The 113236-nt window shown below is 40.2% G+C and carries 132 protein-coding genes, 1 tRNA gene and 1 pseudogene (1 of these 134 cut by a window edge); 86 read left to right on the top strand and 48 right to left on the bottom strand.

Features of this window, described 5'->3' with window-relative positions:
- The 21 genes from msbA to pyrF form a co-directional block, all read left to right on the top strand.
- Nucleotides 1–289, top strand: partial view of a lipid A export permease/ATP-binding protein MsbA gene (msbA, locus tag HLH18_RS05505; protein WP_171546069.1) — the end only. The gene continues 1439 nt to the left of window position 1, outside the view; only the last 289 of its 1728 coding nucleotides appear in the window; its start codon lies beyond the left edge, outside the window; it ends in the stop codon at nucleotides 287–289.
- A 3-nt stretch (nucleotides 290–292) separates the two neighbouring features.
- Nucleotides 293–1297 carry a tetraacyldisaccharide 4'-kinase gene (gene lpxK / locus HLH18_RS05500; protein ID WP_171546068.1) on the top strand — a complete coding sequence of 335 codons (1005 nt, stop codon included), beginning with the start codon at nucleotides 293–295 and terminating at the stop codon, nucleotides 1295–1297.
- A 12-nt stretch (nucleotides 1298–1309) separates the two neighbouring features.
- Nucleotides 1310–2071: a 3-deoxy-manno-octulosonate cytidylyltransferase gene (gene kdsB / locus HLH18_RS05495; protein WP_171546067.1), complete on the top strand. Its 762-nt coding sequence runs from the start codon at nucleotides 1310–1312 to the stop codon at nucleotides 2069–2071.
- A 29-nt stretch (nucleotides 2072–2100) separates the two neighbouring features.
- Nucleotides 2101–3084, top strand: a complete 984-nt coding sequence (locus tag HLH18_RS05490) for a DNA polymerase III delta subunit-related protein (RefSeq protein WP_171546066.1) — start codon at nucleotides 2101–2103, stop codon at nucleotides 3082–3084.
- A gap of 19 nt (nucleotides 3085–3103) precedes the next feature.
- A complete protein-coding gene (locus HLH18_RS05485) occupies nucleotides 3104–3445 on the top strand; it encodes a PilZ domain-containing protein (RefSeq protein WP_067726035.1) in 342 nt (113 codons plus the stop codon).
- Between the two features lie 26 nt (nucleotides 3446–3471).
- Entirely contained in the window at nucleotides 3472–4245 is a 774-nt protein-coding gene (locus HLH18_RS05480) for a TatD family hydrolase (RefSeq protein WP_171546065.1), read from the top strand.
- 45 nt (nucleotides 4246–4290) lie between these two features.
- Nucleotides 4291–4905 carry a TetR/AcrR family transcriptional regulator gene (locus tag HLH18_RS05475; RefSeq protein ID WP_086192787.1) on the top strand — a complete coding sequence of 205 codons (615 nt, stop codon included), beginning with the start codon at nucleotides 4291–4293 and terminating at the stop codon, nucleotides 4903–4905.
- A gap of 9 nt (nucleotides 4906–4914) precedes the next feature.
- A complete protein-coding gene (locus tag HLH18_RS05470) occupies nucleotides 4915–5475 on the top strand; it encodes a type II secretion system protein (RefSeq protein WP_171546064.1) in 561 nt (186 codons plus the stop codon).
- Between the two features lie 133 nt (nucleotides 5476–5608).
- On the top strand, nucleotides 5609–6040 hold the full coding sequence (gene gspI / locus HLH18_RS15960) for a type II secretion system minor pseudopilin GspI (RefSeq protein ID WP_502707642.1): 432 nt from the start codon (nucleotides 5609–5611) through the stop codon (nucleotides 6038–6040).
- Nucleotides 6040–6729, top strand: a complete 690-nt coding sequence (gene gspJ / locus HLH18_RS05460; protein WP_171546062.1) for a type II secretion system minor pseudopilin GspJ — start codon at nucleotides 6040–6042, stop codon at nucleotides 6727–6729. Before gspI ends, gspJ begins: the two co-directional genes overlap by 1 nt.
- A gap of 21 nt (nucleotides 6730–6750) precedes the next feature.
- A complete protein-coding gene (gene gspK, locus HLH18_RS05455; protein WP_171546061.1) occupies nucleotides 6751–7698 on the top strand; it encodes a type II secretion system minor pseudopilin GspK in 948 nt (315 codons plus the stop codon).
- 158 nt (nucleotides 7699–7856) lie between these two features.
- Nucleotides 7857–8453: a 6-pyruvoyl trahydropterin synthase family protein gene (locus HLH18_RS05450; RefSeq protein ID WP_171546060.1), complete on the top strand. Its 597-nt coding sequence runs from the start codon at nucleotides 7857–7859 to the stop codon at nucleotides 8451–8453.
- A gap of 49 nt (nucleotides 8454–8502) precedes the next feature.
- Nucleotides 8503–9216: a uracil-DNA glycosylase gene (gene ung / locus HLH18_RS05445; protein WP_171546059.1), complete on the top strand. Its 714-nt coding sequence runs from the start codon at nucleotides 8503–8505 to the stop codon at nucleotides 9214–9216.
- Nucleotides 9213–10337, top strand: coding sequence for an enoyl-CoA hydratase/isomerase family protein (locus HLH18_RS05440; protein WP_171546058.1), 1125 nt, complete (start codon nucleotides 9213–9215; stop codon nucleotides 10335–10337). Before ung ends, HLH18_RS05440 begins: the two co-directional genes overlap by 4 nt.
- Before the next feature lie 2 nt (nucleotides 10338–10339).
- Nucleotides 10340–10879 carry a tRNA adenosine(34) deaminase TadA gene (gene tadA / locus HLH18_RS05435; protein ID WP_171546057.1) on the top strand — a complete coding sequence of 180 codons (540 nt, stop codon included), beginning with the start codon at nucleotides 10340–10342 and terminating at the stop codon, nucleotides 10877–10879.
- 40 nt (nucleotides 10880–10919) lie between these two features.
- Nucleotides 10920–11351 (top strand): SRPBCC family protein, encoded by a 432-nt coding sequence (locus HLH18_RS05430; RefSeq protein WP_171546056.1) that lies wholly within the window; start codon nucleotides 10920–10922, stop codon nucleotides 11349–11351.
- Nucleotides 11352–11368: 17 nt separating this feature from the next.
- Complete coding sequence (gene cmk, locus HLH18_RS05425; protein ID WP_171546055.1) at nucleotides 11369–12052, top strand: (d)CMP kinase; 684 nt, start codon at nucleotides 11369–11371, stop codon at nucleotides 12050–12052.
- 108 nt (nucleotides 12053–12160) lie between these two features.
- Complete coding sequence (rpsA, locus tag HLH18_RS05420) at nucleotides 12161–13837, top strand: 30S ribosomal protein S1 (RefSeq protein ID WP_131287985.1); 1677 nt, start codon at nucleotides 12161–12163, stop codon at nucleotides 13835–13837.
- 160 nt (nucleotides 13838–13997) lie between these two features.
- Nucleotides 13998–14300 (top strand): integration host factor subunit beta, encoded by a 303-nt coding sequence (locus HLH18_RS05415; RefSeq protein ID WP_067726064.1) that lies wholly within the window; start codon nucleotides 13998–14000, stop codon nucleotides 14298–14300.
- Between the two features lie 24 nt (nucleotides 14301–14324).
- Nucleotides 14325–14684, top strand: a complete 360-nt coding sequence (locus HLH18_RS05410) for a lipopolysaccharide assembly protein LapA domain-containing protein (RefSeq protein WP_067726066.1) — start codon at nucleotides 14325–14327, stop codon at nucleotides 14682–14684.
- Between the two features lie 36 nt (nucleotides 14685–14720).
- Nucleotides 14721–15401: an orotidine-5'-phosphate decarboxylase gene (pyrF, locus tag HLH18_RS05405; protein ID WP_131319361.1), complete on the top strand. Its 681-nt coding sequence runs from the start codon at nucleotides 14721–14723 to the stop codon at nucleotides 15399–15401.
- 134 nt (nucleotides 15402–15535) lie between these two features.
- Here the strand turns inward: pyrF and HLH18_RS05400 are convergent, their stop codons facing one another.
- Both HLH18_RS05400 and HLH18_RS05395 read right to left on the bottom strand, forming a co-directional pair.
- Nucleotides 15536–16444, bottom strand: coding sequence for a LysO family transporter (locus tag HLH18_RS05400; protein ID WP_171546054.1), 909 nt, complete (start codon nucleotides 16442–16444; stop codon nucleotides 15536–15538).
- Nucleotides 16445–16495: 51 nt separating this feature from the next.
- Nucleotides 16496–16951, bottom strand: a pseudogene (locus HLH18_RS05395) (flavin-containing monooxygenase); the annotation flags it as partial.
- A 76-nt stretch (nucleotides 16952–17027) separates the two neighbouring features.
- Here HLH18_RS05395 and HLH18_RS05390 point away from each other — a divergent pair.
- The 5 genes from HLH18_RS05390 (at nucleotide 17028) to HLH18_RS05370 (ending at nucleotide 23252) form a co-directional block, all read left to right on the top strand.
- Nucleotides 17028–18035: an AraC family transcriptional regulator gene (locus HLH18_RS05390; protein WP_171546053.1), complete on the top strand. Its 1008-nt coding sequence runs from the start codon at nucleotides 17028–17030 to the stop codon at nucleotides 18033–18035.
- A gap of 84 nt (nucleotides 18036–18119) precedes the next feature.
- Nucleotides 18120–19268, top strand: coding sequence for a cell division protein ZapE (gene zapE, locus HLH18_RS05385; protein ID WP_171546052.1), 1149 nt, complete (start codon nucleotides 18120–18122; stop codon nucleotides 19266–19268).
- 359 nt (nucleotides 19269–19627) lie between these two features.
- Complete coding sequence (locus tag HLH18_RS05380) at nucleotides 19628–21793, top strand: malate synthase G (protein ID WP_171546051.1); 2166 nt, start codon at nucleotides 19628–19630, stop codon at nucleotides 21791–21793.
- Between the two features lie 183 nt (nucleotides 21794–21976).
- Complete coding sequence (locus HLH18_RS05375; RefSeq protein WP_250852376.1) at nucleotides 21977–22342, top strand: hypothetical protein; 366 nt, start codon at nucleotides 21977–21979, stop codon at nucleotides 22340–22342.
- A 250-nt stretch (nucleotides 22343–22592) separates the two neighbouring features.
- Entirely contained in the window at nucleotides 22593–23252 is a 660-nt protein-coding gene (locus HLH18_RS05370) for an SOS response-associated peptidase (protein WP_171546050.1), read from the top strand.
- 7 nt (nucleotides 23253–23259) lie between these two features.
- Here the strand turns inward: HLH18_RS05370 and HLH18_RS05365 are convergent, their stop codons facing one another.
- The 3 genes from HLH18_RS05365 to HLH18_RS05355 form a co-directional block, all read right to left on the bottom strand.
- On the bottom strand, nucleotides 23260–23724 hold the full coding sequence (locus HLH18_RS05365; protein WP_171546049.1) for a MarR family winged helix-turn-helix transcriptional regulator: 465 nt from the start codon (nucleotides 23722–23724) through the stop codon (nucleotides 23260–23262).
- A 147-nt stretch (nucleotides 23725–23871) separates the two neighbouring features.
- Complete coding sequence (locus HLH18_RS05360) at nucleotides 23872–24336, bottom strand: MarR family winged helix-turn-helix transcriptional regulator (RefSeq protein ID WP_131287953.1); 465 nt, start codon at nucleotides 24334–24336, stop codon at nucleotides 23872–23874.
- 180 nt (nucleotides 24337–24516) lie between these two features.
- On the bottom strand, nucleotides 24517–24834 hold the full coding sequence (locus HLH18_RS05355) for a hypothetical protein (protein WP_171546048.1): 318 nt from the start codon (nucleotides 24832–24834) through the stop codon (nucleotides 24517–24519).
- 516 nt (nucleotides 24835–25350) lie between these two features.
- Here HLH18_RS05355 and HLH18_RS05350 point away from each other — a divergent pair.
- The 3 genes from HLH18_RS05350 (at nucleotide 25351) to HLH18_RS05340 (ending at nucleotide 29881) form a co-directional block, all read left to right on the top strand.
- Nucleotides 25351–26877, top strand: coding sequence for a TerC family protein (locus tag HLH18_RS05350; protein WP_171546047.1), 1527 nt, complete (start codon nucleotides 25351–25353; stop codon nucleotides 26875–26877).
- A 270-nt stretch (nucleotides 26878–27147) separates the two neighbouring features.
- A complete protein-coding gene (locus tag HLH18_RS05345; protein ID WP_171546046.1) occupies nucleotides 27148–27879 on the top strand; it encodes a hypothetical protein in 732 nt (243 codons plus the stop codon).
- Between the two features lie 253 nt (nucleotides 27880–28132).
- Nucleotides 28133–29881: an FAD-dependent monooxygenase gene (locus tag HLH18_RS05340; protein WP_171546122.1), complete on the top strand. Its 1749-nt coding sequence runs from the start codon at nucleotides 28133–28135 to the stop codon at nucleotides 29879–29881.
- Between the two features lie 16 nt (nucleotides 29882–29897).
- Here the strand turns inward: HLH18_RS05340 and HLH18_RS05335 are convergent, their stop codons facing one another.
- From HLH18_RS05335 to HLH18_RS05320, 4 genes are all read right to left on the bottom strand, one after another.
- Entirely contained in the window at nucleotides 29898–30791 is an 894-nt protein-coding gene (locus HLH18_RS05335; RefSeq protein WP_171546045.1) for a LysR substrate-binding domain-containing protein, read from the bottom strand.
- Between the two features lie 92 nt (nucleotides 30792–30883).
- Nucleotides 30884–31705 carry a hydroxyethylthiazole kinase gene (gene thiM / locus HLH18_RS05330; RefSeq protein WP_171546044.1) on the bottom strand — a complete coding sequence of 274 codons (822 nt, stop codon included), beginning with the start codon at nucleotides 31703–31705 and terminating at the stop codon, nucleotides 30884–30886.
- 72 nt (nucleotides 31706–31777) lie between these two features.
- Entirely contained in the window at nucleotides 31778–32941 is a 1164-nt protein-coding gene (locus HLH18_RS05325; protein WP_171546043.1) for a hypothetical protein, read from the bottom strand.
- A 229-nt stretch (nucleotides 32942–33170) separates the two neighbouring features.
- Nucleotides 33171–33434: a hypothetical protein gene (locus HLH18_RS05320; protein WP_067726101.1), complete on the bottom strand. Its 264-nt coding sequence runs from the start codon at nucleotides 33432–33434 to the stop codon at nucleotides 33171–33173.
- A gap of 421 nt (nucleotides 33435–33855) precedes the next feature.
- On the opposite strand from HLH18_RS05320, the gene pepN reads away from it, so the two are divergent.
- Together pepN and HLH18_RS05310 are read left to right on the top strand one after the other, a co-directional pair.
- Nucleotides 33856–36462, top strand: coding sequence for an aminopeptidase N (pepN, locus tag HLH18_RS05315; protein WP_171546042.1), 2607 nt, complete (start codon nucleotides 33856–33858; stop codon nucleotides 36460–36462).
- A 298-nt stretch (nucleotides 36463–36760) separates the two neighbouring features.
- Entirely contained in the window at nucleotides 36761–36973 is a 213-nt protein-coding gene (locus HLH18_RS05310; protein ID WP_131287930.1) for a hypothetical protein, read from the top strand.
- Nucleotides 36974–37351: 378 nt separating this feature from the next.
- Here HLH18_RS05310 and HLH18_RS05305 read toward each other — a convergent pair whose 3' ends face one another.
- Nucleotides 37352–37795: a universal stress protein gene (locus HLH18_RS05305; protein WP_131287927.1), complete on the bottom strand. Its 444-nt coding sequence runs from the start codon at nucleotides 37793–37795 to the stop codon at nucleotides 37352–37354.
- A gap of 133 nt (nucleotides 37796–37928) precedes the next feature.
- A complete protein-coding gene (locus HLH18_RS05300) occupies nucleotides 37929–38372 on the bottom strand; it encodes a universal stress protein (RefSeq protein WP_171546041.1) in 444 nt (147 codons plus the stop codon).
- A gap of 272 nt (nucleotides 38373–38644) precedes the next feature.
- Between HLH18_RS05300 and HLH18_RS05295 the strand changes: the two genes are divergently transcribed.
- A complete protein-coding gene (locus HLH18_RS05295) occupies nucleotides 38645–39649 on the top strand; it encodes an alpha/beta hydrolase (RefSeq protein WP_171546040.1) in 1005 nt (334 codons plus the stop codon).
- Nucleotides 39650–39775: 126 nt separating this feature from the next.
- Here the strand turns inward: HLH18_RS05295 and HLH18_RS05290 are convergent, their stop codons facing one another.
- The 4 genes from HLH18_RS05290 to aceR form a co-directional block, all read right to left on the bottom strand.
- The gene (locus tag HLH18_RS05290) at nucleotides 39776–40948 is read right to left on the bottom strand and encodes a benzoate/H(+) symporter BenE family transporter (protein WP_171546039.1); all 1173 of its coding nucleotides are present in this window, start codon (nucleotides 40946–40948) and stop codon (nucleotides 39776–39778) included.
- Between the two features lie 136 nt (nucleotides 40949–41084).
- Entirely contained in the window at nucleotides 41085–41735 is a 651-nt protein-coding gene (leuE, locus tag HLH18_RS05285; protein ID WP_171546038.1) for a leucine efflux protein LeuE, read from the bottom strand.
- Nucleotides 41736–41818: 83 nt separating this feature from the next.
- On the bottom strand, nucleotides 41819–42808 hold the full coding sequence (tal, locus tag HLH18_RS05280) for a transaldolase (protein WP_171546037.1): 990 nt from the start codon (nucleotides 42806–42808) through the stop codon (nucleotides 41819–41821).
- Between the two features lie 85 nt (nucleotides 42809–42893).
- Nucleotides 42894–43784, bottom strand: coding sequence for an HTH-type transcriptional regulator AceR (aceR, locus tag HLH18_RS05275; protein WP_171546036.1), 891 nt, complete (start codon nucleotides 43782–43784; stop codon nucleotides 42894–42896).
- 84 nt (nucleotides 43785–43868) lie between these two features.
- Here aceR and aceI point away from each other — a divergent pair, with 84 nt between their 5' ends.
- Nucleotides 43869–44309, top strand: coding sequence for a chlorhexidine efflux PACE transporter AceI (gene aceI / locus HLH18_RS05270; protein WP_171546035.1), 441 nt, complete (start codon nucleotides 43869–43871; stop codon nucleotides 44307–44309).
- Between the two features lie 250 nt (nucleotides 44310–44559).
- On the opposite strand, the gene HLH18_RS05265 is transcribed toward aceI, so the two are convergent.
- The gene (locus tag HLH18_RS05265; protein ID WP_171546034.1) at nucleotides 44560–46077 is read right to left on the bottom strand and encodes an acetyl-CoA C-acetyltransferase; all 1518 of its coding nucleotides are present in this window, start codon (nucleotides 46075–46077) and stop codon (nucleotides 44560–44562) included.
- Between the two features lie 241 nt (nucleotides 46078–46318).
- Here HLH18_RS05265 and HLH18_RS05260 point away from each other — a divergent pair, with 241 nt between their 5' ends.
- The 5 genes from HLH18_RS05260 (at nucleotide 46319) to dnaX (ending at nucleotide 52837) form a co-directional block, all read left to right on the top strand.
- Nucleotides 46319–47710, top strand: a complete 1392-nt coding sequence (locus HLH18_RS05260; protein WP_171546033.1) for a 3-oxoacyl-ACP reductase — start codon at nucleotides 46319–46321, stop codon at nucleotides 47708–47710.
- Nucleotides 47711–47855: 145 nt separating this feature from the next.
- Nucleotides 47856–48710 carry a MaoC family dehydratase gene (locus HLH18_RS05255; protein ID WP_171546032.1) on the top strand — a complete coding sequence of 285 codons (855 nt, stop codon included), beginning with the start codon at nucleotides 47856–47858 and terminating at the stop codon, nucleotides 48708–48710.
- Between the two features lie 86 nt (nucleotides 48711–48796).
- Nucleotides 48797–50047, top strand: a complete 1251-nt coding sequence (locus HLH18_RS05250; RefSeq protein WP_171546031.1) for a serine hydrolase domain-containing protein — start codon at nucleotides 48797–48799, stop codon at nucleotides 50045–50047.
- A 103-nt stretch (nucleotides 50048–50150) separates the two neighbouring features.
- Complete coding sequence (locus tag HLH18_RS05245; RefSeq protein WP_171546030.1) at nucleotides 50151–50612, top strand: copper resistance protein NlpE N-terminal domain-containing protein; 462 nt, start codon at nucleotides 50151–50153, stop codon at nucleotides 50610–50612.
- Nucleotides 50613–50746: 134 nt separating this feature from the next.
- On the top strand, nucleotides 50747–52837 hold the full coding sequence (dnaX, locus tag HLH18_RS05240; protein WP_171546029.1) for a DNA polymerase III subunit gamma/tau: 2091 nt from the start codon (nucleotides 50747–50749) through the stop codon (nucleotides 52835–52837).
- A gap of 2 nt (nucleotides 52838–52839) precedes the next feature.
- Here the strand turns inward: dnaX and HLH18_RS05235 are convergent, their stop codons facing one another.
- The gene (locus tag HLH18_RS05235; protein ID WP_171546028.1) at nucleotides 52840–53277 is read right to left on the bottom strand and encodes an acyl-CoA thioesterase; all 438 of its coding nucleotides are present in this window, start codon (nucleotides 53275–53277) and stop codon (nucleotides 52840–52842) included.
- Between the two features lie 171 nt (nucleotides 53278–53448).
- The gene (locus HLH18_RS05230; protein ID WP_171546027.1) at nucleotides 53449–54609 is read right to left on the bottom strand and encodes an iron-containing alcohol dehydrogenase; all 1161 of its coding nucleotides are present in this window, start codon (nucleotides 54607–54609) and stop codon (nucleotides 53449–53451) included.
- A 116-nt stretch (nucleotides 54610–54725) separates the two neighbouring features.
- Between HLH18_RS05230 and HLH18_RS05225 the strand changes: the two genes are divergently transcribed.
- From HLH18_RS05225 to HLH18_RS05210, 4 genes are read left to right on the top strand one after another with little or no spacing between them, the layout of a single operon-like run.
- The gene (locus HLH18_RS05225; RefSeq protein ID WP_171546026.1) at nucleotides 54726–55238 is read left to right on the top strand and encodes a low molecular weight protein-tyrosine-phosphatase; all 513 of its coding nucleotides are present in this window, start codon (nucleotides 54726–54728) and stop codon (nucleotides 55236–55238) included.
- Between the two features lie 12 nt (nucleotides 55239–55250).
- Complete coding sequence (gene murB / locus HLH18_RS05220) at nucleotides 55251–56285, top strand: UDP-N-acetylmuramate dehydrogenase (RefSeq protein WP_171546025.1); 1035 nt, start codon at nucleotides 55251–55253, stop codon at nucleotides 56283–56285.
- Nucleotides 56286–56292: 7 nt separating this feature from the next.
- Nucleotides 56293–57420: a YdcF family protein gene (locus HLH18_RS05215; protein WP_171546024.1), complete on the top strand. Its 1128-nt coding sequence runs from the start codon at nucleotides 56293–56295 to the stop codon at nucleotides 57418–57420.
- Complete coding sequence (locus HLH18_RS05210; protein WP_171546023.1) at nucleotides 57420–58463, top strand: alpha/beta hydrolase; 1044 nt, start codon at nucleotides 57420–57422, stop codon at nucleotides 58461–58463. The genes HLH18_RS05215 and HLH18_RS05210 overlap by 1 nt, the downstream gene beginning before the upstream one ends.
- 85 nt (nucleotides 58464–58548) lie before the next feature.
- Here the strand turns inward: HLH18_RS05210 and HLH18_RS05205 are convergent, their stop codons facing one another.
- Together HLH18_RS05205 and HLH18_RS05200 are read right to left on the bottom strand one after the other, a co-directional pair.
- Nucleotides 58549–60219: an FMN-binding glutamate synthase family protein gene (locus HLH18_RS05205; protein WP_214647275.1), complete on the bottom strand. Its 1671-nt coding sequence runs from the start codon at nucleotides 60217–60219 to the stop codon at nucleotides 58549–58551.
- Between the two features lie 527 nt (nucleotides 60220–60746).
- Nucleotides 60747–61745: a helix-turn-helix transcriptional regulator gene (locus tag HLH18_RS05200; protein ID WP_171546022.1), complete on the bottom strand. Its 999-nt coding sequence runs from the start codon at nucleotides 61743–61745 to the stop codon at nucleotides 60747–60749.
- A gap of 244 nt (nucleotides 61746–61989) precedes the next feature.
- On the opposite strand from HLH18_RS05200, the gene HLH18_RS05195 reads away from it, so the two are divergent.
- From HLH18_RS05195 to HLH18_RS05175, 5 genes are all read left to right on the top strand, one after another.
- Complete coding sequence (locus tag HLH18_RS05195) at nucleotides 61990–63543, top strand: circularly permuted type 2 ATP-grasp protein (RefSeq protein WP_171546021.1); 1554 nt, start codon at nucleotides 61990–61992, stop codon at nucleotides 63541–63543.
- Between the two features lie 24 nt (nucleotides 63544–63567).
- Nucleotides 63568–64170 (top strand): alpha-E domain-containing protein, encoded by a 603-nt coding sequence (locus HLH18_RS05190; protein WP_171546020.1) that lies wholly within the window; start codon nucleotides 63568–63570, stop codon nucleotides 64168–64170.
- Nucleotides 64167–64946, top strand: coding sequence for a transglutaminase family protein (locus tag HLH18_RS05185; protein ID WP_171546019.1), 780 nt, complete (start codon nucleotides 64167–64169; stop codon nucleotides 64944–64946). Before HLH18_RS05190 ends, HLH18_RS05185 begins: the two co-directional genes overlap by 4 nt.
- 26 nt (nucleotides 64947–64972) lie before the next feature.
- Nucleotides 64973–65713, top strand: a complete 741-nt coding sequence (locus HLH18_RS05180; protein ID WP_131292004.1) for a proteasome-type protease — start codon at nucleotides 64973–64975, stop codon at nucleotides 65711–65713.
- 125 nt (nucleotides 65714–65838) lie between these two features.
- Nucleotides 65839–66261: a BLUF domain-containing protein gene (locus HLH18_RS05175; protein ID WP_171546018.1), complete on the top strand. Its 423-nt coding sequence runs from the start codon at nucleotides 65839–65841 to the stop codon at nucleotides 66259–66261.
- Nucleotides 66262–66314: 53 nt separating this feature from the next.
- On the opposite strand, the gene alr is transcribed toward HLH18_RS05175, so the two are convergent.
- From alr to HLH18_RS05120, 11 genes are all read right to left on the bottom strand, one after another.
- Nucleotides 66315–67382 (bottom strand): alanine racemase, encoded by a 1068-nt coding sequence (alr, locus tag HLH18_RS05170; protein WP_171546017.1) that lies wholly within the window; start codon nucleotides 67380–67382, stop codon nucleotides 66315–66317.
- 397 nt (nucleotides 67383–67779) lie between these two features.
- Nucleotides 67780–69225 (bottom strand): replicative DNA helicase, encoded by a 1446-nt coding sequence (dnaB, locus tag HLH18_RS05165; protein ID WP_171546016.1) that lies wholly within the window; start codon nucleotides 69223–69225, stop codon nucleotides 67780–67782.
- A 251-nt stretch (nucleotides 69226–69476) separates the two neighbouring features.
- Entirely contained in the window at nucleotides 69477–69923 is a 447-nt protein-coding gene (gene rplI / locus HLH18_RS05160) for a 50S ribosomal protein L9 (RefSeq protein WP_131291953.1), read from the bottom strand.
- 9 nt (nucleotides 69924–69932) lie between these two features.
- Nucleotides 69933–70160, bottom strand: a complete 228-nt coding sequence (gene rpsR / locus HLH18_RS05155) for a 30S ribosomal protein S18 (protein WP_004676982.1) — start codon at nucleotides 70158–70160, stop codon at nucleotides 69933–69935.
- An 11-nt stretch (nucleotides 70161–70171) separates the two neighbouring features.
- Nucleotides 70172–70558, bottom strand: a complete 387-nt coding sequence (rpsF, locus tag HLH18_RS05150; RefSeq protein ID WP_053578020.1) for a 30S ribosomal protein S6 — start codon at nucleotides 70556–70558, stop codon at nucleotides 70172–70174.
- Nucleotides 70559–70833: 275 nt separating this feature from the next.
- Nucleotides 70834–71712 carry a heme o synthase gene (cyoE, locus tag HLH18_RS05145; protein WP_171540496.1) on the bottom strand — a complete coding sequence of 293 codons (879 nt, stop codon included), beginning with the start codon at nucleotides 71710–71712 and terminating at the stop codon, nucleotides 70834–70836.
- A gap of 10 nt (nucleotides 71713–71722) precedes the next feature.
- On the bottom strand, nucleotides 71723–72049 hold the full coding sequence (gene cyoD / locus HLH18_RS05140) for a cytochrome o ubiquinol oxidase subunit IV (RefSeq protein ID WP_131291949.1): 327 nt from the start codon (nucleotides 72047–72049) through the stop codon (nucleotides 71723–71725).
- A complete protein-coding gene (gene cyoC / locus HLH18_RS05135) occupies nucleotides 72049–72669 on the bottom strand; it encodes a cytochrome o ubiquinol oxidase subunit III (RefSeq protein WP_171529070.1) in 621 nt (206 codons plus the stop codon). Before cyoC ends, cyoD begins: the two co-directional genes overlap by 1 nt.
- 4 nt (nucleotides 72670–72673) lie before the next feature.
- Complete coding sequence (gene cyoB, locus HLH18_RS05130) at nucleotides 72674–74662, bottom strand: cytochrome o ubiquinol oxidase subunit I (protein ID WP_171546015.1); 1989 nt, start codon at nucleotides 74660–74662, stop codon at nucleotides 72674–72676.
- Nucleotides 74663–74665: 3 nt separating this feature from the next.
- The gene (gene cyoA, locus HLH18_RS05125) at nucleotides 74666–75739 is read right to left on the bottom strand and encodes a ubiquinol oxidase subunit II (RefSeq protein ID WP_171546014.1); all 1074 of its coding nucleotides are present in this window, start codon (nucleotides 75737–75739) and stop codon (nucleotides 74666–74668) included.
- A 315-nt stretch (nucleotides 75740–76054) separates the two neighbouring features.
- On the bottom strand, nucleotides 76055–76825 hold the full coding sequence (locus tag HLH18_RS05120) for an RDD family protein (protein ID WP_171546013.1): 771 nt from the start codon (nucleotides 76823–76825) through the stop codon (nucleotides 76055–76057).
- 211 nt (nucleotides 76826–77036) lie between these two features.
- Between HLH18_RS05120 and HLH18_RS05115 the strand changes: the two genes are divergently transcribed.
- Nucleotides 77037–77987 (top strand): tyrosine-type recombinase/integrase, encoded by a 951-nt coding sequence (locus HLH18_RS05115; protein ID WP_171546012.1) that lies wholly within the window; start codon nucleotides 77037–77039, stop codon nucleotides 77985–77987.
- Here the strand turns inward: HLH18_RS05115 and HLH18_RS05110 are convergent.
- The 12 genes from HLH18_RS05110 to HLH18_RS05055 form a co-directional block, all read right to left on the bottom strand.
- Complete coding sequence (locus HLH18_RS05110; protein WP_171546011.1) at nucleotides 77962–78213, bottom strand: hypothetical protein; 252 nt, start codon at nucleotides 78211–78213, stop codon at nucleotides 77962–77964. The two genes, HLH18_RS05115 and HLH18_RS05110, sit on opposite strands and share 26 nt — an antisense overlap.
- A complete protein-coding gene (locus tag HLH18_RS05105; RefSeq protein WP_171546010.1) occupies nucleotides 78213–78545 on the bottom strand; it encodes a hypothetical protein in 333 nt (110 codons plus the stop codon). The genes HLH18_RS05110 and HLH18_RS05105 overlap by 1 nt, the downstream gene beginning before the upstream one ends.
- Nucleotides 78542–78757 carry a hypothetical protein gene (locus HLH18_RS05100; RefSeq protein ID WP_171546009.1) on the bottom strand — a complete coding sequence of 72 codons (216 nt, stop codon included), beginning with the start codon at nucleotides 78755–78757 and terminating at the stop codon, nucleotides 78542–78544. Before HLH18_RS05100 ends, HLH18_RS05105 begins: the two co-directional genes overlap by 4 nt.
- Entirely contained in the window at nucleotides 78750–78977 is a 228-nt protein-coding gene (locus tag HLH18_RS05095; protein ID WP_171546008.1) for a DUF7446 family protein, read from the bottom strand. The genes HLH18_RS05100 and HLH18_RS05095 overlap by 8 nt, the downstream gene beginning before the upstream one ends.
- The gene (locus tag HLH18_RS05090; RefSeq protein ID WP_171546007.1) at nucleotides 78970–79413 is read right to left on the bottom strand and encodes a hypothetical protein; all 444 of its coding nucleotides are present in this window, start codon (nucleotides 79411–79413) and stop codon (nucleotides 78970–78972) included. Before HLH18_RS05090 ends, HLH18_RS05095 begins: the two co-directional genes overlap by 8 nt.
- On the bottom strand, nucleotides 79406–80047 hold the full coding sequence (locus tag HLH18_RS05085) for a hypothetical protein (protein WP_171545967.1): 642 nt from the start codon (nucleotides 80045–80047) through the stop codon (nucleotides 79406–79408). Before HLH18_RS05085 ends, HLH18_RS05090 begins: the two co-directional genes overlap by 8 nt.
- Entirely contained in the window at nucleotides 80047–80469 is a 423-nt protein-coding gene (locus tag HLH18_RS05080; protein WP_171546006.1) for a hypothetical protein, read from the bottom strand. The genes HLH18_RS05085 and HLH18_RS05080 overlap by 1 nt, the downstream gene beginning before the upstream one ends.
- On the bottom strand, nucleotides 80466–81161 hold the full coding sequence (locus HLH18_RS05075; RefSeq protein ID WP_171546005.1) for a 3'-5' exonuclease: 696 nt from the start codon (nucleotides 81159–81161) through the stop codon (nucleotides 80466–80468). Before HLH18_RS05075 ends, HLH18_RS05080 begins: the two co-directional genes overlap by 4 nt.
- A gap of 10 nt (nucleotides 81162–81171) precedes the next feature.
- Nucleotides 81172–81906, bottom strand: coding sequence for a hypothetical protein (locus HLH18_RS05070; protein WP_171546004.1), 735 nt, complete (start codon nucleotides 81904–81906; stop codon nucleotides 81172–81174).
- A gap of 23 nt (nucleotides 81907–81929) precedes the next feature.
- Nucleotides 81930–82514 (bottom strand): ATP-binding protein, encoded by a 585-nt coding sequence (locus tag HLH18_RS05065; RefSeq protein ID WP_250852375.1) that lies wholly within the window; start codon nucleotides 82512–82514, stop codon nucleotides 81930–81932.
- Nucleotides 82515–82679: 165 nt separating this feature from the next.
- The gene (locus HLH18_RS05060; protein WP_171546002.1) at nucleotides 82680–82994 is read right to left on the bottom strand and encodes a hypothetical protein; all 315 of its coding nucleotides are present in this window, start codon (nucleotides 82992–82994) and stop codon (nucleotides 82680–82682) included.
- Nucleotides 82994–83275, bottom strand: a complete 282-nt coding sequence (locus HLH18_RS05055) for a hypothetical protein (RefSeq protein WP_171546001.1) — start codon at nucleotides 83273–83275, stop codon at nucleotides 82994–82996. The genes HLH18_RS05060 and HLH18_RS05055 overlap by 1 nt, the downstream gene beginning before the upstream one ends.
- 272 nt (nucleotides 83276–83547) lie before the next feature.
- Here HLH18_RS05055 and HLH18_RS05050 point away from each other — a divergent pair, with 272 nt between their 5' ends.
- Entirely contained in the window at nucleotides 83548–85221 is a 1674-nt protein-coding gene (locus HLH18_RS05050) for an SNIPE associated domain-containing protein (RefSeq protein ID WP_171546000.1), read from the top strand.
- A 571-nt stretch (nucleotides 85222–85792) separates the two neighbouring features.
- On the opposite strand, the gene HLH18_RS05045 is transcribed toward HLH18_RS05050, so the two are convergent.
- The 5 genes from HLH18_RS05045 to HLH18_RS05025 form a co-directional block, all read right to left on the bottom strand.
- Nucleotides 85793–86155: a hypothetical protein gene (locus tag HLH18_RS05045; protein WP_171545999.1), complete on the bottom strand. Its 363-nt coding sequence runs from the start codon at nucleotides 86153–86155 to the stop codon at nucleotides 85793–85795.
- A gap of 101 nt (nucleotides 86156–86256) precedes the next feature.
- Entirely contained in the window at nucleotides 86257–87204 is a 948-nt protein-coding gene (locus tag HLH18_RS05040) for an LAPAL motif-containing putative phage structural protein (RefSeq protein ID WP_171545998.1), read from the bottom strand.
- 107 nt (nucleotides 87205–87311) lie between these two features.
- Nucleotides 87312–87527, bottom strand: coding sequence for a KTSC domain-containing protein (locus HLH18_RS05035; RefSeq protein WP_171545997.1), 216 nt, complete (start codon nucleotides 87525–87527; stop codon nucleotides 87312–87314).
- Between the two features lie 128 nt (nucleotides 87528–87655).
- Nucleotides 87656–87958, bottom strand: a complete 303-nt coding sequence (locus tag HLH18_RS05030; protein WP_171545996.1) for a hypothetical protein — start codon at nucleotides 87956–87958, stop codon at nucleotides 87656–87658.
- A gap of 24 nt (nucleotides 87959–87982) precedes the next feature.
- Nucleotides 87983–88726 (bottom strand): S24 family peptidase, encoded by a 744-nt coding sequence (locus tag HLH18_RS05025; RefSeq protein ID WP_131289012.1) that lies wholly within the window; start codon nucleotides 88724–88726, stop codon nucleotides 87983–87985.
- 299 nt (nucleotides 88727–89025) lie between these two features.
- Between HLH18_RS05025 and HLH18_RS05020 the strand changes: the two genes are divergently transcribed.
- The 37 genes from HLH18_RS05020 to HLH18_RS04840 form a co-directional block, all read left to right on the top strand.
- A complete protein-coding gene (locus HLH18_RS05020; protein ID WP_131289008.1) occupies nucleotides 89026–89301 on the top strand; it encodes a hypothetical protein in 276 nt (91 codons plus the stop codon).
- 143 nt (nucleotides 89302–89444) lie between these two features.
- Nucleotides 89445–89633, top strand: coding sequence for a hypothetical protein (locus tag HLH18_RS15950; RefSeq protein WP_250852374.1), 189 nt, complete (start codon nucleotides 89445–89447; stop codon nucleotides 89631–89633).
- On the top strand, nucleotides 89624–89785 hold the full coding sequence (locus HLH18_RS05010; protein WP_171545994.1) for a hypothetical protein: 162 nt from the start codon (nucleotides 89624–89626) through the stop codon (nucleotides 89783–89785). Before HLH18_RS15950 ends, HLH18_RS05010 begins: the two co-directional genes overlap by 10 nt.
- Nucleotides 89782–90642 (top strand): DNA-binding protein, encoded by an 861-nt coding sequence (locus tag HLH18_RS05005; protein ID WP_171545993.1) that lies wholly within the window; start codon nucleotides 89782–89784, stop codon nucleotides 90640–90642. The genes HLH18_RS05010 and HLH18_RS05005 overlap by 4 nt, the downstream gene beginning before the upstream one ends.
- Nucleotides 90642–92015, top strand: a complete 1374-nt coding sequence (locus HLH18_RS05000) for a replicative DNA helicase (protein WP_171546119.1) — start codon at nucleotides 90642–90644, stop codon at nucleotides 92013–92015. Before HLH18_RS05005 ends, HLH18_RS05000 begins: the two co-directional genes overlap by 1 nt.
- 14 nt (nucleotides 92016–92029) lie before the next feature.
- Nucleotides 92030–92779, top strand: coding sequence for a DNA-methyltransferase (locus HLH18_RS04995; protein ID WP_171546120.1), 750 nt, complete (start codon nucleotides 92030–92032; stop codon nucleotides 92777–92779).
- Nucleotides 92776–93192, top strand: coding sequence for a hypothetical protein (locus HLH18_RS04990; RefSeq protein WP_171545992.1), 417 nt, complete (start codon nucleotides 92776–92778; stop codon nucleotides 93190–93192). The genes HLH18_RS04995 and HLH18_RS04990 overlap by 4 nt, the downstream gene beginning before the upstream one ends.
- On the top strand, nucleotides 93189–93440 hold the full coding sequence (locus HLH18_RS04985) for a hypothetical protein (RefSeq protein WP_171545991.1): 252 nt from the start codon (nucleotides 93189–93191) through the stop codon (nucleotides 93438–93440). The genes HLH18_RS04990 and HLH18_RS04985 overlap by 4 nt, the downstream gene beginning before the upstream one ends.
- Nucleotides 93437–93886: a hypothetical protein gene (locus tag HLH18_RS04980; RefSeq protein ID WP_171545990.1), complete on the top strand. Its 450-nt coding sequence runs from the start codon at nucleotides 93437–93439 to the stop codon at nucleotides 93884–93886. The genes HLH18_RS04985 and HLH18_RS04980 overlap by 4 nt, the downstream gene beginning before the upstream one ends.
- The gene (locus HLH18_RS04975; RefSeq protein WP_171545989.1) at nucleotides 93883–94254 is read left to right on the top strand and encodes a hypothetical protein; all 372 of its coding nucleotides are present in this window, start codon (nucleotides 93883–93885) and stop codon (nucleotides 94252–94254) included. Before HLH18_RS04980 ends, HLH18_RS04975 begins: the two co-directional genes overlap by 4 nt.
- The gene (locus HLH18_RS04970) at nucleotides 94251–94424 is read left to right on the top strand and encodes a hypothetical protein (protein WP_171545988.1); all 174 of its coding nucleotides are present in this window, start codon (nucleotides 94251–94253) and stop codon (nucleotides 94422–94424) included. Before HLH18_RS04975 ends, HLH18_RS04970 begins: the two co-directional genes overlap by 4 nt.
- Nucleotides 94417–94737, top strand: a complete 321-nt coding sequence (locus tag HLH18_RS04965) for a hypothetical protein (RefSeq protein ID WP_171545987.1) — start codon at nucleotides 94417–94419, stop codon at nucleotides 94735–94737. The genes HLH18_RS04970 and HLH18_RS04965 overlap by 8 nt, the downstream gene beginning before the upstream one ends.
- On the top strand, nucleotides 94715–95119 hold the full coding sequence (locus tag HLH18_RS04960) for a DUF1064 domain-containing protein (RefSeq protein WP_171545986.1): 405 nt from the start codon (nucleotides 94715–94717) through the stop codon (nucleotides 95117–95119). The genes HLH18_RS04965 and HLH18_RS04960 overlap by 23 nt, the downstream gene beginning before the upstream one ends.
- 11 nt (nucleotides 95120–95130) lie before the next feature.
- On the top strand, nucleotides 95131–95544 hold the full coding sequence (locus HLH18_RS04955) for an antiterminator Q family protein (RefSeq protein ID WP_171545985.1): 414 nt from the start codon (nucleotides 95131–95133) through the stop codon (nucleotides 95542–95544).
- 304 nt (nucleotides 95545–95848) lie between these two features.
- A tRNA-Arg gene (locus HLH18_RS04950) sits at nucleotides 95849–95925 on the top strand.
- 839 nt (nucleotides 95926–96764) lie between these two features.
- Nucleotides 96765–96992 carry a hypothetical protein gene (locus HLH18_RS04945; protein WP_171545984.1) on the top strand — a complete coding sequence of 76 codons (228 nt, stop codon included), beginning with the start codon at nucleotides 96765–96767 and terminating at the stop codon, nucleotides 96990–96992.
- 54 nt (nucleotides 96993–97046) lie between these two features.
- Nucleotides 97047–97457, top strand: coding sequence for a putative endonuclease domain-containing protein (locus HLH18_RS04940; RefSeq protein ID WP_171545983.1), 411 nt, complete (start codon nucleotides 97047–97049; stop codon nucleotides 97455–97457).
- Nucleotides 97444–98085: a putative metallopeptidase gene (locus HLH18_RS04935; RefSeq protein WP_171545982.1), complete on the top strand. Its 642-nt coding sequence runs from the start codon at nucleotides 97444–97446 to the stop codon at nucleotides 98083–98085. Before HLH18_RS04940 ends, HLH18_RS04935 begins: the two co-directional genes overlap by 14 nt.
- 57 nt (nucleotides 98086–98142) lie before the next feature.
- Nucleotides 98143–98607 (top strand): DUF2280 domain-containing protein, encoded by a 465-nt coding sequence (locus HLH18_RS04930; RefSeq protein ID WP_171545981.1) that lies wholly within the window; start codon nucleotides 98143–98145, stop codon nucleotides 98605–98607.
- Nucleotides 98608–100143, top strand: coding sequence for a phage terminase large subunit (terL, locus tag HLH18_RS04925; RefSeq protein WP_171545980.1), 1536 nt, complete (start codon nucleotides 98608–98610; stop codon nucleotides 100141–100143).
- A gap of 8 nt (nucleotides 100144–100151) precedes the next feature.
- Nucleotides 100152–101639, top strand: coding sequence for a phage portal protein family protein (locus HLH18_RS04920; protein ID WP_171545979.1), 1488 nt, complete (start codon nucleotides 100152–100154; stop codon nucleotides 101637–101639).
- Nucleotides 101639–101809: a hypothetical protein gene (locus tag HLH18_RS04915; protein WP_171545978.1), complete on the top strand. Its 171-nt coding sequence runs from the start codon at nucleotides 101639–101641 to the stop codon at nucleotides 101807–101809. Before HLH18_RS04920 ends, HLH18_RS04915 begins: the two co-directional genes overlap by 1 nt.
- Before the next feature lie 7 nt (nucleotides 101810–101816).
- Nucleotides 101817–103022: a phage head morphogenesis protein gene (locus HLH18_RS04910; protein ID WP_171545977.1), complete on the top strand. Its 1206-nt coding sequence runs from the start codon at nucleotides 101817–101819 to the stop codon at nucleotides 103020–103022.
- Between the two features lie 59 nt (nucleotides 103023–103081).
- A complete protein-coding gene (locus HLH18_RS04905; RefSeq protein ID WP_171545976.1) occupies nucleotides 103082–104041 on the top strand; it encodes a hypothetical protein in 960 nt (319 codons plus the stop codon).
- Nucleotides 104041–104424, top strand: a complete 384-nt coding sequence (locus HLH18_RS04900; RefSeq protein WP_171545975.1) for a hypothetical protein — start codon at nucleotides 104041–104043, stop codon at nucleotides 104422–104424. Before HLH18_RS04905 ends, HLH18_RS04900 begins: the two co-directional genes overlap by 1 nt.
- Nucleotides 104425–104427: 3 nt before the next feature.
- A complete protein-coding gene (locus HLH18_RS04895) occupies nucleotides 104428–105501 on the top strand; it encodes a major capsid protein (RefSeq protein ID WP_171545974.1) in 1074 nt (357 codons plus the stop codon).
- A gap of 10 nt (nucleotides 105502–105511) precedes the next feature.
- Complete coding sequence (locus HLH18_RS04890) at nucleotides 105512–105871, top strand: hypothetical protein (RefSeq protein WP_171545973.1); 360 nt, start codon at nucleotides 105512–105514, stop codon at nucleotides 105869–105871.
- A 7-nt stretch (nucleotides 105872–105878) separates the two neighbouring features.
- Complete coding sequence (locus HLH18_RS04885; RefSeq protein WP_171545972.1) at nucleotides 105879–106319, top strand: gp436 family protein; 441 nt, start codon at nucleotides 105879–105881, stop codon at nucleotides 106317–106319.
- A gap of 7 nt (nucleotides 106320–106326) precedes the next feature.
- Nucleotides 106327–106824 (top strand): phage virion morphogenesis protein, encoded by a 498-nt coding sequence (locus tag HLH18_RS04880; RefSeq protein WP_171545971.1) that lies wholly within the window; start codon nucleotides 106327–106329, stop codon nucleotides 106822–106824.
- Entirely contained in the window at nucleotides 106799–107221 is a 423-nt protein-coding gene (locus HLH18_RS04875) for a phage tail terminator protein (RefSeq protein WP_005171370.1), read from the top strand. The genes HLH18_RS04880 and HLH18_RS04875 overlap by 26 nt, the downstream gene beginning before the upstream one ends.
- Nucleotides 107222–107230: 9 nt before the next feature.
- Nucleotides 107231–107404 (top strand): hypothetical protein, encoded by a 174-nt coding sequence (locus HLH18_RS04870; RefSeq protein WP_005171368.1) that lies wholly within the window; start codon nucleotides 107231–107233, stop codon nucleotides 107402–107404.
- Entirely contained in the window at nucleotides 107404–108165 is a 762-nt protein-coding gene (locus HLH18_RS04865; RefSeq protein ID WP_171545970.1) for a phage tail tube protein, read from the top strand. The genes HLH18_RS04870 and HLH18_RS04865 overlap by 1 nt, the downstream gene beginning before the upstream one ends.
- A gap of 270 nt (nucleotides 108166–108435) precedes the next feature.
- Nucleotides 108436–108960, top strand: a complete 525-nt coding sequence (locus HLH18_RS04860; RefSeq protein WP_086044623.1) for an antA/AntB antirepressor family protein — start codon at nucleotides 108436–108438, stop codon at nucleotides 108958–108960.
- 74 nt (nucleotides 108961–109034) lie between these two features.
- Nucleotides 109035–109598, top strand: a complete 564-nt coding sequence (locus HLH18_RS04855) for a hypothetical protein (RefSeq protein ID WP_171545969.1) — start codon at nucleotides 109035–109037, stop codon at nucleotides 109596–109598.
- Nucleotides 109599–109658: 60 nt separating this feature from the next.
- Complete coding sequence (locus tag HLH18_RS04850; protein WP_086197342.1) at nucleotides 109659–109940, top strand: hypothetical protein; 282 nt, start codon at nucleotides 109659–109661, stop codon at nucleotides 109938–109940.
- Between the two features lie 2 nt (nucleotides 109941–109942).
- Nucleotides 109943–110368, top strand: coding sequence for a Pmp3 family protein (locus HLH18_RS04845; protein ID WP_350642417.1), 426 nt, complete (start codon nucleotides 109943–109945; stop codon nucleotides 110366–110368).
- Nucleotides 110369–110436: 68 nt separating this feature from the next.
- The coding region (locus tag HLH18_RS04840; protein WP_171545968.1) for a tape measure protein at nucleotides 110437–113236 on the top strand (2800 nt) is incomplete at its 3' end.

Raw genomic sequence — 113236 nt, 5'->3', positions numbered from 1 at the left:
TATTGCCATTGCACGTGCAATTTTAAAAAATGCGCCGATCCTGATTCTTGATGAAGCGACCAGTGCACTCGATAACGAGTCGGAATACTTTATTCAACAGGCTTTTGATACCGCAATGCAAGACCGAACAACCATTGTGATTGCACATCGTCTATCGACCATTGAAAATGCAGATCGTATTGTGGTGATGGATAAAGGTACAATTGTTGAACAAGGTACACATGCGGAATTGATTGCCAAGCATGGTGCTTATTACCAATTGCATCAGCGTAATTTCGAGGAAAATTGATTTATGTCAATTGCACAATTTATTCAGGATGCTTGGAACAAACAAGCCAAGTGGTTAATTGTGCTTCGACCTTTGACATGGATTTATCGTGGTGGTTTTTTATTGAATAAAAAGCTTTACCAAATGGGTATTAAATCAAGCTATCAAGCACCCGTCCCGGTGATGGTGATTGGTAATATTACCGTCGGTGGCAGTGGAAAAACACCGCTCTTGATCCAACTGGTGAATTATCTACACAGTCAAAATGTTCGGGTGGGCGTGATTAGCCGTGGTTATGGTGGGAAAGGCCCTTTTCCAGCCTATGTTGATTTGGAATCTGTGCCGGAAATTGTCGGTGATGAACCCTGTTTGATTGTTCAATCCACTGGGGTTCCCATGGTGGTGGGCTCAAATCGACAGCGCAGCATTGAATGTTTATTATCCAAACATGATCTAGACTTAATTATCAGTGATGATGGTTTACAACATTTTGCTTTAGAACGTCAAATTGAGTGGATTGTGCTGGATCGGAATCGGGGCTTAGGTAATCAGAAGTTATTGCCTGAAGGGTATTTACGCGAACCGCCAAGCCGTTTAAACACAGGCACAGTAATTGAGCATGCCGCAGAACCTGCATCTGCTTTAAATATGCATTTAGAAGTGGCACCCCCATATTTGCTCAATCCTGTAGAAGAAAAACCATTTAATCCAGCTGATAATTTTTATGCCGTTGTCGGGATTGGTTTTCCGCAGCGTTTTTATAAAACGTTAGATTCTATGGGGATTCATCAATTTCAATGCCATGAATTCCCCGATCATTACGATTATGAAATCACCGATCTTCAATTTGAAGATGGAAATCCAATTATTACCACCGAAAAAGATGCAGTGAAACTTTTGCCATTATTAAAGCAAAATCCAGATTTCAAACGGGAAATTTGGGTGGTTCCGGTTGAGGCTGTACTTTCACCAGCCTGTTATGAAGTCTTGCATCAGCAATTGCAGCAATTCGGTATTCAAATTTCTTAAGGTTCATCGTTTATGAAACATATTGTTATCCCCGCACGTTTTGCAAGCTCACGTTTACCTGGCAAGCCATTATTGGAAATTCATGGCCGTCCTATGATTTTAAGGGTGGTTGATCAGGCGAAAAAAGTTGCGGGTTTTGACGATTTATGTGTTGCAACCGATGATGAGCGTATTGCTGAAGTTTGCCGTGCAGAAGGTGTGGATGTTGTCATCACAAGTGCAGATCATCCATCAGGGACGGATCGTTTAAGCGAAGTTGCCCGGATTAAAGGTTGGGCAAGTGAAGATATTATTGTCAATGTACAAGGCGACGAACCTTTGCTTCCTGCTCAATTGGTACAACAGGTTGCACAATTATTGGAATCACAACCTGAATCTTCAATGTCGACCTTGTGTGAGCCGATTTACAGTCTGGAAGAATTCCAACGCGACAGCATTGTGAAAGTGGTGATGTCCAAATACAATCAGGCTTTGTATTTCAGTCGTGCTACGATCCCGTATGATCGTGATGGTGCGAAACAAGAGGTACAAAAATTACATTCGCAGGCTTACCGTCACTTGGGTTTATATGCCTATCGTGTGAATTTACTGCAAGAATATGTGTCTTGGGATATGGGTGTATTGGAACAACTGGAAAGCTTGGAACAATTACGTGTACTGGAAAATGGACATCGTATTGCGATTGCTGTTGCAGAAGCGAATTTACCTCCGGGTGTTGATACCCAAGCAGATTTAGATCGTCTCAATGAAATGGATGTTTCCTGCTTTGAGTAAAATTTGGGATAAGGTTGGGCTTTAATTCAATGCAAAATGATGTGGTCGCACACGTTTATCCATGGCAACAAACCGTTTGGGATACGCTAACAGGGCGTTTCCCAAAACTTGGGCATGGCTTGCTTTTTTATGGCAAAAAAGGCTGTGGCAAAGAAGCTTTTGCGCAATATTTTTTGGCTTGGGTTTTATGTGCCAATCGTCATGCCAATAATGCACCTTGTGGGGAATGTGGCAGTTGTTTGTGGTTGAAATCGGATACTCATCCGAACTATGTGCATATCAGCACAGATGAAGAAAATAAAAAACAAAACGCTAAAATTAAAATCGAAAAAATTCGTGATTTATTGCCCTTTGTGCAACAAACGGTAGATGGTTGGCGGGTGATTGTGATTGAGCCGGCAGAAGCGTTAAATATTGCTTCTGCAAATGCATTACTCAAAACACTCGAAGAACCCGGTGATCGTGTTGTCATTATTTTATTGGCCGATCATTATTTAAAACTTCCTGCGACTATTCGCAGTCGTTTGCAACATTTTGCTTTGGATCGGATATCTGAAGCTCAAGCAGGTGAGTATTTATCTCAACATTTTCCTGATTTAGATCAAACACAAAAACAGTTGTTGTTGAATTTGTCCAATCAAATGCCCTTGCAGGCCATGCAATTGGCACAATCTGAATGGCTAAATAAACGTCAAGAATTTTTAGGGGATTGGCTAAAATTAGTCACTCAAAAAAATATGCCGATGGCAATTGCGACCAAGTGGAACAAAGCCTTAAGTTTTAGTGACTTTGCGCAAATGTTTGAATACTTGTTGTCCGATTTAATTTGTGTCAAGCTAAATCAACAGGTTAAAAATCCAGATTTGGATTTGAGTGGATTATCAGAACAATATACATTGGAATTTTTATTCACGATTTATTCCGACTTGCAACAATCTAAACGGTTTATCGAGCAGAATGTACAAAGCAATTTGGTGCTTGATCAACTGTGTATAAAACTAATGAACATCTAAATATTTAAAGGGGAAGATGATGCAACCACGTATGGGCGGTATTATTCAGGCGAATATCCCGGATAAAGATACTTTGTATGCCAGCTACATGCCTTATGTTGTCGGTGGTGGATTGTTTGTTCCAACCAAGCAACCGGTAAAAATCGGTGAAGAAGTCTTTGTACTGGCAACTTTGCCTGAACAATCACAAAAAATTCCTTTGACCGGTAAAGTGATCTGGATTTCTCAAAAACAAAATGGGATCAAATTACAAGGCTTTGGTATGCAGTTGACGGGGGAAAAAGGCGTTTATTACAAATCAGAAGCTGAAAAGTTGCTTGTAGGTATTAAGTCTGAGGGTCGAACTAGTTACACTATGTAGCTGTTTAAACGATTTAGGATCTCACCGTGTTTGTAGATACTCACTGCCATTTAACCTTGTTGGATTTAACGCCTTATGATGGCAATTTAGATCTGGCATTAGCACAGGCGCGTGAAGCGGGTGTATCCAAATTCATGAGTATCTCGGTTGATCTGGATGACCATATCGAGCTTGCTAAAATTGCAGCATGTCATGCTGATGTTGGATACAGTGTTGGGGTTCATCCCTGTGAAGATCCTGCGACCATGGCGCGCGCAACGACGGATTATTTAATTGAACTGGCTCAGCCTGAACAGGTTTGGGCAATTGGTGAAACAGGCCTGGATTATTTTCATAGCACTGATTTCATTGCTGAACAAAAACAATGTTTTGCCCGTCATATTCATGCTTCTCAGGCAGTTAAAAAGCCTGTAGTGGTGCATACCCGCTCAGCAAAGCATGATACGGTGGATATCATTCGTGCTGAAAAGTCCACCCATGGTATTTTGCACTGTTTTACTGAAGACTGGGAAACAGCCAAGGCCGTGCTGGATTGTGGTTATTACGTGTCATTTTCCGGAATTGTTTCTTTTAAAAATGCGCAAGATTTACGTGATGTGGCGAAGCAGGTTCCACTTGATCGCGTATTGATTGAGACAGATAGTCCTTACCTGGCGCCGATGCCCTATAGAGGAAAGTCTAATGAACCAAAATACGTTCCCTATGTAGCCAAAGCCTTAAGTGATGTATATGATAAGTCAGTTGAGGAAATTGCTTTCATTACCATGCAAAACTTTGAAAACCTCCTCAATTTAAAGTAAATAATTCGAATTGATACAAGCGCATAAGAGAGTTACAGGGTGAAGATGGATCGTCAGGCTCAGTTTCGAGCAAGAGAAGCGTTAATTTTTCAGGTTGCAGAGCAACTGTTATTAGAAAATGGCGAATCAGGGATGACGCTTGATGCGTTGGCTGCAGAACTCGATCTAGCGAAAGGGACTCTATATAAACATTTCCAAAGTAAAGATGAACTCTACATGCTTCTCATTATCCGTAATGAGAAGATGTTGCTCGAGATGATTAAGGATGCGGAGAAAGCCTTTCCAGAACATCTGGCTTTCTTTATGTTGCATCATTTACATCATCCGGAACGTACCGTGCTGTTCCATCAAATTGAAGAACGTCTTTCTACCACAGGTGTAGGCATTCATCATTTATTCAGTGAGCTGTATCAAGTGAGAAAGCAGCGCTTACGGATCATTTTTCGTATGACTGAAAGCTATTTAGAAAGCATTCAAAGTAGCATGTCGGTACGGGATTATTTGGCTTCAATCTGGGCGCTAACTCACGGTGCAGCAGCAATCCTGAATTCTAGTTTTTATCAGCGTTATTTAGGTTCACGAGATACATTGCGTGTGGCTTATATTGACCAAGCCTTGGCGATGCCGAAACAAACCCGTTCTACGGAACAATTTGCCTAAAGGTATGCCATGAAGCACACAGGATCATCATCAATTCGTGGTTTTACTCTTGTAGAATTGATGGTGGTGATTGTGATTATGGCGATCATGGCCTCTTTAATTTTAACCAATATCAATGGTGTTGATCAGCGTAAAGCCATGCAGGCACGTGAAGTGTTTATTATGGATTTACGCAGGATCAATCGTGAAGCGAATGATCAGGCACGCATTTTTGCCCTTGATGTTCAAACTGCCACAGATGTATCGCCATTTCGTTATGGGGTTGTTGAATATTTGGTTCCATCCCTGCAAGCTACACAAAATTCAGTACTTAATGAAAATAAAAAATGGCAAGACTATTCAGAATTTACCAAGCGCGCTTTACCTGAGCATGTTTCCTTTAATGTGCAATCACTCGATTATGCATATGAAAATACCAATAATGATGATTTGCTGAGTGAAAATGCACCGAAATTACTTTGGCTAGGCAATGGTGAAGCGAAACCTGTACGGATTCAATTTTATTTCGAACAACGCCCAATTGGTGAAGAAATCGAGATTGATCATTTAGGCAAAATCAATGAAAGCTAGATCCTCTAAGCATAGCGCTTCGTCTAGCGCAGTGGTGAAACAGCATTTCACTCATCGCTGCTCCTCAAGCACAGCTTTCGGACTTTCTTGCGAGGCAACACCTCTCAGGTCGAGTATTACTCGACTTAATCTTGTGCACTCCGAACATAGTTCGTCATCTTGCGCTCGGACGAAACGTTATTTCGTTTATCCTCGCTCAGGTTTTACCTTATTGGAAGTTATGGTGGCCTTGGCTATTTTTGCTACGGCAGCCATAGCCTTTACCAAAGTGGCGATGCAATATACCCAAGCGACATCAAACGCAATTTTACGTACCAAAGCACAATTCGTGGCTTTAAACGAAGTTGCGGTGATGGAAATTAATCAAGAGTGGTTGCAAGGAACACAGTCCAAGCAGATTAGCCAGCAAGGTGAAACATGGCAAATTGATAAGTCTGCACAATCGACGATTAGTCCGAATGTACAACGTATTGAAGTGCAGGTGAGTTTGTTTAATGCTGAATCAGGTAAAGTCGAGTCGGGCATTACGAATTTGGTTTTCTTTAATTATAAGGCCAAAGTTTGATGCAAATGAAAAATAAACAAAATCAAACTCTACATTCACAGCATCGCTCAGGATTTACCTTAGTTGAATTATTGGTGGCAATTGCCATATTTGCGGTACTTTCGGCATTGGGCTGGAAAGTTTTTGATTATCTGATCAAAGTCAAAGAGCGTAATACTGAACATGAAGTGAATTTGGGGCAATTACAAGAAGCCTATCAACAAATTTTGCGTGATACCGTGCAAGCTGTGCCACTCAATGCGAATATGAATAACGATATTCAGCCTGCTTTGGTTCTGCAAAATGGTCGCTTTAATTTTAGTAAAACTGGCGTCACGGATCCTTTGCAGCAGGGTATTTCACCGGATGAACGTGTTGAATACCAATATCGTGCAGATGAAAAGAAACTTTATCGTCTGAAATATCGTAATTTAAACAGCAGCGGGCGCGATCAACCTGAATCCAGTGTATTGTTAAATGATGTCGATCAGTTTGAAATTGTGGTGCTGAATCCGAATGAATCAACTTCATGGCCAGATGGACAAGTAGATTTAAATGATGTCACGCAAAAACAAATCTTGCCGAAAGGGATTAAAATTAAATTAACCGTGAAAGATGTTGCTTATGAATGGATTTTTAGTCTATTAAACACCGACTACTTAAAACAGCAGAACAATAATCAAAATAACAATTCGAATAATCTACCATAACCAAGCCTAAAGAGATTGAGCATGAAGCAGCAACAGGGTATTGCCTTAATTACGATCTTGGTCATGGTCGCATTAGCAACAATTCTTGCTGCGACGATTGCCAAACGTCAGGCCAATACTGCTGAAAATACCGCATATTTAATGCGTCAAAATCAATCGTTATTGTATGCTAAAAGTGCAGAAGCTTTTTTCTCCGAACTTTTGGTGGATGATGCTGAAAATGCAGGTGATATCGACCATCTGCAAGAAAATTGGGCGAAACCGATGCCTGCTTTTCCGGTAGAAGATGGCTTTGTATCGGGAACATTGCAGGATGAATCCAGTAAATTTAATTTAAATAGTTTGGTCAATAATGACGGCACGCCGAATCCTCAAGCAAAAGTCTGGTTTGAAAAACTTTTAGTACGTGTCGGTTTACCTGAAAAGTTGAGCGAAGCGGTGATTGACTGGCAAGATGCTGATGATGAAACCATTGGTGCGATGGGAGCAGAGGCCAGCTACTATCAAGGCTTGCCACAAGGTTATTTAGCGCCAAACAGTAAATTTCATAACGTTGAAGAACTGAAACTGGTACGTGGCTTTGAAGGTCAAAAATATCTGCAAATTGCAGATTATGTCAGTGCCGCACCTACATCAGACAGTAAAGTCAATGTGAATACAGCACCAGCGATGCTGCTTGCAAGTCTTGATCCCAAGCTGGATGTCAAAGCTGTTCAGCAAGTCCTGCAGCAACGACAAGCCAAACTAGAGCATTTTTCCAATATCGATGATCTTTGGGCAATTGAGCCTTTTACTCAAGTCAATACGGATGTCCGTAATGAAGTGAATGATTTGCTGGGTGTGCAATCAAGTTATTTCAAAGCCAAGATTGAAGTGTTGTTAAGTGAGCGTAAACGTCAGTTTAGTAGTGATTTAGTGCGTAAAGATAATATGGTGTATGTGGCATATCGCAGTATGGCGCCATTTTAATCATATAAACCAATAAGCTGAAATATAATCTATCCCACTATCTTGTTTAAGTCGCATATGTTTTACCAATTGCCTTGAACAGTAAAATTAATGCCCAGACTTTCACTTTTGCTTTATAATCAGATTCAATTCACATATTTTTGATTGCATCACGGCACATGTTAATTCGTAAGTTATTTAAGTTTGAAAATGCTCATATTGTGCGAAATTGTACATCGGATCGCTGTAAGCGTTCGATTCATGGCCATAGTTATAAAGTTGAATTATTGCTTAAAGCTTCGAAGCTAGATCATGGCCAAATGGTGTATGACTTCGGATTGCTGAAGGGCGTAATCAAGGACATTTTTGACAGTTTTGATCATGCCATCTGTTTTTGGCAGCATGATGATGCTGAATATATTGAAGCCTGCAAAAAATTTAGTGCACGTTGGGTATCTTTACCCGTTTCTCCTTCAGCGGAACAATTTTCACGTATTTTCTTCTACTTGGCAAAACAAGTACTTGCGTCAACCGAAACCCAAAATGGGGAAGGTGATGTAGAGGTTTACTCTGTGATTGTGCATGAAACAGATACCGGTTATGCACAAAGCTTTATCGAAGATATCGAAAATGAGCAAATGGGTGTGCTGAGTCTTGAACAAATTGTGTTCTCTGAACAAGTTCAAGCTGAATGGACTGACCCCGCTATTTATGAAAAATTACAACAAGGAATTAAATTCCAAAACCCGAGTGTTGATCTACAGGTACACATCTAAAGATCATTCAATCACGTGGTAGGTTTTCAAAAAGGATTAGGAAGCAGTTATGTCTTTAACGGAACAACAGCAAGCTCAACTAGATAAAATTCAGTTAGATGCGAGTTGGAAAGGTGTCTTGAGCGATTTTTTGCTCAGCCCAAGAATGGATGACTTAAGGCAGTTTCTGATTGCTGAAAAACAAGCAGATAAAGTGATCTATCCCCCAAGTTCACTGATTTTTAATGCGTTAAATAAAACCCCATTAAGCCATGTGAAAGTCGTTATTTTGGGGCAAGATCCTTATCATGGCCTCAACCAAGCACATGGATTAAGTTTTTCTGTACAAAAGGGGCTTGCATTACCGCCATCTTTACGTAATATTTTCCATGAGTTAAATGCTGATCTGGGTATTCCAATTCCGAAACACGGTGATTTAACCCGTTGGGCTGAGCAAGGTGTGTTATTGCTGAATGCAGTTTTAACTGTTGAAGCAGGTCAGCCCACTTCGCATCAAAAACAGGGTTGGGAAGATTTTACCGATCATATTATTGATGTATTAAATGAGCAGTGTGAGCATATTGTTTTTATCCTATGGGGCGCCTATGCGCAACGTAAAGGTCAACGGATTGATCCGAATAAACACCTGATTTTAAAAGCTGCGCATCCTTCGCCATTGGCAGCAAACCGTGGTGGTTTTTTTGGCTGTAAAGTATTTTCAAAAGCAAATAATTATCTGAAACAAAATGGCATTGAGCCGATAAATTGGCAGCTGGACGCATGACACAATCTCCTGAATTAAAAAATTATCATCCTGATCTTATCGTAGAGGAAGCAAAAAACGGCTGGCGCATTGTTCGCCTGAACCGTCCGAAATCTCTGCATGCTCTGGATGAATCCATCGTTACCGCACTTTTAGAAGTGTTCCAAGATTTTCAGCATGATGATGCTGTTAAAGCCATTTGGTTGGATTCAACTACACCAAAAGCATTCTGTGCAGGTGGTGATGTTCGTAAACTTCGTCAATTGGTCATTAATAATGAAGTAGAAACTGCAAATAAATTCTTTGAACAAGAATATGCTTTAGATTTACTGTTACATAACTATGCTAAGCCTGTGCTGATTTGGGGTGAAGGTTATGTAATGGGTGGTGGTCTGGGGCTATTCATGGCTGCACCATTCCGTTTAGTCACGCCTTATTCACGTTTGGCGATGCCTGAAATCAATATCGGTTTATATCCGGATGTAGGCGCGACACGTTTCTTGGCGGATCGCGGTGCTATAGGCTTATTTACGGGCTTAACCGGTTCGATCATGACTGCAGCCGGTGCCTATGGTATTGGCTGGGCGACGCATATTTGTGATGCACAGCGTGATAATGTGTTGGAAAAAGTCATCAATATTGATTGGGGACATTACCCAGCCGGTGATTTTCGTGCCATTGATGACACCCTGAATGGCATGCACCGTCCAGTGGGTCCAGGACCGCTACAAAACTCGTTAGATGTAATTCACAGTGTTTGTCGTGGTGTGAACTTTGAGCATGACTATGAATCGATTATTGGTTTAACTGATGCGCGTAGTGACTGGTTACGTCAGGCGAGTGAAAACTTGCAAAAAGGTTCCCCTACAACCGCTGCTTTAACCTGGTTATTGTGGCAATGGGGTAAGCAGATACATTCCTGGAATGAGATTTTTGAACTGGAAATTCAAATTTCAGACTGGAAAATCCGCCATCATGACTTTGTTGAAGGTGTGCGAGCGCGTCTGGTCGACAAAGACCTCTCTCCTGAGTGGAAAAAAGGGGTAGATATGAGCTTAAAAGGGATTCTCTATGAGAATCCTCCAGTCACCACCATTGAAAGCTGGAATAATCTGTTGAAACACTATGGTGTGATCGGTTAAGAATGACTGATGCAACACAATTGACGGATGAATACTGGATGCAGTTTGCTTATGAGCAAGCTGCCATTGCAGCATCGAAACAAGAAATTCCTGTCGGTGCGATTATTGTCAGTCAAAATCAAATTATTGGCGCAGGGTATAATGCGCCAATTTCTTTGAATGATCCGACTGCACATGCAGAAGTCCAAGCATTGCGTCAAGCCTGTGCAAATCTTAATAATTACCGACTTCCGGAAGATTCAGTTCTTTATGTGACTTTAGAGCCTTGCACCATGTGTGTCGGAGCTTTGATTCATGCACGAATCTCCAAAGTGGTGTTTGGTGCAACCGAGCCCAAAGCAGGTTCCTTGATCAGCGCGAGAAAGTTATTTGAAACAGGGTATTATAATCATCAGTTTGATGTTGAGGCTGGCTGTTTGAATGAACAATGTTCTAAACAACTCAGTGATTTTTTTAAGATGCGTCGTGAACAAAAACGACTGCAGAGATTACAAGAAAAATCCTTAAATGATCAGAATCATAATTCAAACCATGTAAAATAGAATGACAATAAGTATTGTCAATTAAAATTTAGGATAAATCATGAATTCCATTCAGGTAAAAAAAGAATTTAACGCACCCCTCGAGCAGGTTTTTGATTTGTTATCAAAACACTCAACTTATAATGTTGCCTTCGCACCGATTCAGGTAGAACGAATTAAAGACTCTGCAGATCCTGAACGTCCAGATGGGGTGGGTTCAGTGCGCCGTATGGGATTTGGTCCAGTCAAGCCGCTGCAAGAACAAATTACCTTGCTGGAGCTTAATGAACGTATCGAATACCAAATTATTAAAAATCCTTTGGTGAAACATCATTTAGGGGTTATTGAGTTTGAAGCAAAAGATGCTGACACAACTTTAGTGACTTACACCATTGAATTGCAGGCACGGGCACCATTTGTAAGTAAATTAATTCTTGCACAGCTTAAATCTGCGATTAAACTAGGTTTTTCAAAATTAGCTAAAACTGTATAGCGTAAAGTGGAAAATTAATGACAGTTCAAATTATTACTATCGATGGTCCAAGTGGTTCTGGAAAGGGTACGCTTGCGGCTAAACTGGCAGCGCACTATCAATTTCATTTACTGGATTCTGGGGCTTTATATCGCTTGCTGGGGCTGTCATTACATCAACAAGACTTGCTGGATTGCCTGGATTCAGAACTTGATCAGTGCATTAAAATTGCAACAAATTTAGACATAAAATTTGTTACAACTGAAGCCGGAACTCAGGTTCAACTCGACGGTGAAGATGTAACTCAAACCATTCGTACTGAACGTGTGGGTGAATTTGCTTCAAAAGTTGCTGCAATTCCTGAACTTAGAACTGCACTATTAGAGCGTCAACGTGCTTTTGCGCAGGAACCGGGTTTGGTTGCAGATGGTCGTGATATGGCCACTTCTATTTTTCCTCAGGCTCAAGCCAAGATTTATCTGACTGCTTCGGCTGAATCCCGAGCGGCGCGACGTGTAAAGCAGTTGCAGGGTATGGGGCTAGATGTTAAAATAAACGACATTTTAGCTAATATACAAGCTCGAGACAAACGAGACATGGAGCGTACAGTCGCTCCACTCAAGCCGGCAGCAGATGCATATATCATTGATAGTTCAGACTTGGGCATCGATGAAGTATTCAAGTTGATGACCAACTTTGTCGAAAAGCAATTAGCCAATTAACGAATTTTCAGCCAAAGCATAGCTAGATCAGTTTATTACGGACTATGTGGAAGCTTTATTAAACCGGCCTTGTCTGATCCAAGACCGCTGAACTTTATCAGGTATATCATGACCGAATCTTTTGCAGCCCTCTTTGAAGAAAGCGAATTAAACCTCAACGTTGAAAAGGGTGCTGTCATCCAAGGCGTTGTCGTAAGCATCGACTCTGACTGGGTAACAGTTGACACTGGCCTTAAATCAGAAGGTATTGTTGACCGCGCTGAATTCTTAAACGACCAACGTGAACTTGAAGTTCAAGTTGGTGATACTGTTGATGTTGTTGTTGAAGCTCTTGACAACGGTATGGGTCAAACAGTTCTTTCACGCGAAAAAGCAAAACGTGCTGAAACTTGGACTAAACTTGAAAAAATCTTTGAAGACGGCGAAATCGTTACTGGTGTTATCTCTGGTAAGGTTAAAGGCGGTTTCACTGTTGACATCGGTCCAGTTCGTGCGTTCCTTCCAGGTTCTTTAGTTGATACTCGTCCTATTCGTGATACTACTCACTTAGAAGGCAAAGAGTTAGAATTCAAAGTAATCAAACTTGACGCTAAACGTAACAACGTTGTTGTTTCACGTCGTGCTGTTATGGAAGCTGAATCTTCAGCTGACCGTGAAGCTCTTCTTGCTCAGCTTGAAGAAGGTCAAACAGTTACTGGTACTATCAAAAATCTTACTGACTACGGCGCATTCGTTGACCTTGGCGGTATCGATGGTCTTCTTCACATCACTGACATGGCTTGGAAACGCATCAAGCATCCTTCAGAAGTTGTTGAAGTTGGTCAAGAAGTTACTGTTAAAGTACTTAAATTTGACCGTGAACGTAACCGCGTATCTTTAGGCCTTAAACAATTAGGCGAAGATCCATGGTTAGCGATCATGAACCGTTACCCTAAAGGTTCAATCGTTAAAGCTCGCGTAACTAACCTTACTGATTACGGTTGTTTCGCTGAAATCGCTGAAGGCGTTGAAGGTTTAGTACACGTTTCAGAAATGGATCACACTAACAAAAACATCCACCCATCTAAAGTTGTTCAGATTGGTGATGAAGTTGATGTTATGGTTCTTGAAGTTGATGAAGAACGTCGTCGTATTTCTCTTGGTATCAAACAAACTCGTGCTAACCCATGGGAAGAGTTTGCTAAAGACCACGATAAAGGCGAAAAAGTTTCTGGTACGATCAAATCTATCACTGACTTCGGTATCTTCATCGGTTTACCAGGCGGTATCGATGGTCTAGTTCACTTGTCTGATATTTCTTGGAACGAACAAGGCGAAGAAGCTATCCGTCGTTACAAGAAAGGTGACACTGTTGAAGCTGTTATCTTGTCTGTAGATGCTGAAGGCAACCGTATCAGCCTTGGTATCAAACAAATGAACAATGATCCGTTCAATGATTTCTTGGCGACTAACGAACGCGGTGCTTTGGTTAAAGGTACTGTGACTGCTGTTGATGCTAAAGGCGCAACTATTAAGTTAGCTGACGAAGTTGAAGCATCTCTTAAAGCTTCTGAAATCAACCGCGATCGCGTTGAAGATGCAACTAAGTTCCTTGAAGTTGGTCAAGAAGTTGAAGCTAAAATCATCAACGTAGACCGCAAATCACGCTCTATCAACTTGTCTATCAAAGCGAAAGACGAAGCTGAAGAGAAAGAAGCAGTTGCTAACTTGAAAACAGCAACAACTACTTCAGAAAATGGTCCTAAGACTATTGGTGATTTGATCAAAGCTCAAATGGGCAACTAAGTAGGCGTTAAAATGTATTGTTAATGTAAATTAACTAATACTTTTTACACAAATACTGTAAACGGTAGCGTAGTATTAACTTATTGCGCTACCGTTTTGTATTTAAACACGTTATTATCGGATCATCTACAAAGTAGCTTGATAATTAAAGAGGTCGCAGATGACTACGGAAGCACTTAATAAGTCTGACTTAATAGAGCGAATTTCCCTTAAAAATCCACACTTAGCAGAGCCTTTAGTTGAAGAAGCTGTTAAAATTATGATTGATCAAATGATAGCCGCTTTATCATCTGATAATCGTATTGAAATTCGTGGTTTTGGCAGTTTTGCTTTGCATCACCGTGATCCACGTGTGGGGCGTAATCCTAAAACAGGAAAGTCTGTTGAAGTGGCTGCAAAAGCAGTTCCACACTTTAAACCTGGTAAGGCGTTACGTGATGCAGTAAACGAATCTGCACAGTAATAAAGAATTCCAAAAGGGGTATTTATGCGTTACGTACTGGTCGCTTTGCTCATTGTGCTGTTTGGCTATTCACTGGCTTTAGTTTTACAAAATGGTACTGAGTTAAGCGTAGATCTGCTATTTACTCAAGTTCCTGCTATGCGTTTAGGCTTATTGTTATTGCTCACTTTAGCTTTGGGTGTGGTATTGGGTTTATTGCTAGGTGTGCAAATTTTCCGGGTATTTCAAAATAACTGGGAAATTAAACGACTGCGTAAAGACATTGAATATCTCCGGAAAGAGCAAATTCAAACTGCCCAATTGGCTGCTGCTGAAGCTGCAGCTCATACTAGGCATGAAAAAACTGTATTAGATATTACCAACGAAAATAAAAGCCCATTATAATGGGCTTTCTTTTTGTCTGACTGAAGGTAAATTCTCTTGAGTATCATTGTTGCACTGGATGCTAAAAGCCAATATGACGCGTTAACCATTGCAGAGCAATTAGATCCTGCATTATGTCGAGTAAAAGTTGGTAAAGAGTTATTTACCCATGAAGGTCCAAGTGTAGTTAAAGCATTACATGACAAAGGCTTTGAGGTTTTCTTGGATTTGAAATTCCATGATATTCCAAATACAACGGCTCAAGCAGTATGTGCTGCGGCTGATCTTGGTGTATGGATGGTGAATGTGCACGCATCAGGTGGCCGTAAGATGATGGAAACCTGTGTGGAGCGCTTAAAAGCGGGGAATTACAACACTCAACTGATTGCTGTGACCGTGCTGACTTCAATGGGTCGTGAGGACTTAAAAGATATCGGTTTAGATATTGAACCATTTGAACAAGTAAAACGCCTTGCTAAGCTGACTCAAGATAGTGGTCTGGATGGTGTGGTCTGTTCTGCTCAAGAAGCTAAAATGCTCCGTGAAACATTAGGTCAGGATTTTGCTTTAGTTACTCCAGGTATTCGCCCGGCGGGTTCTAATGCAGATGATCAAAAACGTATTGTGACACCAAAGCAAGCGATGCTTGATGGTTCAACGCATTTGGTGATTGGTCGTCCGATTACTCAATCAGAAAACCCAAGTCAAACCTTGCGTGATATTTTAGCGACAATTTAATCTGAATTTGATGTATTTAAAAGCCGACATTAAGTCGGCTTTTTTGTTTTAATACTTTTAAATCAACCCCAGCCGTCCTTTGAAAAAGGAGGGGGAGAATCCCTGCATGAAAATGAAGAATCTAGTCAGATTATTTATAAAGCTGCCAATACACTAACTGCAATCGGGGCAAGCACAGAAAGAATAAAACCACTGACCATGGCATGCGGAATAAACGCATTGCCACAGGCTTGTTTAACCATAGGTAAGGTGACATCCATGGCGGTTGCTGCGGCAGATGAAATGGCTGAGCGTGGATAACGCCAACCAATGCTATACATCAAAAGAATCGCAATAATTTCTCTAAATAAATCATTCATCAGTGCAATGCTGCCAAGCTCGGCATTTTTTAGTTCAGTCACCACAATGCCTGTCATGGAATAAAAACCATAACCTTGTGACAGCATAATAAGGTCTTTGAGGCTAACATCTTTCACAATTGCTGCGCTAAAAAAGGCACCCGCTAATGAACCGACAATACAGCCGATTGGTACCAGCATGATTTTCCAGTTCAGCCATGAGTGGTCGAGTGGGGAATACGCTAAATCTAAACCAATCAAGAACATGAAGATGAGCAGTAGATTCCATGTGCTCACCTGTAGGCTATAATCAAAATGATTAAACATTTCAGCAAGTCCATATCCTGATACGAGTGCAATAAAAGCATAATTAATGTTAAGCAGCGATTTAACCAATAATTCTGCGGATACTTTACCTTGTGTGGGTTGGTAGCCAATACTTTTAAAGAGGATATAGCAGCAGATAAAAGCACCCAGTGATGTTGCAATCGAGAGTGTTAGTGCATTGGATAAAATTTGCAGCGGACTGTTTATGCTGTGTAGTGTTTGAGAAAATTCAATCGCGATGGCAATTAGCAGTATGTAAGAAAAATAGGGTAAAACTTTAAAGGCTAAACTTTCTAACCAGCGAGGAAGTTTATGTGCAAGTACGAACCCAAGGAATAAACAGAGAAGAAGCTGGATGATTAACCAGAGCGATTGCATACAAAAAGTCGGCAGGTGAAAAGACACCTGCTTATTATGACCATTAAGTATTTAGGCTGCACGACTTCCCGGTGTTTTATTTAGCAAGCGGTCATCTGCGGGATTAAGTATTTTGGTTTTTAACCAATATTTCCATGTATAGGTAGGCCAAAGTGCAAAGTTCTTGCCTCCATCTTGCTGATACCTGCTTATACATCCAGATTGCCAAACAGTTCCCTTAAGAAGGCTTTGCACCTCTGCATTGTATTGATCTTGGACTTGGTCTTTCACCACAATTGCATGGCTATGGGGGTGTTTAACCAGCTGAATCAGTTGTAAGATGTAATTGATCTGTGACTCAATCATGAAGATAACCGAGTTGTGCGCCAAAACGGTATTGGGTTCTAATCATTGGAATAAATTTGGAAAATGTTTGGTACAAATTCCATAAAAACTTTCTGCATCCTCATGCCAAGCCTCTCGTAAATCAAGACCATTTTCTCCGGTACATTTAAATGATACAAAAAAATTGATAGATTCGGCAATTTGCAAGAGTGAAATTTTATAGTAAAAAATGGTCATATTCTTTTAATTAGAAAATGTTATGAAACGATCAATTCTTGGCTTGATGTATTTAATTCAAGGCATGCGTAAAGCTGGGATTGCAGTTGATCAAAAACTTAAAAGTATTGGGCTGCGTGCTGAGGCATTGGATCCAAGTTCAACTATTCATCCCAGTCTGGAATGGGATATTTTAAAAGTTATTGGGCAAGATGTTTCGCCTGAAAAAGGATTATTTATTGGGCAACATTATGCGCTTGCTGGCTATGGCCCTTTGCTCATGTTGTTGGTCAGCAGTGAAAATGTGCGTACAGCTTGGGAACAAGGCATCCAGTATCAGTCTTTAACTCATCTAACTGGTGCTTTAAGCCTGAAATATACCGAGTGCAAAGTTGCTTTGTGCTACGAGCCACAAGATTTAAACAGTGATCTCGGGTTGTTGCGCGCTCAATGTGAAATTTCAGGAACCTATAAGTTTATTCAAGATATTTATAAAATGATGGGATTGCGCATGCCTCAAATTCGGATTGAATTGCCCTTTGTGCAACCAGAAAACCAAGAGTTTTTAATGACCTATCATGATTACTATGGTTTAGAGTTACAGTTTGGTTCAAAGTGTGCAGAATTTTGGTTTGATAATGCAGTACTGAATGTTCAGATTCCTTCTGCAGATAAAATGAGTTTTAAGATCTATGAAAGTAAATGTATTGCTGAATTAGAACGCTTAAGAATAGATGAACAAGTGCCATCTTTGGTGCAACGCGTGCAAGATTATTTGGAATTACAGCAAGGGGTAATGCCAACGATGGCGGAAACGGCACAAGCTTTGCAAATTCCAGAGCGAACCTTGCGCCATCAATTGCAGCAACTCCAAAGCAGTTATAAACAGATACGTGAAAAACTGATTAAAGATAAAGCATTAAGGCTAATAGAATATAAAGAGTATTCTATTGAAATGATTGCAGAGTTACTGGGCTATTCAGAGCCGGCGGCTTTTAATCATGCCTTTAAACGATGGTTTGGATACAGTCCACGCCAGTACTTTAAATAGCCTAAGTTTATTAATGCCAAAGTGTTATATATTCCATCCCAAACTTCGCTATACTTTCAATAGCCTAAAATAGTATTCAATGATATGTCAGACTTAAATTCTAAGCACAGTACCGCCTTTATTCCTTTGTCACCTGCAGAACGTTATGCGCAAGCGATCTCTTCTGGTCAGTTCATGCCGGATGATGCACAGGCGCAAGCTGTCCATGAATTGGATCGTGTTTGGCAAGAACTGCTGCAGCGTTTTAAGGCGTCGAAAAAAGCCTTTCGTCGTTTCCGTCGTCAAACATCTCCTAAAGGCGTGTATATGTGGGGCGGTGTAGGGCGTGGAAAAACCTGGCTGATGGATCAATTTTTTGATTCGATTCCTTTTCGCCGCAAAATGCGTATGCATTTCCATCATTTTATGCAGCATGTGCATCGTGAATTGAACAAATTATCGGGACAGCGTAATCCACTTGAATTGGTTGCTGACCAAATTTATCAACAAGCGGTGGTCATCTGTTTTGATGAATTCTTTGTATCGAATGTTACCGATGCGATGATTTTAAGCGAACTGTTCCAAAAATTATTTGAACGTGGAATCACACTGGTTGCCACATCGAATATTGCCCCAGATGGTCTGTATAAAAATGGGATTCACCGTGACCGTTTTATCCCAACGATTGAGATGGTGAAAAAGAACTGTGCTGTGCTTAATGTGGATGCAGGTGTGGATTATCGTCTGCGTGTGCTCAAACAAGCGCAATTGTTTAAATCACCATTGACTCATGATCATAGAAACTGGATCGCCCAGCGTTTTACTGCTTTGACCCAAACTCAAAAAATTTCCCAAGAGCCGATTATTATCAATAACCGTATTGTGGAAACAGTTGGGCATACTGAAGATGTTTTATGGTGTGAATTTTCAGATTTGTGCTTTAAGCCGCGTAGTCCAGCAGATTTTATTGAGATCGCCAATATTTACAATACCGTGCTGGTGAGTAATGTTCCGCATTTAACCGACTATTTGTCGGAAGGCGCACGTCGTTTTATTTATCTGGTCGATGAATTTTATGATCGTGGGGTAAAATTGTTGTTGACCTCTGAAGATTCAATTATTGATATCTATCAAGGTGAAAAACTAGCCTTTGAAATTGAACGCACGCGTTCACGTTTACTGGAAATGCAGTCCGATGAGTATCTGAATGCAGAGCATAAACAAATCCAGAAAACAGCATCCCAAGCGAATTAAAATCAAGCGCCAGAAATGGCGCTTTTTTATTGCGAGAAAATGTGTATTTAGTCGACATTTAAGGCTGGTTATTGTTTAATCTTTGCTCTATAACTATACCAATGTCGGGTTTAAGTACCGTTTTAGCTATAAATCTGCACTTAAGTCTAATTTCGACATTTCAAAAACTTTATAAACTGTAAAAAGGTATTCAAGTTGATGATGACATCGCATTGGTGAGCAGTATTTTATTTAATAATGTGCATATTTATTTTATAAAAAATGATCACTATTTAGCATTGTGATAGTACTATTCAGCTAGATTTAAATCGGTATACTAGAATCTCTTGTTATAAAAAGTAGCAATATCAGGAAAGACAATGACTGCACGTATTCAAAAAGGCAAGTTAGCGATTGCTAAAGAACTTTACGATTTCATCGAAAATGAAGCATTACCGGGTTCTGGTTTAGACAGCGAAACATACTGGAAAAACTTCGAGCAAGTCGTTGTTGATCTTAGTCCTAAGAATAAGGCGCTTTTAGCTAAGCGTGATGATCTTCAGGCTAAAATTGATGAATGGCACCGCAACAACAAATTTGAATTAGAAGCTTACAAAGCTTTCCTTACAGAAATTGGCTACTTATTACCAGAAGTAGAAGATTTCAAAATCAGCACAGAAAATGTCGACGAAGAAATCGCACTTTTGGCTGGTCCACAACTTGTAGTACCTGTACGTAATGCACGTTATTGCTTGAACGCGGCAAATGCGCGTTGGGGTTCTTTATACGATGCACTTTACGGTTTTGATGTGATCCCTGAAGAAGGTGGCGCTGAAAAAGGTAAGGGCTATAACCCAGTCCGTGGCGAAAAAGTCATTGCATTCGCGAAAAATTTCTTAAATGAAACTTTCCCGTTGGTGAATGGTTCGCATGCAGATGCAACAAAATACACAGTAGAGCACAATGCACTGGTTGTGACTTTAAAAGATGGTTCTACCACCACTTTAGTGCATCAAGCACAATTCGTCGGTTATAACGGCGAAGCTGCTGCACCGACTGAAATCGTATTTAAAAATAACGGATTGCATGTAATTGTTGAAATTGATGCAAGCAGCACGATTGGTCAAGCAGATGCAGCTGGTGTTAAAGATTTAGTACTTGAAGCTGCTGTAACGACTATCCAGGATTTGGAAGATTCGATTGCTGCAGTTGATGCAGAAGAAAAAGTAGAAGGCTACCGTAACTGGCTAGGCTTAATGCGCGGTACTTTGGAAGAATCAATCGAGAAAAATGGTAAAACTGTTACTCGTACATTGAATAAAGATCGCACACATAAAAACCTGATTGGTGGCGTGACATCTATTCACGGTCGTTCACTCATGTTACTTCGTAATGTTGGACACTTGATGACCAATCCAGCCATCCTTGTAGATGGTGCGGAAATTTATGAAGGCATCATGGATGCTTTGGTTACACCATTGTTGACTTTCGCAGACATCAAGGGTGAAAATGAAATCAAGAACTCGCGTAAAGGTTCTATGTATATCGTTAAACCAAAAATGCATGGTCCTGAAGAAGTTGCTTTTGCCGTTGAACTGTTTGAACGTGCTGAGCAAGCATTAGGTTTACCGGCTAAAACACTTAAAATCGGTATCATGGATGAAGAGCGTCGTACATCTGTCAACTTGAAAAACTGTATCGCTCAAGCGAAAGATCGTACCATCTTTATTAACACGGGCTTCATGGACCGTACCGGTGATGAAATCCATACCTTCATGGAAGCTGGTCCTTTCGTTCGTAAAGGTGAAGTGAAATCTCAAATCTGGTTCCCTGCTTATGAGAACCGTAACGTGATGATCGGTCTTCAGGCTGGTTTACGTGGTAAGGCGCAAATCGGTAAAGGCATGTGGCCAAAACCAGATATGTTGCTCGACATGTACAAAACCAAAACTGAACATCCAGAAGCGGGTGCAAGTTGTGCATGGGTTCCTTCACCTACAGGTGCAGTCATCCACGCGATTCACTACCATCAAATTAATGTAGCAAACCGTCAACAGGAGTTGTTGGCTACTGAAGCATTGTCACTTGATGATTTGTTGACTCCGCCATTGGCTAAAGACACCAACTGGTCTGAAGAAGAAAAAACCAAAGAACTTGAAAATAACTGTCAGGGTATCCTAGGTTATGTGGTTCGTTGGGTAGATTTGGGTGTAGGTTGTTCTAAAGTTCTTGATATCAACAACGTTGGTTTGATGGAAGACCGTGCAACTTTACGTATTTCTTCTCAACACGTTGCGAACTGGTTACGTCACGGTATCGTAACGCGTGCGCAAGTTGAAGAAGTGATGCAGCGTATGGCGAAAATTGTGGATGAGCAAAATGCTAATGATCCACTTTATACACCAATGTCTACTGACTTTGAAAACAACATTGCTTTCCAGGCAGCTTCTGACTTGATCTTTAAGGGTGGTGAACAACCATCGGGTTATACAGAGCCTCTATTGCATGCAGCACGTTTGAAATTAAAAGGTTATACAGGTGATTAATCCTGTGAACTGAATAAAAAAGCCTCCTTGTGAGGCTTTTTTATATATATGATCGGCACATAATAATGGAGTATAAATCATGTATTTTTGGCGCACCGATCAACTGATTGATGATTTTAAAAAAATAGTGTCACCCAAGTTGATTTTAAAAATTATTATCTCGTCAGCGGTATTTTGATTTTATTGAGTTTTTTTGCTTTAAGTCAGACTGGGGTTGAAGAACTTAAAATCAGTTTGGCTGGATTTGTCATTAATTTAGGTTTATTGGTCAGTTGGATCAATGCTGCTGTTAAAGCCAATGGCGGTGAAAAAGGTCATGCATTCTTAAATCATTTCATTGCACTGTATTTACCGATTACCATCAAAATTACTATTTTTGCCATTGTGGTAATGATCTGTTTTGAACTGATTTTTAACGTTTTTAAAGGTCAGTTTGATGAAGTTCCACTTGCACATATGGATGCGATTAAAAGTGCTGTGGTGGACATAGCAATTTCATTTTTAATTTACTGGCGTATATATGTTGCCATCAAAAAAGTGAACAGTTGATTTTGATCAGCGAATCATAAAATCCCGCTTCGGGATATCGCTCCCAGTTCTTCTTGATTACATTGGCAGATCAAGCTAATGCTTCATTTAGTGAAGTGATAAGAAAAACTCCAGTTTAGAATGTTTTTAATGGGTCATGGATTCTAGAAGTTTCGATTTATACATTGGCTGACGATTCCTAACGACCTAACATAGTCACATTAATACAGTTAAGGATATAATCGAATAAGTTTAATTTAATACCTATGCTATGTGCGCAAACTTCAAACCATTGACTCTCAAACAATTGCAGGATTTAAAGCTACCGGATATTCCTTTTGAGTATCCGGAAGAAGTCTATCCGGGTTATGACTTGCCTTTATTGTTTAAATCACAACAAGGTCTTGAGTGGCGTAAAGTGATGTTTGGTCTCGTGCCGAAATGGGCAGAAGATAAAACAATTGCATCTAAAACTTATAACGCCCGCAGTGAGACCTTGATTCAGAAACCTACTTTTAATAATGCTGTGATGAAATATAAATTTGGTGTCATTCCAGTGGCTGAGTTCTATGAGTCCAAATATTCTGATCATAAGCCACAACGTTGGGGTGTGCGTCGGAAAGATGGTCAAGCTATTTTTATTGCAGCACTTTATGAAATCTGTAAGATCGGGGATGAAGTGGTTCGTTCAGCCACCATGATTACGATCGATGCAATAGATCATCCAATGATGAAGGAATTTCATGAGCCTGGAAATGTTAAACGTTCGGTGATTGTTATTCCTCACGAGCGTTTAAATGAATGGCTAAGTTGGAAATCTCCAGATATTCGATCATTTGTAGAAGGGTTTCCTGAAGATGAATTTGAGTGTTCACATGTACCTAAAGAAAAAATCAAAAAAATAACGCCTCAACTGAATTTTTTCGATTAAGCCTAGCTTAACGTGCTAAATTTTTAAAAATATGCTTGAGGCTTTCCATCATTTTGTCTATTTGTAATGGGGTCAAGCCATCAAAAGATTGTTCCAGAACCACATTGGTGAGGTCATTAATCTTCTGGGCCATTTGTTGCCCTTTCTCTGTTAATAACACACGGGTAATTCGGGCATCATCTTCACATGAGTAAGTATCAACTAATCCTTCATCTTTTAGACGATAGACAATTTTGGTGGTTGTCGACATTTTAGAAATAATCATTTCAGATAAGTCTGAGACACTTGCGTGCGATTTCGCTTTCAATGCAAGTAAAATACGGCGACGAGAATTATCTAAACCATATTTTTTCAACGCATGATCTACGTTTTGTACATGTTGAGCGTGTACTTGGGTAACCCAATAAAATGGAAAGTTATCTAAACTAAAATCGTCAACGCAAGGTAAAAATTTACTATATTTTTTTGTCATGGATTTTCTCCTGTTTTTTAATTGTTGTAATTGTATTTTATTATTGTAACGATTTTGTGAAAAATTGAATAAAACTTATTGAATAACATGTCTTGTAGCCAAAGCAAAAAAGTAACTCTTGATAAAATTTTTTAAATTAAACTTAAATTAGTGCGCTAGATTTTTGAAAATATGTTTAAGGCTTTCCATCATCTTTTCAATTTGTAAGGGGGTTAAACCTTCAAAAGATTGTTCCAGAACCACATTGGTAAGGTCATTAATTTTCTGGGTCATTTGTTGTCCTTTTTCCGTTAAGACGACACGGGTAATTCGGGCATCATCTTCACATGAGTAAGTATCAACTAATCCTTCATCTTTTAAACGATAAACAATTTTAGTGGTTGTTGACATCTTGGATACCACCATTTCGGAAAGATCAGACACACTTGCATTCGGTTTTGATTTTAAAGCGAGTAAAATCCGGCGACGAGAATTATCTAAACCATATTTTTTTAATACGTGATCGACATTCTGAACGTATTGAGCATGGACTTGGGTAACCCAATAATATGGAAAATTTTCTAAGCTAAAACTTTCCGGAGAAGGTAAAAATTTACTATATTTTTTAGTCATGGTAGGCAACCACCTAATTCATTGTTGTAATTGTAATTTTTCATCGAAAGCATTCTAATCTAAAGCTATTTTGTTTCGCAATACATATTAAATTATTTTTATTGCTTATTAATATATATTAAGTTTTTTATAATGCAATAAGGGAACTTATCTTTATAAGCTTCCTTATACGAATCAAAATTAAGCGTGATCGTTTAGAAGGGACAGGGTGTAACTGTCTTTATCTTGATGAAATCCCACAATACTCTGGGCAAACTTCAACACTTCTTCTTGGACTTCAGAATATTGATAAGGCTCTGAAGCTAACATTGCCGTAGGAGTACCGTATTGTAAAATGACAGGTATAAGCATTTCAAACTTTTGGTTATTATGCGTGACCATGACCTTAACTTGATGCTGATCAAATGATGAATCTAGATTTAGATATGCACCTTCATAGCTAGTATTAGCAATCGTTTTCGACGTTTTATTGAAGGTTAATGCTTTTTCATTTGTCATAGTAAATAATCCCTGTAAATTTTTTTGATTGGATTAGAGATTTACGCATCTAAGTTAGCTATCAATTATTGAGTTAAAAATCTTGGCTGTATTTTATTCTAGTGAAAAAAACAGCTTTGGGAACTGATCTTTTTAACAAAAAATTTCTGATATTTGAATCGCATGCCTAATAAATTGTTGTATTTGTCAAGTAAATATTGTAATAAAATTCATAAAAACAATAACTTATATTGTAATATTTTGGGTTTTTTTAATTTTTAGTTGTTGTAACTGTTAGATCCATTCTATTTCCAAAGCAAAAAATCAGACGAATAGATGAAATAAGTCACAAAAATTAGTATGTATTTTATACAGATTGGCATTTTTATGATTAGAAATGAAAAAATCTAATTACAAATTTTATAGTTTGTGCATAATTAATTTATCTATTGTTGAACAGGTCACCTCTATGGATCCGTCGCCGTGCAGGTCTACATTTAATTTTAACCAAATTCATAAGATCGGAGATTTAAACTAATGGAGTTTTTATTAGATCCGGGAATTTGGATTGGTTTACTTACCCTTATTGTTTTAGAAATTGTCTTAGGTATTGATAACCTGGTTTTTATTGCTATTTTGGCAGAAAAACTCCCTCCAGAACAGCGTGATAAAGCGCGTGTAGTGGGGCTTTCCCTCGCTTTGTTTATGCGCTTGGGCTTATTGTTTGCTATCTCTTGGTTAGTCACTTTGACCAAACCGCTTATTACGGTCTTTGATTGGACCTTCTCAGGTCGAGATCTGATTCTTTTATTTGGCGGTTTATTCTTGGTCTATAAAGCTGTGACCGAACTGCATGAAAAGATTGAAGGCAAACCTGAAGTTAACGTGACTACCAATATTGTGTATGCGAGTTTTACTGCAGTTGTTGCACAAATTGTGGTGTTAGATGCCGTATTCTCTTTAGATTCGGTGATTACTGCAGTTGGTATGGTCGACAACATCTATGTGATGATGACGGCAATGATTGTTGCTATGGCGGTAATGTTACTGGCCTCCAAATCATTAACTGCTTTTGTAAACCGACATCCGACCGTTGTGATTTTGTGTCTAAGCTTCTTATTGTTAATTGGTATTAGCTTGATTGCAGAAGGTTTCGGTTTCCATATTCCGAAAGGTTATATCTATTCAGGTATTGGTGTTGCGATTGCAATTGAAGCATTTAACCAATTTGGTCAGCGCAATATAGCCAAACATGAATCTAAAATTCCACTGCGTCATCGTACAGCGGATTCCATCTTGAAATTGATGGGTGGCAAAATGGAGACGGTGGCGAATAGCGCGCAACACTTCGAAGCTCAAGAAGCATTTGCTGATGAAGAACGTTATATGATTGGTGGGGTATTAACCCTGGCAGAAAGATCTGTTGCCTCGATCATGACACCGCGTAGCCAGATTTCTTGGGTGGATATTGAAGATAGTCCTGAACAGATTCGTGAACAGGTGTTATCTGTGCCGCATAGCTTGTTTCCGGTGTGTCGTGGAAGTCTGGATAAAGTGATCAGTGTTGTTCGTGCTAAAGAATTGCTCGATGTCATTGATGATGACGAACAACTCAAAGCTTTAATCAAACGCCATCGTCCGATCTATATTTTCGCGAAAATGAAAGTGATTGATGCCATTAATACCTTGCGCACATCGAAAGGTTCGTTGGTTCTGGTGAGTGATGAATTTGGTAATGTACAAGGTTTAATTTCTCCACTTGATGTGTTTGAAGCCATTGCCGGAGAGTTTCCTGATGCGGATGAACAGCTCGATTTAGTGAAAATTGATGATCACACCTGGAAAGCATCGGGCATGCTGGATGTGTACCAGCTTGAATTAGAGTTGGGCATGATGGATCTGGTCGAAGAAGATGCGGGTTATATCAGTGTTGCAGGTCTGATTTTAGAAAAGACGCACGGAGAAGTAACTGTAGGTACTCATCTGGAATTTCACGGCGTTCATTTTGAGGTGACGGAACTGGATGATAATCGAATTAAATCGGTTTTAATTATGCATCGCTAAAAGGGAATTACGGACACTAGAAAAAGATAATGAATATCTCTAATTAGTTTCCTTTTCAATCGCTTTAAAAACCCAATAGACAGGTGCTATTGGGTTTTTGTCATTTTGATTTATCTTTAAATGATTAGAAAATAGATGAATTTTGACCTGGTGCTTTAAGATGGAGAGAGTAAACAAGTTAATCCGTCCTAAAATAGCTATTTCTAGGGATGTTGAATGTGAATAAAGTGATGAATAATAAAAATATAAAATAAGGCTTAAAGAGATCTAATGCGTATCACAGAAAGGATTGTAGATTTTACAAAACTTGCATCTGAACAAAAACATCGTTTTTTTGAAATGATATGTGAATTTGATCAGCAAATTTTTCCAAATTCTACTGCAAATGAAATTTATGATTTTGTATATGATCAGGAAGCTGTTTCAGTTCTGGTGGTTCATTATTATCATAAAGATACACTGGTTGGACAAAACATTATTCCTGTGCTTAAGCTTTCTCTAGAGGGTCATCCTGTCTTTGTGGTGAGCTCCCGGGCGAGTATTTTACCAGCTTATCGTAAAGGCAACAGAACACTTAAAACTGCAATCCGGGTTGCGATTAATCACCGAATTCGGAATCCCACTATTCCCTTATGGTTTGTACCTACAGTCATACAGCCTAAAATTTATACCTATTTTGCATCTCATTCACAAAATTTTTTCCCACGTACAGGTAAAGAAACTCCTCAAGAGTATTTAAAAGTTCTGGAGATGATTCAGCAGCGTAAGCAGGATATATGCAAGCGCCGAGACGATATTTTTGTCTATCCTTATGTAATGCCGCAAACTACATCCGAACACATTCAACGTTTAAGAACTAAGGCAACGCCACATATAAATTTTTTTATGCAGCATGTGCCTGACTATTTTGATGGCATGGGTTTGCTGTGTATCTGTAAATTGGATTTAAAAACGATTTTTGAAACCATATTGAATTTATTTTTAGACCGCAAAGTGTATTAAATTTTATTCTCTAAAGACTGGCTGAATTATCTATTTAAAATTTATCAGTTTGCATAAATAAAGCATAGGCAAAAAATACTCATTACGCTTAAAAATATCAAAATGCTTTGACTTTCTATAGCTTAGATGCATATCGCTATAGTTAGTTTTGATAGTTTTTAAATAATCTCGACATTTTCCTTATAGTTCAATAAAAGCAAATCCAAGCATTTGGATGAGTACATTGAAGTGATTTAAATAAGGAAACGGGATGTTGAATCAGTCTTTCGATACGGATGTTGTGGTGATTGGGACCGGCCCAGCGGGAGCAACCACTGCTTTGGCCTTGGCCACTTATGGGGTTTCAGTCCGTTTTTATACCCAGTTTAATGGCCTGGCAAATTCTCCACGTGCGCACATTACCAATCAGCGTGCAGTTGAAGTATTGCGTGAATTTGATTTAGAAGAAGAAGCTAAGAGTAGGGCTACCCCATGGCAACACATGGGGGAAAGCATGATCACCACCAGTTTGATTGGCGAGGAGATTGCCCGTATCCAAGCGTGGGGAACTGGCGATTTACGTCATGGTGATTACATAAAGGGAAGCCCTTCACCTTTATTCGATTTGGTGCAACCAGAAATGGAAGCACTACTGGTTAAACATGCGGTTGCGCGTGGTGCAAATCTATTTTACAACACCGAATATTTAGATCATGAACAAGATGAGACTGGCGTTACGGTCTGGTTTTTAGATCGCTTGGAAAATCGCAAATATTCGGTTCGTGCCAAGTATCTGGTGGGGATGGATGGGGCACGCTCTAAAATTGTTGAAAAAATCGGTCTTCCGATTGAAGGTCATATGGCGCGTGCAGGTACGACCTATGTCCGTTTCAAAGCTGACTTGACTAAGTATGTGCAACATCGTCCAAGCATTTTGCATTGGATTGTTAATCCCGCTGCGGGGTTTGGCGAAATTGGTATGGGCTTGCTGCGCGCCATTTCTCCATGGAATGACTGGATTGCAGGTTGGGGCTTCGATATTGCACAAGGTGAGCCGCAATATACCCAAGAACAAATCATCCAACGTATTCATACTTTTATTGGTACGGACGATGTCGATATTGAAGTTCAAAATGTATCAGCATGGTATGTGAATCAGGCGTTTGCCAAGCATTATTCAGTCGGTCGGGTTTTCTGTGGCGGAGATGCCGTACATCGTCATCCACCATCCAGTGGTTTGGGTTCAAATACCTGTATTCAAGATGCGTTTAACTTGGCATGGAAACTGGCTTTCGTCATTAAAGATTGGGCGAAAGCAGATTTATTAACCTCTTATAGTGATGAGCGTGTGCCGGTTGGACAGCAAATTGTGGCACGTGCCAACCAGTCTCGCATGGACTACAAGCACCTGAAAGATGTTTTCGGTTTTGATCAAGGTATTGAAACCACCCAACAATTGTTGGATCGATTGAATGCACCAACAGCAGACGCGGCTGAATTGCGTACTCAGCTGAATCATGCTTTGGAAATTAAAAACTTTGAGTTCAATGCGCAAGGGGTGGAGCTGAATCAGCGTTATCAATCCGTTGCCGTGGTTTTGGAGGATGAAAATGAAGAGCAATGGCAAGCTGATCCGCAACTATATTTGCAGGCGACGTCACGTCCCGGGGCGAAAATTCCACATTGCTGGTTAATTGATGCGAAAAATGGTCAGAAGGTTTCCACTCTGGATATCGTCGGAAATGGAAAACTTACTTTAGTGACTGGTTTATCCGGTACAGCCTGGAAAAAGGCAGCTGAACAATTAGATTTAGCTTATCTAGATGTTGTGACCATTGGGCAAGAAGTTAAAGATGTTTACGGCATCTGGCAAAAAAACTGTGAAATTGCTGAAGCAGGGATGTTACTGGTTCGTCCGGATGGCTATGTAGCATGGCGCCATCAAGAAGCATTGTATGACGATGCCGAAGCCTTGCAGAAACTCAGTCATGTACTGCAACAAATGCAGTATCAAATCGCTTAATTCAGATTTTTAAAAGTTATTCTGAAACTTGTTGTTGAACAGATTGCTGAATGATTTTTGCGGTAAATTGCAAAACTGGATTTTCAGCATCTGTTCGATAACTGGCATACAGCGGTAAAGTCGGCAAGTCTTGTTTCAGTTCAATCGCCTGTACATTGGGATTCAGCAATTGCCGTGCATATTCAGGAATAAAGCTCCAGCCCAAACCCATATTGATGAGATTTATATGTTGCAGGGCATTGGTGACTTGGTATTTATATTGTAGTTTTAAATTTTCTTTTTCAGTGAACTGTTGAATTCGTTGATAGAACACTGGTGAAAAGAGCTGGTCACAGACAATAAAGTCATCATTTTGAATTTGTCTTAAGTCCTGAATCTTACGTTTGGAAATATAATTTTGATGGGCAACACATAATAATTTTTCTTCAAATAGCATGGTGCTGGTATAAACCGGATCATCCATACACACGCGACTAAAAATCAAATCCAGTTCGGAGTTTTTCAACGCTTGGATCTGTTCGCTACAGGATAAACTTCTAATTTTAAGCTCAACTTGTGGAAACTGAGCACGAACCCGTTGAATCACTTGGGGAATAATGGTCATTTCCGCAACGTGCAATACGCCAATAAACAGCTGTTGCTGACCCTGATTGGCGATTTGACGTGCATGAGCGACAGCCAGTTCGGCGTATTTAATCGATTCCAAGGCATATTTTAGAAAACCTTGACCTTCTGCAGTCAAGGCTATTTTTCGTGCACTGCGATCGATAAGTTGTACGCCTACTTCTTCTTCAAGATCTTTAATTTGCTGGCTGAGAGAAGGTTGCACGGTACAGAGTTTTTGCGCAGCACGGGTAAAGTTGAGTTCTTCCGCCAGCGCCACAAAGTAACGTAAATGTCTAAGTTCCATTGAGTATGTCCTGCTGCAAAACGGTTTTACGCTACTGTTTAAAACTAAAATAAAGATCTATGCAGAATCATCTACATCCATAAAAGAATGCTTTAGATTTCAAGGATTTTTATATCGGCATATTGTCGGATTAAATCTGGATTTAAACTGTGGATGTAATCCATGAATGCAACATTGAACTGACCAATCGTTTGCGCTCTTTCAAAAGCCAGTTTCCCTGCAATGGCAAAATGCGTATGTGCAGCAATGGTGGCAATAGTCGCTGTGCTTACCGCACAGTAAGCCGCGATTAAAGCACCGAGTGCACAGCCTGTTGCGGTGACTTTGGGCTGTAAATAAGAGCCACCATTGACCTGAATCACAGCATCAAGTTCTTTGCTTAAAATAAAATCAGATTCACCTGAAATCGCGATGCATTCAGCGTGTGCTAACAGGACTTTGGCCTGGCTATACACATCGGCACTATCCAAAGTGCTATCGACACCTTTGGAGAGCACCTGATTGCCTGCAAGGGTGCTAATTTCTGAAGCATTACCACGAATGACGGTGGGATTATATTGCAGTAACTCATCCACCATATCCGAGCGCCATTTTAAAACGGGACCATAACCGACTGGATCGAGTACCCAGGGCGTATCAGTTCGTTGTGCCGTTTGTGCAGAAATTTGCATCGCCTGCATCTGTTCATTGGTGGGCGTACCCAGATTAATGCTCAGTGCAGCAGAAATGCTGGTAAAACTTTCGGCTTCGAATGGATTGTCAATCATGGCAGGAGAAGCACCGGCAGCCAGCAAAACATTGGCTGCATAATTGGCTGCAACACTATTGGTAATACATTGCACCAAAGGCTGCTCCGTTTGCAGCTGTATCCATGCTTCAACAATATGTTCGATCAATGTTGAAGTTTGATCCATTAGATTATTCCTTAAGTTATACATAGGATTGGAGAGATTAGACATATGGCTCACCGTCTATTGGGTGAAATTCTATTGGGTAAAATAGTGGTCTTGATGCTTACAGGTGCGACAACATAAGGTCACATAATTTTCAGCATCGTAATCCACAGTAAGCTCATTCGAACCGCAATACATACAGCGTTTTTGTGAATAGAAGCTTAAGCGCGGTTCAATCTTTTTCCAGATCCGCCAAATCGGCTGGAAAAAAATACTTTCATCATAGCCCAGAAAGCGGAAAAACAGGATTTCGCTCATCTTGCTAAAAGGAATATTGTGAGGACGCGGCAGGGTAGATGTTTCCCATTTTTCGGTCACGGCACGGTCACGATATTGCTGCAAGGTTTTCTTTAGCAAGTTGGTGTTAATAAAGTTTTCATTGCGTGCTTGCAGGGCTTTTTGCTGATGCAAATATTCCAGCGCAGTTTGCACCAGATAATAGATTTGTCCCACCGCCAATGAATCCATCAGGCGATAACAAAAGGTCTGAAAACTGTTATTTCCGGCAATTTGAATGCCCCATGTGCGACAATAAAACTGGGCAAACTGAATAATTTCCTGATACAGCGCTAAATAAAGCACATTTTTAACTTCATCGGCATTTTTAAAGGGCACGCCCATGGTTAAATTTTCATAAAACCAGTTTCGAAGTTGCTGGGTAATGCTAAACAGACTCGGTTCAGAATAACCGTCTAAACGTACATTGACATAGTAATGATGTGCCTCAGTGGCAAAATCTTTGGCAATCAGGATTTGTTCTTTAACCAGTTGCTTGACCAAATAATTCTGGAACAAATAATCCGGGGTAATGGAATGGTATTTAATGCTTTCCCAATCAATATATTCATGATGCGTGGTATGTTCCTGAACCTGATTGTCCAAAATACTGAGTAAAAACAATTTATTCAGAAAGCTGATCTGGTCTAGTTGATATTCGACATTATCTTTATTTTTCGATTTGATTTTGCGCTGCTCTTGAAGACGCGTTTCGGTGAGCATTTTTTTCCGATTGACTAAACATTTGTCACAATGACAATTGGTGCGCCCATCCTGAAAGACTCGATGTTGGCAGTGACTACATTCATGAAAATTAAGTGCTTGATCGTACTGTTCTGCTTCAATCCAGAACATGGATGCCTGACACAAAGGGCATGATGTACTTTCATCTAACTGTTTTTGCAGAATCTGAAGGAGCATGGAAAGAGTCAATCACAAGTCTGGTTAATCATTCAAACGATTATACACATCTCTTTTATTGTAACGTGATTGAATAGCGCTGAATGAACAATAAATGCAAGCAGGAAAATATATGCAGATTTACTTTAGAAAAATAGCCTAAGTATTTATTGTTGATTGATGTGGAGATGGAAAGGCAAATCTTCCACCTCCACAAAATGAGGGGCTGTCTGAGAGGTAAATTCTTTAATTAATACGAAGCAGGGCAAGGTAATGATTCATCCTCCTCGCCTAATTGCTTTGCATTGATTAAAGCCTGAACCTTTTTAGAGGGAATTTTTTTGCTGCCTAATGAATCGTAATTGTTCAAAATTGCGCAAATATCGGGCGATTGCATTGGAATACCTTCACAGCTCATAAACATGGCAATCACTTTATGGTCGATTCCGGCAGCGTCGAGAGTTTGCATGGTCTTGATATTTTCCACACGGACAATATGGTCTTTTAAATACATGGGACACCTCTTCTAATTTTGATCTGATTTTATAGTGCGCTTTACACAAATATATACAAGCAAGAAACGTGCTCAAAATGTAGTCATCTTGAAAATATCTGTCACTTTGAGTTATGCCAGTTTATAAGTCAGCTAAATCTTGCTCAAATAATATAAACAGATATCAAAATACAGAGATTTTCTATTTATCTTACTGAAAGGTGTTGGAGTTATAGTGCATGATTTTTAACTGCACGTATGATAAGTAAGCAACTGAAATATTAATTGTACTGATGTTCAGACAACGAATTGAAAATTGTGAGCAATGCGCCCATATATAACTCAAATCAATCGCACAGACAGATTGTGAAAGTTGTCGTATGATCGAAGCATTCACACAAAACAAAGTCTTGGCTCAAGAACTACAGGATTAGGACATTATATGAATATCGCGGCAAACCCAGTGGTTGAAGCAGACCAAACTGTTTATTTAAAAGACTATCAAAAACCCTCTTTTTTGGTTGATTCAATCAACTTGGATATTCAGGTTCATACAGATCATACCGATGTAAATGCAACATTGGTGATGAAGCGCCAGACAGCAGGGGATTTGGTTCTGTTGGGTCGTGACCTGGAATTAAAATCCATTACTTTGAACGGTAAGCAACTGAGTGCAGCAGACTACACACTGGATGCTGAACAGTTGGTGATTGCCAATGCACCAAATGAAGTCATTCTTGAAACTGCAGTGGTGATTCATCCTGAAAGCAACACGCAACTTGAAGGTTTGTACCAAGCTGGCGACGATTTATTTGTTACTCAAAACGAACCTGAAGGTTTCCGCAAAATCACGTTCTATCCGGACCGTCCGGATGTCCTGTCTGTCTTTACCACACGCGTAGAAGCCGATAAAAAATTCCCGGTACTTTTGGCTAATGGTAACTTGATGGAAGCTGGTGAGGCAGGTGAAGGTCGTCACTACACCATTTGGGAAGATCCGACCAAGAAACCAAGCTATTTGTTTGCCTGCGTGATTGGTGATTTGGCGGTTCTGAAAGATTCTTATGTGACTTCAGAAGGTCGCAATGTTTCTTTAGAAATTTATGCGGTAGAAAAAGATATTCCAAAATGTCACATCGCCATGGAAGCGCTGAAACATTCTATGCAATGGGATGAAGAACATTATGGTCGTCCGTATGATCTGGACAACTATATGATTGTGGCAACCAGCGCATTCAATATGGGTGCCATGGAAAATAAAGGTTTAAATATCTTTAATACGTCCTGTGTGCTTGCCGATGAGGAATTCACCACTGATGCAGCCATCATGCGCGTACAGTCTGTAATTGCACATGAATACTTCCATAACTGGACCGGTAACCGGATTACTTGCCGTGACTGGTTCCAGTTATGCTTAAAAGAAGGTTTGACCGTATTCCGTGATCAGTCATTCTCGGAAGATTTACAATCGGCTGCGGTACAGCGTATTGATGATGTTGCTGTGTTGAAAGCGCACCAATTCCCAGAGGATTCAGGTCCGTTATCGCATCCGCCACGTCCAGATCACTTTGTCGAAATTAATAACTTCTATACCGCGACTGTGTATGAAAAAGGTGCGGAAATTAACCGCATGATGGCAACCTTGCTTGGTAAAGAAAAATTCCGTCAAGGCACCGACGAATACTTCCGCCGTCATGACGGTCAGGCAGTGACGGTTGAAGATTGGGTTTCAGCATTGACTGCGGGTTCGGGTGTGGATTTATCTGCCTTCCTGATTTGGTACAATCAACCCGGCACACCAAAACTGGAAGCCAAAGGCGAGTACGATGCTGCAACTCAAACCTATCGTTTAAGCTTCAAACAATCGTTAAAAGATCATCATAAATATCCAAACCTAAAAGCCGTTCCAATTCCAGTGGCTTTGGCACTGTTTAATGCAGAAACAGGTGAGCAATATACGCTGCAATCTGAAGCACTATTTGAAAATGGTGTTAAAGATGGCGTGTATTTATTGGATCAAAATGAGGCAACTATTGAATTTACCGGCGTAACTGAAAAACCTGTGGTGTCATTGCTGCGTAATTTCTCTGCACCGGTCAATCTGGAATTCAACTATTCCGATGAAGAACTGGCTTTCTTGATGCAATATGAAACCAACGGTTTCAACCAATGGCAAGCCACTCAAACTTTGCTGGAACGTATTTTATTAAACGGTCATGATGCTGATATTTATATCCAAGCCATGAAAAATACTCTGCCGGAAGTCATTCAAAAAGATCCACTGCTGGCATCACGCTTGTTTGATGTCCCTACAGAAGGCTATTTGGGTAGCCGGATCGACAGTGAGTATCGTCCTGAAGTGGTTCAAGAACAGCGTAATGCTTTGCTAGACACATTGGCACGTGAATTGGGGGCCTTCTGCAAAGAGACTTACCTGGAATTAGACCCAGATATGCAAACTGAATTCTCTCAAGCGATGGGTGTTCGTGCACTCAGAAACATCATGCTCAGTATGATTGCACGTCAGGGGGATGCCTTTGCTTTTGATCTGGCTTATGAGCAGTATCACACAGGCAACATGTCTGAGCGTTTGGGTGCACTTAAAGTCTTGGTTTGGAATGATGCACCACAAACCAAAGAAGCTTTGGCAGACTTCTATAGCCGCTTTGAAGATGAAGCTTTGTCTTTAGATCAATGGTTTATGGTTCAGGCGGCACATCCGAAAGCAAATGCAGAAACCATCAAATACTTAACCTCGCACCCTGATTATGATTTGGGTACACCAAACCGTATTCGTTCAGTGAGTGGTGGTTTAAATGCCAATCCAGTCAATACATGGAGCTTTGGTGTTCAACACTTTATTGATCTGGCCAAATATTTGGATGAGAAAAACCCGATTGTCGGTTCGCGTTTACTGCAAGTGCTTTCTCGCTGGTACACCTTGGCAGAGCCACAACGTACAGAAGTCAAAACTGCACTGGAAGCTTTAAAACCACAAGTGAAATCTAAAAACGTTTCAGAAACTTTAAATAGTATGTTGAGTATCTAACTGAGTATTCATTAAATGACTAAAAAAGCCTTTTCTTGATTAGAACCGAGAAAAGGCTTTTTATTTTTAGAGTGCAATATAACGGAAGAATAAATGACCGAGTGTTTAGAATAACTAAATTAAAAGATAAAATGATAAGACATATTTTCTATTGAGTTATCATTTTAAAAGTGTCGATTAAATCACATTAATGGCGTAAAATCGTAATATTAAAGCTCATATAAAATGGGCTTTGTTTATTTAGCAGACTTTCATTGGATTAAGCCTGTCGTTTTATTAAGTGGACTGGAGGTTGGTTTTGTTAGTTAAAATTGAAGATGGTTTTTATTTAAACTCCCAACATATTATTGCTATTCGAGTTTCAAAAAGTACCAGTGATGGACATTTTATTGTAGTGATTGAATATACGCCGAATAATATTCAGGCGATGGGAACGTACCAAAAAACTTTTGACAACAAAATTGAAGCAGAAACTTATCTACAAACTTTGCATCAGTACATTTCCAAATAAATCCTGTGCATTGTCATTAAGGTTGCAACTTAAACTGATTGAGAAAATTATCCTTTAGTTAGAATAAGTGTAGGTGATACAAATCTAAATAAAAGGCTTACTGATCATTATGGGTGAATTGATTATTTTATAGTTAGACCGGTACTAGAAAATGTATGAGGGAAGACTATGATTAAAACAATATTTAGGTTAACCATCAGCTTAAGCATGTTAATGGGGTTATCAGCATGTCAAAAGAGTGATGGTGATCATGATCCAGATAAAAAAGTTGCTCCCCATGCCTTGGATAAAGACAGTTAGTTTTATGGAATTTAAAAGATAGACGCTTTTATTACTGATCAAATAAAAAGTCCCTAAATTTAGGGACTTTTTTAATGGTTAAACTTTTACAATCAATACCGGTATTGGCGATTGGGTGAGTACGGCTTGCGCCACACTGCCTAACATTAATTTTTTGAATCCTGTACGGCCATGCGAGCCCATAATAATTAAATCAGCACCGACTTCATCAGCCACATGAATGATTCCTTCAGCAGGCGATACACCTCGAATAATTTTGGTATCCACATCAATGCTATCTCGAATGAATGATTGCTTGATCTCAGCCAAGCGCAACTGCGCATTCTTTTCAGCCTGTATAAAGTAATCTGTAATTCCAGGTGCGACTTTATAAAAGTCCACTCCCACAAATGGATCTATCGCAATCACACTGGTAATGGTGACTTGACAATGAAGTGCGTTGGCTAAGGATAATGCCTGTTCAACAGCTGCATAAGAAATAGGAGATTCATCTACTGGAACTAAAATATGTTTATAAGTCATGAAATTATCCTTAGGAATATAGCTGAATTGGAAAGATTTTTTAATTGTGATAGTCAGTCATTATGACAGATGAAAGGATCATGAAAAGCCCCCAATAAACCCCACATCAATTGCAGGGTTTATTGATCAATACTTATTCTTTAACAATTAAAACCGGAAGTTTTGTGCCTTTTAGCACATCTTGAGCAAAGCTGCCCAACAAGAACTTTTGAAAACCTTTGCGACCATGCGAACCCATAACAATCAGATCAATTTTCAATTTTTCTGCAGTTTCAATAATGCTTTCTTCAGAAACATTACCTTTCACGATTTGAGTGTTGGCAGTAATACCATTTTCGCTGGCAATGGCTTGAGCCTGTTTCAATGCTTTTTCAGCATTGGCATATGCCTGAACGAAATATTCTTTCATAATGGGAGACGGATAGTAAAAGTCTGCATCAGAAAAAGGGTCTTCAGTGACTAAACTGATTAATGTTAATTGACCACCAAAAGCTTGGGCAATCTGAGCCGCATTTTTAACTGCAGATAATGAAATGTCAGAACCGTCAACTGGAACTAAAATATTTTGATAAGACATAAGACTTGTTCCTTGGTGTTTATTATGTAGCTATCAATTATAGATAGCACATTGTCTTTGAATGATCAATTTAGTCTGTGAAAAATGATTTAAAATTCATTAAATTATATAAATATCATGGATATAAGTGTGTTCTGTTTTGCATTTAAATCTGAGTTAAAAGCTCAACATTCGCATAAGTATTTCTAAATGTTTAAACAGGCATTAAAATGCCCAAAAATATGACCGTCTCCAACAAATTGCAGGCGAAATAAGTTTAATAAGGGAAGCCTGTGTATTCAAAATTTTTCGGTTTAAGTCTGTGTTTCATTACTGCTCTACACAGTAGTGGTTGTCAGAATACACAAAGTAATACCAAGGTGATTGCGAGTGTTTTTAATGCTTCCACCAATGTGCAAAAAAAGATGATCGATAAATATGCACCACAAGAGATTTTGGTACAGAAAAATATAATGTATATGCAGGAAGCATCATTAACTTTGGATGTGTATCAGCCCAAAAATGTGATGCAACTTGAGCCGCGTCCAACCGTAGTTTGGATTCATGGCGGTGGATGGGTTTCAGGTTCTAAAGAACACGCACGAGGTTACTTTAAGCTTTTGGCTGATCAAGGTTATAACGTGGTTTCACTGCAATATCAATTTGCTCCCAAAGTGATTTATCCAAATCAGCTGCTACAAATTAATCAGGCTTTAAAATTTATAACCGAGCATGCGCAGGAATATAATATTAATGCCAATCAAATGTATTTGGCGGGTGATTCTGCAGGTGCGAATTTAGCCAGTCATTACGCAGCTTTAATTAGTAATCCTGATTTTGCGCGGCAGTCTAATATTACGCCATTGATTCAACGCGACCAGATTAAAGGCTTGATTTTACATTGCGGTATTTATGATATGAATGCTTTTATTAATACAGCACCCAATGAACTGAAATTAATTGAGTGGGGCGTATTTAACTTGGTTCAAGCCTATACAGGCAATAAAAAAGATGATGCGGAATTTTTAAAAAGTATATCTCCAATTCAATATTTAACAGCGAATTATCCACCAGTATTGATTAGTGGTGGAAATAAAGATTTCTTAACCAAAACCCAATCGGTTCCTTTTGTACAAGCATTAATGAATCAAAAAATACCCGTGACCGACGTATTTTATCCAGACTCCAAAGAGTTTTTGGTACATGAATATCAATTCATGATGAGTAAAAAGGCAAGTCGGCAAACATTTGAACAAACCATTCGATTTATTCAAAAATATAGTCCTGCATTTTTTTAAAAAGTGCTTGATGTCATTTTATATTTGAAAGATTGAATACATACTTTGTGGGCTAAATCTGAAGGTTTTACTCAATTGGGTCCAAGCCTTTTGGTTTTCGTCTTTTATGCGGTTTCTTTTTATATATTATCTCAAGATTCTAAACTTCAAAATGATAGACACCGCAAAACCAAATAATAATCCCCAGAATGCTGAACCAATGCCAAAGAACTGTATTCCTGAAGCGCTGAACAAGAAGGTCATTAAAGCGGCTTCTCGTTCACTGACATCTTGAAAGGCGATGGCGATGTTATGACTGATGGTGCCAAATAAAGCAATTCCTGCAAGGGCCACAATAAAAATAGGCGGAAATGACATCAGTAAACTAGTGAGGGTTGCCGCGAAAATGCCCATTACAATATAGAAAAAACCACAGCTCATTCCAGCAATGTAACGTTTTTGAGGGTCAGGATGAACTTGATCATCTAAACTGACTGCAGCACTAATAGCTGCAATATTAACGCTGTAGCAACCCAAAGGGGCAAGTAGCATTTGAGCAACCCCGGTCCAGCCAATGAGCTGATTTACATGAGGTTGATAACCATAGCTTTTAATCATGGCAATCCCAGGCAAATATTGCGATGCCATATTAATCACAAATAAAGGCAGGGCTAAGCCTAAAATAGCTGACCAGCTAAACTCAGGCGTGATCCATACAGGCTTCGCTAAGCTCCATTGTAAAACTGGAGTATGAAACTCCATAAACATTGGACAAAGGGCCAGTCCGGCAATTACCGTAATCACGATGCTATAACGTGGTGACAGTCGTTTAGATAGAATGTAAACGGCTAAAAGTGAAAGAATAAACCCCCAATCATTTTGCATGCTGGCAAAAAGCGCAATGCCAAATTTGAGTAATACACCGGCAAGCATGGCACTGGTTAAGCTTTGTGGAATATAGGACAAAACTTTCTGAAAGATACCTGAAAAGCCTAAAATAGCTGTGAGTAGCCCACTAATGAAAAATGCACCAATGGCTTCGTATAAGCTATAGCCGCTACCCGTTGCTAAAATGAGCGCAAGCCCAGCAGTAGACCAAGAGGTCGCAACAGGATATTTAAACTTCCACGATAAAATTAAACCCGAGAGTCCAATCCCCAAACCTAAGGCCCAAAACCAGGAGGTGATTTGCTCTGGAGTTGCTCCTAATATTTGTGCAGCTTGAATGACTAAAACCGCAGAAACACTAATGCCAATCAGAAAGGTAATGAAACCTGCAAATACAGCAGGAACAGAAAAATCTTTGAGAAAATTTTGCATAAATCCTTTGCGGTGATTATTTTATAATGCTTGAAAAGCGTAATAATCATACGCCTTTCATTTTTAAGCGCAAAGGCATAATCGAAATAATATATCGTGTATTTATGGGCTTAAATTATTTAAGCAAACCTGAAATTTACAGGGTAGAAGTCGCAAGTTTAATCCCGAAACCACAGAATAAAAGACCGACAGCCGCTACACATGATGCCGTCACTTTATAGCGTTGGGTAAAGTAAGTCGCCAGTTTAGCCCCTGAAAAAATCAGGATGGTTAAATAACTCATACTAATGATTTGTAATACCAGCGCAAGCGCAGCAAAGGTAATTGCAGGATAGGGATAAGCAGGATCTACAAATTGAACGAAGAAGGATAAATAAAACAGAATCGCTTTAGGATTTAAAATGCTAATGGTTAATGCTGTTTTAAAAGGATGAAGTTGCTCAATATTTTTTTCAACTGTAGCGATTTCTTTCTGTGAGTGTGCGGAATTCCAGGTGTGATAAGCCGCTATGAGCAATTTTATCCCTAAATAACTCAGATAAAGTGCACCAATAATTTTCAGTAAGGTGAATAACCAGGGGAAAGCATGCAGTAAGGAAGCTGCACCAAGCGCAGTGAGTAAAATTAAAACAATGTCACCGGTATAAACACCGAATGCACTTTTATAACCGGCTTTGATACCAAAACGTGAAGCGATGGACATCACGTATAAGGAATTGGGTCCGGGCAATAACACAATTAAGGTTGTACCAATAATATAGGTGGTAAGATCGGTAATGCCGAACACAATAAATACACTCTCAAACGATCAAAAAAGCCGACTTGTTCACTATAACAAAATCGGCTTTTTGATGGTGCAATATTGATATTTTAAGCTTGTATTTCAGCATCTAAGCCAAAAGATTGGCGAAGTAATGTACTTAGTTGCTCGCGGGCCTTAATAAAGCCATCAATCCCGCTTTGTAAAAGTTGCGAAGACATTAAGTCATGTTCAATTTGCTCTTTAAATGTTTCCTTCGTTAAAGGTGTAACGATACGCTGGCAATGGGCTTGTGCATGATTGTTTGAAAGCTGAGGAACGATTTCACGTTGATCTTGTTCAAGCTCTGCCAAAAGGTTTGGCGATACTGTCAATAAGTCACAGCCTGCTAATCCTAGGACTTGGTCAATACTGCGGAAACTTGCACCCATAATTTCTGTTTTAATACAGTGCTGTTTATAGAAATGGTAAATCTGTTTGACTGAAAGTACACCCGGATCTTTCTCAATCGGGTAGTGATCTACATTTTCAGCTTTCTTGTACCAATCTAAAATACGACCGACAAATGGTGAGATCAGGGTCACATTGGCATCAGCACAGGCTTGAGCCTGATGCAAACCAAACAACAGTGTCAGATTACAGTGGATGCCTTCAGCCTCTAATGCTTTGGCTGCCTGAATACCTTCCCAAGTTGACGCGATTTTAATCAGGATACGATTTTGATCGATACCATAATTTTTATACAAAGCCAGTAATTCTTTAGCTTTGGCAATCGTGGCATCGGTATCGTAAGAAAGGGCAGCATCGACTTCAGTCGAAACACGACCTTCGATCAGCTTAAGAATTTCAACCCCGAATTTAACCGTCAGAATGTCAATGGTACGTTCAACTAAAAGATCGCCGCTATAACCTTCAGATTTGGCTTGTTCAAATGCATCTTCAATCAGTTGCTTATTTTCAGGCAGATTTGCGGCAGCGGTAATGAGTGAAGGGTTGGTTGTTGCATCCAAGGGACGGAATTTTTCAATAGCGGAAAGGTCGCTACTGTCGGCAACAATTGTCGTGAGGCTTTTTAATTGGTTTAAGGCTGATTGAGTCATTGGTCTAGTTCTTAAAGTTATTTCCCTATATTTGTTATATCACAATCTGCTTTTAACCCAAGTAAAAAGCATGTATAAGGCCTGTCTATTTTGTGTTTTTTCGCGAATTTCTGATGTGATTAATCAAAAAACGAGCAGCTGCCCCCAGTTGACTTTCCCGACTCCAGACCAAATCGACAAAATATTCAAATTTAGGACTGAAATCTAAAAAGTTAAGAATTTTAAGTTGCTGCTTAATATGTGGATTTTGATTTAACATTTCCAAAGGTAAAACGCCCCAGCCCAAACCCTGTATAATCATGGAACAAGCAGACAGATGATTGTCTGTACGCCAATATTTTTTTGAAAATAATAATTCAGGCTTAATGGTGCGGTCACGACTGGCCACCACAATTTGCCGGTTTTGCAAAATTTGCTCATAGCTAACTTGTTCAAATGCAGCTAAAGGCGAATCAATTGCAGCGACTGGCACCAAGGCTTCACGTTTAAGTTCGACAAACTGCTCACTACTTTCCAATTGTTCACGTTCAAACATCAGTGCCAATTGCGCCGTCTGATTGAGCAGCATTTTTAATGCATCCTCTTGCGGTGCTGAAAAAATATTGATTTGCAGTTCGGGGAATTGCTTTTCGATCAGTGAAATATAGTCAGTCCAGTGGGTGTGTAATAATTCGGATACCACCACAATATTCAAACTTGATTCCAAGCCTTCACTTAAGGCAAAAGCATGTTGTTTCCACTGATTGATTTCGATTAACAGTTGTTCGGTTTTTTCATACAAGGTTAGCGCTTGTGGGGTTGGAACAGGCTCACGTCCAACACGATGGAACAGCGATAAATTCAGATCAACTTCTAAATTGGCAATCGACATACTGACCGCAGAAGGGACTTTCCCCAGTTTTCTCGCGGCAGCAGAAAATGAACCGCTTTCAATCACAGTTTTAAAAATAATCAGTTGTTCTTGGTTAATATTCATCTATCAAAACTTTTGAAAGAATCTAATTAGATTAATCAATACTATCAAAATAAAATGCCTTCACCCCAATGAATGAGTATTAAAATGTTGATTTCCAAAAGAAGGATTGTCCATGCGCTGAGTTATGAGATCATCCTGTTGGTCATCATTGCGATTGCTTTAAGCTTTATTTTTGATATGCCGATGGAAGTGACTGGAACACTCGGTGTTGTGATGGCGGTAACTTCAGTATTCTGGAATATGACCTTTAACCATTTCTTTGAAAAGTTCGAAGCCAAGCATCATTTAAAAAGAACAGTGGGTGTGCGTATTCTGCATGCGATCGGTTTTGAAGGCGGCCTGATGTTAGCCACCATTCCAATGGTTGCTTATGCTATGGAGATGAGCATTGGGCAGGCCATTTTGCTCGATTTGAGTATGACCCTGTGCATTTTAGTTTATACTTTTATTTTCCAGTGGTGTTATGACGCTATTGAAAATCATTTAAGGCTTAATCTGACTCATCAGCAATTAAAGGGAAATTAATTATTACTATATAAATAGTTAATTTATTATTAAAACTATCATCGCTATGATGCAAGTACGCATTTCAAAGACGTTGAAAGTGATTTAAAAATTAAATGGGATCATGCGAACAGGCTGTCTCGTCTAACTGGAATGAAGCGTGAATTGCGCGTGCTACACGATAAGATTTTAAATCTATTCAGTTTATAAAATTAAAAAGCCCTCGAAAGTTAAACTTCCGAGGGCTTCTGTTTAGAAAGAGGCAGCTAGCTTATTTTTCAATAATCGCTGTTACAGCTTGACCGCCCGCAGCACAGATTGAAACAAGCACACGACCTGAACCTTTCTGGTTAATCAGTTTTGCTGCAGTCGCGATAAGACGACCGCCAGTTGCAGCAAATGGGTGACCGGCTGCTAAAGATGAACCTTTAACATTCAGTTTAGAACGGTCAATTGAACCGAGTGGTGCATCTAAGCCTAAACGTTCTTTACAGAATTTTGGATCTTCCCAAGCTTTCAAAGTAGAAAGGACTTGCGATGCAAATGCTTCATGGATTTCATAGTAGTCGAAGTCTTGAAGTGTAATACCCGCACGTTCAAGCATACGTGGAACCGCATAAGCCGGCGCCATCAATAAGCCTTCTTTTTTCTCAACGAAATCTACCGCAGCCGTTTCCTGGAATGTCAGGTAAGCAAGAACTTCGTGACCATTTTCTTTCGCCCATTCTTCAGAAGCTAATAGTACACATGATGCACCATCAGTAAGGGGAGTAGAGTTACCCGCAGTCATGGTACGTGCATCGCCTTTACCAAATGCCGGTTTAAGTTTTGCCAGTTTTTCTGCTGTTGAATCGGGACGCAAATTGTTGTCACGTTCTAGACCTAAGAATGGGGTGATCAAGTCATCGAAGAAACCTTCTTCGTAGGCAGCCGCCATTTTTTGGTGTGAAGATGCAGCAAGTTCGTCTTGCGCTTCACGAGAAATACCCCATTCAAGTGCAGTGATCGCTTGGTGGTCACCCATAGAAAGACCTGTACGTGGTTCACCATTTTTAGGTGCATCCATTAAATCTTTCAGGTTGATTTTAGTTAACGCTTTTAAACGGTCTTTAGCTGTTTTTGCAATGTTCAATTCAAGTAAAGCTTTACGTAAACCATCACCGAATGCGATTGGTGCATCAGAAGTGGTATCTACACCACCAGCAACGCCGACTTCAATTTGACCCAAGGCAATTTTGTTGGCAACGAGGAAAGCAGCTTGTAAACCCGTACCACAGGCTTGCTGAATATCGTAAGCAGGTGTTTCTGGAGCAAGTTCAGTGTTTAACACACATTCACGAGTCATGTTAAAGTCACGGCTATGTTTTAAAACAGCGCCTGCAACTACTTCGCCTAGGCGTTGACCTTGCAGGTTGAAACGTTCAACCAGACCATTCAATACTGCTGTAAACATGTCTGAGTTAGAAGCAGTGAAATAAGCGCCGTTTGAACGAGCGAAAGGAATACGGTTACCACCGATAATAGCGACGCGGCGAACAGTGTTTTGACTCATGGATATATCCTGTTGAACAGCGGTTTGAATTGTAGATTCAGGTTTTTTTGTAGTGGAAGCAGTACTTTTACTACGCGGCGACGTTGAACGAGGTCGAATCGTCTTGGTCGTATTGCTTGCTGACTTTGTGGCAGTGCCAGAACTTTTAGTTGTACGCGTGGTACTTTTTGATGTATTTGACACAGTTTCCGTAGCAGAATTTTCAACTGTTGGATTTTCTTGAGTTGTGTTGCTCATAAGGCTTTTCCAAGCATTTTACGGTATTCTTGGCGTGTACATTAACACAATTTAAAAACAGCTGAATTGACTACAATGACATTACACAAAGCATTCAGGTCAAGACATCCATTGTTTAACTCAAGTATGATTCCATGGAAACTGATGGATGTATTGAAATATAAGACTCTAGACATCATATTGAAGTTAAAAGGATATCTTTAAATCCATCAAAAATTAATTTGTATGAGAGATAATAAACATGACTGACCAATACCAAACATTCGCAAAATCTCCTATTGGTAAATTTGTCATCAAAAATTTAGGTTTGCCATCACCGATTTTTTTAGATCGTTTTGAGTCGGCAACTCCGGTGGTTAAGGGGGCAGTTTTATTTGGTGCTGCGCCATCTTCAACTTTATCGGGTTCAATTGCGCAAGTTCTTGCAAACATTCATGCCAACAGCTATGCAGGTAACAATATTGAATTACAACAAGCTGCTGCAAAAACAGGTTTAAGCCTGAGTGCATTTAATGAAGGTGACAAAGAATCTAAGTTTAAAGCAGTGATTTTTGATGCATCGGGTATTCAAAATTCTGAACAACTCAAAGAACTCTATAACTTTTTTAATCCGATTGCACGTCAAATCCAGACGTCTGGTCGTGTTGTGGTTGTCGGCATCACCCCTGAAACTGCAAAAACAGTAAAACAAGCCATTGCACAACGTGCTCTTGAAGGTTTTGTGAAATCTGTCGGTAAAGAATTCAAGAAAGGTATTGCGGCTCAACTGGTTTATGTCGATGAAGGTGCTGAAGCAAACCTTGAATCTACAGTTCGTTTTGCATTGTCTCCGCGTTCTGCTTATGTGTCAGGTCAGGTGATCCGTGTTTCTAAAGCAGATGTTGTAGATATTGACTGGGCAAAACCACTTGCGGGTAAAACAGCTGTTGTCACAGGTGCGAGCCGTGGGATCGGTGAAGCGATTGCCCATGTATTGTCACGTGATGGCGCGCATGTCATTTGTCTGGATGTTCCACAACAACAGGCTGACCTTGATCGTGTTGCCGGTGAAATTGGTGGTTCGACATTAGCCATTGATATTACAGCAAGCGACGCTGGTGAAAAAATCAAAGCTGCAGCAGCTGCTCAAGGCGGTCTGGATATTATCGTGCATAACGCAGGGATTACCCGTGACAAAACTTTGGCAAACATGAAGCCTGAGTTATGGGATCTGGTGATTAACATTAACTTATCTGCAATTGAGCGTGTCAATGATTACCTTCTTGAAAATGATGGCTTCAATACAAATGGTCGTATTGTGTGTGTATCTTCTATCTCGGGTATCGCAGGTAATTTAGGTCAAACCAACTATGCAGCCTCTAAAGCGGGTGTCATTGGGGTGGTTAAATTCACTGCGCCATTATTGAAAAATGGGGTAACCATTAATGCGGTTGCACCTGGTTTCATCGAAACGCAAATGACTGCTGCAATTCCATTTGCCATTCGTGAAGCAGGCCGCCGTATGAACTCGATGAGTCAAGGCGGTTTACCTGTGGATGTTGCTGAAACGATTGCATTATTTGCATCTTCTGCTTCAACAGGTTTAAATGGCAACGTGGTTCGTGTGTGTGGTCAAAGTTTGTTAGGGGCTTAATTTGCAAATAAAACTCCTTCTCCCTTTGGGAGAAGGTTGGGATGAGGGCTTAAAAAAAGTCTTTTTTATTTGATTAAAACCTCTCCCTAACCCTCTCCTAAGAAGAGAGGGGAATTCATAAAGATAAAACTTCCAAAGGTTCAGTATGAATACTCGCCATTTTAGTCAACTTCCAAAACCTTATTTAGCCTATCCGAAAGTGATTCAAGGCTTGATTTTTAAAAAGCCGAAGGGTGAAAAAGTGCTACCGCAAGTTGAATATGTGGTGGATTCATTCAAGGTCGATCAAAAACATTTAAAAGCTTACAATGAAGTCTGTGGCTTTAAAAATAACGGTTATATTCCTGCGATTTATTTAGCGGTGCTGTCTCAAAGCCTGCAAATGCACATGATGACACAAGAAGCGTTTCCATTTGCGATTTTAGGTCTGGTGCATATTCGTAACCAGATTAAACAAACTCGTAAAGTTGGAGTAAATGAACAGCTGACGTTGTCTTGCAAGTTTGGTGAATTACAGCCACATGACAAAGGCATCCAATTCGACTTCATCACCACTGCTAAAGTGGGTAATGAAGTGGTGATGGAAGGGACAACCACTTATCTAGCGCGCCAAAAAACCAATGGCAAAGTTGCAGCAAAAGTGGCTGAATCAAAATCACCTGCGTATGAAATGCAAGCCGAGTGGGATGTATCGGAAAATACCGGTCGCCGTTATGCCTTGACTTCGGGTGACTTTAACCTGATTCATATTCATGCCATTACCGCAAAAGCCTTTGGTTTTAAACAGGCCATTGCCCACGGCATGTGGAGCAAAGCCAAAGCACTTGCGAGCTTGACGCTTCCAGACAGCTATGAATCGGATGTTTGGTTTAAATTGCCGATGTATTTACCCTCTAAAGTTGAGTTTTTAACTGCCAATAAAGGTAAAGATATCGAATTCCTGATTCGAAATAGCAAGAATCAAAAACCGCATGTCTCGGGTCGTATTAAAGCCTTATAAGACCAAAGCCTAAGTCACTGCTGATTTAGGCTTTTTTGTTTTAAGCTCTGGATAGCTAATGACTGGTTTAGGGAAAGCACAGTTTAATGAATAAAATAAAAGAATATATCTTCGCTAATACAGAGAATTATCAAGGTACAGTGGATGAGCGATTTGAAGACCTCGCCAAACAATTTAGCCGGATGCAGGATGCACGTGCTGAACAAGGTGGGGCGGCTTTAGTCGTTTATTTCCAAGGGCAGAAAGTCGTTGATATTTACACAGGTAAAAAATCAGAAACTGAAAACTGGCAATCCGATACCCTGTCAGTGTGTTATTCAACGGGCAAAGGGGTACTTTCGACACTGGCTCATATTTTAGTGAGCGAAGGTTTCTTGGATTACGACATGCCAGTTGCACAGTATTGGCCTGAATTTGCACAAAATGGTAAAGCGAAAATCACTTTAAGACATATCCTCAGCCATCAAAGTGGCTTATATGACATTCGTAATCATATTGCTGATGCATCGGAAATGGCAGATTGGAACCATATGCTTGATGTCATTGCAAAAGCCAAACCACGCTTTGAAATAGGTATAGATGCAGCTTATCAACCCTTAACGTTTGGCTGGCAAGTAGGGGGAGTATTAGAAAAAGCCACTGGAAAATCTTTGTCAGATTTAATGCAGCAGTATTTGGTTGAACCTTTAGCTTTAGATGGTGCATATTTTGGCGTTGCAGAATCTGAGTTGGCTCGGGTTGCAAGACCATTGGCAAAATTAAAAACAGAACCAAAGCCTGCATTACAAGCAAAACCCAAACCAAAGAAAGCTTCAGTCTTCGATAAGGCAATTGAATGGTCAGGACAGAACCCTCAAGATTTTCAAGATGCCATGATTCCCAAAGGGATGAAAAAATTTAGTTTTTTTAATGATGAAGGTTTAAAAGCGGTGATTCCGGCTGCAAATGGAGTTTTCACCGCGAATAGTCTGGCAAAAATTTATGCCATGCTGGCGAATGGTGGTGAATGGAACGGTCAGCAATTGATTCGTCCTGAGATCTTTAAAGCTTTAAGCACAGTTCAATATACCCAGCGTGACCGTATTATGCCCTTACCGATGCATTGGCGTTTGGGCTATCACCGGGTTTTAACTTTAGGAAAATCATCAACAGGTTTTGGGCATATGGGTTTTAATGGTTCTGGTGCATGGTGTGACCCTGAACGTCATCTAAGTTTCGCCTATACCCATAATTTTGCTACAGGTTCGATCACGGGTGATTATCGTCTTTGGGGTTTAACCCAAGAAGCCTTACGTTGTGCAGATGCAGCATTAACAGGGCATAAGGGCTGGTTTTAAGCAGCATATTATTTGGAAATGTAAATGCATATTTTGAAGGCATAAATTTGGTAAAAAATATGATATTTTCCCCACACTAAAATCTCTACATTGGGTTGTCCTGATGAAAAAGCCGATTCTTATTCCCTTAATTGCTTCTTCTGTTTTGTTGGGCTGTCAGGATGCTAAGCAAACGAGTAGTGAAAGTATCAAGCAGGCAGACACTGTTGCAGAGCAGAAAGTCACGGTTGCGAAATGGGTCGGAAAATATCAAGGCACGACGCCGTGTATGAGTTGTATTTCACGTTGTGAGGAATGTCCAGGTATGGCTGTAGATTTAGTGCTCAATCAGGACAAGACCTATATTTTAAAACGTGAAAGTTTAAGTGGTCATAATGAGATCGAAACCATTAAAGGTAATTTCCGATTTAGCAATAGCGAACAGACCCAACTGGAATTAATGCAGGTCAAAACCCGCAATTTAATCTATGTCGATTTAGATCAGCAACTGCTTGAAATTCTGGAAGATCAGACCGGTAATATTTATAACGCGGAAGATGATTTTATTTTAGAAAAGAAGGTTTAGTCCATTTCTTTAAGTTATTGCAAAATCGGAAAAATAGTTCTACTTATCTCGCATTTGATTGAATGCTTTTGCAGATTGTTCATTCACTCTTCGTCAAAAAAACAGTATGCTTAGACCTGTAAAAAGGAGCATACATGTATCAAGTACTTGCGCGTAAATATCGTCCACGTAATTTTAATGAACTGGTTGGACAAAACCATGTGTCACGAGCACTGACCAGTGCCTTGGAACGTGGTCGTTTACACCATGCGTATTTATTTACCGGCACACGTGGCGTAGGTAAAACGACGATTGCACGTATTTTGGCAAAGTGCTTGAACTGTGAAACGGGTGTGACCTCTACACCGTGTGAAGTATGCCCAACCTGTAAAGCGGTGAACGAAGGTCGTTTTATCGATTTAATCGAAATCGATGCTGCATCGCGGACCAAAGTTGAAGATACACGTGAACTGCTCGATAACGTTCCGTATGCACCAACGCAGGGTCGTTTTAAAGTTTACTTAATCGATGAAGTACATATGCTGTCAACGCATTCATTCAATGCGTTACTGAAAACACTGGAAGAACCGCCTGAACACGTCAAATTCCTTTTTGCAACGACCGATCCACAAAAGCTTCCAATTACCGTCATTTCTCGTTGTTTGCAATTCACTTTACGTCCGCTTGCTGTAGATGAAATTACTGAACATTTGACGCATATTTTAAATCAGGAACAGATTCAGGCAGAACAAGATGCGATTTGGCAAATTGCTGAATCTGCACAAGGTTCATTGCGTGATGCATTGTCTTTAACCGATCAGGCGATTGCTTATGGTCAGGGCGAAATCCAGCATCAGGATGTCAAAGAGATGTTGGGCTTGATTGATCGAACCATTATTTATGATCTGGTTTTAGCCATCCATCAAAATCAAAAGCAGCGTGTTAGTGAATTGTTGATGCAATTTAGACAACAGGCTTTAGATGTTTCACTGGTTTTAGACCAGCTGATTTCTACTTTGCATGAATTGGCTTTACTGCAATATTTGCCAGATTTAAGCTTAAAATACAGTGCTGAAATTAATAAAAAAATCATGCAATTGTCGCAACTGATTTCAGCACAAGATTTACAATTGTATTATCAGGTGGCTTGTAAAGGTCGCTCAGACTTGCAACTTGCCGTGACACAAGAACAAGGCTTTGAAATGTGCGTGTTACGCTTGTTGGCGTTCCGTCCATTACAACCGAATGAAGTTTTGGTCTCAACACCACAGCAGGTTCAGCAACAAGTTGCCCAGGTCGCTGTTCAAGCACTGGTGCAAAATGCACAACCACAAGTTGAAGAATATCAAGCACCCGCAGCACCCGTTGCTGAAATCCAATCTGTAGTAAGTACGCAGATTCAAGAACCATCTTCAGATGATTTCTTGGATGAACCGATGCTTGAAGTTACAGAACTAAATTCAACAGCAAGCTCAGATCAAATTGTTTTTGATCCTGCATCAGAAGATGTTCTGTTTGACCTAGATGAATCACATGATGCAGTGAGTGCAGCCACTCAGCATGAATCAAGTAGTGATGATTTCTTATTTGATGACATTGCACCGTTAACTGATCGAATCGAAGCTGAGCCAGTAAATCCTCAAGATGACATTGCTGTCGCTAATCCAGAAGAAGATTTATTTCTAAGCCAAGAACAAATGCCGATTGAGTCGGTATCTGAAGTTGCAGCAGTCAAGATTGTCGATGAGCCGATTCTTGAATTAGAACAACCGAGTCTTGAAGAAAAGCAAGTTGCAGTTGAAACTGTCTCGGCTCAAAATTCAGGGTTAATGCCACAAGATATCTTAAGACTAACGCCTCAACAGCTTGAAGGTGATTGGACCGTAGAGAAGTGGGAATACTGGTTTAGAAATAGTACCTTAACGCCTGCTGTACAGGAATTGGCACAACAAGGTGTGATGACCGGTCAAATTGATGGTGAATCGTTATTTCAGATTCCACCGCAATATGAACAATTGTTGAATCAGTTACAACATGCCTTAGAGCAAGCCTTGAAAACTGAATGGCCCAATACGCATTTTCAGGTCAAATATGCTGAAGTTGAAACAACCACGCCGTATAGCATGCAAAATATACGTAAAGAAAAGGCCTATGTACGTGCTTCAGAGCTACTTCATGCAGAAGCAGCAGTGAAGGATCTTCTGCAAAATTTTGATGCTGAAATACAGAATATTCAACTCAAATAAGTTTATTCATTTACACAGTATTGAGATAAAGCATTCCGCATTTCGCTTGGAATCGGGGTGCTTTTTCGTGTCTGGCGATCAACAAAGACATGCACGAAATGACCTTGTGCAGAGGCGACATCATGGAACGGTTTAAAGATCGCTAGATCGTATTGCACGGATGAATTGCCAAGTTTGGAAATCACCACACCGACCTCAATAATTTCAGGATAAGAAAGTTCCTGAAAAAAACTGCAGGCTGAATCGACGACCAATCCAATCACTGGGGAATATCGAATATCAAAGTTTGCTTTTTCAATCAGTAAGGCATTGGCTGCAGTATCAAAATAACTGTAATAGGTGACATTGTTGACGTGACCATAGATATCATTATCTGACCAGCGCGTTTGAATGGGCAAGAAGTATGAAAAATCCGTGCGTTGTTTTGGTGTCTGCTTCATTGTGATTTTATTTTCTAGAGGTCATTTATATTCAGTTGTACTGTTAAAAATAAATGAATGCAAGCGGGTAAAAGCAAGGTCATTTACAGGCGAGTAAATGACCTTGCGATATTGTTTTTTATTGCAATAAAAAATCGCTTAAAAAGGATATGAAGATAAACAAAAAACAAATTATGCATAAATAGCTTCATAAATTTGTCGGGCATCCTGTAACTGGAGTTCCCGCGGATTATTTTGTAAAAGTCTGGTTTGCAACATGGCATCATTGGCTAATAGCTCAAGCTTATTTTCCGGAACATTTAAATCTTTCAGTTTTAAAATCAAACCGCTTTTATCGAGATGATTTTGCATATGATCAATAAATAAATCGCATAAACCATCGGTACTGCCGGTACTTTTTGGATCCAACCAGCACATCAATTCAGCATAGAGTTGCTTTGCATTGGGTGCGTTAAATTTTAAAACCTCCGTCAGGACCAAGGCGTTGCTATGACCATGTGAAATATGAAAATGCCCACCTAATGGATAAGCCAGGGCATGTACCGCAGCGACTGGAGCATTGGCAAAGGCTTGACCGGCAAGCATTGAACCGATCAGCATATTTTGACGTGCTTCTAAATTCTGTCCATCTGCCAAGACTAAGCTTAAGTTTTTATTGAGTAATCTCAGCGCTTGTTTTGCCAACATATCTGCATAAGGATTCTTTTTTATTTTTGAGGTATAGGCTTCAATCGCATGCACCATCGCATCTATGCCTGTTGCTGCAGTAATATGAGCTGGCAAATTTTGGGTAAATGTGGCATCTAAAATGGCCACGTCAGCAAATAAAACTGGCGAAACAATTCCAGTTTTTGTGGTTTTACCGGTAGTGACAATAGAAATAGGCGTCACTTCAGAACCGGTACCTGCCGTAGTGGGAACTAAAAATAAGGGCAATCGTGGATTTTTAGCATTATTTACACCGTATAAATCTTGCAACGTTTGTTGTTGCTCAGGATGTGCCAAAATGGGGATCACTTTCGCGACATCTAGAGAACTTCCGCCGCCAAAACCTAAGACGATATCGACATTTTCGTTCTTTGCGAATTGAACAGCGTCTAGAACAATCTGTTCTGGAGGGTCGGCTTGAACGCTAGAATAAATGACATAATCAAGATGAATAGTTTCCAGTATTTCAATAATGGGTAAGTGTAATTGCTGTTGAATCATTCCAGCATCGGTGACCAATAATAGTTTTTTATAGGATTGTTGTTGCAACAATTGCTTTAACTCATAGATTGAGCCGAGCCCTGAAATAATATTCGAGACGGTCTGGAATTGAAAATGGCTCATCTATTGCATCCTTTTTGATATCAAATTCAAGATTATTGTTTTAGCGTTCTATAGGATTCATCCTCTAAATAACTTAACATAAGACACCTGAAAATAAAGCAGTTATCGAGGTTGTTATGTCATCCAAAACGCCATATAAGGTGTTATGTGTGTGTTTAGGAAATATTTGTCGCTCTCCCACGGCAGAAGTTGTGCTTAGACATTTTTGTGATGAACATCAGCTCAATATTGTGATTGATTCAGCGGGAACCAGTAATTATCATCCCGGAAAAGCGCCTGATGAACGTAGCCAACAACATGCGTTAAAGCGTGGTTATGATTTATCAGCCTTGCGTGCGCGCCAATTAAAGCCTCAAGATTTGATTGAATTTGATTTGATTTTGGCAATGGATCATGAAAATTTATCTAATATTCAAGCTCTTTACGATCAAGCACATGTAGAATATGGCGCAAGTCAAATTCGGTCAAAAATTGCATTGATGAGTGAATACGATCAAACTTATCTCAAACAGGCTTTACCAGACCCATATTATGGCGGGGTAGAGGGTTTTGAGCGTGTACTCGATCAGTGTGAATCGAGCAGTTTGGCGTGGGTCACTATTTTCAAACAACAGATCGATGTGAAATAAAGGTTTAAGCACATGAATATTCAAACTCAAATTCAACTTAAGCCTTTTAATACCTTAAGTCTTGATGCCACAGCATCACATTATCTTAAAGTGCAGTCGCCAGAAGAATTGGTCGATGCCTTAAATTATGCCAAGCAGCAACAGTTAAATGTTCTGATTCTGTCTGGTGGTAGCAATATGTTATTGCCTGAACATATTCATGCGCTTGTGCTGCATATGGATATTCAGGGTATTGAATATCTTGCTGAAGATGAGCACAGTAAGACCATTCGTGTCGGGGCAGGGCAAATCTGGCATGACTTTGTATTGTGGAGTACAGCACAACATTTGTATGGCTTACAAAATCTAGCGCTTATTCCGGGTTTAGTCGGTGCATCTCCAGTACAAAACATCGGGGCGTATGGCGTTGAAGCCGGTGAGTTTATTGAATCGGTTCAGGTTTATGACCGCCAATTAGAAAAATTCAGTACCATTCTGGCTGCAGACTGTGATTTTTCATATCGACATAGTATTTTTAAAGATGATCCCAATCGTTTTGTGATTACTCATGTGACTTTTAAATTGCTTAAGCACGCGAATCTAATGTTGAATTATGGCGATCTCAAGCAAGCGGTGGGTGATGAGCAAACAGCTGAAAACTTGCAAAAGCAAGTGATTGAAATTCGTCAAAGCAAATTGCCCGATCCAAAAGAATATCCCAATGTAGGAAGTTTCTTTAAAAATCCCGTGATTTCAGAACAGCTTTATGAGCATTTAGCACTATCATTTCCGAATTTGCCCCATTACCCTCAGGCGAAAGGTGGCGTTAAAATTGCAGCAGGTTGGTTAATTGATCAATCGGGTTGGAAAGGTAAGCAGCTGGGTATGGTGGGGATGTTTCATAAACAAGCCCTGGTTTTGGTGAATTATGACCAGGCGACTTTGGCTGATGTGAAAGCCACTTATCATGCCGTACAACACGATGTGCAGCAAAAATTTAATATTTTATTAGAACCTGAACCGGTACTGTTTGATGAAACCGGTTTAATTCGTTCACATTTGGAATAAGAAAATTATGGCGAAATCGCATTGGATGGTTCGATTGGTACAAATAGCATCGGTGTTATTTGTTCTTTTCGGCTGTTTCATGGTTTTGATTTATTCGCCCTTTTATTCAGGCTGGGTAGTAAAAGCCCTGAATAGTTTTGTTCCTGTTGAAGTCAATCAAGTGGCTGCGAAAAGTCAACAAATGGCTGCATTGAGTGAACATGAAAATCTGGAGCCGGGTTCCAAATTGTGGATTGCTCGACAAGCCTATTTAAAGTTGATGGAAGAAGCAATCCAAAACCATGATTCGCAGAATTTGACGGTGATTCAGGCACGTTATAAAGCCTTGCAGCAAATGATTGAAGAAGCGCAACAGCAGGAAAATGATGATCAGGAAAAACCACGTATTCCGTTGCTTGCAAAACCCGTAGATGAAGAAATAGAACAGGAAGATCCCGCTCAAACAGTTAAAGATTTATTAGACTTGAACAGTACTGAAAATAAAGCGTTGATGGAAAAATATGTAGAATTTCTTCATACGCATAAAATTGAACCGGAACAGGTCGCTCAAGAACCTGTTGATGAAACCATTTACCAAGATATTGCATTAATTCACGAACAGAATGAGCAACCTCAGCTGCAAAGTTCAAAACCTTATGCCATTGTGGTATTGGGTGGTGGACTCACTTTGGATAAAAACGGCAAAGATATTGTGGTGAATGATTACACGCGGCTGCGTTTAGAAAAAACCTTAGCCATCGAAAAAGAATATCAACTCCCGATTGTACTCAGTGGTGTGGAAGCCCCATATATGCAGCGCTGGTTGAAAGAACATGATGTAAATGCGAAATTGCTGGAAGATCGAAGCATGAATACCTGCGAAAACTCGCGTTTTAGCTCGTTGTTATTGCAAAAAAAAGGTGGAGCACCGAGGGTGATTTTAATTACCGATCGTTATCATATGCCGCGTACACGTCGTTTATTTGCCTTAAATGGTATTGAAACTGTGCCTGTTGAAGCACCTATGCCAACATATCTGACACGCTGGCGTCCAAGTGAACAAAACTATGATCATAGCCGCCGTGCCAATTATGAAATGTTAGCCACGATTCGTGATCTCTGGTTTGGTTCCAGTGATTGTCGGGAGGTGCCTTGATGCCAGATATCCCATTTTTAAATCCCAGTATTTTAAAACAGTTGGATTTACCGGTTCCGAGTCGAGAAACCACGCCTCAATTGCTTGAAGCCTTAAACCTGAATAAGCCTTATCAACCTTCAGTGGAGATTCAGGCTTATCGTAAGTTATACGGTATGCATTTACTGGATTGTGAGCATTGGCAAGGCTATGTACAAATGCCTTTGTTTAAATTGCATGTACAGGTATTCCAACCGAATGTAGCCAATCTTGCTTTTAATAAAATACGTGGAACGGTACTTTTATTGCATGGCTATCTGGAACATAGTGGTATTTATCAGCCGATTATTCGTGAGCTGCTGGAACAGGGTTTTAGTGTCATTACCTATGATTTGCCCGGTCATGGGTTAAGTGATGGTTCACCTGCAAACATTAAGAACTTTGATCATTATCAGCAGGTTTTGCACGCTGTTTATCACTACGTTAAAAATGCCAGTCAACTCCCTAAACCGTGGTTGGGAATTGGTCAAAGTACCGGTGGTGCCATTTTGCTGCATCATTTGTTGGAGTTTGCTGAGCGTCGTGAAAATCCATTCGTAGAGCGTGTTTTATTACTTTCTCCGCTGATTCGACCGGCGAAATCGGCCTGGTGGCATAATTCTGTGGGTTTAGGCATTATTCGCCGCATCAAGCGTCAAGTGCCACGTCATTTCAGGCGCAATAACCACAATCCAGAGTTTCTACGTTTTGTGCGTTTAAAAGATCCTTTGCAACCCCGTATGATGGGAATGGACTGGATTTTAGCCATGTCCAAGTGGATGCAAGAGATGGAAGCGCGTCCGGCGTGTCGTATTCCTGTGTGGTTGGCACAAGGTGCGCAAGATCAGACCGTGGACTGGCGCTATAACATTGAGTTTATTCGTCGTAAGTTTCGGCTCCAGACCTTGTTGATGCTGGAAGAAGGTTCGCATCAGTTAATCAATGAACGAGCGGATATTCGAGCAGCATTAACGGGTTTAATTCCGGCATTTTTACATGCCCAAAGTTCAGATGGTTATTATTGATTTTCTATTTAATCAATGCATCAGAGAGGTCATATTGACCTCTTTTTTATTGAACATATGAGCTTATTTTTAGATCATGCAAAGTTTAAAATTGTTCGGCATGGGCTAAATTCCACATGCGAAAGTAAAAGTTTTCGGTATCTTTCGCTTCGTTGCTGAGTAATTCACCTTCTTTTAACCAGAAGTGTAATTGCTCATAGTTTTTAATTTCCCGGTCGTTAATGCGCTGCGCTAAATGATGGGCTTTAATATCAGCCGGATGTTTCAAGCCCGCAGCTGCAATCATTTCGGATAAGGCACGCAGGGTATTTTTTTGAAAATTCAATACACGAACTGCCTTGGTGGGAACATGCAGGGCCATTTGACGTTCTTGATCCTGGGTGGCTACGCCGACTGGGCATTGGTTGGTATGACAGCTTTGTGCCTGAATACAACCGACAGCGAACATAAAGCCGCGTGCCGAATTTACCCAGTCAGCTCCAATGGCCATGGTGCTGGAAATGTCAAAGGCACTAATAATTTTACCACTGGCACCGACTTTAATTAGATTGCGTAAGCCTGCACCCACCAACGTATTATGCACAAACAGTAAACCTTCTCGTAAAGGCGTACCCACGTGGTCAATCAGTTCAATCGGGGCAGCACCACTACCACCTTCAGAGCCATCCACCACAATAAAGTCCGGCACAATTTGAGTTTCCAGTATGGCTTTGACAATACTCATAAATTGCCAGGGCTGACCAATACAGAGCTTGAATCCAACCGGTTTGCCGTCAGAGAGTTCACGCAGTCGCTGAATGAAATGCATCATTTCAATTGGGGTGCTAAATGTCGAATGTTGCGAAGGAGATACACAGTCATGTTCACGACTCACGCCACGAATTTCGGCAATTTCTGCTGAGATCTTACTTTTAGGTAAAATACCGCCATGTCCGGGTTTTGCTCCTTGCGATAACTTGATTTCAATCATTTTGATTTGCGGTAACCGGGCTTGTCGGGTAAATTTTTCCGGATCAAACTGGCCATCCAGCGTACGACAGCCAAAGTAGCCACTGCCCAGTTCCCAAACAATATCTCCACCATTTTCCAAATGATAAGGACTAATGCTGCCTTCACCGGTGTCATGATAAAAATTGCCCATTTTCGCGCCCAAATTTAAAGCACGAATGGCATTGGCACTGAGGCTGCCAAAACTCAGGGCAGAGATATTCATAATGGAAGCACTATAGGGCTGCTGACATTGATGATTGCCGATTTGAATACGAAAACTTTCAGGGTCAGCAGGTTTGCATGGGGTAATGGAATGGGTGATAAAACGATAGTCTTGCTGATAGACATTAATCAGGGAACCAAAAGGCTTATCGGCATTTTTATTTTTTGCTCTTTGGTAAACCAGGTTGCGTTGCATGCGTGAAAATGGCAGGGCATCTTGATCATCTTCAATAAAATATTGGCGAATTTCAGGACGAAAATCTTCAAAAATAAAGCGAAAATGTCCCATAAGGGGATAATTTTTTAGAATTGAATGTTGATTTTGCAAGATATCATATACGCCAACCAGTGTAAGGATTCCTGAAATCAGCCATAAAGAATTCAGAAAGGGATCTGAAAGAAAATAATGAATAGATTGAGGCTCATAGATAATACGAAACCAGCTAATCATTAAGGTAATAAAAATACAGCTAAACCAGACTGAGTATCGTGAGAAAAAAGTATTTAAAAGTCTATGTCTGACGGCTTGGGCTGGAACTGGCATTTTCATGTTTTCCATCGAATTCTGCATAACATGAATCTGCCTATTTTATATACACTTCACAAGTTCTGATTTGTAAAATCCCTATGTATAAGTGATGGATCGGCGACCTGAAAGATAACTATGGGTTGTACAAGTTTCACTTAAATTAAAGTAAGGATTGGATATGTACAGTATATGAACAAGGGGAAATAGAGATTCAGAATAAATGCTTAATAAATATTCAGCTTAAAGTTTCTGATCTTATGATTTCTCAATCGTTGGATTATGGACTACATTGGTTTCATGTTAGCAACAGAGGTAATGCATATGACGATGAAATCAATTCGATATAATACTGGAGATCTGGCGTGCTAAAGCACAATATTTGCTACTCCACAAATGAAATCAGCCGCCCTCAAGCTTTGTATCGGGGTGAGAAAATAAAGCTTAATGTTCTTGAAGCCCGCAGTACGACAATAAAAATAGATCCAAACAGAAATATCCTATAGTCCCAATCATTGGGACTTTTTTTATTTCAGTTATTTTGTTTAATCTGTGATTTGACGAACCGCATTCGAGACTTCAATCGGCTCAATATACTGAATTTTATGACCAAAACTTCTTAACCACCATGTCAGTTGTGAGGTAAAAGGCACGGTTGCGGTCACTTGGGCCAAACCATTGTCCAGTTTTTGGATGGTCTGGTCTTTACTGAGTTGGCTTTCATCAAAATAATGGGCATCTTCTTCAGACATAATCAGTTTTAATGCCACATTTTCGGTCGGCTTGGTATAGTCGACTCTAAAGCCTAATGCACCAGAGTCGATATAAGCATCAATATCAAAGTTAACCGGGTGCATCGCGCGCGAATTTAGCACAATTGCCGATCTAAAACGGTGCAGAGCAAAGGTCTGAATGTCGGTTTTATCATGGCGGGTACAGATTAAATAAATAATTGCGCCTTTTTGTACCAAAGCTAAGGGGTTCAAAATATAGGTTTTTTCTTCACCTAAGTGACTACGTCCCTGATAAATACATTCCAGTTGTTTGTCTTGCAGTAAGCCTTCATAAATCGCTTGTTGCGCCAGTTTATCTACTACAGGCGGAATAAGAGGTTGAGTAGCTGGAACAATACGAACCCGGTTAATCCATTGTCGTACATTGTTTTGGGTCGAGAGGCTGCGACGTGCCAAATCAAACCACGGGTTCATTTCTTCAATCAAGCTAGGCGGCAGCAAATGTTTTAAATGTTCTTCCACCATCATAAAGGTGACCGCTTGAGAACTGGTCATATGCGGCAAGCTTTGAATCGGTGCATCTGAGCGCCAACGCCAGCCCTGAGGCACGGTTTTACTGCTTTCTATGGGAAAGCGCAGCGAGATCTGATTTAAGTCACGTTGAATGGTACGTAAGCTGATATCAATCCCTTCGCGCTGCAAAATTTCTTGTAACTCTCGGGTACCCATCCATTTTCCGGTAGAAAGACGAGATAAAATTTGCCATTGTCGGTACAGGCTGTTCGAGGTTTCTTTTTCTTGTGAGGACATAACTTAAATTAAAAATCGAGTAGCTTGTTTATATCTCCATTGAATGCTGAACACAATAAAAAACCTGAATATTTTTCGCAATTCTTGCCATTGAGCTCATCTACATTTCAAAACATATTTGATCGAAACAGCCATTGAACAACACACAACTTGATGAATAAATAGACAAAAGCGATAAAAGGATTTTTATTGGCATATTTGTTGCTTAATTGCATTCAAAATAAATAACAATTAAGAGGGTTGTATGCTTAAAGAAAAGGATCGAACAGATTTAACGTCTACGGTTGAAAGTTTTTCTCATCCGGCGGGAACGAATATTAATCCATCCATAGGAGGGTATAAGAATCATTCAAAAATAAGCGGTTTATTTCAGCAGCTCAAATCTCATTTTTTTAATGAACTGGTGGATGATCAAAGCATGTCAGGGGAAACCTGCAGCAAAATAGAACATTGGTTATCACAACACAGCATTGATGAATTAAAGTTGTTAAACCAGGCAGCGAAAGATCACTTTTTGTATGAGGGCATCACTTTTACCGTCTATGGTGAATCGGAAGGGATTGAGCGAACCATTCCTTATGATTTAATTCCGCGGGTGATTGAGAAAAAGCAATGGAATAAAGTCGCATTGGGTTGTTCGCAACGGGTACGGGCACTGAATTTTTTTTTACATGACATTTACCATCAGCAAGATATTTTAAAAGCCAATATTGTGCCTGAACTGCAAGTGCTGACGCATGAAGCCTATCAACCGCATATGTATGCACACGACTTAAAAGGTAAAATTTATAGTCAGATTAGCGGGATTGATATTATTCGTGACCGTCATGGTGAGTTTTATGTACTGGAAGATAATTTAAGAACGCCATCCGGTGTGTCTTATATGCTGGAAAGCCGCAAAATCAGTCAAAAATTAATGCCCGATTTATGCCAGCAAAACAACATTTTGGGCATTGAACAATATCCGCAATTACTCAAAGAAGTTTTGGCTGAAAATGCCTATGTCGATAAGCCTTTTATTGTTGTGTTAACGCCGGGACGTTTTAACAGCGCCTATTATGAGCATTCTTTCCTGGCAAGGGAAATGGATGTGCCTTTAGTGACATCACGTGATCTTTTTGTAGAAAACGATAAGGTTTATGTCAAAACCATCCGTGGAAGACAGCAGGTTGATGTAATTTATCGTCGCGTGGACGATGCATATCTAGATCCATTGTGTTTTATGCCGGATAGCACTTTAGGGGTGGCTGGCTTAATGTCAGCTTATCTACGTCACAATGTTGTGATTGCCAATGCACCGGGTACTGGTGTGGCAGATGATAAATCGATCTATCCTTATGTCGATAAAATGATTCATTTTTATTTGGGTGAGCAAGCAATCTTAAAAAATGTGCCAACTTACCAATGCCGCGAAGCTCAAGATCTGGATTATGTCTTATCCAACTTAGAGCAGTTGGTGGTGAAAGAAGCCCAAGGTTCGGGTGGTTATGGCATGTTGATTGGTCCACAAGCCTCGAAAAGTCAAATTGAATCATTTAGAGACAAAATTATTGCGACACCGAATCTGTATATTGCGCAGCCGACTCTGGATTTATCGGTGTGTCCAACCATGACCGATTTTGGGGTTGCAGAGCGTCATATCGATTTACGTCCCTTTGTGCTCAGTTCACCTTATCGGACGGAAATCGTACCCGGTGGTTTAACACGAGTGGCAATGCAAGCCGGATCTTTAGTAGTGAATTCTTCACAAGGTGGTGGAGTTAAAGACACATGGGTTGTCGATAATCTTCATTCTTAAACATCTAACCCTGGGAAAGAAATCATGATTTTATTAAATAGTAATGCTCAACATATTTTTTGGTTAGGTCGATACTTAACGCGTATTCAATATTTGTGTAGCCAATTTCCATTTCATAATAACCAGGATGCATTGGAATATGCACATGCATTTTGCTTGCCCGCTTTTGATGCAAGCTCGTTAAATACATTATTGCTTGATACCGAGCAACCCTCATCTTTTGGTCAGCAATTTCAACACGCCAAAGATAATGTTCAGGATTTACGTGGAATATTTTCTGCAAAAGCGTATGCAGAGCTCAATCAACTGATTAAAAATGCGACTGAAAATGTAACTTATATCTGCGATGTGGCTGGAGAATGTCAGGATATATTAGAAGCAGAATCGGAAGATATCTTTCTGTTTTTTACATTGGGAAAGAATATTGAGCAGTTAGACCGACAGCTTCGACTTAAGCAAGATCGCACCATCACACTTGAAAGTATTGATAGAACTGTGGATTTATTAAGCCAGATTGGCTGGAATGGAGTGGACAGCGCTTGGCAGCAACTGAAATTAAATCCGGACAGTATGAATTTTTATCATTTCAGTGACTATGTTCAACACTTATTTGAGGTGGATGCATGAAGCTGATGATTAATCACCAAACCCATTACCAATATACTGATCAAGCGCGTAACAGCATTCAATATATTAAGATGACTCCGACCACGAATGTGCATCAGCAAGTGCATTCGTGGAATGTGAGTGTACCTGGTGAGAAACAAGTTAAATCTGATGCTTTTAATAATGTTTGGATTACCAGTTCGCAGCGCCAGCCTTATAGCCAGATGACCATTATGGCGCAAGGTATTGTGGAGATGAATCCGAATACCCAGTTTGGGATTGAAACTGCCGTCAATCCCAAATTATTTTTGCAGCCTACACCAAGCACAATGTGTAATGCAGAAATGAAAAGTTTTGCAGAGTATTATGTTCCCCAGTTGAATCGAGCCAACTTAATGATTCTGTCGGAGGCAATATTAAATTATATTCCTTATGTGCCTGATCGAACCTCTGTACAAACCTCTGCTATTGATGCTTTCCAATGTCGACAAGGTGTGTGTCAGGATCATAGCCATGTATTTATTGCGATGTGTAAATATTTAGGCTTGCCTGCACGTTATGTCTCAGGTTATTTATTTGTACCGAATACATCTCACCTTGCAAGTCATGCTTGGGCAGAAGTTTTTTTTGAAAATTCGTGGTATTGTTTTGATACCAGCAATCAGTTGTTTGTGCCTAATTCGCATATATATGTGGCAATCGGTCGAGATTATTGGGATGTTGCACCAGTAAGAGGCATAAGAGAGCGTGGTGGTATTGAGTCTATGAATTCTATTGTTCAAGTACTCGCTTGCTGAAAATTTAAAAGTCATAAGGAGTTCTCATGACTTACTGTTGTGCGCTACGTTTAAAAGATGGTTTGGTCTTTGTTAGTGATACGCGCACTAATGCGGGTGTGGACCATATTTCGGTATTTCGTAAACTCTATACCTTTGGGGTAGAGGCTGAACGATTTATCACGATACAGACATCTGGAAATTTAGCGACGACACAAGCCGTTATTGGTCATTTGAACAATCACTTGGAACTTGGCCAAGAACCCAACTTATATAGTGTCAATACCATGTTCGAAATGGCAGAGTTGGTGGGGCAGACATTAAGAAAAGTCATTGCTGATGTTACCCAAGATGCTAACACTCACGAACAGAATAATTATTATTGTAGTCTTTTACTGGGTGGACAAATTAAAGGTTCAGAAATGGAACTTTATAATATTTATCCGCAAGGTAATTTTATTTGCGCAACGGAAGATACGCCTTATTTTCAAATTGGAGAAAGCAAATACGGCAAACCCATACTCGATCGGGCATTAATTTATGAAATGCCCTTAGATCAGGCAGTCCGTTGTTGTTTGATTTCTTTTGATTCTACTTTACGTTCCAATGTTTCAGTTGGGATGCCATTAGATACCATTGTTTATCATAAAGATTCCTTACATATTCCAAATGGCAAACGGATCTATGAAGAAGATCCGTATTTTAGACAATTGAGTAAACAATGGTCAGATACTTTACGCCGTGGCTTACAGAAATTGCCTATTCCAACAGATGATTATCTAGATTAATTTCCTGCTATTCACAGCTAAAAATACATCTGCTATATTTTATCCAATGGGTAGATTCCATTGGATACTTTTATCTTTTATTAATATTTATCTTTTATTTAAAAACAATAAGAAGGCATTGGGTCATGATATTTCAGCTATGTTATGCCAGTAAAAAAAACTCAAATGATGAAATTATTTTAAAGGATCTTCGGGATATTTTAACTGAGGCGAGAGATTTTAATACAAAGCATCAAATCCATGGGGTTTTGTATTATGCCGATGGTTATTTTTTTCAATGTCTGGAAGGCGAGGAAAAACATATCCTGACGCTTTTAAACAGACTGAGAAAAGATCAGAGACATCACGAAATCGTTTTGCTTAAAACATGTGTCTTGAAAGAAACTAACTTTTTTAATTGGTCGATGAAATACGTGGGACGAAATAGTAAAATACAAAACTATTTTAAATCTTTGGGTTATAACAGTTTTGTCCCAAATCAGTTGAATGAAGAAAGTTTGGATGCTTTTTTGAGCTTTTTATATGATGTGCAGCCTAGTGTGGCTTAATGCTTACGTTAAAAAACCCAAATTTAACTTGGGTTTTTTAACAATTTAAATATCTACTTTCTTCTTGGACGAGCACTTAGGCGGCACAAGAGCTCATAACCAATCGTACCATTGGCTTCTGCAACATCATCGACTAAGCGATTTTTACCCCAAAGTTCCACTTCGGTGCCAATTGGTGCATCTATGCCTGTAACATCAATAGCAATCATATCCATGGCAACACGACCAATTACCCGTGTTGCTTGACCATTAATGGCGACATAGTTTTGTTTAGGGAATGCACGCGGATAACCATCACCATAACCAATCGAAACAATGGCTAAATCCATTTCTTTTTCAGCGCTAAAGGTTGAGCCATAACCCACAGATTCACCGGCTTGAATATGGTTTAAAGCAATAATTTCAGCAGTAAAAGTCATCACCGGTTTAAGGTCTAAATCATGTACCGATTGATCCGAAAATGGTGACGCACCATAAAGCATGATCCCTGGACGAACAAAATCAAAATTCAATTCTGGCCATTTATAGATCGCTGCCGAATTACAGCAAGAAGCCATCACTGGTGCACAAGCTTCTTTGACTTGAAGAAATTGATTTTTTTGTTGTTCATTTAAAGGATGATTTTCTGCATCGGCATTGGCAAAGTGCATCGCTAAAACACAAGTAAAACCTTCGGCTTTAAGTGAGTTAATCACCTCAATAATTTCTGGGACTTTAAAACCCAGACGGTTCATACCGCTATTGAGTTTGACCCAAACTTTTAAGTTTTTGCCAATATAGGCATTTTTGTATGTTCGCAACCAATTGAGTTGTTGTTGGTGATGGACCACGCATTCAATGTTATTTTCAACCACAACCTGCATTTCATCTTCAGAAAAAATACCTTCGATGAGGGTAATGGGTTGTTGATAGCCCAGTTCACGAATTTCAAGTGCTTCTTCAAGGCAGGCGACACCAAAGGCATCCGTTCCACTTAAGGCTGCTAAACAGTCTTTGACTCCATGTCCGTAAGCGTTGGCTTTAACCATACTTACAATTTGAGTAGTTGGTGCAAGTTGTTTAACACGGTTGAAATTATATTGCAGTGCTTCTCTGTCAATATAAACTGTTGCTTGGCGCACCCTAGTTACTCCTTGGGATTACATGAAACATTACAGCAATTTGAATAAAATCACTTATAAGCTATGATCAGAATGTTGTGGGTATACTTGTCATCTCACTCAAAAAGGAGTGAGGAACTTAAGCTGAATAGAGTGCCATATTGTATTCCTATGACTGAAAATAAACACTAACTTAAAGTATATTTCAATCAAATTTTAGATAGCATTGTTTGATTCTATTATAAAAAGATCAGGGCTGGCACTTATTACTCTTTGATCTTTTCTAATATTTAAGTCGAATAAGTCTTATAAAGAGAGACTGAGCTTTAAATCATATTTCAATCAAAATAATTTACAGGTCAGCCTTAGAAAAAATAGTTGGTTAAAAAAACGAGGTCATCACCTCGTTTTTTATTCCTTATTCTTCATCATTATATTGAGCATAAAACTCAGGTGAAAGGTTGCTAAATCGCGTGTATTGACCTTCAAAAGCCAGACGAACTGTACCGATCGGACCGTTACGCTGTTTACCGATAATGATTTCGGCAGTACCTGCTTCTTTGGATTCTTTGTTATAAACCTCATCACGGTAAATAAACATAATCAAATCGGCATCCTGCTCGATCGCACCGGATTCACGAAGGTCGGACATCACAGGGCGTTTGTTTGGTCGGTTTTCCAGTGAACGGTTAAGCTGGGAAAGAGCAATCACCGGACACATCATTTCTTTAGCCAAGGCTTTTAAGCTTCGTGAAATTTCCGAGATCTCGCCGACACGGTTGTCACCCATACCGGGTACTTTCATTAACTGTAGGTAATCGACCATGATGCAGCCAATTTTACCCCCATGCATTTTGGCAATACGACGTGCGCGGGCACGTAATTCTGTTGGTGGAAGGGCGGATGAATCATCAATATACAAGTGTTTTTCTTGAAGCTGTAAAATCGTTCCGGTGACTTTAGACCATTCATCACCATCCAGTTTTCCTGAACGTAAATGACCTTGGTGAACTTTACCGTAAGCCGAGATTAAACGCATCGCGATTGAATCTGCTGGCATCTCCATAGAGAAGACCAGGGCAGGTAGATCACAGTTAAACAGCACACTTTCCACCAGGTTCATGGCAAAGGTGGTTTTACCCATAGATGGACGTGCAGCGACAATAATCAAGTCACCCGATTGCATACCCGAGGTTTTATTGTCCAGTTCTAAGAAGCCGGAAGTTAAACCGGTAATATTACCTTCCATTTGAGAAAGTTCATTTAACTTGTCAAATACGTCTGCAACCACGGCATTAATCGGTTTTGGACCTTGGGCTTTGGCATTGTTGTTATGTTGTTCAGCAATGGAAAAAATATTGGTTTCAGCCAAGTCTAAAATTTCACTGACACTACGACCTTTAGTGTCATAAGCATTCTGTAAAATTTCAGAACTGACTTTAATCATGCTGCGTAAAGTTGAAAATTCTTTAATTTTATTGGCATAGGTTTCCAGGTTGTAAAAACTAGAAGGGGAATCTGCCATCAATTGCATTAAATATTCTTCACCACCAACAGCATCAAGCAAATTCTGTTTGATTAGCCAGTCATTGACCAGAACGGCATCGTAAGGCGAGTTTTCTTGGGTTAATTTTTCAATGGCGCGAAAAATATACTTATGACGTGTCGCATAAAAATCATTTTCACTGAGTACATCACCGACTTGTTCAAAAGATTCAGCAACGGTCATCAGTGCTGCAAGTACAGCTTGCTCAATTGCCAAGTTATGCGGTGGGGTACGAAACTCTTTTAATTGGCTTGACTCATTTCCTTTATTATCTACTTTAGATGAGTTAAGCGTAGCAGTGGCATTCGCCTGTGACATATAAAACCCTGATTTTAAATGCGATAAATGAGTAATTTGGAAATTGGGACGAACAATGAAATTTCAATGATCTTCGTCTAAACAGATCATACGCGTTCTTAAAAAAAATGCGAATCGAAAATTTCATTTAGCTAAAAATAGTAAAAATAAGTTGTGTTCACTACTTTTGAGTAAATCTAGATAAGCTATTTTGACTATTTTCAGAGATAAAAAAAGAGCATGCAAAAGCATGCTCTTTTTCTTGCAAAAAATTACTCAGATACGATAGTAACGAGAACTTCAGCAACAACATCATGATGCAATTGGATTGCGATGTTGAATTCGCCAGTGTGACGAAGTGCGCCATTTGGAAGACGAACTTCCGCACGGTCAACTTCTAGACCAGCATTTGTCAACGCGTCAGCGATGTCACGAGTACCGATTGAACCGAATAGTTTACCTTCGTCACCAGCTTTAGCAGTGATTACGATATTAACTTCGTTTAATTGGTCAGCACGTGCTTGAGCAGCAGCTAAAACATCAGCTTCAGCTTTCTCAAGTTCTGCACGACGAGCTTCAAAAGCAGCAGTATTCGACTCAGTCGCTGCTACTGCTTGACCTTGAGGGATAAGGTAGTTGCGGCCGTAACCAGCTTTAACTGAAACTTTATCGCCTAATTTACCAAGGTTTTTAATACGTTGTAATAAGATAATATCCACAGCTCAACCTCACTTATGATTGTCAGTGTAAGGGATCAAAGCCAAGTAACGAGCTTGTTTAATAGCAAGCGCTAATTGACGTTGGTAACGAGCTTTAGTACCTGTAATACGGCTAGGAACAATCTTGCCGTTTTCAGTGATGTACTGTTTTAAAGTATCGATATCTTTGTAGTCGATGTACGCAACTTTCTCAGCTGTAAAGCGGCAGAACTTGCGACGACGGTAAAAACGTGCCATTAATGTTCTCCTTATGCTTCAGCAGAGTCTTGAGATTGTTGTGCTTCTTCACGTTGTGCTTTACGCGCACGCTTTTCTTCAGCACTTTTAGCAAGCAATGATTCTTCAGTGATTGCGTTTTCACGACGAATAATAACATTACGAAGGATTGCATCGTTATAACGGAACAATTCTTCTAATTCATTAAGCGTAGTTTGACCACATTCAACATTCATTAAAATGTAGTGAGCTTTATGAATTTTGTTAATTGGGTAAGCCAATTGACGACGGCCCCAATCTTCTAAACGGTGAATTTGACCTTCAGCTTCTTTGATGTGAGTTAGGTAACGTTCTACCATACCCACAACTTGATCGCTTTGGTCTGGATGTACCAAAAGTACGATTTCGTAGTGACGCATTGTCAGCTCCTTACGGTTTATGCAGCCCCTAACTTTTGAAAAGTCAGAAGCAAGGAGTCACAACCAAAGTTGTGTCGCAAAAATTGCGAAGCGTGAATTCTAGTGGTTTTAGGGATAAATTACAAGCGAATCTTTTTGTGGTGATTGATTTATATGCAAGCACTGGAAGTACGAAATCTGGACGAGATGAAAATGCAAGGGGGAATTGAATAGGTCTTTTGAAAGTGCTGAAAATTAAAGGGTGAAAAAAAAGATAGAGTAGAACTCTATCTTTTTTAAAAAAACACGATTTGTGTTGCTGGTGCTTGGGAGGTAAAACTAAAACATATACTGATGATCGTAATCAGAATAACCGAAAACAGGAAAAAGCGTTTTGCCCATAGTTGGTCATTTTCAGCTTTAAAGCCCAGCACACCAATATAAAACCAATAAATGCATAATGCATTTAAAATAACGAGATACAGCCAGTTTACATAACCATATACAAACAAGGCATTCATGGTTATGGTAAATAATACAACATAAATCAGTGATTCAATTTTAGTACGTAAAATGGAACGTGCTACAGGGAGAATCGGAATACCTGCATTTTTGTAGTCATCAAAACGATATACTGCAATCGCCCATGAATGGGGCATTTGCCAAAGTGCATAACCAATAAAAATAAGCAGTGCAGCCAAGTCAAATTCATGACTAACAGCGGTATATCCAATCACTGGTGGGCTTGCACCAGAAATACTTCCAATAACTGTTTGGTGAATTGTTGTGCGTTTTGTCCAGAGGCTATAAAACACCACATAGACTACAAAACCAATCACTGCAAATAAAAAAGCGTACGCATTTACCCAGAACCATAAAATGCTAAAACCAATTACGCCAAGTACTAAGGAATATACCAAAGCCACAGGAACAGAAATGGATTTTTTAACCATCGCACGATTTTGTGTGCGCTGCATTTTTTGGTCGATGTCTTGGTCAATAACGTTATTGACCACACAACCAGAGGCAACAACCAGAGTTGTACCAAGGAGGGTAATAAGCAATAAAAGGAAATCTACAGAACCTTGAGCGGCTAAGAAATAGCCGCCCAAGGTGGTAACAAAGTTACCAAAGAGAATTCCTGGTTTAGTCAGGAATAAATACTTTTTCAGCATGACAATCAGTTTAGATCATCATGTTGTAGTGAAGGTAGTTCATGATCCATACAGAACCCACTAAAAGAATAGCGATGGTTAATATTGTATAAATAAATGCAATCACGTTCCAACGTTGTTCAGAAGACGAGTTCATGTGCAAGAAGAACATGAGCTGTACTAAAACCTGAGCAACTGCAGTAATAGCAATTACAGTAACCAAAATACCGCGTTCAAAGCCACCGCTCATTACCATTCCAAAAGGAATGATAGTGAGAGCAACTGAAAGGATGAAACCGACAGTATATTGTTTTAAGTTACCGTGCGATGCACCAGCAGAATTGTGATCGTGACTCATTAGAGAACTCCCATCAAGTAAACTACGCTGAATACACAGATCCAAACGATGTCCAGGAAGTGCCAGAACAAGCTTAGACAAGCAAGACGACGAGTGTTTGGAAGAGTCAAACCATTTTTCTTGATTTGAATCATCAAAATGATCATCCACACCAAACCAGAAGTTACGTGAATACCATGCGTACCAACTAGAGTAAAGAACGCAGACAAGAACGCACTTGTGCTTGGGCCATGACCAGCATGAACGAGGTGATTGAACTCATAAAGTTCCATGCCGATGAAGGCAGCACCAAATAGCCAGGTAATTGCTAACCAAGTTAAAACTTGACCTACATTTTTCTTGTATGAAGCAAGTACGGCAAAACCGAAGGTCACAGACGAGATCAAGAGAGCAAAAGTTTCAGTTAAAACGAAACCTAAAGACTCACCAAAAAGCTCTTTAGCACTTGGAGTACCAACAGGAATGTGACTGCTTAATACAGCGAACGCGATGAAGAGTGTCCCGAATAGGATCAAGTCACTCATCAAGTAAGTCCAGAAACCAAAGACTGTGATGTCAGTATCATCGTGATGATGATGCTCGTCATGTCCATGGTTGTCGTGATGAAGTACTTCAGCCATTGTCTTAGTCCTTCTTCAAGTGTTTTTCAAGAATCGCATAGCGTTCGTTTTCAATGCGTTCTACTTCAGCAGCAGGCACATAGTAATCCACTTTCTTAGTGAATGAACTTACGATAAACGAAACGATAGCACCAATGAATCCAACGGCTACTAACCACCAGATATGCCAGATTAAAGCAAAGCCCATTACAGTAATCAGCATTGCAATCACGAAACCAGCCGCACGGTTGGTTGGCATATGAATATCTTCATACTGAGTTGGTTTGGCATATGCGATGCCATTTTCTTTGTCAGTCCAGAAAGTATCAATACCATTGATCTTAGGAAGATGAGCAAAGTTATAGAACGGAGCAGGAGACGAAGTAGACCATTCAAGTACACGACCATCCCATGGATCGCCAGTGTGATCGATATTGTTGTTGCGTTGTAAGAAACCAACGATGATTTGCATTAAGAAACATGCAATACCACACGCTACAAGAACCGAACCAAACAATGCAATCGACACATATGGATCCCATTCTGGGTTGTCATATGTATTCAAACGACGAGTCATACCCATGAAACCAAGGATATAAAGTGGCATGAATGCAAAGTAGAAACCGAAGAACCAGAACCAGAACGCTGCTTTACCCCAAGTTTCATTCAATTTCCAGCCAAACATTTTTGGCCAGTAGAAAATGATACCTGCGAACATTGCAAATACTACACCACCAATAATTACGTTATGGAAGTGAGCAATCAAGAATAACGAGTTATGTACCAGGAAGTCCGCTGGTGGAACTGCCATTAATACACCTGTTAAACCACCGATACCAAAAGTCACAAGGAAGCCAAGTGTCCAAAGCATTGGTGTTGTAAAGGTAATACGACCCTTGTACATGGTGAATAACCAAGAGAAGATTTTCACACCAGTAGGGATGGCAATAATCATGGTCATGATACCGAAGAACGCGTTAACGTTGGCACCAGCACCCATGGTAAAGAAGTGGTGAACCCATACAACGAAAGACAATACTGTGATTGCTACAGTTGCATACACCATTGATTTGTAACCAAACAATGCTTTGCGAGAGAAAGTTGATACAACTTCTGAGTAAATACCGAATGCAGGTAATACCAAGATGTAAACTTCCGGGTGACCCCAAGTCCAAATCAAGTTTACATACAACATCGGGCTACCACCCAAGTCATTTGTAAAGAAGTGGAAACCGAAGTAACGGTCAAGCGACAACATTGCAATAGTCGCAGTTAACACTGGGAAAGATGCGATGATCAATACTGCTGTACATAAAGATGTCCAGGTAAAGATCGGCATATCCATCAGTGTCATGCCAGGTGCGCGCATTTTAATGATGGTAACAAAGAAGTTAACACCTGTTAAAAGCGTACCCAAACCTGAAATTTGCAGTGCCCAGATATAGTAATCAACACCTACGCCCGGAGAATATTCAATGCCTGATAGTGGAGGATAAGCCATCCAACCAGTTGCAGCGAATTCACCTAGTGCAAGAGAAGCCATCATCAGACCCGCAGCGCCGGCAAATAACCAGAAGCTTAGAGAGTTCAATAATGGGAAGGCAACGTCACGAGCACCAATCTGTAATGGTACAGAGATGTTCATTAAGCCGACTACAAGACCCATCGCTACGAAGAAGATCATGATTACGCCATGGGCAGTAAAGATCTGGTCGTAATGTTCAGGGTGTAAATAACCTTCACCACCACCTCGAGCGAGGAACTGCTGAAGACGCATCATGATCGCATCTGCAAAACCACGAACTAACATGATTACAGAGACGAAGATATACATGATACCAATTTTTTTATGGTCTACAGAAGTGAACCATTCAGTCCACAAGTAGTTCCATTTTTTAAAGTAGGTAATCCCTGCAACGACTGCAAGGCCACCTAGGATCATCATCGCAACAGTCACCAATACAATTGGATCGTGTGGAATTGCATCCGGACCTAACTTACCTAATAAGCTCATGTCTTATTCCTCTACAGAAGCTGCAGTCGCATGTTCAACATCTGCATGAGCATCAGAAGCAGCAGCTTCATGACCAGCAGTTGCTGAATGGTCAGCACCGTGGTAATTACTCATGTATCTGTTAATCACTGATTCGAACAATTTAGGCTCTACCGAAGAATAATAAGTCACTGGGTGTGGCTTAGTCGGATAAGACTTCATTGCTTCAGCAGCAGCCTTTTCTTCAGGAGTTTGGGCATTCACAACCATTACTTCGATTTGGTGCTTAGAACGGTTGCCGTCACGTAAAGCTGCAAATTCAGCTTGGTCTAAAACAGCTTTTTGAACTGCATTAGGATTTACTGAAGTACCTTTGCCTGCTTTAACTGCTGCTACCCATTCAGCAAACTGAGCATCTGTTACAGAATGTGCACGGAAGCGCATTTGTGAGAAGCCATAACCTGAATAGTTAGAAGAGAAACCGCGGTAGCCTTCGGCTGGGCTAGTTTCGTCTGCCAAGAAGTTCAAGTGAGTCTGCATACCCGCCATTGCATAAATCTGACCAGACAATGCAGGGATAAAGAACGAGTTCATTGTGAAGTTCGAAGTTAAACGAAGAGTAACCGGAGTCTTCTCTGGGAAGCGGATTTCGTTAACAGTCGCAATGTTTTGTTCAGGGTAGATGAAGATCCATTTGAATTGTTCAGCAATAACTTGAACAGTTAAAGGTGCTTTATCAGATTCGACCGGACGGTATGGGTCATACTTGTGGGAACCCCACCAAGTTAACCACGCTAGAATACCAATAATAATGACAGGTATGCCCCATACTACAATTTCAATTGCAGTTGAGTGTGCCCATGTAGGTTTATAGTCTGCATCTTTATTCGATGCGCGATATTTCCATCCAAACCACAATGCCATAATTGCTGATGGAATGACCACCAAAAGCATTAAATAGATCGCAGTCATCATCAGGTTACTTTGACCTTCAGCAACTGGACCTTTTGAGTTTAGAAGTACCATATCACCGCCACACCCAGTCAAGAGTGCAGCCATCGCAGATAAAGACAATACAGCTAAAATTGTTTGTCTCATTTTACAACCTCGGTGAAGAGTCCCATTCCCTAATTTAATATGGGATAGCGATTAAAGTGTCGCATGATTGGAAATGTTTTATTTTTGCTTAGATATTCTAAGCATAGAAAATCCTTCCCAATCATGAGACACCGCTACGTTGTGAGGCATTATGCCTCATATTGTTGAACTAAGCTATATGTAACGGGGCTTTAAATGACTGTTATAAAAACTGATTTTTTTACTCGGAATTAAACTTTCAAGATAATAATTTTATTTGAATATCAATATTCTGGGGAAAAACAGGGATATAAAAAATCCCTGTTTATTATGTGATTATTGTTTGACCACTTTGGTTTTGGCGAGCTTGTCATGCAAAGTTTGGCGTTTTTCGCCAATCGCAAAAACATGGTCAAGGATGGTGATAAAAGGCATAAACAGAAAATTTAAAATAATAAAGATGAAACTGCGTAAAGTGAATGCACGCATCAAGCTTACTTTCTCACCACTTTCTACATCTACAATTTTAATTTTGGTTAATTTCTTGCCAATACTTTGCCCAGATTTCGCCAACATAAATGCCTGAATTCCAAGCATAATAATGATGTAGATAAGCATTGCTTGCCAAGCTTCTGCTGGAATGAGGGTAAATAATTGCTGTTGTAACTGGACTGCTTGAGTTGATGTATCTGCAGATTGCATCTTTTGCTGAATTTCTGATAGCTGGTTAACTTGATCAGGTTTTAGGAAAAAAGATGGAATGGCAGCCGCAGGTAACCAGAGCAATAAATCGATAATTTTGGCTAATACTCTGGTGCTAATGGAAGCAAGCTCATTATTTTGTGCTGCTTTTTTTTCAACATGTATTTTGTTAAAGCTGGAATTCTGAAAAGGGGTTTGCTCAGGGAGAGGTGTAGGAGCTATATAACCTTCAGGTTGATATACAAGTTTACCTTGGGTTAATTCACCTAAAGCTTTCCATTCGGTCATGCCTTGATGCCAAGCCAAATCTGTAAGCAGAACTTGCTGACTAGCGAGCATTTGGTTCAACTGCTCTAAGGTATATGGACCAGCTTGTTGATTATTACGAGCCAAGTAAATTTGCATAAATATTAAATCTCAAAACGTAAATTAGGTTTGTATAGCAAACCCTTAAATTATAGATGAAAAAAAAGACCCAAATGTGAGCGATTAATTTTCAATTGTATTTATGCCATATTTCAAAGGTGTTTAAAATACTCATCTTTAAGCTAGATTTTTAAATCCATTGCTAATAAATTGAAAGGGATTTTAAAACCAAGTGCAACAAGAGTGCAACATGGCAACCTTTCAAAAACGTAATGGGCGTATCACTGCCACTATCCGCATAAAGCCACACAAACCACGTTCAAAAACTTTTGATACTATGCGTGATGCAAAAGCATGGGCCAAAGAAACCGAAGTAGCTTTGATAAATGAAAACCATAAGGTCTATGACCACGTTATCTTAAAAGATGCCTTAGAGGAATATCGTGACACAATTTCAATAAAAAAACGAGGTGCTGATCGTGAGATTAGCCGCATCAACTATATTTTAAAACATACGAAGAGTGATATAGCTTTAGCTAAGGTAGATAAGGAGTTTTTAGTCTCATGGCGTGAGTGGCGTTTAGAGCACGTGTCATCATCAACAGTAAGACGTGATTTTATTTTACTGGCAGGATTTTTCACCTGGTGCGTCGAGACAAAATTATGGCTGGGCAGAAACCCGGTAAAGGATGTTCAGATCCCTAAAGACTCACCACATCGTGAAAGAATTATTCAGCAAGACGAAATCGATACTTTGTTGCCATATTTGAGTGATGACTTAAAAGCTATTTTTTTGCTGGCCATTGAAACTGGAATGCGTCAATCTGAAATTGGCGGTTTAGACTGGAAGCGAATTCATTTAAGCAAAAACTATTTAGTACTAACAATCACCAAGAATGGTCGACCACGTGAAGTACCATTAAGCAAAAGGGCGGTTGAGATTTTAGAATCACTTGGTCCTAAAAAATTAGGTCCAGTATTCAATTATGAATCTATCGAGATAAGCACAGAATTTATGAAGGCTCGAATCGCTGCCGGACTGCTTGGCTTCACATTTCATGACTCAAGACATACAGCAGCAACTCGAATTGCTTTAAAACTCCCCATCCTTGACCTATGCAAGATGTTTGGATGGAGTAATCCAAAGCGTGCAATGACATACTACAATCCCACAGCTAGTGAGATTGCATCGCGGCTTTAACTGATTGAATGGAATACCTGCCCTGAGTATTTTTCAGCTTGGCTTTTTCCTCTAGCTTCTTAAACAGGTATCGAGATAGTCCGGGTATACGCTCACAGAGTTGCTTTACTGTGAGCAATTCATCCTGTTGACCTGCAAGCGCCTGACGGATTGCATTGGATGTCTCTTGACGAATCAAGTCACGCAACTCATCTTCCTGCATTGTTATAATTTTGACTGCTCCCATTAAGAAACCTCCTTACACGCTTCAACATCTGCGATGGCTCCGCGCAGCCTTTCTGTTTCTGGATTTATCCAGCGCAAAATAGACTGGCGTTGCAATTCTTTTTTGGCAGATTCAAGTCCACCCCAACTTGCCACTAGCTCATGACTTTCAACAAGGCGTTTTACTTCAACCACCTCAAACATGTAGCTTTTCCGACCTGCATGAAACTCATTAGAGAAATCTATTTCATCAGCATAAAAAATCACATATTTGTAGCGATTAAACTTAGGCAGTGTTTTTGCAATTAATAATGAATTCCACCCGTGTTTTTTCACAAACTCATTTGCTTTCATGACACCTCCCGCAAACTCTGCAAAACACTAAACGGCAATTTCATATCTACGTTCGACTGTTCATTGCGACTAGTGAAACCAACAAGGCTGTGATAGATAACATTGATACTTTTAGAATTAAGTTCCATCTTTGCACCCTTGCCACTGATAACATAAGGTGCCAATGCTTCAGTTAGATCATTAGCGATTTCAACCATTTCTTCATTAGTCATTGGCTGGCTCCTCTACAACAGTGAGTCTTAACTTTTTGCCGTCAACTTCAAAAAGAATATCGTTTTTTGATTTGTATAGATAAATACCAACAGCAGAAACAGCAGAGTCAGTAACATCCTCTTTATTTCCAACCATCATGCCTTTTTCAACATTTACGCGGCTTGCGTAAATCACGTTTGTCAAAAGAGAGCAAACAACTTTCATTGGATTCTTAGTCATTGGCTGGCTCCTCAAACTTAAACTTAGGCAAAGGAATTGGCTGATTAGCATGAAATGCATCAATCATTTCTTGGGTAACGGTAATTTCCTCATCATGGTCAATTTCCCAAAAAGTGACATTCAAATACTTTTCAGCCCAAGCATTTAAAAAGCTATTTAGTTCAGCTTTTGCTTCGTCACTAACATTATCTGAGCCTGTGTTACCGTCAGAAAAATCACCTGGATAATTATCATCAATGCGAAGGTCGTAATTTTCTAAAACCTCATCGGCATCCATGATGAATTGCGCAGGTTGTGGTTCACGCTTAATACCAGTAAGAAAGGTATTCCCAACCTCTAATACATCGTCATCTTCCATATCCTGTAGAGCTTCAGCAGGATTTTCGTAATCAGACCAGTTATCTTCACCACGATAGCTAAAAACACGATTAGTCATTGGCTGGCTCCTGTGCTTCAATCACGATCTTGTAGTTTTCTTGGAATTCTCTAGCTTTATTTTTGCACCATCTCAATCGAATTTGTTCCCGGTGTGTGGCTGTCGATCCTCTGTGCTCATAATCAAACATGCTTTGAATATTATTAAAGGCATCACTTGCTAATTCATCTGCCAGTTCATCGCTCAGCTCTTTAGGCACCAAAACAAAATCGCCACTCACCAATTTTTTAACCTGGTCTATGTCCAACGATGGGGCTTTTTTAGCATTTTGTGTATATTTAAAGTGACGTTGAGCAGCAGCAATCACGGTTGACCACTTAACACCTTTTTGGAATGTACCAGCTCCAACACATGCAGGAGCATCAAGAACTTGTTCATGCACCGCTTGGGCTTTGGCTTCCTTCGCCAAGCAAATCAAACAAGGCTCTTCATCTGGATACTGACTGTTAAAAATACCAGTAGGTGATTCGCATTTTTTTAAGTGCTCATCACAAAGCAGTAGCTTAACTTTCTGATCAGCTTGGGCTTTGGCTGCTTGCCATGCCTTCCATGCCGTATTGTATTTTACGCCATCAAGCCAACCTTTCGGCTTCTCCCTATACCACTTATCAAACGCTTCTCTTTCTTTATCCATCACGCCACCTCAACTTTTAAAACGTACTTTTGACCACCACTGGTGAACTCGATTGATTCACCTTTATCTAGCAAGTAATGCCCAATCGCTTCCAGATTTTTAGCACTCAATCCTGTTTTAGCTCTTGCTCTGCGACGGTCGCACTCAAGACAGATATTGGATTTCACAGATCGCTCGGAAGTACCACACGATCTGCATGGGGCAACTGGCTTATAGCTTTTTAAACCTTGCTTTTCAGCACGTGTACGCAAAATGTGATTCTGGTGACTGTTGGGACGCTCAGCACTTTGCAAAACAGTATCCGCATTGCAGTAATTAAACTCAGCTTTATTAGTATTTACAGCCGACTTAATCTGACCACCATTCGCTACAAATTTTGCAACCGCTTCCGAGTAGTCCGGTTTGATTTGAGTTCCAATCATGCTGCTTTACCTCGTAGTGCTTTTTCGAGGTATGGATCTAAGTCATCTTGTCGCAGCAACCATGAGATATAACCAGGATCAAGGTCTTTAATTAAAGTGCCTTTGTACTTTCCAAAATTGATGCGTTTCGGAATTCGTGCAGTCTCAGACATTAAGTAGAGCGAGTGCATATCCTTGATTGCCAGCTTTTCAACAATCGCTCGAAGTATTACGCCAGTGAAGTAGATATCAGCTCTGGCATTATGGGCATTACGTAAATGCTTTTTAGCCGACCGTTTATCCTCCATGACGAAGTAATACAGTGCACCAAGCGTATGGGTTTCCAGTTCATCCCAGATCATGCGAGCAAGTGCCAGGGTACAAATCCCTTTTACCTTGAAATCAGGTTGGCATTTTTGAACAGCTTCAATGTCGTAATTGATGTTATGGCCAATCAAATATTCAACACCTTCAGGCATGCGGAAAGTGTCGTAAGATGGCTTTTCTGCAATATCTGATTCAAGAATATGATGTACTGCCATTGCACCAAGAGATATCGGTTCAGGGCATGAAAAATACTCATCAAAAACTTGATCCTGGTTAATCGCCAATACCCCTTGCGCAAAAGCGCAAGGTGCAAAAGCGATTTCAATTGGATAGCCATTCAGTGTGTGAGTTTCAGTATCCAAAATCAGTGCTTTAGGTTGATTCATTGGTCACCCCTCAATAAGGAATATCATCAAGATAAGAAGGAGCATCTAAGACAGGCGGTACATCATTGTTGTATCCACCTTGATCATAGCCACCCTGATTAAAGCCGCCATTCTGGCCATATCCACCGCCATAACCATTGTTTTGGTTTTGCTGGAATCCACCATTATTGTTTTTAGGTTTGCGTGTGGTAACCGGGTTTGCCATCAGTGATGCAAGTGATTTTGGAAGCGCTTCCGGTGATGTTTTGCGATCAAGAATTTCCTTGGCCATGAGTTCACTTTGAGAATGGAAACAAGAGAAGAAATTCATCTGGAATTTCCAGTCACCGCTGTCATTTTGGTAGTTTTCACGCTGAAGTAATAAACCGACGCGCTTGCCAGCAACCTCAGGCGCAACCACACAGTTTTTCATAACGCGCTCTTTAAGATCGAAGTCATACTTCTCAAGCTGCGAATTCGTCGGTGTCAGGCCGCGAACGCCAAGACAAGCAAGCAGAGCATTGATTTTATGAACACCACCCAATGGAGTTCCGTCTTTCTTTTCGGTCCAGATGGTGAATGAAGCAGACTCTTTGTGGTCTGTTTCAAATTCAATTTCAAAACCGGTTGTGCCAGATTTAGCAGTGGTGAATTCCATGCTTTTGATAACACCAACATACTTTCCAGCTTCTTCGATACGGTTGCTGCTATCAGCTTGTTTTGCAGATTCAGCGTTAAAGCCAAATTGTTTGTATTGTTGAGTCATGATGATTTCTCCGAGAAATTAAATTAAGAATTTTGAACAGCTTGTTGTTGCTGTTGGTTGTTTTGTGTTTTTGGCATAGGCAAGCCGTAGAATTCACAAATCGCCTGATCAACAAGGTTTAAGTCATTTTCGACATGATCTGACGTGAACATGTCCATAGGCGACTTAACAGTTGTGTTGCCGTTGTTCTTGGTAATGAATAGGTTCTGGTCATTGATGACCGCTGTTTGCAGGCAAATAGTGACCATACCTTCCAGTGTGATTTTTTCATCAAGCATTTTGCCGATGGTTTTAATCTTGGTTTTGCCTTGCTGGTCTTCTTCCGTGTGGCTAAGGATGTAGACGCGCTTTTGAGGGTGTGCATTATTCGCTTCAGTAATAATGCTCCAGGCGTTAAAGCCAATTTCCGTGAACTTATCGAAGCCACGTTCTGTACTGCGACGCATGAATTCATTCGCCATCACATACTGAAAGTCATCAATAACGATGATTGGGCGACGAGTCATTCGGATGTGGTGAATGATTTCTTGCGGATTATCAGACACCAGGATTGAACCGTTTGGTTCGTCAGCAGTAATGTACTTCCAGTTAGCAGAGCGAAACGGCAAAGGCTTTCTGATCGACTGGATCAGTAACACGCGACGCGGGTTAAGATTGCGAAGACTGGTTGATTTTCCAGATCCCGATTGTCCTAATATAAAAATAGATGTACTCATTATTCATTCCTCAATATTCAGTATTCATTTGGTGTGCCCATGAAGGGCATCTTGTTGTTAACGTGCGCCAACCCAGCCCATGCGTTTTTTGTACGCACGACGTTCATGTAATGGAATATGTGTACTTTGCAAACCGATTGCTAAGGCTTTACGACGTTGAAAAGTACGTTCACGTTCGAAGTTTTCACGAATCCATGGTTTAGAAACCAATTCTTCAAGGGTTACTTTCACAAGACCTTTGGCGGTTTCTTTGTAAATATCTTTGCCTTTCTCGACATAGATTGCAGCGAACTTAGTACCTAGACGAAGGCGCATATTGCCTTGTTCATCTTGACCAAGGTATTCAGCGAATTTTTGATTAGAAGTAGTCATTAGCGAGTTCCTCCATTAGCGGAAAACTGCAACTGGTGTTTAAGAGCAGCTTGTTCTTGACGATCTACCTCGTTTGAACAACTACGGACTGTTACTACTGTTGATGCAGCAGTACCAACGATTAGAGAAACCGCCATTACTTCTTTGAAAATTGCTTTAGCTTTAGCACCGAAAGTAGGACGCATTTCAGAAGCGGTCGGATGCTGAAACAAAACAGAAGTCGTTTGACTTTTGTTAGTGTCAAACTCAGGGGTTTGACTATGGGATGGGATTTGATTCATACTTACCTCGCTAGTTAGCAAAAGCACATTTGATTCTCAGGTCGGTGTGCTTTTTGTTTGTTTACGAGATTTAGTTTACCAAAGGAAACTTTATTGTCAATGAAAAAGTTTATTAAAAGAAACTTATTTTTATATTGGGAAACTTTTATGCTTTAATAGACAAAAGAAAACCCATCACTAGGAGGGAGATGAATTAAAAAAACAGATTTTAATATTTGATTTTATTTAAAAAATGATAAAAAATTGATTATTTTTTGAATGATTGATTTGTCATGGTACTTTTTTTAACAATAGCTTTAATTGCATTGGGGGGTGTGGTTTATTATTTTTTTATAAAAAATAAAGAACTGCTGGTCAAAGAAGTTGAATTAATTGAAAAAAACAAAAAATTATCAATTGCTATTACTAAAAATGAAGCACAAGTTAGTAGTGATTACAGACAGATAACAGGTCTCTTGAATCAAAAAGAAAATTTAGAAAAGCGCCTGGCAGAATTGGAGAAGTACCAAGATATTGTTGATATTAAAAATTATATTAAGACTGAAAAAGAAAAATGTGACGTTGATATTACTGAGGCAAAAAATGCATGGGAAGTAGAAAAAGAATCTAAATTAGAATCTTATGAAGCATATAAGAAAATGACAGTTGCAGAGGCTGAATCATTTAAACGTGAGATAAAAATCAAGATTAAATCTGTGGAAGTCTTCTTACAAGATTTTTCTGAAAAGGCAACAACTGAAGTTGAAAATCAAGCGCAAAAACTACTTGGAGAATACTACGATCTAGCACAACGGAAACTCGAGTTAAGCAAGATTAATAAAGCACTTGAGAATAAAATTCAGGGTTATAGTGATGAATATTTATTACCCAACCAAGCAATACTGGAAGATTTAATAGAAGGTTATGAGTATCTTGATGCCGCACAAAGATTAAAAACAATTAAATTTGAGATCAAAACAGCCATCAAGCAAGGTGTTGTTGCTGAGTGTGATTATGTTGAGGATGTAAGGAAGACAACAGCTATTGCTTTCATAACTAACGCATTTAATAGCAAGGCTGACGTTCATGTATCAAGATTAAGGCATGATAATGTTGGTAAGTTAACAGAAGCACTCAAAGAAGATTACTTGCTTCTTAATAATTATGGCGTGGCTTTTAGAAATGCCAGAATCAATCCTTCTTATTTAGCACTAAGAATTGAAGAGCTTAAGTGGGCTGCATTGGTTTTAGAGTTTAAAGAAAGAGAGCGTGAAGAACAAAGAGAGATTCGTGAACAAATCCGCGAAGAGGAAAAGGCAAGAAAAGAGTATGAGCGAGCCATAAAAGAAGCAAGCAAAGAAGAAGACTTTTTGAAAAAAGCATATGAAAAAGCTAGAAAAGAATTTGAGCAAGCTTCAGATGATCAAAAATCAAAATATGATCAAAAAATGAATGATTTAATGTTAAAGCTTAAAGAGGCTGAAGATAAGAATCAGCGAGCTATATCTATGGCACAACAGACACGAGCTGGTCATGTATATGTAATCTCAAATATAGGATCATTTGGTGAGGATGTACTAAAGCTTGGCATGACAAGACGATTAGAACCATTGGATCGTGTTCGTGAATTAGGTGATGCTTCTGTACCATTTACATTTGATGTTCATGCGATGATTTATAGTGATGATGCGCCTGCGCTAGAGAAAAAACTTCACCATCACTTTAATCATGAACGGGTTAATAAAGTTAATTATCGGAAAGAGTTTTTCAAGACACCATTAGCAGGTGTTAAGAACTACCTGGAAGAATTAGGAATACAAGCAAAATTCACTTTAAAAGCTGAAGCTTTACAATATAGAGAATCTTTAAAAATTGAACTTATGCCAGATGAGGAACAACTGGAATTGGAAGATGCTATTGAAAAAATGGAGTTAAAGCAGAAAGATTATGCTTTAGCTGAAGATTAATCTAAACGACCTACAAATTGCAGGCCTTTTCAAAGGTAAACCCATCACAGGGATGGGTTTTCTTTTAAATATTCTTTATTTTTTGCTGATGAATACTACTGTTGCAATGATTGCTGTGACATTAACTACTAACAAGGAGATGAGTGTGATCATAATTTAAGGTAAATACGGCACAAGGTTAAATTATAGTTGGTGAGGTTATTTTATATACACCTTTATTGTTTATTTTATATAAAAGAAAACCCACGCAAAGTGGGTGAGATAGGCTTACTTAGTTATTACAGGTCTTGTCTTTACATTAGACCTTGAGCAAAGAATAGCAGGGTAGTGTTTCAGAAATAAGAAACCCACCGAAGTGGGCGTGTGCGACCAAATACTATCCGTAGTATTTGAATGTTAAGATAGGCTTAATATATTACTGCTTTGTTTAATTCTGTTTGATAACTGAACGTATAGAATTTTTAATTTCACTTTTTCTTATTGTAAAATATTACCAGTAAGACTGCGACTATGATTAATACCCAACTATTACGTATTTTTCCATGGTTTCACCTGGAAGCAATTGGTTGCCTTAATTCGAGCATTTAATCTCAAAACTATCTTTATAGTAATCCAGAGCCGATTCCAAATCAGACAGTAATTCAGCTTCAGTGTATTCACCTGGTGATAGCCTCATTAGCGATGGCATGTAATTCTTTTTGTACTCAGTAGGGTAGTCCACACATAGGATCTGAATACGAGCCTCTGGTGTAGTGTTGGGATCGTCGAGTTGATCTAGGTATTTATTAATCCGTTTGTCAGATTTTTCAAACTGGGCATTTGCTATTGAAGAGTCTGTTTCATCTGAATCGGATACTTCAGCTACTTTTGATTGGTTATCGCAGCCAGTAAGAATGATAAGAAATAGGGTGGTTGTGAGAATTTTTGTTTTCATGGTTAAAGTTTTATTGTTATTTGATCAGGAATTATAAAGGAAAATTAATAAAAGAAAACCCACCGCTGGGGTGGGTTGAGTGGATCATTTTAGTAAAACTATTAGAGTTCTAGTTTTTCTTGCTCATTGCTTTTCATAGGCTTATGTTCAATAACCTTAATAATTTCGTACTCTGATTTTAATTTATTATGAGCAATGGTTTGAATAACTTTTAGCTTCACTTTCAAAATATCACCTTTACCAAATCTCAACTCCCCAGTATCAACTCTAGAAATAAACTCCTCATCAGAAATACTGGCATTAAAAAAGAATTTCCCATTACTAAATTTCCATTTATTCTTTTCCTTAAATGAAACAGATTCAATTTGGACATATGTTTCAGAAATATCAGAGTTCAAATCCTCCTCAAATTCCTGATATTTAAAAAATTCAACTTCACTTTTATCAATTAAAAGCTCTACATTCTTATCATCTGCATCCTTAACAACATAGAGAGTATCAATGCCATCTTTCGATAATGGCTCCAGCATTTTATTTAAGTCAGACGCTATGGATTTATTACGATACAAGCGGAGTACATGTTTATCGACTAATTCAAATTCAGTTTCAGAATAATAAACGCGAACACCCTCAGTTTCTTCCTCAACCTTAACGGGTGGCTTGCCTTTTAATTTCTGATATAACTGAATTAATCCAGACCTTGGTCCTTTAAACATTCCAAGTAACGCCAGGATTCCACCAGCATTCGCAAAAGCGGTAACAGTCGGCCCGGTTAAAATATCTCGAATCTGATCATACCAAGACAAAATTTCATGAAACTCAATACCAAAACTACCAGCTTTAAAGTTGGCTTTAACTTTTAGCTCAATTTTAAGTTTTTCACCGTTAATTTCTTGATTTGCATGAATAAGAAGATCATTAATAGCCATCATAGCAGGCGCAAGGTCGCGCACATCCATTAGATGCTCATCTAAAGCCTTGCCATCATAAACTACGTGGAATTTCTCACTCATATCATCATCATTCACATCGGTATTGGTTATGGTCATAGTCTATCAATCAATATTTATAGTTTCATTATGAGTTTGACAATAATTGTCGCTCTAATTCTCCACCCGATCTGTTCTAAAGGACTGCGTCGGGTTCGCAGTTTCAATTACCCAAAAAGCTGAATTCTCCTCAAACCATCATTAAATTGAAGGTGGTTTTTATAAAACTTGTCTTTGTCGTCAGCGTTAATAAAATCATCAAAAGTTTCTTGAACTACAGTTTGGTATAAAAACTTTTGACCTGTCTTAAGTACCACTGTCAGTAGATGATGCTCGTAAAGCACATGGCTGATCTTGCGGGAATTTATTTCAATTGTTTGCATTCATAACACCACAACATCCAGATCACTGGTGACTTGCTTTTTAAACATCCCTATATAACCTAAACAAACTCAAGTCGCTTCGGGTTCACAGTTTTATCTATCCAGCCAACAAAAATTGATTTGGGGGTTTATAACTCAGAATACTTTTCTAAAAATTCATCTATCCATCCTTGTGCCACTTCAAGATTGGTTATGTCCGTCAGCTTTAAATTAGTACCTTCTGCTTCGTTAAAGCCCTCAATAATAGCTTCAAAGATATTTGCTTCACCAATGACCTCGCGCGCCATTTCCGCAGCGTCATAGCTTTGCTTGGCTTTTTTAAGCGAGGCTATTTGCTTATCAATCCCTGCGCCAATTTTACCTAATGCCAATTTAAATTCTTGACGATTAATCGTTAGCGCAGTTTTGGATTTATTAAGTGTTGCAATCATTATGTTTTCCTTCTGCGAGTATTCTCATCCAGCTCGCCAAAATTGACGACCCATAACTTTAAAATTTAAGCCGTTTTGCTCTGATACTTCACGATCTCTATATTTTAAATTTAAGCTATGCAGGGTGAGCTTTCCTCCTTCCTCCTTGAATATCTGCTTAATCATTCCTTCACCCTCAAAATAAACAGCATAAATTCCACCATCTACAATTTCAGTTTTAGAAATATCAATACCCACTAGATCGCCATCATGAATAAAGTCAGTCATGCTATCACCCTTGGCTTTAATGATTCTCATGCAGCTTGGATCAACATGCTTCCTCTGAAAGAATGACGGTGTAAATGGGAATTTCCCGTTAATAACATCAAAATGAAATTCTACAGATTCACCAACACCACAAGAAAAATTAGCTTCCACGACATCAATCCAAATAAACCCATTCTCTGTTTCATAATCAATAACAGTTGGCTTATGTGCTTCATCAACATCAAATGAAACATCACCTTTGCTAGTCAAATTATGCTTATTCATAAATTCTTGCATATTGAAATTATTGAAGAGTTTTTCTTCTTCACCTGTAAGCAACCAGTTCTGAGATGTTTTTAATACAGCTGCTAATGCCGGCAAGAATTCTGCCTTAGGTGTATTTGTTCCAGCCACCCATTTGGATACAGCCCCTTTTGTGGCCCCTGTTGCTTCAATTATTGCAGTTTGTCGAAGACCAAGCTCTTTCATTCTTTGAATTATACGGTCGCTAATAGTGGTCATACAAAATCCCTCATTTCTTGTTTCCTATAGTAAACAAGCACCTTGATATATGAATAAACTTATGGTTTACTAATGGAAACTATTAGTTTATAAAGGTAAACCATGACTGTAGACGAGCTAAAACTTCATTACGGAGTTAAAACCGATTCTGAGCTCGCTCAGAAGGTCGGATATACCAAGGGTGCTGTTAGTAAATGGCGAAGCAAGGGTATATCCCTAGAAACCCAAGCTTTATTGCAATTAAAAACAAAAGGGAAGGTTAAGGCCAATCTACAGGCTTTAACTGCATAGGTGAATTTATGAGTCTTGAAAAGAAATCTACACATGTTCGTTTGTCTCCGGAAATCCATGAGCGAGCTAAAACACTTGCTGAAATTAAGGGTAAAGACCTTGCTCAATACCTAGCGTTTCTCCTTGAAAAAGAAATCGTAGGTGAGTGGCATGTACTTAATTTACAAGCAAAATCCTTTGAGCGCTTGGGATTGAGAGCTTTAGTGCGGGATATATCTACTGAGGTGAGCTTTCCAGAGGGATCGGAAGGGATTAACGCAAATTTAGGCAAAGAAAAAGCCTGACGGTCAAGGTCAGGCTTTTAACAATTCAAACTATGAAGGGAATGAATATGAAATCAAATTTACCACAACACCCATGCACGAACAAGTGCACGAATTTTAAAGACGAGCAGTGCGGGCATTGCCTGATTTCAGAATCAGATTTTATGGCCGGTGACACGGTTGTTTTTATCGATGCATTCAAACCAGACCATTTGATGACTGTGCACAAAGTTCAAGGCAATGGCGTACTGCTGGATGGGAATAGAAACTTTGCATTGAGTCACTTAATCCGTAGTGCAAGCGTGCAGGAGTTGAGTGCCGGGAAGCGTTTAGGGGATCAGGTATGGAATTAACACTTGCTCAATTGCTTGAACTCAGACGCGCTGAGTACCGCAAACAATTGCATAAAAACAATATGCCACTTGATCCATATGTTCAATCGGTGAAGGTGGATTTTGTGGCTGTACTGGATAGACATTTTCACAAGATTGGGAGTGCCGCATGAATACAACCATTCCCATGATCAAGTTAATTGAAGCTATGAATGATCAACCAATCGCATTTAACAAGCATTACGTGTTCATTGGGTGCGGAATTACTGGCGCACTCATGCTCTCTCAGTTGGTGTACTGGACATCACGAACCAAGAGCAATGATGGGTTGATTTATAAAACCCAACACGATTGGACGCTAGAAACTGGACTGACCAGAACAGAGCAAGAAACTGCTCGAAAAAGACTCAAAGAGCTTGGTTTTTTGACTGAAATTAAAAAGGGCGTGCCTTGTAAAATTTACTTCAAAGTTGAGCGCGAAAAGCTTTATAAAGCATTGATCGAATACTCTGAAACCCTTGATTCTTCACAGTATGCGGAAAACCTGCAATCTAGTATGCAGGAAACCTACCAACTAGGCTGCGGAAAACCTGCAAGCAGTGCTGCGGGAAACCTGCAATCTATTACAGAGAATACAACAGAGAATACTACAGATATTAATTTAGGCGCATCTGCACCTGAACAACCTAAAAAATTCTCTGCTAAAAAATTCTTAATCGAAAACGGTGTATCTAAAAAAACAGCTCAAGAATTTATTGATCTGAAAAACAAGAAACGTAAAACCATCACTGACCGTTCTTTGAAAATCATTTTCAACCAAGCGATTGAAGCACAGCTTTCAAATGAACGTGTATTTCAAATTATCGTGCTTCGTGGTTGGGAGTCATTCAAGGCTGCATGGAATTGGGCAGAGACCAATATGGAAATTGAAAAACTGGAAAATCCAAAACCAATCCAACCTGAACAACAAAATCAATCGTTGATCAACCTTCCTTCAAAACCAAAAGGTTTCTTGGGAGCTGCTCAATGATTAATACCTCAATCCACAATCTGCAAATTGAACAAGCGGTGCTTGCTGCGTTGATGACCGTTGCTAACTCATACGCTCAAGTTGAAAACCTGCTCACTGAAGACGATTTTCATGCTACACGCCATAAATTGATCTTCAAGGCTGTAGTTGATCTGGATTCTAAGAATTCACCGTATGACGCTGTTCTGATCAACCAGTGGTTAGAAATGCATGGTCAGTCTGAAGCGGCTGGCGGTGAGCGATACATCATGCAAATTTTAGGTGACGCACCATCAAGTTTTTATAACCTGGTTTCTTACGCTGAAAAACTAAAAGACTTCACCACTTGCCGCAAAGTTGAGGCTGAGGCTCAAAAGATCATTTTAAACGCACGTAGCTTAACCGTAAGCCGTGGTGACTTAGTTTTCAATGCACAGACAGCCTTTGCAGAAATAAGCACAGAGCAGAGCACTGAGAGCCTTTTTCATATTCATGAAGCTGCCGCGAATACTTTCGTTGAAATGCACGAAAAAATGACAGCCATGGTTGCAGGTAAAACCATGATCAAGGGAATTCAAACCGGTATCTATGATCTAGATAAAAAATTAGGTGATGTCGAGCCAGGTTGTCTGATGGTCATCGCTGCACGTCCTGCTATGGGTAAAACCACAATGCTCCAGGTGATTGCCAGCAATGTTGCAATATTTCAGCAAAAGCCAGTTTTAATTATGTCTGGTGAAATGCCGAAAGAGCAGATTGCGATGCGCATGTGTTGTGCTGCTGGTCCCGCAGATATCAGCAAGGTTCGTAATGCGCCACACACATTACCGGCAGAAGAATTTACAGCTTATACCAATGCAGTAGCGCTGCTTAAAAATGTGCCGATGCAGATCAATGATACATCGCGTCCATCCATCGCCAATATTCGTGAATCGGTACGAAAAATTAAACATCAGTACGGTTCTGTCGGTGCTGTGTTTATTGATTATTTGCAGATCATGAAAACCACAAAAGCATTTGCCCGGGAAGATTTAAAGATTGCTTATTTCACTGGTGAGCTTAAAGCGATGGCCAAAGAATTTGATTGCGTCGTGGTTCTTCTATCTCAGCTTAACCGTGAACTTGAGAAACGTCCTAATAAACGCCCAGTGATGTCGGATCTACGTGAGTCTGGTGCCATTGAGCAAGACGCGGATCAAATCCTATTTTTGTACCGAGATGAAATCTACAACAAGGAATCCAAGTACCAGGGTATTGCTGAGGCGATTTTAGGTAAAAACCGACATGGTGAAATTGGCACATCGTACATGCATTCTCAATTGAAGTACTGCCAGTTCTCGAATTTGGATAGTCAGGCAATTGAGCAACTGCAAGGCTTAGGAGGTGGGGTGTGAAGGAATTCAACTTAATGCTCGGTGACTGCCTTGAACGCATGAAAGAAATCAAAAGCGGCACCGTGGATATGATTCTTTGTGATTTGCCATACGGAACTACTCAATGCAAATGGGATGTGATTATCCCGTTTGAACAATTATGGGCAGAATATAATCGAGTAATTAAAGAAGACGGGGCGATAGTTTTATTTGGCGCTGAGCCTTTTTCAAGCCACCTAAGATTGTCTAATTTACAGCATTTTAAATACGACATTATTTGGGACAAAGTGAAGGGTGTGGGTTTTTTGAATGCAAAAAAACAACCACTGCGTAACCATGAAATAGTCAGCGTTTTTTATAAAAAGCAGTGCACATATAATCCGCAAAAAACAACAGGTCATAACCTGAAAAAATCATCACGAGGCAAGCATCTGCAGACGGATGTTTATGGCCAAATGAAAAATGACTATGTGTATTCATCGAGTGAGCGGTACCCACGATCTATACAGGTATTCTCAACAGATACGCAAAACTCATCCTTTCACCCAACACAAAAGCCAGTTGCTCTTTGTGAATACTTGATTCGCACCTACACCAATGAAGGTGAAACCGTACTTGATAACACAATGGGTAGCGGTACCACTGGTGTTGCTTGTGTAAATACAGGTCGTCATTTCATAGGAATTGAGCAAGAAGAAAAATATTTTCTAGTGGCTCAAGAGCGAATTGCTTTAGCTGGTGCCGAAAAAGATCGTCAGCCTGACTTATTCGGAGGTGTGGCATGAACCTATCAAAACAAGAATTCTTAAACGTGGGTGAATCAGCCAAATACATTCAAGACAAACGCAAATTGCGTGCAGAGCTTGAAACTGAAATGGCTAAGTTTCTGGCAAGGGGTGGAGTGGTTCACTCGGTCAATAAAGCGAAATCTGATTTGCCAGTAAAGCCAAAAATGTTTAGTCAGCCAAAACAACGAGCTCGTCAGATTGAAGACCAGGCTTCGATTGTTGATGTGAAGAAAATTGCTGAATGGTGTAAGGCGCGTAAAGGTCGCGGTAAAGAATTATGCAAAGAGCTGAAAGTGGCGCATGCATTCATATCGCAAATAACAAATCAAACCAGACCGTGTTCAAAACAGCGTTATACGGAAATTGTTAGCGCAATGGCGGTTGTAGAGATGAAGGAGCGCAAGGCATGAATTTAATCGAAAAATTGGGATTGGAAAAGTGTAAGCAGATTGTGGATGGGGCGCCTAAGACAGCAACTGATGTGATTCTTGATGGCAGTCAAGTTTTTTACGGTTCAGGTTTGATTGCATTACGAGGGGCGGAGCAGTTTTTTAAACTCCATAGTATCCGCACCGCAATTGCTGACCACGACCACACAGACCATTGCACCGACATCCGTAATCACATTAGTCCGTTGACAGAGGTGATTGAGCGATGAGTGAGTTAATACAAGAGTTTGAAAAAACAACAACGTTTAAATATTTCTACTCAACACTTTTGGAGTTTGATGAGTCGTTAAATTGCTATGTAGCTACAGAAAAATGGCGAAACAAAGAAGCAGAATTGCTCACTGCGGCTTGGTGGATGTTCCAGGAGCGGCAAGCCACCATTAACCAGCTAAACAGTGTACTGAATGAGCGCACCAAAGAATGGATTCAGGCAATTGAGTGTGGCACTTACTTTGAGAATGTGGCTAAGCCATTGAGAGTGAAAAATGATGCACTGCAAAAGCGGATTGATGAGGCTTTATTCGAAATGCAACAACTCTCTCTAATGTTGAGTAAGGACATTGATGGCTATGAAGACCCTGCTCAAATATGCCAGTCGGAAGGCGTTGATATGGGTGTGAGGATTTTGGAAAAAGCCCTGCGAGGTGGGTCATGAAAGCAATAAAAATACCTTGTGAACACGACTTGCTAAGCAAGAATCACAATGTCTGGGTAGATGCCGTGATGCGCTGCAAAGGTGGTAGTCCGTACTGTGGTGCTGATGGGTATTGTCATGCTGATGGAAAGTGCTTTGCGGACCAAGAGCTCACAAGAGAGCAGGCTATTTTAGAAGTAGATCGTTTGGCTCAGGAACTTCACCAGGCTAAGCAGGAAAATGAAAAGCTAAGAACATCTTCTGAAAGTTTAATTAATCAACTTGAATTTGCATTAGAGCAAAACAAGAAAAACGGAAAATCGGAGCGAGTTTTTGCAATTCGATACTGCATTTCTGAGATTAAAAAAACTTTGCGAGGTGAGTCATGACCTTAATAAAAATCACTCTAATTCAAATGTTGGTGCTTATTCTTATCAGTTTTGGCGCATTGATTGATGGCGAAATGTTTTGGTCATGTTTTGCTGGGTTGTATGCAATTCCCTATGTGCTAATTCTTATTCATTTTGCGCCTTATTTTCTGCGAGGTGAGCATGAATAAACACAAAGTGAAACTAAGCATAGCTCAGCACAACAAGATTTTTAAATATCGCAAAGTTAAGTTTTTGACTTACTACGAAATCATTGATGATCCTCAAAACAGGGATATTGAGATGTATCAATACATGCGATTACCTGTACGCATTATAGCTTTCCTGCTATCCCCACTAGCAATCTTGATTGGTGGTGTGCCTGCAATGATTAACGTAGCTAAAGAGTGTTTAAGTAATAAAGACGTGGGTGCAGACACAGTTAATAAGCACTGGTTTTATAAGCAGCTGCGAGGTGGTAATGACATCAATCTCACTCGCTGAATATCACAAACAGTATGGCGGTGGTCGTAAGACTGCCACCAAGCGCAACAAATTTAACGCACAGCGCATAGAAAAGGACGGAATGACCTTTGATAGCCAAAAGGAATACAAACGCTATATCGAGCTTACAGCGCAAATGCAGAGAGGGGAAATTCAGGATTTAAAGTGTCAGGTCAAATTTGAGTTGGCACCTAAAGTAAAGATTGCAGGTGAAAAGAGGGCTAAACCTGCACTTCGATATTTTGCAGATTTCACATACCTGAAGGATGAACAGTTAATCGTTGAGGATGTGAAGTCGATAGCGACAAGAAAATTGCCAAGTTTTAGAAACAAGAAACACTTGATGAAAACAGTACACGGTATAGACGTTAGAGAGATTTAAGGGGAATAGGGATGAATGCGATGGTGTGTAATAAAATGGATTGGTCTAAGCGTTCAGCTCACCAGTGGCTTGAACAGTATGGATTGTGGGTAAGGTCGGTAAAAATTGGGGTGGTGTCTGCAAATCCACTTGCAAACTTGATTGATAAAAATGACGTTACCCGGGTGAGAGCAAGTAAAACTTCAATGCCTTGTGAAATTAACGATGTTGAGGGGGTGCAGGTTAGTCAGTTGCTTGCAAAGATGCATGGTGATAGTCGAGAGTATTTGTCTGAACGTGCATGGTTCTTAATCCTTAAATTTGAGAATGATTGGTCGGATCAATCTATTGCAAATGCCCATGGTTGTAGTAGAGCAAAAGTACGTGCCGAAGTTGAGAAAGGTTTGGCGTATCTTGATGGAAAAATAGAAGTTTTAAGTGATTGACTTGGCAGCCATGATTGTGTAAATTTAGTGTATGGTGGCAAGTTATTATGATTTGCACCGATTAAAAATAAGCTCATCGAAAGGTGGGCTTTTTTGTTGCCTGTAGAAAGCCAATCTACAGAACATGCCATCGAGTAAAAAACTCAGAATAGGGTGTGGCATCCCGACCTAAAAGGAATGAAAGCAAGTGAAGCAGACCGTGCATGTAAGGTGTGTGTGATTGCGAGTAGCGGTAGATCAGTTGCCGAGCTGATTAATATCGAAACTAAAGGCAGGGTGTGGCAGATCACCACATCCTTTTTAAGCGCCATTAGCTCAGTTGGATAGAGCATTTGAGTTCTAATCAATAGGTCGCCAGTTCGAATCTGGCATGGCGCTCCAGATTTCAAACCTTTCGAATTCGAAACCTTTAAAACTACAATTTTCGGACTCGATTTTGGGTAACTAAACGTGTGCTTATAGTCATAAAAAGACATTCACCCTGCTGACGGTACCTTCACAAATGAAGGGACCATATCGAGCAGATGAACGGAATGGTGAGCTTTTTTAATATTTAATAAATCATTAATTAAGTTTTCCTAATAGTGTGATTAAATTAACATTATTTTTGATTTTGGTACATTATGCCACTGAAAATTATTTGATTAGTGTACAAAATAGCAAACAGAAACTGCTGTAGTTTCTGAATGACCTTTCAAGGTCTTTAGTTTTCAAGCCCATATCATCTTTCCTTGAGTGGGCTTTTTTTTATCAGGAGAAAAAAATGCTCCAATTGCTAATGTGTTTATTTAGCCTTCATGGTGCAACTGAAGTTGAATACACGGCTAATGATGAAGAAATCAAAGTGTGTCGTGATTGCTTGAAAGAAGTTAAATAGTCTCCAACTTGCCGGACGTATACCAAGTCTCAAGCTCGAGCTTATTTCACTCCACGTGAAGAAGAAAGCATTCAGAGCTGGAGTGATAGTCAAGAATGGTTTGAACGCGAACTTGATGAATCGTTTGAATCAAAACGTATAGGTAAATGGTGTGCACTGATTGTTGCTATCTGCATGCTGATTACGCTTTGGATATTCAAAGTTAATTAGTAGGGTCTCCATGACAGATCGTGTACAAGCTAAAAATAAACCTAAATTCCTATTTTAGTTTATTTAACAATATGCACATCTAGCTATGATTTACTAAGTTTACTATTTTTATCATTGAAGAATAGAGGTGTGTATGAGTTGCAAACATAGACTTGAAGAAGTTACCGCCTTAAATAATGAAGGCGATGAGGTTGTTGTAAAAAGAATTTATGAACCCAAACCTAGTAGAAATTTGAATTCAAATATTGGTGGGGATATATATCGACCCTCCAACCAAATTATTGTTGATGGGCAAGTCATAAGATTAACTTTAGATAATTGCTTTATTCACCCAAAGAATAAAAAAATATATTCGATCTGATGTACAAGTTATTGTTTGAACCACCTTCGGGTGGTTTTTTAATGGGTGCTATTTATGGATGCAAACGATTACTTTTGGAAAACAAAAAAACGTCCACCTAAGACAAAACCACGCACAAAGCCATTACCCAAAGCAAAAGAAAAATACTTAGAAGCTGAAGAAACCCTATTTCAAGAATTAGAAGAAGGTTTGATTGGCTATGAGCGTAAGTTTCAATTTGAACCAACCAAAAATTGGCGGTTCGATTTTTATATTGTAAAGCTGAGGCTTCTTATTGAAATCGCGGGTAGTCCATGGTCAGTTGGTCGTGGTGGAAGAAAGATAGCAAATGCATTTTGTAAATATGATGTTGCTGAAGAAATGGGTTATAGGCATATACGCTTTGAACCGTGTCATATTGAATCAGGTTATGTCATTCAGTGGATTCAAAGTCAGTTAGAGAGATTAGACAATGGACCAGATTAGACCATTTCCACCGACTGATTTAATTGATCAGGCAGAGGAAGAAGAAGCTATTCGATTGGCACCCGCCGTAGATCTAAAAGAATGGGTAGTAAAAAACTGGCTGACCATTGGTGGCGAACTTCATAACCCGGATCACGATCATATTGCTGAGCTATTGCATGACAATGAAGAATTCCTTGCATTTGCTTGGGCATCATCTGCCGCCGTAGCTAAAAAACGTATGGTGCTTGGTCAATGTGAAAAGGTGATGTTTAACCAGGGCGGATGGAAGAAAGCACGTCAGGAACAGCAGATGCGTGACTGGTTTGGCTTTGTTCCTCAGTACTTAATCACTGTAGATGCTGCATTTTGTGAGCAAACATCTGACCGTGAATTCTGCCGTTTGATTGAACATGAGCTTTATCACATTGGCGTTGAGCGTGATGCAGATGGTGAAATCATTTATAGCGACCATACAGGTCTGCCTAAACACTATTTGGCTGGCCATGATGTGGAAGTGTTCTTTGGTGAAACTAAACGATGGGGTGCAGATGAGTCTGTAAAACGACTTTTGGAAATTGCCAAGAATGCGCCGTTCGTATCAGAAACTAATATTGCTGCGTGTTGTGGGAACTGTGTGATTGGGTAGAGTTAAGTAGCTCTTTTTTACTTATTTAGGTGGACGTAGGTGGACGGATATTGAATTATGGCAGCCTTAAAAAAAGAAGTGAAACTCTTTATAGTTCGGTCACTTGCCATATTTAACACACCAACTGAAACAGTGGAGCTCGTCCACCAAGAATATGGTGTACAGGTCACAAAGCAGCAATGTGAAAAATATGATCCGACTAAACGCTCAGGTGAAAACCTTAGTGAAGAACTTAAAATGGATTTCGAAAAAACACGTGATATGTTTTTGAGCAAGCCTGAAAACATACCTATCGCAAATAAATCAGTTCGACTAGGCCATTACCAGAAGCTTTTGGATCGAACTAAGAACGCCGTAATGTCACTCAAAATCCTTGAGCAAGCTGCAAAAGACATGGGTGGACAATTTACCAATAAACAAGAAATAACTGGTGCAGGCGGTGGACCACTACAAACAACGACTGTTCAAGCAACTCAAGAGCAAGTTAATGAAGCTGTGAGGAAAGCCCAAGAGGAATACTAAATGGATCTGCAGACACAGGTTGAAAAAAAGCTGTGTGAAGATGAGCATTTATATTTCACTCGGCGCTTCTTTAAGCCTCGTATGGGCTTTAAGTTCATGGTTAATTGGCATCATGAGTATGTGGCTTGGCTGATTGACCAAGTTGTGCAGCAAAAGATTCCAAACTTAGTAATTAACGTTCCCCCGGGTGCAGGCAAGACCGAACTTACAACAAACCTATTGGCTCGTGGTTTGGCACTTAATCCTCGTTCGCGTTTTTTGTATTTATCATTTTCCCAATCTTTGGTTGAGGATGTATCAAGCACAGCACGAAACATTGTGAAGTCAGAAGACTTTCAGCGCATGTGGCCTGTTGATATCTCAAAAAGTACAGATGCAAAAGCATCATGGAAAACAACTGTAGAAGGGTATGAGGCAGGGCATGTTTACTCGGCTTCGATGGGTGGGCAGGTTACGGGTCGTCGTGCGGGTACATTGGATGACAAAGGTTTTACTGGTGCCATCGTTCTTGATGACCCCTTAAAGCCCGAGGAAGCGTTTAGTAAGAATGCACGTGATAACGCCAATCGGAAGATTCTTAATACGGTCAATTCACGTAAGGCTACTTCTGATACTCCAATTATCATGATCATGCAGCGCTTACATTCTGAAGATCCAACTAATTTTGTTATGACCGGCAATTTACCGGGTGACTGGGAGTGTGTGTCTATTCCGGCATTAATTGATGATGAATACATTCAAACTTTGCCAGAACATATTCAAAAGTTAGTACCACGTGATGTGGAGCGTGACGATCTGGGCCGTCAATCATACTGGCCTAAGAAAGAAACGCTTAAATCACTTTTACAGCTCGAAAAAGGTGGTCAAGACAAAACAGGTGCAACAGTAAGCCGGTATACATTTTCAAGCCAATACATGCAAAAACCTAAGCGATTAGGTGGGGATCTGGTTAAGTCGGAATGGTTTGGTTTATTTGATGAATTGCCGGATCTTCAATGGCGTGCAGTATTTGCAGATACAGCGCAAAAAACCAAAGAACATAACGATTATTCAGTGTTTATTTTGGTTGGTCTTGGCGTAGATGGAAAACTCTACATCATTGACTTGCTGCGTGGTAAATGGGAAGCCCCTGAACTTAATAGGCAAGCTAAAGCATTTCTGGATAAGCATAAAGCGTTTGATTGGCATACCAAGCCTATTCGATACATGAAAGTAGAGGACAAGGCATCTGGAACACAGCTTATTCAAACACTGGCAAAAGAATCTGAAATCCCAGTAATTCCAATCCAACGCAATATCGATAAATTGACACGCTGGATGGATGCAACCCCACACATTGAAAACAATTATGAGGAACATCCCGAAGATCGTTTTGTAATGGTCCCAAGGAATGCGCCATGGAGGTCTGCTTACTTTGAAGAGGTTGAATCATTGAATGCGCAAATGACGCATGACCATGATGACCAATTCGACCCAACAGCAGATGCAATCATGGAAGCAAAAATGATGATGAATTACAGCCCACCTGCGGCATAGGTTTTTATATGGCAAAGAAAGATAAACGGCAAAATGAAAAGCCTGCCTCAGCTGGATTGTCTTCACATCAGGCTGAGCATGTTTTAATAAATTATTTAACCAAAATGCCTGATGGTGATGAGGTTCTACGTAAAGCAGGGGTAACCCGAGCAAGACTTAAAGTCATGATGTATGACGATGAGATTTATCAGGCTATCGAAAAGCGTCAGGACAAGCTTGAAAGCGCACCTTGGCGTATTGAGCCTGCCGATCGATCAGAGTCAAAGATACTTGAGGAGCACTTGCGAGACTGGTGGTCAGAGATTCTATTGGGTGCTCAAAATGCGCGCTGGTATGGTTATTCAGTTCTTGAGGCTGTCTACAGTAAACCTGAAGATCCAATTCTGCACATCGAAGGCGACACGATTACACCATTCGTTGGGTTTAAGTGGATTGGTGAAAAGCCGATGCAGTGGTATGAACCTAAGAACGACGGTCGTTTGATGTTGTTGGCGAATTACAATGGCGGACGTACGGATACTGAAACGGATCAGCGCTTTAAGCATTTCCTGACACGCTGTAAATCCACCTTTGAAAACCCGTATGGAGAGGCTCTCTTAAGCCGTTTGTATTGGGTATGGTTCTTTAAATCAGCAGGTTTTAAATTCTGGGCTAAATTCGTTGAAAAGTTTGGCATGCCGATGCTAGTTGGTAAAACTGTAGGCAAGACCACTGATATGCGCGATGCATTGTTACAGGCTCATGCAAGCTCAGTGATTGCTTTAAGTGGTACCGATGAAGTTAAGATCGAAGGTGCAGGGAATGGTAACGGAAATAGTAGCTCTACATTTGAAACTTTCGATAAGAATTTAGAACGCCGTATTCAGAAGGTTATTTTAGGTCAAACGCTGACAAGCGGAACTGATGGATCTGGCTCGCGTGCTTTAGGTGAAGTTCACCTAGAAGTACAAAACTCTAAATACAAAGCTGATATCCGAATGATCATGCCGACCATTCAGGCCATTCTAAATGCATTATGTGATTTGAATGGGTGGCAGCGTCATCGAATTATCATTGGTGAAGAGAAGTCACTTGAGCCTGAAAAAGCTGATCGTGATGTTAAGTTGAAAAATGCAGGGGCAAATCTTACTCCGCAATATTTTCAGCGTGAGTACGGGTTACAGGATGGGGATATTGCAGAGGTTCAGCAATTACCGGTTAGTACTCAATTTACAGCTTTACCTAAAACAGTATTCAACTTTAAGGCATCTGCCAACAAGTTATCTGCAGCACAGCAAGAAGTTGAAGAATTAACGGATGGCCAAGATGATTTGCAGCTCTTAAATCAAGATCAAGTAAAGCAATTGATTACTGAATCTGATAGTCCTGAAGCTCTGATATTTAACTTATCGCAATTAATACCAAGTGCAACTCAATCGCAATTCACAGCGAATTTAGATCAGGCTTTGTATGCTGCTGACGTTCTGGGATATGCAATGGCGAAGGATGGGCAGTGATGAGTGAAATATGCGAGTCATGCCGACGTGGCTTTAATGGCCGTAATGGTAATGGATATAGCCCATGCGGTTGCAAGAAAATTGCCGTGATTGGTGTTCAAAAGCCAAGTCTAAAAATGTTGGTGAGTGCTCTATGCCATGCTTTATCAAGCCCGCCTAAGAAACCATGAGGTGGATATGCAACCAGTCACATTTCTTGAAGCCCTAGAATACGCTCACAATAAAAAGATCGTGCTACCAGATGAGTTTTACTCAATGGATCTAAAGACTAGGCAGATGGCAACTACGGTTAGCTTCCTATCAAGTCTTGAGCAGATTGAAACAGTCATTAAGGCTGTGAATAAATCCATTGCCGACGGTGGCACCTTTAAGGATTTTCAGAAGTTAATTGAAGAATCTGAAATCATTCTGCCTAAGCATTACCTGGATAATGTATTTCGTACCAATATTCAAAGTGCGTACGGTCATGGTCGATGGCAACAGCAGCAACGGAATAAGGCCAAGCGATCTTATCTGATGTACTCGGCGATCAATGATAGTCGGGTGCGTCCCAGTCATTTGGCTCTAAATCGAATTGTATTGCCGATTGATCATCCGTTTTGGTTGACACATTATCCTCCAACGGGTTTTCGCTGTAGATGCACATGCTTGGCCTTAACCGAGAAACAGGCGTTGAAATACAGTATTACGCCAGATGACAAGTTGCCTGAAGTTGCTGAAGCTCTGGACTGGAGTTCACATCCACTGCAATTTGGTGAGTTAGAAATATTGGTCGATAAAAAGATCAGTGCTTCATCGTTAGACATGGAATATTTGCTTGAGCAAAAACAGGTCATTAAAGCTGAATGGACTGCATCAAAAAAACTAACAAGCCTATTTGCTCCAATGGATGATAAAAGTCGGGATCTATTCGATACAGTGGCCAATACGGTTATTCCGCTTGATCCAAAGATCAGACCAAGTGCGATTCGAACATTTTTAGATTATGTTCAAGGCAATGATTCAGCATTAACTGGCTATCTCAATTCAGCTACAAGCTCGCTGGCTGATGATGTGCTTAAGCGGTGGCTGAGTAGCGACATGGCAACGATTCAAGCTGTGGCAAGTAATACGGTTTCAACCGTGGTGGGCAATGCTTCACTGGCTTTAGCTGCAACGCTTGAAGTAGGTAAAGTTGTCACATTGGATGCGCCGTTATTAATGGCTGGTAGTGGTTCAAATATCGTGATTCAGATTGAGAATGCTAAAGGTTTAGGTATTGATCTTGAAAAGCTCAATGCTGGGCAAGGTGTGTTGTTTGAAATTGGACTGTCGTTTGAAGTTGTCTCAGTTGAGATGGTGGAAGGGCAGATGGTTTATACATTGAAGGCATTAATTAACTAAGTTTTAAGAAGTGAATCTAGACCGTCCTTATAGGGCGGTTTTTTTATGGAGCATGAAAAATGCCAGATCCAAATGAAGAACGGCTGAAGTATTTATTTAATGCCTCAGCGATTGAGGTACCCAAAGCCGAAGAAGGTCAGAAACGAAAATTCAAAGGCACTGCTTATGCTGGTGGCCGTGTAGATGGGCACTGGTACTGGGGGCGTTCTGGTGTGGTGTTTGATCTTGATGGAATTGAGATTGATCAGCCAACGGCCTTACTTGAAGAGCACTTTGGTTCAAGTCGAATCGGCGTTGTTCAAGCGGTAGATACAAACGGAAAAATTGATGTGTCAGGCGATTTTCTTACAAATGCGAAAGCACAGGAAATCGTTCAAGACTCTGATGATGGTTTTCCATTCCAGATGTCGATGATGATTGATCCAGGATCTATTGAGGAAGTATCACAAGGGAAGACAGTTATTGTGAATGGTCAATCCTTTGAAGGGCCAATCACTGTATTCCGTCAAAATCGTATTCGTGAATTTACGATCTGTTCAACAGGTGCTGATCGTAACACATCAATTAAAGCCTTCTCAGGCAAAGCCAATCCAAACCCAACCAAAGAGGACACAGACGTGACCGAATTAGAAAAAGCACAACAGGCCAAAGAGCAGGCAGAACGTGAACGCGATGATGCACTTGCTGAACTGAAGAAGTTCAAAGCACAAAAGCGTACTGATGATATCGCTGCATTAGAAGCTGAACTTAAAACACAGTTTAGCGCTGACGATAAAACCGCATATACGAATATGGATGATTCGATTTTTGAGTTTACAGCCAAGCAACTTCGCCAATTCTCTGCAGGTAGCCAACAACCACCGGCTGGACAGCAACAACAACCAGTACCGAGTATGAATCCAGCATATGCACACTTATTCAGTCACCAAGCAAATGGTGGTCAAGGTGGGCAAGCTCCACAAGGATCAGCTTTGGATCAGGCATTCGCCAAATTTGCGGCAGCTCAGGAGTCTAAATAATGGGAACAATTACTCAAACCATTACCACTAATCAATTGGTGGTAGGTGATGGTATTCGAACTGAAAATGCCAAAGTAAAAACAGCAACTGCATACAAACGTGGAGATCTGCTCAACGTTGGTGCCAACAACGTGGCTGATCATCCGGTAGTGACTGAAGGTGTGATTGGTGATTGGAATACGATTGCTGTGTCAGATTTCACTGCAGAGCAATCTACATATCACGCCAACAATAACTTAGAGATGCCGATCTATGTGCAGGGTCCATTTGATATTGAGGTAGTTACTGTGAACGGAACACCGTTAACTACTGCTCAATATGATGCAGTACGTGCACAGGCATTAAAAAACAAAATCGAACTTCGTAAGGTCGTGGGGAACTAAGACATGAGTCAAACTTTTACATTTCAAAATGCACCAGTTGAATTACTGGATGTACCGCAGCTGGTGCTACTGACCGATACCACTCAAAAGGTGGATACCTGGTTGATGGATCGCTTTTTCCCTCAGCGTGTTTCGTACACTAAAAAGGAAGTTCCAGTTGGTGAGCTGAATACAGCAACTCCACTTGCGCCGTTTGTTACTCCGACTGCAGCTGGTCGTCAAATTAAAGTGGGTGAGTCTGGCAATGTGAAATTCGTGAAGCCTGCCTACCTAAAACCGATGATGACGGTTATGCCAAGTGAAGTGCAAAACACTGCTCTTATCGCACGTTTACGTCAGTTTGGAGTGATTGCGACCGGTTCAAATCGTTTATCTGATGCAGACCTGTTGCTTATCGATCAGGCGCAAAAGGCTCTCTATCTGCGCCAATCAATTGAAAACCGAAAGCTATTAATTGCGCGTGATGTACTTCTCTACGGTAAAACGACCTTTGCTTCAGCAGACTTCCCAATGTATGAAGTGGATTATGAGCGTAACCCTGCTTGTAACTTTGCGCCGTTGATCAAGTGGGGTCAAGCCAACGCTACGCCTGTTAAAGATATTCAAGCCATGATTGACTTGTCTATTGAGCACTCAGGCACATCGCCTATTATGGCTTTGACCACATCTAAGGTGTACAACACGCTGATTAAAGATCCTGAGTTTAAAGAGAAATTCATTGCGCCATATGCGGGTATTAGCGTTCCGTTGACTCCAACTTTCGACCAAGCTGATAAGCCTCAATTCCGTGGCACAGTGGATAACATTGAAATCTGGACGTATGACGTTAAGCACAGCATGGAAGGTGTTGCGGAACGTTTTATTCCTGAAGATTTCTTTGGTTTGGTTTCTGATGCAAATGGCTGGATTGCACATTGTGCGCTTCAAAACGTTGAAGCATTTGGCCAGGCATTAGAATTCTATTTAAGCCAATGGCAAGAAAAGAATCCTTCAAGCATTCAATTGTTAGCTGAATCATCTCCACTGGCTGTTCCTAATAACAAGAACGGTTTAGTGGGCGGTCGTGGTTTCGTTTAAGGAGAACTAAATGCCAAAGTACATTGCAAAACAGTCGATCGGACATTTTCGTCCAGGTCAGGAAATTAAAGGGCTTGAAGATAACCAACTTCAGGCCCTTTTAGCATCTGGGGCTATTGAAGAATATCAAGAGCCTGAAGAACCTAAGGCAGATGGTAACGCCGCACGTTTAGCCGAGCTTGAAAAGGCAAATGCTGAGCTGACAGCAGCAAATAAAACCTTAACTGAAGCCAATCAGGCCGCAGTTGCTGACAAGGCCAAATCTGATCAAGAGGTTGCTGATCTGAAGGCTAAGGTGGCTGAGCTTGAAAAGGTGAAACCTGCTGCAAAACCTAAAGCAGATCCAAAGTCTGCTGACGAAACCAAGTAGGTGATCTATGTATGCGACTGAAGCAGATTTGGTCGCACGATTTGGTGATGAGATTGAAAATCTAAAAACGATGCTTCCTTCTCAGTCCTCAGTAACTGATGCAATTCAGGATGCGACAGAGGAAATTAATGGCCACATCGGTGGTCGTTATCCTTTGCCGCTACCCAATGTGCCAAGTAATTTAAAGCGTATGGCGTGTGACATTGCGCGTTATCGCCTTTACTTCCAGCAGCCGACAGAAGAAGTTCGACAGCGATATGAGGATGCGATTGCATTCTTAAAACGTGTGGCTGACAACAAAGCACATTTGCAGATTCAGTTACCTGAAACAAACCAGATCGTGGATGACCAACCTAAAGGACGACCTTCAACGGCGCCAGTCGGTACTTCATATACCGGTGGTGTATTTGGAGATTCTGTCCTGGACCAGATGCCCAGCTTGAAGTGAGGTGCTTATGGCTTTTGCAATAACCATTCAGGCAGATAGTTCACCTATTGAAGCAGTGCTTAAGCAATTGGGTAGCTTTGACTCATTAAAGGCTCAGTTATTTGATGAGATTGGTGCTGGGTTGGTGAATAGTATTCAGCATCGGTTTTTAACCGGCACTGGTGTGGATGGTAACCCGTGGAAGATTTCATGGCGTGCACGCATGCAAGGTGGCGAGACGCTGCGTGATACTGGCCGTCTAATGAATTCCTACACACACAATGTACTTTCAAGTGGTGTGGAAGTGGGCACTGATGTTGCGTACGCACCACATCTGCATTACGGCGCAACAATCCTACCCAAGAATGGCCAATACATCACTTTTGCAGTGGGTGGCCAATATCGGAAAGTTAAGCAATCCATTATTCCACCTCGGACTCAACTCGGTCTTGATGCGGAAGATGAAGTTATGGTTTTGGATATTGTCGGGAGTTTTATAGATGAGCACCTTCTTCGCGGTGCGTGATGAGATTGCAGAAAAACTGAAAGAGATTCCAGAATTTCTAAAGATCTATACGCCGTTGAATTCAGTCAGTGTAACTGAGATGTCGCAGGTCACGCCGTCGGCACATGTCAATTTTGTCCGTATAGATAAGAAAGCCAGTGCAGGTCGTGGAAGTATCAACCAGATCGGTCAGCAATGGGCGGTTACGGTGGCATGTCGCAATGCTCAATCTCAAATGACCGATGGACGTGCTGTAAGTGATGAAGCGGGGTTTTTGACTGAGAAGGTGATTCAACTGCTTTCCGGTTGGCAGCCTCAAGCATCACGTACGGCGCTGGAATTTATCTCAGTTCGGGATGGCTATAGTCCAGGCTTTGCATACATCACTATTATTTTTGAATCACAAAAATTCATTTAGGAGCCAGTCATGGCAAAACAATACAAGGCAACTCAGCCTGTCGGTCGCTTTAAAAAGGGCGATGTCGTTGGCGGACTGGACGATGCTCAAATTAAAAAATTAGTGGCAGATGGCGTGATTCAGGAAGTACCTGAAGCTAAAGCCGCTGCTCCAGCCAAGAAAACCACAGGGGATGAAAAGTAATGGCTAAAGAATATATCTCGTTGCAGGGTAAATTCTATTTATCCAAGCTAACCAATGGTATTGCTGGCGCTATGCGCCATCTGGGCAACGTGCCTGATTTTGAACTTGAGATTGGTGCAGATGTTATTGAGCATCAAGAGTCAACATCAGGCAATCGCACAACTGACTTTACGATGGTAAATACAACTTCTGTGAATTTCTCCGGAACACTTGAAGAAGTAGACAAAGACAATCTGGAGTACATCGTATCTGGTACCAACTCTGAAGTTGTAAGCAAAGCGATTGCTGATGAATCATTGGGTACTGTGGTTGCTGGTCAGGAAATCCAATTAAAGGGCTACAACTTATCAGAAGTGACCTTTAAGGACTCTACTAGCGGTACACCAAAGACACTTACGGATGATCAGTACACCGTAGATGCTAAGTTTGGCACTGTGATCTTCCATGATGTAGCAGACCTCACGATGCCGATCCTAGCTACCTATACAACAGGTGCTGTAACACATACCACTTTGGCAAATAACTTCAATGAAGAATATGAGTTGTTCTTTAAAGGGGTGAACACGGCAAATGGTAAGCACATGGCTGTGCGCTTATGGCGAACTAAAAAGTCACCTGAAACTACTTTCCCATTAATTCATGAAGAATTAGGTCAGTATGAAATCTCTGGTCAGGCCTTATCTGATGTGGGTAAAGAAACAGACCCAACACTTGGCTTGTATGGTCATATCGTAACGATTCCGGCAGCGACAGCACCGTAACCCACACAGGCACAAAGAACTCCACAGGCGCTATGCGTCTTTTTTTGTGCCTGTTTTTTAGATTCTTTTCATTTGCATTAAGCGATTAATGAAAACGAAAGGGATTTTTCCCACCACTTAATTAAACCGTCCTTATTGGGCGGTTTTTTTATGCCTGTTTTCAGGCAAACCACTGGCTAGGCTGATCCCCGAAAAGAAGATGGTCGTTTCGACTATTCATTGCATCTTCTTGCCAGTGTTTCTTTTTTAATGAGTAGTCGGAGCATATCAATGAATGCAATCGTAAAAATTGAAAATCAAACTCCATTTATTGAAGTTGAATTAAATGGAAAAGTTCAGCTCGGCGTGAACGCTCGTGACCTACATAAGATGCTGGAGAGTAAGCAGGACTTTTCAACATGGATTAAGCGCAGAATCTCCCAGTGCGGATTTGAAGATGGCTTTGATTACGTTCGCCTCCACCAAAAAATGGAAGCCAATAACGCCACTCTGATTGAATACATTATCTCAGTAGATATGACCAAGCACCTCGGAATGATGGAGCGCAATAAAAAAGGTCACGAGATCCGCAAATACTACATCGAGCAAGAGGAATTAGCCCGTCAACTCAAAGATGGGCTACAGGTGCGAATTGGTAAGCTTTCAGCACAACTTGATCTGATTACGCAATCCTTGTCAGGTGCAGCAAGCTTCCTATCAATTCATGGCAAGCAAACAAAACCAGCCATGCTTAAAGAATTGGATGATCTGATCAAAGAAGCGCAACCAAGCCTAGACTTTGAAGATGATCAATAAATAAAACCCTTCTGGATTTCAAATCTGAAAGGGAAAACCAACGCCACCTTCGGGTGGTTTTTTGAGATTCCACCATGAATGATTTTTTCTTAGCAACAAATCGAAGTGTCAGAGTCAATGACATCGAAGTGCGTCAGATCCAGATAAAAGACTTCGATACCTGGGCAATGCATGCTGAGTCGTTAAAGAACTTCATCAAAGACCAAAATCATTCAGATGAGATTTTGACAGGTCTATTTAAAGCTCATGGTGTGCAGGTCATTTCGACCATGGCATGTGTCACTGATCTGAATAATGAATCACTGGTAGAGCTTGCTGCTGATGAGCAAGGATTTAAAGATCTGCTTAAAGCGGTGCTTCTGGTCAATCAGACCTATTTCAAATATGAAAAGCCAAAACATACAGCGAAGAAACAAGCCATAGAATCCACTTGGTTCGACTCATTTCAGTACTTAATCAGTGCCGGCCATCGTCACGAAGATATTATGAATATGACTTACGGGGCATTTGATCAGTACTTAAAATCAGCCCAAAAAGACCATAAAAACAAACTGCAGTATTTATCGAGTGTGATCCGGTCAGCCCATCATGCCAATACTAAAGAATTTAAAAAGTTCTTTGAGGGGCTGAAGGAATAAGATGCAGGTGACTTTTACCAAATGATTAGATATTCTTTGCAAAAACAAAGGGTAAAATTCATGAAAAATATATTTTTAGTGATTATGTTGGCGGTATGTTCATCTGCGTATGCTGTAGATACAAACTCGGTTCGTGGTAGCACTAGTTTTGTAGAGCGAGGATCATCATATAGTCAAATGCTTGATGTACTAGGCAATCCAGAATCTTCATACAATCATGTTATTCATGATCGCAATGGATGGCCACATAAGGCAACATCTTATATTTATCATGTTGATGGCGAAAAATATACGATTACAGTTGTAGATGGGCAGATATATAAAATTAATTGGGAGCGCTGAGTGTGAGCACAGTTGAATGCATTTCATGCGGACATGTAGGGTCAGCAAAAACCAAAGGTAGTTTCTTTGTAACTATCATCTTGCTTTTTATTGGGATTCTTCCAGGTATTATTTATGAAATTTGGCGGAGATCGGGTGGTAAAGTTTGTAGTGCTTGCGGTAGTCAAAATGTAAGGCTTTATGTACCTACACCAAGAACAGCACAGCAACCAATTAATCACATTCAGCAGGCCGAACCAATTAGAACCCACAATAAAACTAAATTGGTGGCTGAGGATGCCTACTCATATAATGCAGGCGTAAGGCTTAATCAAGAAGATCAAAGTGAAAATTCTGAATTCAAAGAATGTCCATTTTGCGCAGAACAGATAAAGATTGCTGCAATTAAGTGCAAGCACTGTGGATCTATGGTGGAAGACGCACCCTAAAAGCTATCAAAACCAAATCTAAACCCGCTATATGCGGGTTTTTTAATGCTTAAAATTCAGAGGTCAGCATGGCTGGAAAAAATTTAACTTTCAAGCTGGTGATGGATGCAGATACCAAGGGATTTGATGCTGGTACCAAGGCATCAAAAGACAATTGGGAGTCATTCATATCGGTATTAAAGAAAGAATCGGAAGAACTAAAGAAAACTTCTGCAGATGCATCAAAAGCAATTGGCAATATCGTTCCTGATGAACTGAATAAAAATACAAAAGCGGCCAAAGATGGTCTTGCTGCATTATCGAGTGCCGCTGAAAATGCCGGAGAGACTACCAAGCGTGCTGGTTTTGAAATTGGTGAAGCTATCCCGGGTGATGCTGTCCAGTTGGCAGAGTCGCTGGGTAATAAGTTCTTTACTGCAGCAAAAGAGATCGAGGCCTTGGGTGACAAGTCGACTATTAGTGCCGGCGAACTCCGTGCAATGTCGAGTGCTGGGGAACAGGGACTTAATGCACTAAATCTAGCCTTGAAAGCATCTCAGGCTGAACTTGTTCGACTTCAAAGCACTGATGGTACCTTAAAGGATATTGAAATCGCCAAGCAGCGCGTTTTCAGTATTCAGGATGCGATTAACGAGGCATCTAGCGCGTTTAATTACTATCAGGGTGTTGCTATCAACGCCATGAAAGGTGTCGATAATGCAACCCAGTCAGCAATCAACAAGGTACAGCAATTCAGCTCCGTAGATCTAACCGGTGTAGTGGGAGAGGCTCAGACTGCCAGCCGTGCGATTGAAAGTATGGGAGATGGCGCTACCATTTCCTCAAAAGAATTGGAGCGTGTTGGCCAGCTGGGAACTCAGGCCATTAATTCTCTTCAAAATGAATTACAGCAGGCAAATTTAGAACTTAAGGCCCTTAGCCAGTCATCTAATGATGCTGCTGTGCCACTTAGTAAATTTAATGAAGCTACCGCAAAGGTGAATGCCTTAGAGGACGCATTATCTCTAACAAAGACTGCTTATACGGATTTTCAGACCAAAGCTTCTACAGCAATGGGAAGTGTAAGCAGTAGTACGGACAAGGCATCAAATAGCGCCACACAGGCAGGGCATGCGATTTACGCTGCACTTGGTAAGACTCCGCCCACAGTAATTAATGATGCAATTGCGAACTTAAGTAAAAAGCTTGAGGACTTTAAAGCCAATAGCAAGATGCCAGCTGAGGAAGTTGCCCGGGTAACCAGACTTACCGAACAGGAGATTGCACGTTTAAGAAGTGAATTAGACGGCGTAGATACCTCTGCAAGTAAAGCCAATATGGGGATGGGTGCACTATCCAAAGGGGTAGATGCTACCAAGTTTGCCGTTACGGCACTTACTGGAGCAATGGCAGCCTTAGGCATTGGCTTAGGTATTCGTGAACTGGCTCAAGCAGCAGATTCATATACAAATCTATCGGCGCGCATCAACATTGCAACGAGCGAAGGTGGCAACTTCCAGCAAGCTATGTCCGGTGTGCATCAAATTGCACTCGCTACAAATTCAAGTCTTGATGCTACCGGTAATCTTTTTGCAAAGATCAATGATGCTGGTAAAGAAATGGGAATGACGCAGCAACAAGCGTTAGATCTCACCAGAACAATTAACCAAGCGATTCAGATTGGTGGTGGCTCAGCTCAGGCCAGTGAAGCAGCAATACAGCAATTTATCCAGAGCCTCCAGAGCGGAATTTTAAGGGGAGATGAATTTAACTCCATCATGGAGCAAGCGCCCGGGCTAACCAGTGCTATGGCCAAAGGCCTTGGTGTGACCACTGGCGAACTTCGAAAGATGGCTGAGAATGGGGAGTTAGGCGCTGAACGAGTAATCAAAGCAGTACAAAGCCAAGCCAGTGAGGTCCAAAAAACCTACGATAAATTCCCTTTAACGATCAGCAATGCACTGCAAAAGATCGCAACATCATGGCAGATTTTGATTGGTGAAATGGATCAGGCCAATGGATCGAGTGCAACAGTAGCAAATGCTTTATCAACAATTGCAGATAACCTTGGCATTTTAAAAGTATTCTTTGATGATGTTGCTGCTGGGGTGGGATGGTTTCAAGATCAGTTGTCAGAGATTGATCCATCTACCATTGAGTCTATTAGAAGTACTTTGTCTGCTGTGTATGACACGATTAAAACAGTCATATCCAGTCTTGCTGGAATTGCCCAGACTGCATGGAGTGCTTTCTCATCTACCTTAGATGCTATTGCTCCTTTGTTTAATGCAATTTTGAATGGTAAAGAAGAAGTCAGTGGATTAACCACATTATTTAATGTTTTTAAGATTGCATTAGGTGTAGTTGCTGATGGGGCAACAGGACTAAATATTGCGCTGAAACTACTGCTTGCTGGTGTTCAATTTATTGCAGGGGGTATTTATTCATTAAGCTCCGCCGTACTGGATTTCTTGGGATTTGATGACCTTGCAGCACAGGCTCAAAATGCCTCAGATGCACTATTCAGACAGGCTGAAAAGAATGGTGCTGAAGCAAAAAGATTGGCGCTTGAAAGTAAATCAGCTACCCGTGAAGCTATTAAAGATATTACTCAAACAGAGGCGGAGGCCAATCAGGAAAGGGTAACTAATGCCCAACAAACCCTTGACCAATTAAAAGCCCAGGAGGAAAAACACAAGGCTGACTATAAAGCCATAAGTGACGAGCGTGTTAAGGCAGAGCAACAACTTTTTGATGCGCGTAAATCTGGCAATCAAGCTGCAATTGATTTAGCTGTAAAGGGTCTTACTGACTTAGATGCCAAGGAAAAGGCTTATCAAGCGGAAAGTCAAAAAATTACTGAAGCTAAAATCCAAGCTGCACAAGAGT

The organism is Acinetobacter sp. ANC 5414 (assembly GCF_013004295.1).
Classification (GTDB): Bacteria; Pseudomonadota; Gammaproteobacteria; order Pseudomonadales; family Moraxellaceae; genus Acinetobacter.
The sequence above is the reverse complement of the archived record's forward strand: the minus strand, read 5'-3'. Positions and strand labels throughout refer to the sequence as shown.

Excerpts from the sequence above, each read along its gene's own strand:
- HLH18_RS04870 (WP_005171368.1), top strand. The coding sequence starts at position 107,231 with ATGGCAAAACAATACAAGGCAACTCAGCCTGTCGGTCGCTTTAAAAAG.
- HLH18_RS04935 (WP_171545982.1), top strand. The coding sequence starts at position 97,444 with ATGGACCAGATTAGACCATTTCCACCGACTGATTTAATTGATCAGGCA.
- dnaX (WP_171546029.1), top strand. The coding sequence starts at position 50,747 with ATGTATCAAGTACTTGCGCGTAAATATCGTCCACGTAATTTTAATGAA.
- HLH18_RS05305 (WP_131287927.1), bottom strand. The coding sequence starts at position 37,795 with ATGACTTATAAACATATTTTAGTTCCAGTAGATGAATCTCCTATTTCT.
- HLH18_RS04960 (WP_171545986.1), top strand. The coding sequence starts at position 94,715 with ATGACATCAATCTCACTCGCTGAATATCACAAACAGTATGGCGGTGGT.
- gspJ (WP_171546062.1), top strand. The coding sequence starts at position 6,040 with ATGCAAATGAAAAATAAACAAAATCAAACTCTACATTCACAGCATCGC.
- HLH18_RS05325 (WP_171546043.1), bottom strand. The coding sequence starts at position 32,941 with ATGCTCCTTCAGATTCTGCAAAAACAGTTAGATGAAAGTACATCATGC.
- HLH18_RS05470 (WP_171546064.1), top strand. The coding sequence starts at position 4,915 with ATGAAGCACACAGGATCATCATCAATTCGTGGTTTTACTCTTGTAGAA.
- pepN (WP_171546042.1), top strand. The coding sequence starts at position 33,856 with ATGAATATCGCGGCAAACCCAGTGGTTGAAGCAGACCAAACTGTTTAT.
- zapE (WP_171546052.1), top strand. The coding sequence starts at position 18,120 with ATGTCAGACTTAAATTCTAAGCACAGTACCGCCTTTATTCCTTTGTCA.
- HLH18_RS05365 (WP_171546049.1), bottom strand. The coding sequence starts at position 23,724 with ATGACAAAAAAATATAGTAAATTTTTACCTTGCGTTGACGATTTTAGT.
- HLH18_RS05260 (WP_171546033.1), top strand. The coding sequence starts at position 46,319 with ATGACTGACCAATACCAAACATTCGCAAAATCTCCTATTGGTAAATTT.
- HLH18_RS05450 (WP_171546060.1), top strand. The coding sequence starts at position 7,857 with ATGTTAATTCGTAAGTTATTTAAGTTTGAAAATGCTCATATTGTGCGA.
- HLH18_RS05105 (WP_171546010.1), bottom strand. The coding sequence starts at position 78,545 with ATGAAAGCAAATGAGTTTGTGAAAAAACACGGGTGGAATTCATTATTA.
- HLH18_RS05205 (WP_214647275.1), bottom strand. The coding sequence starts at position 60,219 with ATGCCAGTTCCAGCCCAAGCCGTCAGACATAGACTTTTAAATACTTTT.
- HLH18_RS05070 (WP_171546004.1), bottom strand. The coding sequence starts at position 81,906 with ATGACTCAACAATACAAACAATTTGGCTTTAACGCTGAATCTGCAAAA.
- HLH18_RS05020 (WP_131289008.1), top strand. The coding sequence starts at position 89,026 with ATGAGTCTTGAAAAGAAATCTACACATGTTCGTTTGTCTCCGGAAATC.
- HLH18_RS04985 (WP_171545991.1), top strand. The coding sequence starts at position 93,189 with ATGAATTTAATCGAAAAATTGGGATTGGAAAAGTGTAAGCAGATTGTG.
- HLH18_RS04980 (WP_171545990.1), top strand. The coding sequence starts at position 93,437 with ATGAGTGAGTTAATACAAGAGTTTGAAAAAACAACAACGTTTAAATAT.
- HLH18_RS05440 (WP_171546058.1), top strand. The coding sequence starts at position 9,213 with ATGACACAATCTCCTGAATTAAAAAATTATCATCCTGATCTTATCGTA.
- HLH18_RS05380 (WP_171546051.1), top strand. The coding sequence starts at position 19,628 with ATGACTGCACGTATTCAAAAAGGCAAGTTAGCGATTGCTAAAGAACTT.
- HLH18_RS04920 (WP_171545979.1), top strand. The coding sequence starts at position 100,152 with ATGGCAAAGAAAGATAAACGGCAAAATGAAAAGCCTGCCTCAGCTGGA.
- HLH18_RS04850 (WP_086197342.1), top strand. The coding sequence starts at position 109,659 with ATGAAAAATATATTTTTAGTGATTATGTTGGCGGTATGTTCATCTGCG.
- dnaB (WP_171546016.1), bottom strand. The coding sequence starts at position 69,225 with ATGTCACAGGCGAATGCCACTGCTACGCTTAACTCATCTAAAGTAGAT.
- HLH18_RS05195 (WP_171546021.1), top strand. The coding sequence starts at position 61,990 with ATGCTTAAAGAAAAGGATCGAACAGATTTAACGTCTACGGTTGAAAGT.
- cyoE (WP_171540496.1), bottom strand. The coding sequence starts at position 71,712 with ATGCTGAAAAAGTATTTATTCCTGACTAAACCAGGAATTCTCTTTGGT.
- HLH18_RS04860 (WP_086044623.1), top strand. The coding sequence starts at position 108,436 with ATGAATGCAATCGTAAAAATTGAAAATCAAACTCCATTTATTGAAGTT.
- HLH18_RS04855 (WP_171545969.1), top strand. The coding sequence starts at position 109,035 with ATGAATGATTTTTTCTTAGCAACAAATCGAAGTGTCAGAGTCAATGAC.
- HLH18_RS05120 (WP_171546013.1), bottom strand. The coding sequence starts at position 76,825 with ATGCAAATTTACTTGGCTCGTAATAATCAACAAGCTGGTCCATATACC.
- HLH18_RS15950 (WP_250852374.1), top strand. The coding sequence starts at position 89,445 with ATGGCCGGTGACACGGTTGTTTTTATCGATGCATTCAAACCAGACCAT.
- HLH18_RS04975 (WP_171545989.1), top strand. The coding sequence starts at position 93,883 with ATGAAAGCAATAAAAATACCTTGTGAACACGACTTGCTAAGCAAGAAT.
- HLH18_RS04885 (WP_171545972.1), top strand. The coding sequence starts at position 105,879 with ATGTATGCGACTGAAGCAGATTTGGTCGCACGATTTGGTGATGAGATT.
- HLH18_RS05430 (WP_171546056.1), top strand. The coding sequence starts at position 10,920 with ATGAATTCCATTCAGGTAAAAAAAGAATTTAACGCACCCCTCGAGCAG.
- HLH18_RS04940 (WP_171545983.1), top strand. The coding sequence starts at position 97,047 with ATGGATGCAAACGATTACTTTTGGAAAACAAAAAAACGTCCACCTAAG.
- HLH18_RS05115 (WP_171546012.1), top strand. The coding sequence starts at position 77,037 with ATGGCAACCTTTCAAAAACGTAATGGGCGTATCACTGCCACTATCCGC.
- aceR (WP_171546036.1), bottom strand. The coding sequence starts at position 43,784 with ATGAATATTAACCAAGAACAACTGATTATTTTTAAAACTGTGATTGAA.
- HLH18_RS05290 (WP_171546039.1), bottom strand. The coding sequence starts at position 40,948 with ATGCAAAATTTTCTCAAAGATTTTTCTGTTCCTGCTGTATTTGCAGGT.
- HLH18_RS05095 (WP_171546008.1), bottom strand. The coding sequence starts at position 78,977 with ATGACTAAGAATCCAATGAAAGTTGTTTGCTCTCTTTTGACAAACGTG.
- HLH18_RS05335 (WP_171546045.1), bottom strand. The coding sequence starts at position 30,791 with ATGGAACTTAGACATTTACGTTACTTTGTGGCGCTGGCGGAAGAACTC.
- HLH18_RS05390 (WP_171546053.1), top strand. The coding sequence starts at position 17,028 with ATGAAACGATCAATTCTTGGCTTGATGTATTTAATTCAAGGCATGCGT.
- HLH18_RS05045 (WP_171545999.1), bottom strand. The coding sequence starts at position 86,155 with ATGAAAACAAAAATTCTCACAACCACCCTATTTCTTATCATTCTTACT.
- HLH18_RS05265 (WP_171546034.1), bottom strand. The coding sequence starts at position 46,077 with ATGAGCAACACAACTCAAGAAAATCCAACAGTTGAAAATTCTGCTACG.
- HLH18_RS05225 (WP_171546026.1), top strand. The coding sequence starts at position 54,726 with ATGTCATCCAAAACGCCATATAAGGTGTTATGTGTGTGTTTAGGAAAT.
- cyoA (WP_171546014.1), bottom strand. The coding sequence starts at position 75,739 with ATGAGACAAACAATTTTAGCTGTATTGTCTTTATCTGCGATGGCTGCA.
- HLH18_RS05075 (WP_171546005.1), bottom strand. The coding sequence starts at position 81,161 with ATGAATCAACCTAAAGCACTGATTTTGGATACTGAAACTCACACACTG.
- lpxK (WP_171546068.1), top strand. The coding sequence starts at position 293 with ATGTCAATTGCACAATTTATTCAGGATGCTTGGAACAAACAAGCCAAG.
- HLH18_RS05245 (WP_171546030.1), top strand. The coding sequence starts at position 50,151 with ATGAAAAAGCCGATTCTTATTCCCTTAATTGCTTCTTCTGTTTTGTTG.
- HLH18_RS05415 (WP_067726064.1), top strand. The coding sequence starts at position 13,998 with ATGACTACGGAAGCACTTAATAAGTCTGACTTAATAGAGCGAATTTCC.
- HLH18_RS05250 (WP_171546031.1), top strand. The coding sequence starts at position 48,797 with ATGAATAAAATAAAAGAATATATCTTCGCTAATACAGAGAATTATCAA.
- HLH18_RS05035 (WP_171545997.1), bottom strand. The coding sequence starts at position 87,527 with ATGCAAACAATTGAAATAAATTCCCGCAAGATCAGCCATGTGCTTTAC.
- HLH18_RS05475 (WP_086192787.1), top strand. The coding sequence starts at position 4,291 with ATGGATCGTCAGGCTCAGTTTCGAGCAAGAGAAGCGTTAATTTTTCAG.
- HLH18_RS05185 (WP_171546019.1), top strand. The coding sequence starts at position 64,167 with ATGAAGCTGATGATTAATCACCAAACCCATTACCAATATACTGATCAA.
- HLH18_RS05010 (WP_171545994.1), top strand. The coding sequence starts at position 89,624 with ATGGAATTAACACTTGCTCAATTGCTTGAACTCAGACGCGCTGAGTAC.
- HLH18_RS05300 (WP_171546041.1), bottom strand. The coding sequence starts at position 38,372 with ATGTCTTATCAAAATATTTTAGTTCCAGTTGACGGTTCTGACATTTCA.
- aceI (WP_171546035.1), top strand. The coding sequence starts at position 43,869 with ATGTTGATTTCCAAAAGAAGGATTGTCCATGCGCTGAGTTATGAGATC.
- HLH18_RS05085 (WP_171545967.1), bottom strand. The coding sequence starts at position 80,047 with ATGGATAAAGAAAGAGAAGCGTTTGATAAGTGGTATAGGGAGAAGCCG.
- HLH18_RS04890 (WP_171545973.1), top strand. The coding sequence starts at position 105,512 with ATGCCAAAGTACATTGCAAAACAGTCGATCGGACATTTTCGTCCAGGT.
- HLH18_RS05110 (WP_171546011.1), bottom strand. The coding sequence starts at position 78,213 with ATGGGAGCAGTCAAAATTATAACAATGCAGGAAGATGAGTTGCGTGAC.
- rpsF (WP_053578020.1), bottom strand. The coding sequence starts at position 70,558 with ATGCGTCACTACGAAATCGTACTTTTGGTACATCCAGACCAAAGCGAT.
- HLH18_RS04905 (WP_171545976.1), top strand. The coding sequence starts at position 103,082 with ATGCCAGATCCAAATGAAGAACGGCTGAAGTATTTATTTAATGCCTCA.
- HLH18_RS05055 (WP_171546001.1), bottom strand. The coding sequence starts at position 83,275 with ATGAATCAAATCCCATCCCATAGTCAAACCCCTGAGTTTGACACTAAC.
- HLH18_RS05005 (WP_171545993.1), top strand. The coding sequence starts at position 89,782 with ATGAATACAACCATTCCCATGATCAAGTTAATTGAAGCTATGAATGAT.
- HLH18_RS05090 (WP_171546007.1), bottom strand. The coding sequence starts at position 79,413 with ATGACTAATCGTGTTTTTAGCTATCGTGGTGAAGATAACTGGTCTGAT.
- HLH18_RS04995 (WP_171546120.1), top strand. The coding sequence starts at position 92,030 with ATGCTCGGTGACTGCCTTGAACGCATGAAAGAAATCAAAAGCGGCACC.
- terL (WP_171545980.1), top strand. The coding sequence starts at position 98,608 with ATGGATCTGCAGACACAGGTTGAAAAAAAGCTGTGTGAAGATGAGCAT.
- cmk (WP_171546055.1), top strand. The coding sequence starts at position 11,369 with ATGACAGTTCAAATTATTACTATCGATGGTCCAAGTGGTTCTGGAAAG.
- rpsA (WP_131287985.1), top strand. The coding sequence starts at position 12,161 with ATGACCGAATCTTTTGCAGCCCTCTTTGAAGAAAGCGAATTAAACCTC.
- kdsB (WP_171546067.1), top strand. The coding sequence starts at position 1,310 with ATGAAACATATTGTTATCCCCGCACGTTTTGCAAGCTCACGTTTACCT.
- HLH18_RS05350 (WP_171546047.1), top strand. The coding sequence starts at position 25,351 with ATGGAGTTTTTATTAGATCCGGGAATTTGGATTGGTTTACTTACCCTT.
- HLH18_RS04900 (WP_171545975.1), top strand. The coding sequence starts at position 104,041 with ATGGGAACAATTACTCAAACCATTACCACTAATCAATTGGTGGTAGGT.
- murB (WP_171546025.1), top strand. The coding sequence starts at position 55,251 with ATGAATATTCAAACTCAAATTCAACTTAAGCCTTTTAATACCTTAAGT.
- HLH18_RS05190 (WP_171546020.1), top strand. The coding sequence starts at position 63,568 with ATGATTTTATTAAATAGTAATGCTCAACATATTTTTTGGTTAGGTCGA.
- HLH18_RS05080 (WP_171546006.1), bottom strand. The coding sequence starts at position 80,469 with ATGATTGGAACTCAAATCAAACCGGACTACTCGGAAGCGGTTGCAAAA.
- HLH18_RS05210 (WP_171546023.1), top strand. The coding sequence starts at position 57,420 with ATGCCAGATATCCCATTTTTAAATCCCAGTATTTTAAAACAGTTGGAT.
- HLH18_RS04955 (WP_171545985.1), top strand. The coding sequence starts at position 95,131 with ATGAATGCGATGGTGTGTAATAAAATGGATTGGTCTAAGCGTTCAGCT.
- cyoC (WP_171529070.1), bottom strand. The coding sequence starts at position 72,669 with ATGGCTGAAGTACTTCATCACGACAACCATGGACATGACGAGCATCAT.
- rpsR (WP_004676982.1), bottom strand. The coding sequence starts at position 70,160 with ATGGCACGTTTTTACCGTCGTCGCAAGTTCTGCCGCTTTACAGCTGAG.
- HLH18_RS05180 (WP_131292004.1), top strand. The coding sequence starts at position 64,973 with ATGACTTACTGTTGTGCGCTACGTTTAAAAGATGGTTTGGTCTTTGTT.
- gspK (WP_171546061.1), top strand. The coding sequence starts at position 6,751 with ATGAAGCAGCAACAGGGTATTGCCTTAATTACGATCTTGGTCATGGTC.
- HLH18_RS05410 (WP_067726066.1), top strand. The coding sequence starts at position 14,325 with ATGCGTTACGTACTGGTCGCTTTGCTCATTGTGCTGTTTGGCTATTCA.
- HLH18_RS05345 (WP_171546046.1), top strand. The coding sequence starts at position 27,148 with ATGCGTATCACAGAAAGGATTGTAGATTTTACAAAACTTGCATCTGAA.
- tadA (WP_171546057.1), top strand. The coding sequence starts at position 10,340 with ATGACTGATGCAACACAATTGACGGATGAATACTGGATGCAGTTTGCT.
- HLH18_RS05200 (WP_171546022.1), bottom strand. The coding sequence starts at position 61,745 with ATGTCCTCACAAGAAAAAGAAACCTCGAACAGCCTGTACCGACAATGG.
- HLH18_RS05485 (WP_067726035.1), top strand. The coding sequence starts at position 3,104 with ATGCAACCACGTATGGGCGGTATTATTCAGGCGAATATCCCGGATAAA.
- HLH18_RS04930 (WP_171545981.1), top strand. The coding sequence starts at position 98,143 with ATGGCAGCCTTAAAAAAAGAAGTGAAACTCTTTATAGTTCGGTCACTT.
- HLH18_RS04965 (WP_171545987.1), top strand. The coding sequence starts at position 94,417 with ATGAATAAACACAAAGTGAAACTAAGCATAGCTCAGCACAACAAGATT.
- HLH18_RS05040 (WP_171545998.1), bottom strand. The coding sequence starts at position 87,204 with ATGACCATAACCAATACCGATGTGAATGATGATGATATGAGTGAGAAA.
- HLH18_RS04915 (WP_171545978.1), top strand. The coding sequence starts at position 101,639 with ATGAGTGAAATATGCGAGTCATGCCGACGTGGCTTTAATGGCCGTAAT.
- HLH18_RS05175 (WP_171546018.1), top strand. The coding sequence starts at position 65,839 with ATGATATTTCAGCTATGTTATGCCAGTAAAAAAAACTCAAATGATGAA.
- HLH18_RS04970 (WP_171545988.1), top strand. The coding sequence starts at position 94,251 with ATGACCTTAATAAAAATCACTCTAATTCAAATGTTGGTGCTTATTCTT.
- ung (WP_171546059.1), top strand. The coding sequence starts at position 8,503 with ATGTCTTTAACGGAACAACAGCAAGCTCAACTAGATAAAATTCAGTTA.
- HLH18_RS05255 (WP_171546032.1), top strand. The coding sequence starts at position 47,856 with ATGAATACTCGCCATTTTAGTCAACTTCCAAAACCTTATTTAGCCTAT.
- cyoD (WP_131291949.1), bottom strand. The coding sequence starts at position 72,049 with ATGAGTCACGATCACAATTCTGCTGGTGCATCGCACGGTAACTTAAAA.
- HLH18_RS05360 (WP_131287953.1), bottom strand. The coding sequence starts at position 24,336 with ATGACTAAAAAATATAGTAAATTTTTACCTTCTCCGGAAAGTTTTAGC.
- HLH18_RS05490 (WP_171546066.1), top strand. The coding sequence starts at position 2,101 with ATGCAAAATGATGTGGTCGCACACGTTTATCCATGGCAACAAACCGTT.
- HLH18_RS04945 (WP_171545984.1), top strand. The coding sequence starts at position 96,765 with ATGAGTTGCAAACATAGACTTGAAGAAGTTACCGCCTTAAATAATGAA.
- HLH18_RS05025 (WP_131289012.1), bottom strand. The coding sequence starts at position 88,726 with ATGACCACTATTAGCGACCGTATAATTCAAAGAATGAAAGAGCTTGGT.
- HLH18_RS04880 (WP_171545971.1), top strand. The coding sequence starts at position 106,327 with ATGGCTTTTGCAATAACCATTCAGGCAGATAGTTCACCTATTGAAGCA.
- HLH18_RS05100 (WP_171546009.1), bottom strand. The coding sequence starts at position 78,757 with ATGACTAATGAAGAAATGGTTGAAATCGCTAATGATCTAACTGAAGCA.
- HLH18_RS05355 (WP_171546048.1), bottom strand. The coding sequence starts at position 24,834 with ATGACAAATGAAAAAGCATTAACCTTCAATAAAACGTCGAAAACGATT.
- cyoB (WP_171546015.1), bottom strand. The coding sequence starts at position 74,662 with ATGAGCTTATTAGGTAAGTTAGGTCCGGATGCAATTCCACACGATCCA.
- HLH18_RS04865 (WP_171545970.1), top strand. The coding sequence starts at position 107,404 with ATGGCTAAAGAATATATCTCGTTGCAGGGTAAATTCTATTTATCCAAG.
- HLH18_RS04895 (WP_171545974.1), top strand. The coding sequence starts at position 104,428 with ATGAGTCAAACTTTTACATTTCAAAATGCACCAGTTGAATTACTGGAT.
- HLH18_RS05400 (WP_171546054.1), bottom strand. The coding sequence starts at position 16,444 with ATGCAATCGCTCTGGTTAATCATCCAGCTTCTTCTCTGTTTATTCCTT.
- HLH18_RS05215 (WP_171546024.1), top strand. The coding sequence starts at position 56,293 with ATGGCGAAATCGCATTGGATGGTTCGATTGGTACAAATAGCATCGGTG.
- HLH18_RS05235 (WP_171546028.1), bottom strand. The coding sequence starts at position 53,277 with ATGAAGCAGACACCAAAACAACGCACGGATTTTTCATACTTCTTGCCC.
- HLH18_RS05060 (WP_171546002.1), bottom strand. The coding sequence starts at position 82,994 with ATGACTACTTCTAATCAAAAATTCGCTGAATACCTTGGTCAAGATGAA.
- thiM (WP_171546044.1), bottom strand. The coding sequence starts at position 31,705 with ATGGATCAAACTTCAACATTGATCGAACATATTGTTGAAGCATGGATA.
- tal (WP_171546037.1), bottom strand. The coding sequence starts at position 42,808 with ATGACTCAATCAGCCTTAAACCAATTAAAAAGCCTCACGACAATTGTT.
- HLH18_RS04910 (WP_171545977.1), top strand. The coding sequence starts at position 101,817 with ATGCAACCAGTCACATTTCTTGAAGCCCTAGAATACGCTCACAATAAA.
- HLH18_RS05230 (WP_171546027.1), bottom strand. The coding sequence starts at position 54,609 with ATGAGCCATTTTCAATTCCAGACCGTCTCGAATATTATTTCAGGGCTC.
- HLH18_RS05370 (WP_171546050.1), top strand. The coding sequence starts at position 22,593 with ATGTGCGCAAACTTCAAACCATTGACTCTCAAACAATTGCAGGATTTA.
- HLH18_RS04990 (WP_171545992.1), top strand. The coding sequence starts at position 92,776 with ATGAACCTATCAAAACAAGAATTCTTAAACGTGGGTGAATCAGCCAAA.
- HLH18_RS05030 (WP_171545996.1), bottom strand. The coding sequence starts at position 87,958 with ATGATTGCAACACTTAATAAATCCAAAACTGCGCTAACGATTAATCGT.
- HLH18_RS05050 (WP_171546000.1), top strand. The coding sequence starts at position 83,548 with ATGGTACTTTTTTTAACAATAGCTTTAATTGCATTGGGGGGTGTGGTT.
- HLH18_RS04875 (WP_005171370.1), top strand. The coding sequence starts at position 106,799 with ATGAGCACCTTCTTCGCGGTGCGTGATGAGATTGCAGAAAAACTGAAA.
- HLH18_RS05320 (WP_067726101.1), bottom strand. The coding sequence starts at position 33,434 with ATGTATTTAAAAGACCATATTGTCCGTGTGGAAAATATCAAGACCATG.